Genomic DNA, 113,485 nt, shown 5'->3' with positions numbered 1-113,485 from the left:
CACGCCCGAGGCCGTCCGCCGGGCCGCCCTCGGCGTCGGCTGGGCACTGCGCCAGGACGCCGACGTCCCCGCCGCGGACCTGGCCCGCGAGGCGCGGATGCGCCGCGTCATCGCCGGCGCGGCAGCCGGGGGCAGGCGCGTCGCCGCCGTCATCGGCGCGTTCCACGCGCCCGCGCTCCTCGACGCCGCGCTCCTCGACACCGACGGCGCGGGCACGGGCAGCGGGGACGCCGCCGGGGACGCCGAGGCCGCCGTCACCTCGCTCGTGCCGTACTCCTTCGACCTGCTCGACTCCCGCTCCGGCTACCCCGCCGGCATTCGCGACCCCCGCTGGCAGCAGGCCGTCCTGGAGGCGGGCGGCGACCCCGGGCGGCTCCGCACCGCGGCATCCGACGCGCTCACCGGCCTGTGCCGGGAGCTGCGCCGCGCCGGCCACACCGCCGGCACCGGAGAGGCCGCCGAAGCCCTGCGCCTGGCCTGCGACCTGGCCGCCCTGCGGGGCCTGCCCGCGCCCGGACGCGGCGAACTCCTGGAGGCCGTCACCACCGTCCTCGGCCAGGGCGAGCCCCTCGGCCGCGGCCGGGCCCTGGCCCGCGCCCTCGAAGCCGTGTTCGTGGGCACGGGCCGCGGCCGCATCACCCCGCACGCCCCGCGCTCCGGCCTCGGGCCCGGCGTCGAAGCGGAGCTCACCGAACTGCGGCTGCCCGGCCCACAGGACCCCGCCTCCCGCGAGATCCGCCTCGACCCCCTGCGCTCCCCGCTCGACCGCCGGCGCGAGGTGCTCCTACAGCGCCTCGCCGTCCTCGGCGCCGGATACGGAGAGGCCCTCGACGTGGCCGGCACCGGCGACGGCACCGCGCTCGGCACCAAGTGGCGGCTGAAGTGGACGCCGTCCGTCCCGGCCCGGCTGGACCTCGCCGGGGCCCGCGGCGTCACCGCGGCCCAGGCCGCCGCCGGAACGCTCGGCGAGACCGCCCGCCGGGCCGCCGCCGACGGCGGACCGACCCCGCAGCAGATCCTCGCCGGCCTGGCCGACGCTGCCCGCTGCGACCTGCCCGAACTGGTCGGTGCACGCCTGGAGGAGGCCGCCGCCGTCCTGCCGCAGACCGCGGCCCTGCCCGAACTCCTCGAAGCGCTCGACCTGCTGGAAGGGCTCGCCCGCGGGCACTTCCCGCTGGACTCGGACGGCCTGTGCGAGGCCGCCGGCGCCCTCACCGGCGAACTCGTCGAGGCCGCCGTACGCGCCCTGCCCGGCCTGGCCGGCAGCGAGGACCCCGCCGACGCACGGGCGCTCGTCGCCCTCGCCGACCGGGCCGCCGGCCGCCACCTCGGCCTGCGGATGGACGACGCCCTCACCGCGCTCGCGGCCGACGGCTCCCCCCTGATGCAGGGCGCGGCCCTCGCCGTACGGGTCCTGCTCGACCTCGACCCCGCCGACGGGCTCGGAGCCCGCGCCGCCGGCTGGATCGACGGCGCCTCCACCCTCGAGGCGCGCCGCGCGCTGACGCGCCGTCTGGGCGGGCTGCTCACCGCGGCCGGGCCGCTGCTGCAGTCCTCCGCGGCCGCACTCCTCCCCGTGCTGGACCGCGTCGACTCACTCGCCGACACGGACTTCCTGGACCGGCTCCCGGCCCTCCGCGGCGGCTTCGACACGCTGGCCCCCGCCGCCCGCGAGCGGCTCCTGGCCACCGTCACCGAACGCCTCGGCGACCGCATCGACCTCACCCTCGACGCACCGCCCGCGCTGCTCGCCCTGTGGGCGGCCGCGGACGCCGCCGGAGCCGCCGCCCTGAAGGCCCTCCCGCGTCCGGACCGCCCCGCCCCCGCAGACCCCGCCGCCGCGGACCCGGCCGCCGCCGAAGCCGGCGCACGACCGCCGGCCGCACCGGCAACCGCCGCGTACTCCGCAGCGGACGGGGAGGCGGCTGGCGCCGCCGCCGACGGAGCGCAGGCCGCGGTGCCCGCACCGCCCGCGGACGCGGATCCCGTGGGGACCGGCGCCGCAGGGGACGCCGTACGGCTCGGGCCCGCCGACCGCTGGCGGCTGCTCCTCGGCCGGCAGCGCGACCGGCTCCCCGCAGGCGCCCGCCGGTACGCCCGCGCCCTCGACGAGCTGTACGGCACCGGCCGCGGCGAGGGCTCCGCCGACCTCGACGGCGGCACCGGCGCCGGCTCCGGCACGGGCGGCGGCCAGGACGCCTCCTTCCCCACGGCCCGCGAATGGGCCGAGGAACTGCAGGCGCTCTTCGGCGCGGACGTCCGCGAGGAAGTCCTCGCCGCCGCCGCCGACACCGGCCGCAGCGACGTGCTGACGCAGCTCGACCCCGCGTCCGTACGGCCCTCCGTGGAACTCCTCAGCTCCGTGCTGTCCCTCGCGGGCGGCCTGCCCGAGGCCCAGCTCGCCCGCCTGCGCCCCCTCGTGCGGCGCCTGGTCGACGAACTCGCCAAGGAGCTGGCCACCCGGCTGCGCCCCGCCCTGTCGGGCCTCAACACGCCGCGCCCCAGCCGCCGCCCCGGCGGACGGCTCGACCTGGACCGCACCCTGCGGGCCAACCTGGCGCACACGCGGCGGCTCGACGACGGACGCCTCGTCGTCGTCCCCGAGCGGCCCGTCTTCCACACGCGGGCCCGCCGCGAGGCCGACTGGCGGCTCGTCCTCGTCGTCGACGTCTCCGGCTCCATGGAGGCGTCCGTCATCTGGTCGGCGCTCACCGCCGCGGTCCTGGGCGGCGTACCGACCCTGTCGACGCACTTCCTCGCCTTCTCCACCCAGGTCGTGGACCTCACCGACCGCGTCGAGGACCCGCTGTCGCTGCTCCTGGAGGTCCGCGTCGGCGGGGGCACCCACATCGCCGCGGGCCTGGCCCACGCGCGCTCCCTGATCACGGTGCCGAGCCGGACCCTCGTCGTCGTGGTCAGCGACTTCGAGGAGGGCGCCCCCATCGGCGGACTCCTCGGCGAGGTGCGGGCGCTCGCCGCGTCCGGCGCCCACCTGATGGGCTGCGCCGCCCTCGACGACACCGGAACCCCCCGCTACTCGGTGTCCGTCGCGCGGCAGCTCGTCGCGGCCGGCATGCCGGTGGCCGCCCTCAGCCCGCTCGCCCTCGCCCGCTGGGTGGGCGACCGCCTCCGTGGAGAAACCCGTTGAGTACCGACCTGCTGCCGCCCGTCGCCCCCGAGGTCCTCGCCGAAGCCGTCGAGCACCTCACCGCGCGGCTGCGCAAGAAGCTCGACGCCGCCGTCGAGGGCTGCGCCACGGGCGCGACACCGGCCGAGCGCGCTGCGGACGGCACCGTCACCATCCGGTTCGGCGAGGACGCCGTCGTCACCCTGCGGCCCGGCCCCGGCGGCGCCGTCGACACCCCCGAACGGGCCCTCTGCACCTGCCTGCTCGCGCCCCGCTGCCTGCACCGGGCCGCCGCGCTCGGCGCGGCCCCGCTCGCGGACACACCGGCCGCACCGGAGCCGGAGACGGCGGCAGACCCCGCCCGGCCGGCCGCGACCGCGGCAGCCGCCGCGGCCGACGGCACCGGCGGGCAGGCGGCAACCGCAACCTCCCCGGCAGCCGCCGGCGGCCCCGCGAGCCCGGCCGGCGGGCCGGACGCGCCGCCGCCGGCCCTCAGCGCGGCGCAGGCCGCCGCAGCCGTCGCCCTGTGGCGGGCCGGCGCCGAGGCACTCGCCGCCGGCGCCACCGCCGCCGGGACCGTCGTCCAGGCCGAACTGCTGCGCGCCGCCCACAGCGCCCGCGTCGCCGGCCTGCCGCGCGCCGAGGCCGCCACCCTGCGCCTCGTACGCGGCCTGCGCGCGGCGCGCGAGCGCAGCGGCAGCCACCGCCTCGCCGACCTCGCCGCGTCCTTCCTGGAACTCCTCCAGACCGCCGCCCTGCTGGCTTCCGGCACCGCGGACCCCGCGTGGACGGGCACCTCCCGGCGCAGCTACCGGCAGGGCGGCCACCTGCGGGTGTACGGGCTGTGCCGGGAACCGGTGCTGTCCGCCACCGGATACGGGGGAGTGGTCACCCACCTGCTGTCGCAGGACGGCGGACGCCACTCCCTGTCGGACGTCCGCCCGGGCGGCCTGGCCCGCGCCAAGGGCGCCGGCTCCGCCTCGGTGGTCCTCGGCGGCGCCGCCCTCGACCACGCGGGCCTCGCCCGCGGCGGCCTGCGCATCGCGGGCGCCACCGTCTCGCCCGACGGCCGGCTCGGCGCCGGACGCGGCGTACGGGCCCACCCGATGCCCGGCATCCCCTGGACCGGGGAGCCCGCCGCCGCGCTGTTCGCCCGCCCGGCGGCCGAGGCGGTCGCCGCGCAGCTCGCCGACCCCGACCCGGACGGCGCCGGCCCGGCTCTGCTGGGCTGCGACGTCACGGTGCTCGGCCCGGCAGGCGAGGACCTCCTGGTACGGGAGGACCGCCCCGACGGGCCGGTGCTGCGGCTGCGCGCCGCCCACCCGCACCCCGAACTGCCGCACCTGGAGAACCTCCGCCGGATCGCCTCCCATCCGGGCCTCGCGCTGCGCGTCCTCGGCCGCCCCGACCTCGACCGGGCCGCCACCCTGCGGCCCCTGGCCGTCGGGCCCGTCCCGGGCGCCGCGTACACACTGCGGCTGCCCGACGGGCTGCTGGGCCGCGCCGACCTCGGCTACGACCGCCTCCAGGGCGACAACTTCCCGCCCAGGAGCACCGCCCCGCAGACCCCGCCCGCCGAACCGGGCCCCGACCCGCTGGCCGAATCGCCGCTCTGGCGGGCCGACCGGCTGCTGGAGTCGGGCGTCGCGGGAGGCCGCCGGGCCGTCGCCGAGGCCGGGCGCGGGCCCGAGCCGCTCGCCGCGTACGGGCCGCTGCGCAGGGCCGGGTTCACCACAGCGGCCGAACTGGCCGCGGACCTCGCCGCCGAGGCGGACCGCCGGCCGCGCGACGCGTTCGGCCGCCTCACCGACCCGTCGGCCGACGCCTACGCCTGGGCGTGGCTGGCCGCGGCCACCCACCTGGCCGCGGCCCGACGGGCCCTGGTGGCCGCCTCCTGGGACTGAGCCCGCACCTCAGCGGCAGCCGCGCAACCAGGCGTCGACGCGGGCGAAGTCCGCGTCCCGCAACCCGAACCGCGCGTCGACGCGGTGCAACAGGGCCGGGCCTGGGTGGCACTCGCCCACCCAGGCCCGGTCCGCCTCACGGATCTCGTCGTCAACCCAGACGAACGGCCGCCCCGCCGCCCAGGCGAGCAGCGACGGCAGCTTCCAGTGCCCGGAACGCCCCCCGCCGTGCTCCCACCGCACCACGGGCAGCACCGGCAGTCCGAGCCGCGGCCCCACGACGGCGTTGGCGTCGTCCGACCAGGTGGTCGCCCACACCAGCCGCCCGGGCAGCGCCGACAGCCGCGCCCCCAGCGCAGGATCAAGCCGCGCAAGCAGCGGATTCCCCTCGTCGGCCGGGCCGTACGCGGGATACCCCCCGGGCAGCTCCTGTTCCGAAGCCCCGAACGGAATCAGCGGCCCGTCGACATCAAGAAACACGATCGGCTCGGTTGCATCCATCCCGCCATGATCACCGAACCGCCGCGGGACGTGCAGGCCCCCTGCAACGCCCGGTTCGCTACGAGCCGCTCGGACGGGCTCGGACGTGGACGCGTTCGCTCTGGGGGCCGAAGAGGCTGAGGAGTTCGACCGTGGCGTCGCCCGTGCTGCCGAACCAGTGCGGGAGGCGGGTGTCGAACTCCGCCGCCTCGCCCGGGCGGAGGAGCAGGTCGCGTTCGGCGAGGACCAGGCGGAGCGTGCCGCTGAGGACGTACAGCCACTCGTAGCCCTCGTGCGTGCGGAGGTCGGGGTTCCTGCGGGTGGGCGGGATGACCATCTTGAAGGCCTGGAGCCCGCCCGGGTTCTGGGTCAGCGGGACGATCGTCGCCCCGTGCCGGCGGATCGGCTTCAGGCGGACCCGCGGATCGCCGACCGGCGGCGCGCCGACGAGCTCGTCGAGCGGGACCCGGTAGGCGCGGGCCAGCGGCAGCAGCAGCTCCAGGTTGGGGCGGCGGGCCCCGGATTCCAGCCGGGACAGGGTACTGACCGAGATGCCGGTGGTGTCGGCCAGCGCGGTCAGGGTGATGCCGCGGTTCTTGCGCAGGGCGCGCAGCCGCGGGCCGACGGAGGCCAGGACCGCTGCGTCGTCGTTCGCCATGCCGGCAAGCCTAGGGTCTGTCCGGCGGACCCGGCCGTTCCGCCGGACGGGTCCGGGGGTCAGCGGCCCAGCAGACCCCGTACGAACGCCGCCTGCCCGGCGTGCTGGAGGTCGTCGGCCAGGATGCTCACGAGCCGCACGCCGAGGGTGACCGGCGGGTCCCACCGCTTGTCGACGATCCGCTCCAGGTCGGCGGCGGCGAGCCCGCGGAGGAAGGCCGCGCTCTGCTCGTGGACGGCATCGTGGTAGCCGAGCAGCAGGTCGCCGGAGTCGACCCGGACCGTGCCGGCCTCCCGTGCGGTGTGGCCGTACCCGGTGGAGTCGGCGGGCAGCGGCAGTGCGAAGCGGCCCGCCCAGTCCTGCGCCGTCCAGACCTGCTCCTGCCCGGAGGCGTCGGCGATGTGGTCGTCCTGTACCCGGCTCAGGTGCCACACCAGCCAGGCGATGGAGTTCGCGTCCGGGCCGGTCCGCATGTTCAGCTCCTCGGCCGACAGCCCGTCCACCACCTCGTGCACCACCTCCCGGATCCGCCCGTACCCGTCGGCCAGTACCTGCGTCGCCTTCATCCACCGTCCCCAGACGTGTTCTCGAACCGTGCCCGCGCCCGTGCCGCCGTACGGCGCACCGGCCGGGAGCCCCGCGGGGCACGCCGGCCGGTGGCCCGGACGGCGCTGCGCTACATGGGGTCCATACCCCGGTCGTCGATCCGGCTCTCCTGCTCGCTCTGCTCGCGCAGGCGCCGCGCCTTGTCCTGGAGGCGGCGGCGCTCGTCCGGGTCGCCGGAGCGTTCGGCCGCCTGCTGCAGCTCCTGTGCCTTCTCGCGCAACTGCCGGACCCGGCCGCCGGATTCGCCTGTAACGCCCATGATCACTCCTCGTGTGTGGGGGAAGGAGGGCGGACCCAGCGAAACAGCCGCGCCGCGGGGCCGCATCTCGAACCGCCGCCGACGGGTGAGGGGCCGCCGGGGCCGGTTCCCCCGTTTGCCCGCCGCGGATGGCGCCGTTCGGCCGTGTCCTCGTGAATGGGAACGGGCGTGCGCATCCATATGGCGCACGCTGACCGGCGCGCACTACGCAGACCCGCGCGTCGGCGAACGGAGCTTCAGATGAACGACCCTGACCCCATGACGCTCGCGGCGGCGCAGCCCGCCGGTCCCCGCGAGCCTGCCGCCACCGACGAATGGGCAGACCACGAGACAGGCGACGGCACCGGCCCGGCGGCCGCCGAGCCGATACGGACGCTGCTGGAGACGGCGGGCACCTGCCGGCCGCTGGAGGAGGTCGCCGAGCTGGTCAGCCTCCTCAAGGAGACGGGCCAGCACCCGGACCGCGGGCACCAGGCGCTGCGCGCGGCGGCCGTGGCGCGGCCCGTGCACGAAGTGCGCGAGATGGTCGCCCTGCTGGACGACGCCGCCGGAGAAGGGCCCGAGAAGGACGTCACGTTGCGCGCCGCCGCCGTGGGTCGGCCCGTCGAGGACGTCGCCCTGCTCGTCAGCATCCTCGGGACGGACGGCGGCGGCAGCGCTGCCGCCGCTCCCGCGCGTCCGTACGGCCGCCCCGCCGCGGCCCCGGCGGGGGCCCCTCGGGGCCGCCCCCTCGACCCCGCCGCGGACCGGGACTCGGACCCCGCCGCCGGCCGGGCCGCGGACGGGTCCGCGCAGCCCGCGCACGTGCGGGCGCGGCGGCTGCGCCGCGTGCTGCGGCGGCCCGTGGCGGCAGTGCTGCTGCTCTGCGGCGCCCTCCACCTGCCCGGTGACCCGGCGGCGGTGCCGGCCGCGGGGCCGGCGGCCCTGCTGCCGCTGCTCGCCGCCCTGCTCGGCCTGGGCTTCGGGGCGCTGCTGGCGGTACGGGGCGGCGACGCTGCCTGGCGGGCCGGTGCCGCCGCGGCGGTCGGGGTCGTCGCCCTGCACGTGGTCGGCGGGGTCAGCGGCCTGGACCCGCTGCTGGGCGCGGTGAGCGCGCCGCTGCCCTGGGCGGGCGCCGCGGCGGTGCTGTGCGCGGCGGTCGCCGCGCTGTCGGCGGGGCTGGCGTTGGCCGCCCGGGCGCCGAGGGCGCGGGCGGGGGCGCGCGGCTGACGCTGGGGGGTGAGCCCGCGGGGGCGGAGCTGCGCACGCGCCGGCTCCGCCCCCGCGACCATGCCCCGGGGGCCCGAGCGGCCGAGCCGCGCAAGGGCACCTCGCGACGACGCCCGGCGCACGCGGTGGGGCGGGCCGGATTCGAACCGGCGTCATTCCTCTTTGCGAGAGGATGCGACGACCTCTGCGCTACACGCCCACACCGCGGCGGCGGACAGCCTACGCCGCTCGCCCCCGCCCCGGCGGCCGGCGGGTGCGGGTCCAGGCCAGGAGGTCCTCCGCGGACCACGTGTTGACCACCCGGTCCGCCGGGACGCCGCATTCGGCGGCCCGTTCGCAGCCGGTGAGCTGCCAGTCCAGTTGGCCGGGGGCGTGGGCGTCCGTGTCGACGGCGAAGAGGGTTCCGGCCTCCACGGCGAGCCGCAGCAGCCGGCGGGGCGGGTCGAGCCGCTCGGGCCGGCTGTTGATCTCGACGGCGGTCCCGGCCTCGGCGCAGGCCGCGAAGACGGCCTCGGCGTCGAACCGGGACTCCGGCCGGGTCCGCCCGGTCACCAGCCGCCCGGTGCAGTGCCCCAGGACGTCCATCAGCGGGTTCGCCACGGCGGTCAGCAGCCGGCGCGTCATGGCGGGCCCGTCCATCCGCAGCTTGGAGTGGACGGACCCGACGACGACGTCCAGCCGGTCCAGCAGCTCCGGCTCCTGGTCGAGGGAGCCGTCGAGGAGGATGTCGCACTCGATGCCGGTCAGCAGCCGGAACGGCGCCCACCCGGCGTTCAGCTCGGCCACGGCGTCGAGCTGCTCGCGCAGCCGCTCCGCCGTCAGACCCCGGGCGACCGCCAGGCTCGGCGAGTGGTCGGTGAGGACGGCCCACTCGTGGCCCAGCGCGGCCGCGGCCCGGCCCATCGCCTCGATCGGGCTGCCGCCGTCCGACCACTCCGAGTGCAGGTGGCAGTCGCCGCGCAGGGCCGCGCGCAGTGCGAGGGCGGCGGGGGAGGCGGGCGGCCCGGCGGGATGCGCCGCGGCCTCGTCCTCCAGCTTCTGCAGGTATCCGGGAACGGCCCCGCCGAGGGCTTCGAGGACGACCTGGGCGGTCTTCGGGCCGATGCCCTTGACGTGCTCCAGGGTCCCGGCCGCCGCCCGCCGCGCCACGTCGTCGGGACCCAGGCCGGCCAGCGCCGCTGAAGCGTTGCGGAAGGCGCGGACCCGGTACGTCGGTGCCTGTGCCCGCTCCAGCAGGAACGCGATCCGATCCAGCGCCGCGACCGGGTCCATCGGAAACCTCCCTGTTTCCTCCCAGTCTGACCCGGTTCGCGGCCCTGCGCCCTGCTCCTGTACCCACCAGTAGGGTTCTCCAAGGACCACTTTGGGAGGTCATAAGTTCTGGTTATGGGGTCATAAACGGGGGGCGGGTGTCGGGTAAGGGTGTCCTTAGCTTAGGGTTCCCAGTGATCCACACTTTTTCGGTCGAAGGGAACCTGTCATGCCTCGCCCCCTGCGGGTAGCAATCGTCGGAGCCGGCCCCGCCGGCATCTACGCCGCCGATGCGCTGCTGAAGTCCGAGGCCGCCGCCGAGCCGGGTGTGTCCATCGACATCTTCGAGCGGATGCCCGCCCCCTTCGGCCTGATCCGGTACGGCGTCGCCCCCGACCACCCGCGGATCAAGGGCATCATCACCGCCCTCCACCAGGTCCTCGACAAGCCGCAGGTCCGCCTCTTCGGCAACGTCGACTACCCGGGCGACATCACCCTCGACGAGCTGCGCTCCTTCTACGACGCCGTCGTCTTCTCCACCGGCGCCACCGCCGACCGCGCGCTGCCCATCCCGGGCGTCGACCTGGACGGCTCCTACGGCGCGGCCGACTTCGTCTCCTGGTACGACGGCCACCCGGACGTCCCGCGCACCTGGCCGCTGCACGCCGAGAAGGTCGCCGTCCTCGGCGTCGGCAACGTCGCCCTCGACGTGGCCCGCATCCTCGCCAAGACCGCCGACGAGCTGCTCCCCACGGAGATTCCGGCGAACGTCTACGACGGCCTGAAGGCCAACAAGGCCGTCGAGATCCACGTGTTCGGCCGCCGCGGCCCCGCCCAGGCCAAGTTCAGCCCCATGGAGCTGCGCGAGCTCGACCACTCGCCGAACATCGAGGTCATCGTCAACCCCGAGGACATCGACTACGACGAGGGCTCCATTGCCACCCGGCGCGCCAACAAGCAGGCCGACATGGTGGCGAAGACCCTGGAGAACTGGGCGATCCGCGACACCGGCGAGCGCCCGCACAAGCTGTTCCTGCACTTCTTCGAGTCGCCCGTCGAGATCCTCGGCGAGGACGGCAAGGTCGTCGGCCTGCGCACCGAGCGCACCGAGCTCGACGGCACCGGCAACGTCAAGGGCACCGGCCAGTTCACCGACTGGGACGTCCAGGGCGTCTACCGGGCCGTCGGCTACCTCTCCGACGAGCTGCCGAAGCTGCCGTGGGACGTCGAGTCCGGCACCGTCCCGGACAAGGGCGGCCGCGTCATCGAGAACGGCGCGCACCTGCAGTCGACGTACGTCACGGGCTGGATCCGCCGCGGCCCCATCGGCCTCATCGGCCACACCAAGGGCGACGCGAACGAGACCGTGGCCAACCTCCTCGAGGACCACGCCGCGGGCCGCCTGCACGCGCCGGCCGAGCCCGCCCCCGAGGCCGTCGAGGCCTTCCTCGCCGAGCGCGAGGTGCGCTACACGACATGGGAGGGCTGGTACCGGCTCGACGCCGCCGAGAAGGCGCTGGGCGAGCCCGAGGGCCGAGAGCGCATCAAGATCGTCGAGCGTGAGGACATGCTCCGCGCGAGCGGCGCGTAACTCCCGTCCCGGGCCCGGGACCCGCCGCCGGCGGCCCCGGGCCCGCGCGCACCCGTACGCCGCACCGCCCGACGCCGCCCCCGTACGCCGCGGCCGGGCCCGGCCCGCAGGAGGGCCGGCCGGTCCGCCGGAACACCTGCACCGGGCGCCGCGCCGCCGCTACCGTGGCCGCCATGAGTGCCGATGACCTCAGTCCCGAGGACGTGTGGCCGCTTCCCCCGGCCTGGATGTTCGGCTGCACCAAGTGCGCCCGCCTCTACCGCTCGATGATGGAGATACAGGAGGCCGCGGCGGAACTCTGGCTCACGGGCGGGCAGGGCGTCGACTGGGACCCCGCCGACAGGGGGCCCGGCTCCCGCATACGCCTCGCCCGCCACATGGCCCTCACCCACCCGGACCTGCTCCCCGACTGGGCGCCGGCGTGCGCCCGGTGCGACGAACACCGGCGCAGGGTCGAGAACACCGCCGCGTCGGACCTGGCGGCCGGTGCGCTCCTCGTCGGAGCCGAGCACCGGGCGGCGCACCTCTTCGTCCCGCCGCGCGGCCTGGACCTCGTCTGAACGGGCTCCCGCCCCGCCGGGCGCCGCCGCGGGACGGCGACCCCGCACGAAAGGACCGACATGCAGGCCCCCCACCGCGGACCGCGCGTGCTGCGCGCCGCCGACCGCGCGGCCGTCGCCTGGAAGAACGGCGGCGGCGTCACCCGCGAGATCGCCGCGTGGCCGCCCGGCGCCGGCATGGAAGGCTTCGCCTGGCGCGTCAGCCTCGCCGACGTGGCCTCCGACGGCCCGTTCTCCGCGTTCCCCGGCGTGGACCGCACGCTCACGCTCGCCGAAGGCGCCGGCATGGACCTCACCGTCGCCGGTGCGCCCCGCCTCGTCGACGAGCGGTACGTCCCGCAGCGCTTCCCCGGGGACGCCCCGACCGACTGCAGGCTCCTCGGCGGCCCTGTCGTCAACTTCAACGTGATGTACCGGCGCGGTACGGCCCCCGCGGACACCGCGGTGGTGCGCGGCTCGCTCGCCGTCTCCTGCGCCCCGGGCGAGACCCTGCTCGTCGTCCCCTTGGAGGGTACGGCCGAACTCGCCGCGGACGGCGCGGCCACCGCCCTCGGCCGGTACGACGCGGCCCTCGCCCGGGGCCCCTTCATTGCGGTCCTCGACAGCCCCGGCCGCACCGCCGTCGTCCGCCTCGGCGACGGGGGCCGGCAGGGCCGCCCCGGGCGGCGGCGCAATTCGGTGGCGGGCGTGCGGGGGCTGTGACAGTCTGCCGCGCGGGCCGGAGGCGCCGGCGCCGACACACCGCACCCGGGAGCCCTCCGTGACACCGCCCACCGCGACGCCGCCCCGACTCGCGCTGCTGCTCGCGCAGTTCGACTTCGCGCGCGAACGCCTCACCGCCCGCCTGAGCGGCCCCGTCATGGACAGTGGTGACGGAGCGGCCACCGCCGTGGACGGCCCGCTCACCGACGGGGAGTGGCTCTGGGAGCCCGTCCCCGGCTGCTGGTCGGTCCGGCGGCGTACCGACGGCCCCGGGCCCCGGGCCACCGCGCTGGCCGGCTGCGGCCCCTGGGGCCGGGACGCCGCCGCCTATCCGCACCCCTGGCCGCCGCCGTTCACCACCCTGGCCTGGCGGCTGAGCCACCTCGCGGAGATGCTGGCCCTGCGCGCCGACCACACCGCCGGCAGCCGCTCCCTCACCCGCGACCGCCACCCCGTCGCCGGCGGCGCCGCCGATGCGGTCGCCGCGTTCGAGGCCGGCGCGGCCGCCTGGCGCGATGCCCTGCTCGGCGTCGACGAGGCCGCCCTCGACACCGTCGGCTACTGCACCTACCCGCACGGCAGCGACGCCGAGGAGCCGTTCGCCGACATCGTCTGGTGGGTCAACCAGGAACTCCTCCACCACGGCGCCGAGATCGCCCTCCTGCGCGACCTCTACCGCGACACCGCCGCCCGCTCCTGACAGCACCCGGAGGGGGCGCCGGCACAGGCAAAGGCCCCCGCCCGGCCGCGCGGGGCCGGGCGGGGGCGGTGGCTGCCTGCGCGGCCCCTCAGAGTCGGCGGGCGCGGGCGCGGCGCAGCAGGAGGCCGACGGCGGCTCCCGCGAGGGCGATCACGGCGACACCCGCCGTGGTCCACCACCACACGCTGCTGTCGTCGCCGGCGGTCCCGGCGCCGCCGCCGTCGGACGGCGATGCGGAGGGCGCGGCCGCGGGGGAATCGCCGGGGGCGGCGACGGAAGGGACGGGCGCCGTGGGCGCCGCCGAGCCGCCGGAGCCACCGGTGCCGGCCGAGGCGTCGGGGGAGGCAGGCGCGCCGGTCCCGCCCGGGCCGCCGGAGGGCGCCGGGTCCACGACCGGTACGGACACCTCGGCGTCGGCCTGCCCGAGCGCCGGGTACCCCACGCGGACGGTCACCTTCCAGGTGCCGGGCGGCAGGGCCTCGGCCGTGTTCCAGACCTTTCGGTCCGGGCCGGGGTCCCGGACCAGCTTCCAGGGGCCCAGGGTCCGGGTGCCGTCGGCGCTGGTCGCGTCGACCGTGCCCGCGACCGCCCCGTCGACGGCGTCCCCGTCGTTCTCCCAGGTGATCTCGGTGGCGACGCGGCCCTGCCGCTCCCCGGTGACCACCACCTTCAGCGTGGAGCCGTGGGCGCGGGCCGGGGCCGGCGAGGCCACGGCCTGGGCCAGGAACAGGGACAGGATCAGGGCCCCGAGTCCGCTGCGGACGGGGAAGGAGCGTCGTGTGCGCATCGTGTGTGGTGCTCCCTGGTGCGGTGGGATGAAGGAGCCGGCGGACGGCCGCAGGGGTGCGGCCGTCCGCCGGCGGAAGGCCGGCCGGGGGAGGATCAGCGGACCTTCTGGACCGTCCAGACCTGGGTGGCGCGGCCGTCGGCCCGCTGGAGGTCGAGCAGCCACGCGCCGTAGTAGGCACGGTTGCTGACCGTCAGGGCGTAGGCGCCGCTCGGGTCGGTGATGGTGGTCGAGCCGCTCTGGGCGTTCAGCTTCCACTTCTGCGTGGCGCCGTTGCCGCACGGCTGCTGCGCGATCCACATGCCCTGCGCGGGGGCTCCGCCCGTCTGGAGGCACTTGCCGGAGACGGAGGACTTGATGCGGAACATCCCGCCGCCCGCGTCCTCGAACAGCCACTGCTGCTGGGCGTAGCCGTTGGCGCGGCCGCCGACGAGGACGGTGCCGTCGGCGCTGCGGCCGCCCCACAGCTCGGCGTTCATGCCGGTGCTGCCGTTGCCGAGGGTGTAGCGGGTGTTGGGGGCGGTCCCGCCGCCGCCGGCGCCGGTCGTCTTGAAGACGGTGGTCTTGCCGGCGCCGCTGTCGCGGCCGGCGCTGTCGCGGACCGAGACGGCGACCTTGTACTCGGTGCCCGGCTGCAGGTTGTAGATGCGCACGGCCTGCGACTGCACCCACGTCAGGTGCTTGCCGCCCAGCAGCACCTGGTACCAGGAGGCGCCGTCCACCTTCGGCCAGCTGACCACGGCCGAGTTCGACTGGATCTGGCCGACCGTCACGGTCGGGCCGCCGCCCGGCTTCTTCGTCGGAGTCGGCGTGGGCGTCGGCTTGGGGTTCGGGTTGGGGTCGGTGGTCCCGCCGCCGTTGCCCTTGCCCTTCATCAGGAACTGGTTGTCGGCGATGTTCCAGTGCGTCGCCAGGTAGCTGCCCGGCTTCGGGTTGGTGTGGAAGTAGTCGTCGTGGTTGCAGTCCAGGATGTTCTCGGACGCCTTGTTGGTGCAGACGTTGCGCATCTTCGGGTAGTACGGCGTGTCCGAGTAGCACATCACGTCCCACTCGTCGGTGCAGTGGGCGCCGCGGCTGGTGTTCGGCGCGCTGTTGTTGACCGCGCCGAGGTTGTGGCCCAGCTCGTGGGCCGCCGTGTGGCCGCCCCAGCAGCCGGTGTCCGTACGGCCGTAGGAGGGGCCGAAGTTGCTCAGGTTGTTCTGGCCGGGGCGCTCGTCTCCCGCGAAGGTGCCGATGCCGCAGTAGACCTGGCTGTCGGCGAAGATCATGTACTTGCGGTCGCGGCGGTCCAGGCCCTTGGCGGCCAGCGCGCGGTTGGTGGCGCTGAAGTCGGCCAGGGCGGAGGCCGGGAGCTCGATGTTGAGCACGGTGGGCGTGCAGTCGGCCGCCGTCACGTAGCGGATGTGGCGGACACCGCCCGTCTCCTGTGCGCTCATCGAGTAGATGAGGTCGGCGTCGGCCGCCCACTTGCGGAAGGAGGCGAAGTACTGGGAGTACCGGTCGCGGTCGGGGCCGTGCACGTACACGACCTGGACGCGGTTGCCGGAGCTGCCGTCGCCGTCGCACTGGACCGTCTGGCCGGCGGGGCCGGCGGCGACGGTCTGGCCGCCGCCCGCGGCAGCGGGGGCGGGAGCGTCCTTGGGCGCCGCCTTGGCGGCCTTTGCGTCGGCGGCGGGCGCGTCCTGAGGACGCCCGCTGCCCTGGGCCGCGGCCTCGGGCTTGGCCGGGTCGGACGCCACGGCCTCGGTCTTGACCGCGGGCGGGACCTCCTTCTTGATGTCCACGTCCTTCGGCGGGGCGTCGGGGCCGTGGCTGCACAGGCCGGTGTCCGTGCGGTACACGCCCACGCACTTGTCGCCCTTGGGCGCCGCCTTCAGGCCGTCGTAGACCATGCCGCGCGCCGGTTCGTTGGCCGGCTCGCTCGGGAGGGCCTCGGGCTCCGCGTCGCGGGCGGGCGCCGCGGCCGGAGTGATCGCTTCCGCGATGCCGTCGGCCTGGACGGTGGTTTCGGCCTGGGCGTCGTCGCCGAGGCCGGAGTACGCGATGCCCCCCGCCATCACCGCCGCCGATGCCAGGGCGGCGGTGAAGAGTATCAACCGGCGCGGCTTGCGCCGGTGTTCGGGCTTGCTTCGACGATGCCTCGTCATGCGCACCTCAAATCCTTGGTCGGAGGAGTGGGTGCGCGGAAGCCTGCCAGACGGGCGCGGTGGAGAATTCGGACAAACGGGAATGCGGCCCGAGATATCTGACTGTTACCTTCGGGTTTGATTTGATGAACAGTCAACTTGCTTGCGCGCAGCGGAAGTTACGCGCGTAGGGGTCCAATGGTCCAGTCCTTTGGCGCCGCGTCGTTATCAAATCGAAATATGCACCAGAGGCTTGTTGACGGCAATTCAGTCAGGGATTCATCTAATTACTACGAACTGAATTCCCCTTGTCACGAGCGGTGAGGAATCCTTCGCTCCGCCTCAGGATCCGCACACCGCCGCCACATCGCGCCGCGCGGCGCTCATCGCCGGGCCCCTGGGCGATGCCCGAGCTTGACCCATTTCGCGGTGCTCGGAACGCCCTTCGCGTCGAGGAGGAAGAGCATGTAGTAGCCGGGCGGGGCGTCCGCCGCGCTCGGCGGCGTCCGCAGCTCCACCGCTCCGGAGCGCACCGCCGTGATCGCCGGCTCCAGGTGGCGCTGGCTCGTGTTCACCGCGTGCGTGACCGTGGTCGGCGCGAGCAGTACGGCCCGCCGGACGGCCGCCGCCGTGGACGTCGCCGCCTCGAACCTCTCCCCGTAGCCCAGTTCGCGCCCCGGCACGCCGTCGAGGGCGGGCCGGCCGCCGCCCTGGTGGAGGTAGGCGGGCTCGTACAGCTCGATGCTGCCGTCCATGCCGTCCGTGATGTCGGGGTCGTTGGCGATCTGCTGGAGCTCGTCGCCGGTGACCAGCACCCGCCCGTCGGGCAGGACCAGGGCGTTGGAGTGGTAGCCGCGCGGCAGCCGCTGCGCCGGGCCGAGCCGCCACCTGCCGCGGGTGTCCCGCAGCTCGACCTGCCGGTACTTCAGGTCCGCCTGCGGGTTGAACGGGCCGTGGCCGTAGTCCCGGGTGCTCAGGGCGCCGTTGACGGTGAGGAGCGTGCCGTCGGGCAGGATCAGGGTGTCGTCCTGGGTGCGGCCGAAGGCGCGGGGCTCCTCTGTGGTCCACCGGCGGCCGGTGAGCCGGTAGGTGTTCGGGTCCCGCGGGTCGCCGCCGAGGACGAGGACGGAGTCGGGGCCGCGCAGCCCCGCCGGCAGCGGCACGGCGGAGCCGTACCCGCGGAAGTCGGCCGGCCGCCGCGGCAGGTCGGCCCGGGTCTCCCGCACGGGGTCGAACAGCCACTGCTGGTCGGCGTCCCGGCCGAGGCCGTAGACCATTCCGTCGCGCAGCGAGAACAGGTGCGGGTAGTCGTTGCGGAACGGCGCGTCCACCCGCAGCCGCTCCGCAGCCAGGCCGACGGGGATCTCGTACGGCATCCAGGGCACCGGGTGGCGCAGCGCGGGGAAGCGCTCCACCACCGGCGTCGGGGTGCCCGTACCCCGCTCGGACTGGCCGGACACGATGATCTGCCGGCCGTCCGGCACGGTCACCACCGACGGGTACCAGCGGCCGACCGCCATGTCCGCGTTGCGGAACCAGGTCTCGGTCCACGGGTCGAAAACGAACGACAGGCGGGCGCCGCTGCCGCCCTTCCCTCCGGCGTTGCCGCCGAAGACGCCGACCATCCCGTTCGGCAGGAACGCGTGGCCCGCGCAGAAGAACGGCGCGGGGCGCGGGGCGAAGGTGCCGTCCGGCATCAGGACGGTCGGCGGTTCCACCTTCCGGAACGCCCCCGCCCCCGTCCCGCGCGCCGGGTCCCACAGGTAGGCGCGGCCGGCATTCGTCCTGCCGATCCGGTCGGTGGGGCCCGTCTCCTTCGTCGGATCGGCCTCCACCCGCTCGAAGGAGAACAGCAGCACCTTCCCGGTGGGCAGCAGGGCGGCGTGCACGCCGAAGTCGGGGGAGGGGAAGAACTCGGCGAAGCGGCCGAAGCGGGCCGCGGCGAACGCGGCGTTCGTCCCGCGCTGCGAGGCCGTGAGGGAGGCGAGGCTCGCGGTCCGCTTCGCCTGGGGGTAGCCCTTGGCGCCGGCTGCCGCCGAGCGGCGCCCGGCATGCGCCCGGGCGTGCTCCTCGCCGAGTACGGCGGCCTCCGCCGGGTCCGCATCCGCCCGGGGCCCGGCGGCGCCGTCCGCGTGCGCGGCGGCCGCCGGCAGGGCGGAGGCCGCCGTGGCGAGGGGCGCCTGCGCGAGGGCGGCCGCCAGGGCCGCGGCGACCCGGAGCGCGGTGGTCAGGCGTGCGGAGCGACCGCGACCCGGCATGGGCCCTCCTCCCGGGAGCGAAAGCGCCCAGAATAGGAGGAACTGCCCGCCCGGCTCGGCCGGGGCGCGTCGTTGCGGGCCGAACGGGGTGCCGAGTGGGGCCGTTCAGCGGTGGCAGCCGCCCTGAAGAAACGTTCCACCGGTGAACCGGGTCACCCGGAAGGGTGGGGTGCCGTACCCGGTGGTGACGGCCGCCCCCGCCCGGCGGCTATCCATGGCGACGTGATCAAGCCACTTCGCACCGCACTGACCATCGCCGCCGTGACCGGAAGCCTGGTCGCCTTCTCGCCCTCGGCGGGGGCGACCGCCACGGCGCCGCCCACCGGCAAGGTGACGGTCGACGTCGCCACCGTCAACGGCTCGGGCTGCCGCCCCGGCACCGCCACCGTCGCCGTCGCCCCCGACAACTCCGCCTTCACCGTCACCTACAGCGACTACCTGGCCCAGGCCGGGGCCGACGTCCCCGTCACCGAGGGCCGCAAGAACTGCCTCCTCTCCCTCGTCGTCAACGTCCCGCAGGGCTTCACCTATGCGGTGTCGAAGGTCGACTACCGCGGCTTCGGCAGCCTCGCGGAAGGCGCCATCGGCACCCAGAAGGCCAGCTACTACTTCCAGGGCATGAGCCAGACCATGTCCCGCAGCCACCAGTTCCACGGCGCCCTCGACGACAACTGGCAGGTCACCGACACCACCGGCATCGAGGCGCTCGTCTTCGCCCCCTGCGGCGAGAAGCGCAACTTCAACATCAACACCGAACTGCGCGCCGAGGTCGGCACCTCGGACAAGACCCAGGTCAGCTACATGACCGTGGACTCCACCGACGGCAGCCTCAACACCGTCTACCACTTCTCCTGGAAGGAGTGCCCGGCCCGCTGAGCCGGGCCACCGCCCGACCCGGGCGGCAGGCCGCCCGGCCTGCCGCCCTTCCCCCCGCCCGCCGACCGGCCCCGCCGGGGGACGCCTACGGGAGGGCCTGGCGGAGTTTCGCGTGGAGGTCGGCGGCCAGCTCGGACTTCGACGGCGGCTTCGCGGACTGCAGACGGCCCAGTTCCGCCGCGAACGTCTGTGTGAACGCACCGTAGAGAGGGGTGCGGGGCCGCTGCACGGCCTTCTGGAGCGCAGGCAGCAGTGTGCCGTGCGCGTACTCGGGCCGGCCCTGCCCGTCGCGCGGCATCCGGTCGGTGCTTTCCTTCGAAGCCGGCGCGGGCGGCGCCCCGGAGCCCTTGAGAAGCTTGCACTCGAGGCCGTCGTGGTCGTAGGCGGAGCGCCGGGTCGCGGCGAATCCGGCGTTCAGCAGGCAGCGTTCGCTGCCCGCGTCGGTGAGATAGCGGACGAGTTCCACCGCGGCGTTGGCCCGCTTCGAAGCGGTCGTCACTGCCAGGTTCTGCCCGCCCAGCACAGCCCGCCCGGGCAGTGGGGCGACACCGAGCTGCTCCGGCGTCAGCGACTGGTGGAGCGCGCCGTAGGCGTAGGGCCAGTGGCGCAGGAACGCGGTGCGGCCGCGCGCGAAGTCGTTGAGGGAGTCCGCCTCGTCGGACCGGGCGGAGTCAGGGAGGGTGTACGCGGCCTGGGTCCTGTTGCGCAGCTCGTCCACCCCCGCCTCCAGCATCTTGGGCGTGCCGCTGTAGCGGCCGGCGCCGTCCGTGAGGCGCAGGCCGTCCACCGCGGAGGCGAACGCCTCGATCCCGTTGACGGTGAGGCCCTCGTACGAGGCGTCGAGCTGCGCCGTCCACCCCTTCTCGTACGCCTGCGCGGGCTTGCGGTCCGCCGCGCCGAGGGCCTCGGTGAGCTGCTGCACCACGGACCAGTGGGTGTCCTTGCCGAGTTCGGGGTCCGTCACGCCGGCGCTCTTGAGGTAGTCGCGGCGGTAGTACAGCAGCCCGACGTCGCTGTTGAAGGGGACGGCGTACACCTGGTCGCCCCATTTTGCGGTCGCGGCCACGGACGGGATGACGTCCTGGTCGTCGACCAGGTCGCCGGGCAGCTCCCGGACGAGGTCGGCGGCCGCGAACTCGGGCACCCATGTCACGTCCAGGTTGACGACGTCGTACTCGGCGCTGCCGGACTGGAGCGCGCCGAGAAGCTGGCTGCGCTGCTGGTCGGCGGAGCCGGGCAGGTCGACGATGCGGGCCCGCCAGCGGGTGCCGGCGGCCGCCTGCTTCTTGTTCCAGTCCTCCACGAGCTGCCGGCGGATGCCGCCCCTGCCGGTGACGTCGACCCCGCTGGCGAGGACGATGTCGCCTCCCGTGTCCGCGGCGTGGGACGCTCCGGACCCGCTGCCCGCGGCGGCGCCGCCGGACCCGCTGTCCGGGGCGGCGTCGCACGCGGGGGCCAGGAGCAGTGCCAGCAGTGCGGCGAGCACGCCGCCGGGCCGGCGCCGCCCGCCGCGCGGCGTGCGCGTGCGGCGTGCGCCCGCCGGGCGGGCGGCTGTCCCCGGGCCGTTCCTCATGCCTCGTCCCCCGTTCCGGTCCTGGCGACCTCTTCCCGCAGCCGGGTGACGAGGTCCCCCCTGGTGTCCAGGCAGCGTCCGCCGCTCGCCTCGGCGAGGGCCGCGGCCGGCTTCTCCGGGTCGCAGACGCCGTCCAGGAGGGCCATGACCACGGGGACGCCCTTCGTCCGGGCCGACTGGAGCAGGCCGTCCAGGCGCCCGGACTCGGCGAGGCGGCCGTTGTCCTCGCCGTCGGTGAGGAACACCACCAGCTGCGGGCGGTGGTCGTCGGTGCCGCGCCGGGCCATCTCGTCCACGGCGGCCGTCAGCGCCCGGTACGGGTCCGCCTCCAGGTCCAGGACGGGAGCGGCGGCCACGGCGCGCTGGGAGTCCGCGCGCTGCGCGTGCCTGCCGAAGGGGAGCACCTCGGTGTGGTGGCGGCCGGTGCGGGGGTCGCTGGCGACCCCCCACACGCCGTAGTCGTCGTTCCCGCCGAGCCCCGCCAGGGACTGGGAGATGATGCCGGGCGCGCCGCCCGCCCCGGTCCACAGTTCGCCCATGGAGCCGGAGGAGTCCAGCAGGAACAGCACCCGGCCGGGCCCGTTGGCCTCCCGGTAGCCCTTGAGCGCGGCGGCCATGGCGGCCGGGGACGCGGGGCCGGCGAGTGTGCCCGGATCCTCCAGGGCGCCGAACGCGCTGAACGCGGCCTTGTCGTCCGTGTCGCCGCCCTTCCCGGCTCCGTCCGCGCCGAGCGGGGGGTGGTTGGCGGCGGAGCTGCGGAACCCGTCCTGCCCGAACACGGCGAGCCCGCCTTTCCCGGCGCCCTGCCCGTTGCCGGTGAGCCAGTCGTGGAACCGCCGCACCGCGTCGTCGCGCTGGTCGGCTTTCCGGCTTGCGCCCACCCAGCGGACCCGGACGAACGTGGGGGCGAGCCCCGGCACGTCCGCGGGGTAGGCGGCCATCCGCCGGGCCCGCGTCGTGCTGTCGCAGCCCACGCCGGTCCTGAGCAGGAACTCCGGGACGAGGGCGGCGGTCCGTTCGTCCACCGCGTCGTCGTCGGGCAGCGTGCACAGCAGGTCCACGCCGGTCCGGGCGGGCGGCCCGGCCTGCGCCACCGCCCGCTCGGCCGCGGCCGGGTCGTCCTGATCGGGGCCGTGGAGGGCGACCGTGGCGAGGAGGCCCGCGTCGGTGTGCTCGGGGTCCGTGCGGCGCACCTCGGCCCCGGGGTCCCGCTGCCGCAGGGCCGCCGTGAGTGCGGCGAGGCGGCCCGTACGGTCGCGCAGGGCCTCGCCGGAGAGGTTCTGCGGGACGGCGAGGACGACGGGCGAGTACGCGAAGGGCGCCGGGTCGGCCGTCAGCTCGGCGTACGCGGACTCGTCCGCGGGGGGCCGGGCCCGCTCGACGTCGGCGGGCGAGGCGGGGATCCAGATGTCGGGCTGGGGGCCGATGTCGCGCTGAGGGTTGTTCTCCTCGCCGGCGGGCCGCAGCCAGGGGCCGGACTGGCGGCCGAACGCGGTGATGACGGCGGCGGATCCGGCACTGTAGACGGTGATGCCGGAGCGGCGGCAGCCTTCCGCGGTCCTGTTGCCGGCGGAGGCGAGATAGGCCTCGGCCGCCTTGCGGACGGTGGGCTCCAGGTCGGGGTCGGTGAGCAGCCGCAGCTCCAGCGGGGGGCGGCACGGCGGCCGGTCGGCGCCGCCGAAGTATGCGAGGCCGGCGAAGACGAGGGAGAGCGCGGCGGCGGGGATCCCGACGAGCGTCGCGAGCCGCCGCGGATCGAACGCCCACCCCGCGGCCCGCCCGCCGGAACCCCTTCCGCCGCCGGTCGCCCCGGAGCCGCTTCCGCTGCCGGTGCTGCTGTCCTCGCCGGGCATGCCGGAGCCGGCCCCTTCGTCTGCAGTGCCGTGGTGGCGTCCGCCGCCGGGCGTGCCGGCACCGCTGCCTGCGCCGAGTGTGCCGGCAGTGTTCCCTCCGCCGACTGCACCGGGGGAGTTCGGCCCGCCGGGCCCGGTGCGGCTTGCGGCGCCGTCGGTGCCGGCCGAGCCGCCGGCGACCTGCGCTCCGCCGGTGCCGTCGGGACCGGCCGTGCCGCCGGAGGCGGGCGCGGAGTCGGGCGTGTCCGGTCCGGTCGGGCCGCCCGTGGGCGGGGTGTCGCTGTCCGGGCCGGCTCCGGGGCCCGACGGTTTGCCGGCGCCGTGCGTCTCGGTGCCCGTGGGCGGGGGCACGGGTAAGCGCGGCGGACGCCGTGCGGCGACGGCCAGGAGGACGTCGGCGCCCGAGGTCGCCGGGCGGCTCTGCGGCTCCCACGGCTCGGGCGGTTCCCGCAGGGTGGTGTGGTGGGCCGACATGTGGGCCCGGAGCCGGTCGGCGAGCCCGGCGAAGGTGACCTCTCCGCCCCGCCCCCGCAGTCCGCGCTCCAGCAGCTCCACCAGCCGGGCGGTGAACGGCGTGGGCGTGTCGTCGTCGCCGGCGTCGATGCGGTTGTTGGCCTGGACGCTCATCAGCAGCGAGGTGCGCCGCCGCTGCGGCGTGCCGAGCGCGTCCCACGCCGCCGCCGCGTTGCCCGCGTAGCAGCAGTCGAGGACGACCACCACGTGTTCCGCCCGCGCCGCGGACAGCACGGCCAGGACCCCCTTCCACGGCGCGGCGCCGAGGAAGACGCTCTCGGCGCCGGGGACGACGGTCGCCCGGCGCATCTGGAGCCACAGCCCGTCGCCCGTGCTGGGGACGGCCCCGTGCCCCGAGAAGTAGAGCAGCAGCAGCCCTTCGGCTTCGGCGGCAGCCGTGTACAGCTCGCGGTCGAACTCGTCGACGTTGCGGGGCCGGGAGACGGTGACCCCGTCCGGGCCGAACACCCCTCCCGCGCGGAGCACCCGCTCCAGTTCGGTGAGGTTGTGCGCGACCGCCGGGAGGTCCCCGGACACCCCTGCCGGGTGCTTCGGCTGCTTGAAGGCGTACTCGGGCACGCCGACGAGCAGCGCGCGATTCACCTTCCCGCGCGGGTCGAAGCGCGCCACCGGGCTATCTCCCGTCATTCTCCGGGGCGACCTCGACCTCCGGGGGCTCGCCGCGCTCGACGGCGCGGCGGTTCTCCCGCCATGCGCGGACCCCGCTCTTCACCTGCTCGTAGACCTCGTCGAACAGCTTCGTCGCGGCCGCGCCGACGAGCACGAGCACGATGTCCATCGCGGCACCCATGGGGCTGCTGTCCGGATCCTGCACCGACGGCTGCTCGCGGATCTCCAACCGCCCGCCGTTCCTCAGCACTTCGAGCCGGTGCTCCCGCTCCAGCCACGCCTTCAGGGCCGCGACGTCCGCGTCGTTCGCGCCCCGGACCATGCGTACCCGGATGGTGTTGTTCGCCAAAGCTCCCCCCTCAGCCACAACTCCTCATGATGTCACGCGGGTTGGCGCCAGGGGAGGGTTGTGCACGATCGGGTGACCGAGGACCAGGACGAGGAACGACGGTGTCCGCGACAGCTTGCCGTACCTGTCGCCGAACTCCTCCCGCCGGGCCGGGTCGGCCCGCGGCTCGTACAGCTCGCGCAGGCCCAGTCCGGCGCGGTGCACGTCGGCGGGCATCGCGCCGAGTGGGCGGCGGAAGAACCGGACGACGGGCGCGGGCGGCGGAAGCCCGTCCACTTGTCCGTCAGGTCCTCCATGCGGAAACAGTCGCCGCTGGGGGACATGGCGAAGTCGTCGAGCGGCTGGTGGCGGTCAGCCGTCCGCCCGCGCAGCCGGCCTCCGGCACCGTGCGGCCGGCGAGCGGCGGGCACGCGGCCTGTACGGCGGGCCGGTCCAGCAGCGTGTTGTGGACGCTGTCCGTGCTGCCCCGGTCGTACCGGACCGCGAAGACCTCGTAACCGCCGTCGTGCGCCATGGCGTTCCCCCTCGTCTCCCGCGCCCACGTACCGCGGAGCGGCGGCCCCGCGGGCCCGTCAGCGCGGGCCCGGGCCGCCGGGGAGGGGGTCGCGGGCCAGGAGGTCCGCCATGGCCGCGGGCAGCGGCGGGCCGTCCAGTGCGGGCCGGCCCGGCCCCCGGGCGGCCGCCCACAGCACGCGCGGGCCGAACAGCGTGCCGACCCCGGACCGAAGCGTCATGACCTGGGTCAGGGCGCGGGTGACGGTGTGGTCCCCGGTCGCGGTGTGCACGAGGCGGCCCACGTACCGGTTGGCGATCCGGTCGACCGCGCCGGCCGACCTGCCCCGGCAGCCGGGCAGGCCGATGTCAGCGCCGGTTGCCAGCAGCCAGGCGGCGGTGCCCGGCGCGGCGAGCGCGCGCTGCGCCCGCCGGGTGAACCCGGGCCCGCCGGCGCCTTCGGCCCGGGCCGCGGCGTCCCGCAGGGCGAGCGCCCCGAGGGCGGCCACCGACATGCCGTGCCCGTAGACGGGGTTGAGGGCGCAGGCGGCGTCGCCCAGCACCAGGAACCCCTCGGGCATCCGCCGGTGTTCGTAGCGGTGGCGCCGGTTGGCGGTGGCCCGCGTGACGATGACGTCGGAGAGGGGCTCGGCGCGCGCGAGGAGGTCCGCGGCGAGCGGGCTGCGCAGCCGCCGGGCGAACGGCTCGAAGTCCTCGTTCGCCCCGGTCGGGTTGGCGCCTCGGCTGCCGGAGAGGCTGACGAGCCATTCGTCGTTCTCGACGGGCAGGATCGCCGCGTACCGGGCCGGCCCGCCCGCCCCGGACTCCGGCTGGATGGTGACGACGGGCCACCCCCGCGTCGGCAGGGGCGCCCGGTACCGGCGGGTGGCGTAGGCGACGCCGGGGTCGACGACCTCGGGCGCGGGCGACGGCAGCCCCAGCCCGGCCAGCCAGCGCGGCGTACGGGAGCCCCGGCCGGTGGCGTCTACCGTCAACGCCGCGGCGATGTCGGTGTGCGTCCCGTCGGCGTGCCGTACCCGGGCCCCGCGCACCCGGGCGGCGCTGCCGAGCAGCGACACCGCCTCCGCCCCGTGCAGCAGGCGCACCCGGGGGAGGTCCAGGAGCCGGGAGCGCACGGCCGCGTCGATGAGGGGGCGGCTCGCGGCGATCAGGAAGTGCGACGCGGGCCACAGCCGGTACCAGCCCGCGGGGGACAGGGCGACCATCGCCGCCGGGACCGGCACGCGGTTCGCGCCGGCCGCGAGCCACCGCGCGCACGTCCCCGGCAGCAGCTCCTCGATGGCCTCGGCGCCGCCCGACCACAGCATGTGCGCGTGCCGTGCCTGCGGCAGGCCCCGGCGCGGCGCGCCCGCGGTCCCCGGGGCCGGTGGGCCGTCGCGTTCGACGACGAGGACCTCGTCCGCGTACGGGGCCAGCGCGGCCGCGGCGAGCATGCCGGCGAGCCCGCCGCCGAGCACGAGCGCGGTCTGCGGTCCGGGGGTGCCCGGCCGGCGCGGGCGGCCGGAGCTTGGGGAGGCGGGCATCCTGCTCAGCCGCTCTCGGGGACGCGGGCCCGCAGCGGCCGCCGGGGGCGCGGCGCGGTGCCGAGCCGGGCGAAGTGCACGCCGAGCAGGCCCAGTTCCTCGTACCCGGCGGCGACGGGGTACGGGCTCCGGGGGGCCGGGCCGGCCGGGGCGGGCGCACCCTCCTCCGTGCGGCCGGCGGCCCGGGCCCGGAGCGCGGCGCGCACCAGGGCGGCCTCCGCGGCGGTGCGGGCCTGCGCCGCGGAGTGGCCGGCCGCCTCGGCCTGCCGCTCCAGCAGGGGGCGGCTCGCCTCGTCCATGTACGGGGCGAGGTCGTGGATGCCGTCCGCGACCTGGGTGGCCCGCTGCGTCGCCCGCATCGCGATCGGGGACCACAGGGGCAGCCGCATCGTCGTGAACCGGGCGTCCGGATGGTCCTGCAGGGCCCGCCACAGCGGGTACATGCGGCGGTGCGCGCGCCAGGCACGCCAGGACTCCTCCAGGCGGGGCCCGGCGAGCGGCATGAGGAACCCGCAGGCGCCCAGGCCGGCGCCGATGCCGGCGGCGGGCGGGGCGGCGGTCGTGCTGAGGACGTCCAGGTCGGCGCCGAGCCAGCGGGCGGCGAGTGCGGTCCCCTTCAGGACGCCGAAGGCGAGGTTGAAGCTGAACGCGGTGACGAGGGTCAGCAGGCCGTTCCTGACCCAGCCGCGGTCGAGTTCGCGCGCCCAGCGCAGGCAGGTGCGGGTGACGACCAGCGCGGCCCCGGTGTGGGCCGCCAGGTACACGGCGATCAGCTCGCGGATGAACGGCGTGCGCGCATAGTGGGTGTCGAAGTCCTGCCGGCGCTCCACCGGTGCGTCACCGAGGGCGAACAGGACGGCGAGGACGGTGATGACGGCGGCGGTGCCGCCGATCCAGCCGAGCGCCTGCCGGCGCTGCGCCCGCGCCGGGCCGCCGCGCCAGTGCAGGATCAGCACCAGGGAGGCACAGGAGAACGAGACGACGAGCGAGTAGACGAGCGGCGCGCCGGCGTTCGGCACGCCGGTCCAGCGGTTGACGCGTTCGACGACGGGCGGCGCGGCGAAGAACCAGCTGCTCGCGCCCGTCGCGATCAGCGCGCAGACGGAGCGGACCATCGGGGAGCGCCAGCCGCGCAGCAGGGCGGGCAGTTTCACCGCGAGGGCCAGGGCCATGGCGGTCGCCGGTATGAAGTAGTCGCTGCCTCGCATCATCGGACGCCACGGTGTCCGGGGGAGGCCGGGGCGGGCGCAGGGTCCGGTTCCGGACAGGTGGCTGCGGCGGTGTCCATGGTCTCGGCGAGCCTTCCGTACCCGTCTCTCAACGACCCTCCAGGCGATGGGTGCAGGGGGCGTTCGGGCTGCCGGCACGCTCCTGCGACCTGCAATACCAATAGATCACGGATCGGATCGCTCACGCAATCGAGTGTCGGCAGGTGGACCGGGAGCCGCCGGGCCGGGCCGGGCGGGAACGCCTGACTTCCGGCGGCTGCCGGTGGTTCCGGGGGAAATGCCGTCCTTTGTTGCGTGGTTGGGGTGGCCGAAACCAGCCGATGTGCCGAACGGGGCCCGTGGCGGACCCCGTTCGGCGGCGGATGGCCGGTCAGACTCCGGCGGGCGCCGGGTCGGCAGCGTCCTGGCCCGCGGGGGCTGCGGCCGGGACGCGGTCGCCGTCCGCGCCGTCCTGCGCGGGCTGCGGGATGCGGTGCAGGCCGCGCCGGTCGTACAGGCGGGTCGCGCCGAAGCCGAAGGCCAGGGCGCCGGCCAGGGCGAGGCCCATGGAGGCCCAGGCGCGGGCCAGGCCGGCGTCGGCCTGGGCGTCGAAGTACAGCAGGGAGCGCAGGCCGCCGGTCAGCTGCCGCAGCGGCTCGAACTCCGACAGCGTGCGGAAGAAGCCGGGCAGCGCCTCCAGCGGCACGGTCGCACCGGAGGAGGGGACGGCCATCGCGATGAAGACGATCGTCGAGACCAGCATGCCGGGCGTGCCGAACGCGGCGAGGAGGGCCAGTCCGCTGACGCCGACCACGGCGATGGTGCCGACCGAGTACAGCCACAGCAGGCCGAGGTGGGAGGCGTCCATGTCGAGCAGGCCGACCGTCGTCGCCTCCACGAGCGAGCCCATGACCACGGACAGGCCGAGCATGAGCGCGGTGGAGATGCCGAGGGTGCGGACGCGGCTGGTGTGGCGGACGGGGGTCCGGCGGCGGAAGGGGCCGAAGTCGGTGTGGAGGTAGCCGAGGGCGTTGTCGACCTGGGAGTGGATGACGTTGGCGCCGAGCATGCCGCACACGAGCAGGACGAGCGCGTAGTAGAAGGCGCTCAGGCCCATCGCGCTGCGTTCGCCGAGGGGGTGCCCGTCGGCGACCTCCACGGCCACCGGGTCGGCCAGCATCAGCCTGGCGGCCGGCGGCAGCTGGGCCCGGTCGGCCGTCCGGCCGCCGTCGGCCTTGGCGAGGAGGTCCTTGCCGAGCTGGGCGGACGCCGTGTGGGCGGCCTTCTGGGTGGCCTGCGAGGCCATGGAGGAGCCGAAGCTGCCGGCTGCCTGGTTCGTCAGCACCGTCAGCTTCGGGCGGGCCGGCTGCGGCTGCGCCTGGCCCTGGCCCTGCGGCTGGGCCTGCGTCTGGCCCTGGGCCTGTGCCTGGCCCTGTGCCTGGCCCTTGCTCTGGGCGGTCTGCCCCTGCCCGCCCGGCGCCGCGGCCGGCTGCCCGGGGGCGGCGAGGCCGGAGACGGCCGCGGTGAAGTCCGGCGGCACGACGAGCGCGCCGTACAGCTTGCCCTGGCCGAGCCGCCTGTCGGCCTCCTGCCGGGTCAGGACCTGCCAGTCGATGCTGCCGTCCTTCCCCGCCGACGTGCGGATCCCGGAGACGACCTGCTCCCCGAGGTTGGTCCGCTTGCCGCCGCCCGCGTCCGCTCCGCGGTCTTCGTTGACCAGGGCGACCGGGAGGTCGCGCAGGTTGCCCTTGGGGTCGACGTTGCCGCCGACGTAGAGCAGGGCGAACAGGGTGGAGACGACGGCGAGGATGAGTCCCGAGCCGATCCACAGCCGCGGGCTGCGGAGCACGGAGGGCGGTGAGGAGGTCATGGAGGCTCCCGGGGGGCGTGCCGGCAGAAAGCTGGATATCTGAGGTATCCAGCACTAGATAGTTGCACTATCTTGGAGGGGTGTCCAATCGGCCCGGCGGAGTCCGGCCGCACCAGAGCGAGGAAGCATGAAGATCTCGGAGCTCAGCCGCAGAACCGGCGTGCCGGTCGCCAGCATCAAGTACTTCCGCCGCGAGGGCCTGCTCCCCGCAGGCCGTGCGACCGCCGCCACCCTCGCCGAGTACGGCGACGAACACGTCCAGCGGCTGCGGCTGATCAAGGCGCTGACCGCGCTCGGCGGACTGTCCATCGCCGCCACCCGCGACGTGCTCGCCGCCCTCGACCGGGCCGACACCACCGACGGCACCCTCGGCGCGATCAGCTACGCGCTCCCCGTCCCCGTCGCGGAATCGCCCGCCACCGACTCCGAGGACGACGCCCGCGCCGCGGCGGCCGCCGAGGCGGACGTCGCGGAGCTCGTCGCCGCCATGGACTGGCAGGTCCCGTCCGCCTCCCCGCACGTCCGGGGACTGGCCACCGCCCTCAAGGAGCTGAGGCGCCTCGACCCGCACTACCGGCCGGACCGCCTCGTCGCCTACGCCGGCCTCGCCCGCTCCATCGCCCGCCTCGACCTGGAGCGCGCCGCCGCCATCGACGACCCCGCGGCCCTGGCCGAGCAGGCCGTCATCGTCTTCGCCCTCTCCGCGCCCGTCCTGGAGCTGCTGCGCCGGCTCGCCCAGGAGGACCTGGTCCGCCGCCGCATCGCCGGCGACGCCGGCGCCCCCGGGGCCGACGCAGCTCCGCAGCCCGCCCCCGGCGGCACCGGGGCGCCCTGACCGGCCCCGCCCCGCCGGGCGGCGTCAGGCGGCGAAGACCCGCGCCAGGTGGGCCGCCAGCCCGGCCGCCGCCTCCGGCGCCCCGACCGGCGCGAGCCGCACCCCCAGGTAGCCGTCCGGCCGCACCACGAACGCCGTCGCGCCGCCCGCCCCGTACACCCGGGCGAACTCGCCCCGGCCGTCCACGAACACCGGCAGCGGCGCGGCGTCCGAGGCCGACCCCTCGTACGCGGCGTCCACCGCCGCCCCGTGCCGGTCACGCCCTTCGCCGCCCCCGGAGGAGTCCGGCGCCGCGAGGACCACGCATGCATGAGGCCCGCTCCCGTCCGCGCCGCCGCCCGCGCCGGCCGACCGGCGGGCCAGCGCGGCGAGCTCGCCGCACGCGGCCAGGTCCGCCGCCGACTCGGCGTACATCACCAGCACGTGCCCGCGGTCCCTCAGCAGGTCGAACAGCCGCAGCGGCACCGCCGCGACCCCGCTCGTCAGGCCGCCGCAGTCCGGAGCCCGCTCCCCGGGCCCCGGGCCCGCGCCGTTCCCGCCGCGCGGGCCGACGACGGGACTGCCGGGGTACGCCACCAGCAGCTGCGCCTCGCGGAGCCGGGCCGTGCCCGCGTCCTCCGCATCCGATGCGGCGCCCTGCCGGGCGTGCCGGACCGTCCGGCCCACCACCTCCTCGCCGACGGGGTGCCGCTCGGCGTGGTAGCTCTCCAGCAGCCGGGGGTGCGCCCGGCCCGCCACGGCGAGCGCCAGCTTCCAGGCCAGGTTGTGGGCGTCCTGGATGCCGGTGTTCATGCCCTGGGCGCCGGTCGGCGGATGGATGTGCGCCGCGTCGCCCGCCACGAACACCCGGCCGTCCCCGTACCGGTCCACCAGCCGGTGGCTGATCCGGAACACCGACGACCAGCGCAGTGCCGACGCGGTGACCGGCTCGGGCGCCAGCCGGTCCAGCACCGCCTGGATGTCCTCCAGCCCCGGCCCCCGCCCGGTCTCCAGCCCGTGCGCCACCCCCTCCGCCCCGCCGGCGCCGCCGCCGGAGCCCGCCGCGGACAGTTCGGGCGGCACGAGCATCGACATCCGGTACCGGTGGCGGCCCGGCAGCGGAATGCACACCAGGACGTCGTCCACCGCGCCGTCCGCACCGTGGTGCAGCGAGCGGACGCCGTACCCCGCGGGCAGGCTCCAGTCCACCTCCACGTCGCCGAGCATGTACTCCTCGGGGAACGCCCCGCCCTCGAAGGAGAGGCCGAGCCCCTTGCGGACGGTGCTGTGCGCGCCGTCGCAGCCCACCAGGAACAGCGAGCGGACCTCCTCGCCGCCGCCGGCCGTGGTGATCCGGCTGAGGACGCCGTCCGCGTCCTGCGCGAACGACACCAGCTCGGTGCTGCGCTCGATGCGGGTGCCGAAGCGGGCCAGGTGCTCCTCCAGGATCCGCTCCGTCTCGTACTGGGGGAGCGCCGCGAAGCCGTACGGCACCTCCGGCGGCAGCCGCAGGTCGATGCGGCCCTGCTCGGCCCCGTCCACGTACAGCAACTGGCCGCACATCGGGACGGCGGCCTCCAGCGCGGCGCGGACCAGGCCCATCCGGTCCCACACCTCCAGGGTGCGGGGCTGGATCCCGACCGCCTTCGCGTACGGCAGCCGGCCCGGCAGCCGGTCGATGACGCGGCAGGCCACGCGCTGCCGGCGCAGTTCCGCCGCCGCGGTCAGTCCGACCGGTCCGGCGCCCACGATCAGCACATCGGTGTCCGTCACTGGCCCTCCCCGGGGAGATCCCCGAGCGCGTGTCCTCCCATCGTCGGCCGGGGCCCCGGCGCCGGCCACCCGGCGCCGGGGCCGCGCCCGCGCGGAGGGGATCCGGCGGGCGCGGGACGGCGGGTCAGACGCCGCGCGGCCGGTCGTCCACCACGGAGCGGAGCTTGCCGCTCGTCGGGACGCGGTCGAGCGCGGCGCCGTCCACCGCCTCGACCACCAGCTCCAGCAGCCCCTCGGCCACGGCCGAGCGGAGCTCCGGATACCCGGACAGGAACACCGCGCGCAGCCGCTGCGGATCCGTCCCCTCCGCCTGCTCCACCCGCACCGCCAGCCGCTCCCGCTCCGGGCCGGCGCCGATGCGGAGCTGCAGCTCCCCGCGTTGCCCGCCCTCGCCGGCCAGGGCCGTGAAGCGGCGGTGGTTCAGCAGGTACGTGGCCACCCGCACCGTGTCGCCGGTCCGCCCCAGCAGCTCGAAGCGCGGGGCGAGGCTGCCGCACGGGCAGCGGCCCGGGATCGCCCTGCCGAGGTCTCCGATGACGTACCGGCCCAGCTGCTGGCCGCGCCTGGCGTGCGTGGCGAAGACCAGCCGGCCCGCCTCCCCGGGAGCCGCGGGCCGGTCCTCGGCCTCGTCGAGGATCTCCAGGGTGTGCAGGTCGGCGTGCAGGTGGTGGACGCCGCCCGAGCTCTCCGTGCACTGGTAGCCGAGCGGGCCGAGGTCGGTGCTGCCGTAGGTGATCGAGCGCACGACCCCGATGCCGAAGTCCTCCTCCAGCACCCGCCGCTGCTCCGGCGTGAAGTGCTCGCCGCCGTAGAAGACCTTGCGCAGGCCCCCGTAGGCGCGCAGCGTGTCCGCCTCCGCATGCAGCAGCTGCCACAGGTAGGACGGCATCCCGAAGAGGGTGTCCGCCCGGTGCTCGACGATCGCCCGCGCCGTCGCCGCGTGGTCGGGGCCTGCCGCCAGCGGCAGCTGCACCCCGCCGAGCCGCTCCAGCACGGAGAAGAAGCTGATGAAGCTGCCGTACATGCCGCCGCAGTAGAACAGGTTGGCGGTGCGGTCGCCGACCGGGTCGTACCCGGCGGCGATCAGGCCGCGGGCCGCCGCCCGCATCTGCGTGTCGTAGTCGTCGTAGCTGAACAGCGACAGCGCCGGGGCGCCGGTGCTGCCGCCGCTGTGGAAGTACAGCTCCGCGTCCGCCCGCGCGACCTGCCCGTTGCGGGCCTGCACCTCCTCCTTGCCGACCAGCGGCCCCTCCGGGCGGGGCAGGGCGACCGGGCGCGCCAGGTCGTCCAGGCAGGCGGTCGTCGCGAACAGCTCCGGGTCCGCCTGGACGGCGACGCGCCGGCTGTAGCGCTGCAGCGCGTACACGCCGTCGTGCGGCTCGCCCGCGTAGCTGTGCGGCATCGCCCCGACCGGGGTGACCCGGGTCGCGCCGGCGGCCAGCACGGTGCGGGACAGCTCGGCGATGTCGGCGCGGCTGCCCGCGATGCCCGCGGTCTGCAGGTAGCGGCGCATCGGGCGCAGCGTTGCGATCAGCTCCTTGCGGGGCAGCGGCTTGACCCACACGCTGCGGTGCAGGGGGGACGCCGTCAGCGGCGAGCGGGTGTCGGCCATGACCCGCCACGAGCCGTCGGGGGCGGCGAACACCCGCGTCAGGCCCAGGTGTTCCTCCAGCCGCGCCACCAGCTCGGTCGTGGTCAGCTCGGCCTCCCCGGCCGGGTCGGGCGCACCGGCCGGGCCCGCCGGGACGGCCGGCGGGCGGGCGCCGAGGACGGCGGCGAAGCGCTCCGCGAACGCGAAGACCTCCCCCTCGTCCCGCGTGTCGAGGTAGACGACCTGCGGGCTGGAGCAGGCCTGCTGCTCGTACAGGCACACGTCGTCCGCGAGGGCCTCCAGCACGGACGGCTCCGACCAGGCGTCCGCCGTCAGGTAGGCGAAGGAGATACGGTGCCCCCACTCCACCAGCCGGCACCCGGCCGGCACATGGGCGGCGACCCCCTCGACGGCGGCCTCCCCGCCCCACACGGCGACGGCGTCCGCGGGCGCGCACATCAGGCGCAGCCACTCCTGCCGCGAGGACGGGAAGCGCAGGACGACGATCCGTGCGGCCAGCGCCCCGGTGGGGTCGAGGGCCGCCAGCTCGGCCGTCAGGGCCTGCGCGAGGAGGGTGTCCGCGCTGCTGGTCTTGAGGACGTTGACGTTCCCGGCGAGGAGGCCCTCGACGATGCTGAGCGGCGCGACGGTCGCGGCGTTGCCCGGCGCGATGTGCGCGACCATGCCGACGGGCGCCCACGCCTCGTAGACCGTCTCGCGCGGATCGGCCCGGTCCAGGCGGCCCGGCGCGGCCCCGCCCAGCTCCCGGCGCAGCTTGCGGGTGAGTTCCCGGCGGCCGAGGGCCTGCCCGAGCTCGGCGAGGAGCGCCGGGTCCTCCCCCTCGGGGAGGTGGGCGGCGAGCCGGGCGCGGACGGCGTGCGCCGGGTCGAGGAGGGCGGCGGACAGGGCGTCGCAGGCGGCGATGACGGTCTCGGTCTCCAGGACGCCGGCGAGCGCGGCCTCGACCGCGGCGGGCAGGTCGGCCAGGCGGCGCCCGGCCTCCTCGTCGCCGATGAAGGCGCCCTGCCAGAAGTGCGGCGCAGCGGCGGTCGGAGCGGCCGCAGCGGCGGTGGTGGTGTCGATCATGGTCAGGCCATGCCCTTCATCAGTTCGGCGGCGGCCACCGCGCAGCTCCGGTTGCGGCTCACCCCGGCACGCCCGTGGACGGTGAACCAGGGGGTCGGCACGTCGCACCCGCAGGCCTCGCCCGGCTGCAGCGAGGCCAGGTCGCCCATGACGACGCTCTGCGCCGGGACGGAGGTGATGTACGGCGACACCAGGTGCAGGTAGCCCGGCTCCCCGTACGGCAGCGGTTCGAGGGTGCGTGTGGAGCGGATCACCACCCGCGACCACACGGGGGCGTGCAGCCGGTGGCGGTCGCACTCCACGTACGGGATGCAATGCTCGACGGAGCCGAAGGTGTCCCGGATCCGCTCGCCCGGAATGCCCAGCTGTTCGGTGACCCGGTCGTACAGCTCCTCCTTGCCGATGCGCCGGTCGGCGTGGCCCTTCCACCCGCCGCCGAGGACGACGAGGGAGCCCTCCGGGAGCTGCAGCGGAGGCATGCCCATGGCGCGCATCCGCTCCAGGGTGAAGAAGAGGAAGGCCGGGAAGCCGAGGATGCGGACCGGCGCGCCGTCCTCGGCGAAGCGCCGGAGGGCGGCGATGCAGCCGAAGGGGTCGAACTCGTGGCCGCTGCCGGTGTTGCGCAGGGCGTACGCGACGCTGCGGGCCGGCGCGAAGTCGCACAGGTAGTTGTCGGTGAAGGCCGTGCCGAGATTGAGGGAAGGCGCCGGCTCGTAGCTGTAGAGCAGGTAGTTGACCTCCTGCCCGGGGGTGATCCAGCCGTTGCGCTCGAAGATCCGGGCGACCATGCGCTGCGCGGAGCGGATCGTCCAGGTGTCGAAGAACATCTGCGACTTCTGCCCGGTCGTGCCCGAGGACGTCAGGTGCAGTTCGACGTCCTCGCGGGGGATCGACAGCACCTCGTGGCGCTTGAAGAAGTTCGCGTGGACCAGCGGCGTCCGGTACGGCTCGGCCGGCGGCGTCGCCTCGTACAGCGAGCGGAAGAACGGCGACCGCGCGCGGTGCCAGGCGTGCGACTCGGCCATGGCCGCGGCGAACAGCTCGTCCTCGGCAGGCCCGCAGGCGTAGGGGTCGGTCAGGTCGCACAGTCGCTGGACGTGCGGCAGGAGGGCCGGGTCGGGTACGGACACCGGCGCGAGATGGGGGTTCATCGGGCAACCTCGGATGGGGTGGGCAGGTGGGTCGACGCCCAGGCCGACACGTAGCAGTCCAGGTAGGGCCGCAGCGGCGGTTCGACGGCGACGCCGCGGAAGTCGATGCGCTCCGAGGAGCGCGACAGCACGGCGTAGTCGCGGAAGCCTTCGCCGTCGGCGCGCATCGCCGGGTACAGCGCCCCGGCGACGAACCCCTGGGCGTGGAAGGCCTGGAGGGCTTCCGGGCGGTCCAGCGGCACCAGGGCCTCGACGTAGCCGGCGCCGGCCCGGGCCAGGGCGCGGGTGACGGGCTCCAGGTACGCGGCGGCCGCGGCCGGCTCGGGGTGGGCGGTGAGGAGGGAGCAGTAGCCGCCGGTGCGGTTGAGGTAGGCGTACACCTCGAACCGGCCGTCCTCCGGGGTGAGCAGGACGTTCGGGGTGTGCAGCGGGTAGAACCAGTCCCCCCGGCCGGGGAACCGCTCCCGGAAGCGGCGGCGTACGAACGCCGGGGCCTCGATGACCTCCAGGCGCTCGGCGTCCGCCGGGGCGGCCGGCGCGGACGCCGGCCCGGACACCGCCCGGACGCCGGGGTAGGCGATGCCGAGGGCCTCCTCGGCGGTGCGCAGCAGCGGCATGAGGGCCGCGGGGACCTCGGTGACGGGCTTGCGGCGGTCCAGGACTCCGGCGGAGTGCCGGGCGTACAGGGCGAGGCTCTCGCGGCTGCGGAGGTCGACCGCGTTGGGCAGGATGCCGAGCGGGCGGAAGCCGTTGCGCAGGACGACCCGCTGGGGGCCGGCGCTGACGGTCCGCACGGTCGCGTACACCGAGTCCAGGCGCCCGGTGTCCAGCATGCCGGCGCACAGCTCGGCGGTGAGGGCGCCGGCCAGGCCCCCGGAGCGGTGCCCGGGGTGCACGGCGATGCCTTCGAGGCGGCCGATGCGGCTGCCCGCCTCGCCGTGGATGGCGGCCGACCCGGTCAGGGCGCCGCTGTCGGGGCAGCGGCCGACGAGCCACAGGGAGTGCGGGTCCCCGATCAGCCGGGCCATCTCGGCGGGGTCGGTGCCCAGGGCCACGGGGTAGTGGGGTCCGTAGACGGCGTAGTACAGCTGGCGCAGTTCGGCGATGTCCGCCGGGCAGGCCCGGGTGATGGCGGGCTTCACCGGCCGCCTCCCTCGGCGCCGGCGGCCGCGCCCGGCACGGGCACAGGGCCGGGGCCCGCCTCCGCCTCGGCCTCCGGCTCGGGGTCGGGCGTGCGCGCCCCGAGGAGGGCCAGGGCGAGGGCGGCCGGGAGCAGGCCGGCGCCCTGGACCAGGCACAGCGTCTGCGGGGACAGCACGTCGCCCGCGGCGCCGAAGGCGAGGGACGCCACCGGCAGGGAGGCTCCCAGCACGGCCTGCATGACGGCGAAGAAGCCGGGCTTGTCGGCGGGCGGCACGAGCCGCTGGAAGAGGGCGACGAACCGGACGCTGACCGCCCCGGCGCACCAGCCGGACACGGCGAGGCCGCACACCGCCACGGCGCGGTGCGGGGCCAGGCCCGGGAGCGCCAGCGCGGCGGCCATCAGGGCCAGGCAGTACGCGCCGGCGACGGTGGGCCGGCCGGGGATCCGCGTCCCCGTGAACGCGCCGACGAGCGCGCCTGTGCCCAGCGCGGCCTCCAGCAGGGCCACGGTGCCGCCCCCGCCGTCGAGGACGGAGCGGGTGTAGAGCGGGACGACGACGAACACGGCGGCGGTGAACAGGTTCGCCGCGGTGAAGCACACCAGGATCCGGCGCACGTAGGGCAGTTCGCCGAGGATGCGGCGCAGCGGGCGCCCGCCCGGCGCGGCCCCGCCGGCCGCCGTCGCGCCGTCCCCGGCGGCGGGCGCCGGGTTGCGGAAGCGTGCGGTGGCGACGAGGACCGCGGCGCCGAGGTAGGCGGCGGCGCAGCCGGCCGCCAGCCCCGCGACACCGGCCCCGTCCACGGCGAGCGCGCCGAGCAGCGCCCCGCCGAGCCCGGCCAGCGACTGGGTGGACAGCTCGAAGCCGGTGGCGGCCTCGATGTCCTCGTCGTCGACGAGTTCGGGGATCGAGGTCGTCAGGCACGGGTCGAAGAACGCCTGGCAGGCGGCCAGGGCGAGGGCGGCGGCGTACACGCCTGCGAGCGGCGGCCCGCCCGCCTGCGCCCCGGCGGCGAGGACGGCCGCGGCGGCCGCGGCCAGGCCGGCGGCGGTCCGCAGCACCGAGCGGTGCGCGTACCGGCCGACGGCCTTCGCCACGACGGGCGCGAGGGCGACCGCGGGGAGCGTGCAGACGGCCATGAACAGCCCGGAGGCGAGCCCCGCGGCGTCCCGTACGGCGTAGGCGACGAGCCACCAGGAGACGCCGACCTGGAACATGCGCACGGCGGCCTGGGTCAGGACCTGGCCCAGCCACACGGCGCCGAAGGCGCGGTTGCGCAGCACGAGCGGGGCGCGCCGCGCGGGCCGCCCGGCCGGCGCGGGCGCGGCCGAGGGCGCGGTCGGCGCGGACGGCGGTGCGGCGGTCATGCGGTGGGCCTCTCGTCGAGGACCCGGACGAGCTTCCCGGAGCGCGGGTTGACGGCGAGGTCGCGGTGGCGCGCCCACTCCACGGACAGCGGGTGCACGAACCCGGCGGCCGTGCTCTGCGGGTACAGCGGCCGTGCCGCCTCCAGTTCCGCGACGACGGCCTTGGCGAGGGTGTCGAGGCCGTCGCCGGCGTCGCCGGGTGCGGTCGCGAGGCGGAGCACGAGCCCGTCGCGGCCGTCCCAGCGGCGGACGACAAGCTGCATGCCGACGACCCGGCCCGCGGTGTCCGCGGCGGCGACGGCGTCCTGCGCGTCGTCGGTGTGGAGCGAGACCGGCCCGACGCGTACGCCCTCCTCGGCGCGGCCGAGGATGCGGAAGTGCCCGGGGCCGGTGCCGGTCCACTCGGCTCGGTCGCCCGCGGGGTAGCGGATGATCGGCATGAGGCGCCGGAAGAGGCTGGTGACGACGACCCGCCCGGGCCGCCCCGGCTCGGTGACCGGCTCGCCGGTGGTGTCGTCGAGGATCTCCACGACGGAGTACGGGGTGAACGCGCGGTGCACGCGGGCGTCCGGGCCGGGCACGGGCCGCCCGAGCAGTCCGGCGTCCACGCTGGCGTAGCCGACGGAGCGGGCCTCGGCGCGGGGGAACGCGGTGGCCAGCAGGCGGCGCTGGTCGTCGAAGAGGGCCTCGCCGCCGAAGAGCAGCAGTTCCACCGACTCCAGCCGGTCGCCGCCCGCCGCAAGGTGCTCGGCCAGCCGGCACAGGGTGGTGGGCGTGCCCGCGACGACCTGCGCGGACAGGTCGCGCAGCGTCGGAACCGCCGAGTCGAGCGGGGCTCCGCCGCCGACGGGCAGGCGGACGTTGTCCACGGGGGCGTGGGCGAGGGAGTCGAGGATGAAGAGGAAGCTGGCGTACAGCTCGCCCGCGTAGAACAGGTCGGCGACGCGGTGGCCCGGCCGCAGGCCGGCGTCCACCAGGCCCTGGCCGAACGAGGTGACGAAGGTGCGCCACTCGTCGCGGGTGTAGGCGGAGAGTTTGGGGGCACCGGTCGTGCCGCCGGTCTTGAAGACGGTGGCCTCGCTGAGCGGGCCGGTCAGAACGCGGCTGCCGGGGAAGGTGTTGGCCTCCCAGAACCGCTTCTGGTCGATGACCGGGAGGTCGGCGAGGCGGTCGGCGCCGGACGGGAGGGACGCGTAGAGCTCCTCGTAGAAGGGCGAGTTGCGACGGGCGAAACGTATGAGGTCCGAGAGCTGCTGGGCGGACATGGGCCTTTGCCTAGATGACGGGATACCGGGGCGGGAGCCACCGTGCGCGGCGGGGCCTTGAGCCCGCCTGCGAACCATCCGGTGCGACCGGGGAACCCCCGTGCCCCCGCCTCCTCGGCGCACGCCGAAAGCTGACGTGCAGTCATGATGATGGAACATCAGTGCGCCAGTCGCCAAATCTGCCAAATATATCCGGCCAGTCAGACGATATTCAACAACTTTTCTGTTTCTTTCGGTGGCGGTGGGGGCCGGTCACAGAGGCGGAGGGGCGTTCTAAGCTCGTCCGATGACGGAGAACGAGATCAAACTGAAGGCCATCGCCGCGCTCACCGCCCTCCGCTCCGGGGCCGACGCCGGGTTCGTCTCCGACGTGCTGGCCGAGGTCATGCCCACCCAGTTCGTCGTCCCGGCGGACGCCAGTGCCCAGGAGGTCGGGATGGCCGTCCTGGAGCAGATGTCCGCGCCGCTGAGCGCGCTGGTGAACGGCTTCATCACCGCCTTCGACGCCCTCGCGGACGCCCACGACGAGGCCGACCCGCCGGTGTCGACGGAGCAGATCCTCCAGGACCTCGCCCTGGCCCTGGCCCGTGAGGACACCGACTGACGCGCCGCCGCTGTCCGGGCGTGCCTCCGGCCGCCCGGCGGGTCGCGGGCGGCGGAGGCCGGGGCGGCGCCCCATGGTGGGGGCATGGACGTCGACGCGGTGATGCGGGAGCTGTACGCACTCCACCCGGCCGGGTTCGTCGCGGCCAGGAACGCGTACGCGGCCCGGGCCAAGCGGGAGGGCGACGCGGAGGCCGCCCGCGCACTCGCCGCGCTGCGGCGTCCCACGCTCGCGGTGTGGGCGGCGAACCTGCTGGCCGCAGCCGAGCCCGAACGGGCGGCGGAACTCCTGGAGTCGGGCGATGCCCTGCGCAGGGCGCACCGCGACCTCGACGGCCGGCGGATCCGGGAACTGTCGGCCGCGCGGAACCGGCTCTCGGCCGGCCTGGCCCGCGATGCGGCCGCGCTGGCGGAGGGCGCGGGGGAACGCGGCGGCGGGGTGCCGGCCCGGGACGTCGAGGCCGTCCTCCACGGCCTGGCGGGCGATGAGGAGTCCGGCCGGGACTGGGCCGCGGGACACCTGGCGCAGGCCCCGGCACCGCGACTCGGCTTCGAGGGCCTGGAGCCGGGCCCGGCCGCCCCGGCCGCCCGGCCCCGCGCGACGCCGGGCACGGCGGAACGGGAGCCGGGGGCGGACCAGGGCGGGGCCGAGCCGGTGGAGCCCGCGCCCCCTGCGGGCCGCGGACGGAAGGAAGCGGAACCACCGCGGAAGCGGCCCGGGAAACCGGCAGGCAAGCCGGCCCCCGAGCGGGCCCGGGGGTCGGTGAAGAAGGCGGCGGGGAAGACCGCGGAACCGGAGCCGACTCGCCCTCCGGAGCCGGCGCGGGATGCCGTGGCCGAGCGCCGGGCCGCCCGCCTGGAGGCCCGTGTCGAGACCGCGCTGCGGGCGGTCGCCGCAGCCGAGGAGGAGGGGGAGCGCGCCCGGGCCGCGCTCGACGGGGCGCAGAAGGAGCTGGACCGGACCTCCGCGGCCGCGGAGGCGCTGCGCGAGGAGCTGTCCCGGCTGGGAATCCGCCTGGAGGCCGCCGAGGCGGCCGCCGCAGCCGCCCGGTCCCGGCACCGGCGGGCAGAGCAAGCCCTCCACAAGGCGCAGCGCACGGCAGACGCGGCCGCCCGCCGCCTGGACGCCGCCCGGGCAGGCGGGCGCTGAGCGACCGCGGCGCCGCTCACGGCTGGTGGAACCGCACCTCCGGATGGGCTGCGTCCGGCCCGTCCAGCAGCCGCTGCGGCTGCCCGCGCAGGTGCTGGTCGAAGAACGCGGCCGTGTAGGCGCGGGTCACCGCGAGGGCGCGTTCGGCGGGGATGTCCCCCGCGGGCAGGCCGAAACGCCGCTGGATGACGGGACCGTCCGAGAAGCTGAAGTGGTCCGCCCCGGCCACCGTCAGCCACCGCTTCCAGCCGCCGAGCGCCTGCCAGGCGGTGTCCCAGGTGGTGTCCGTGCCGCCCGGCCGGTGCGTGTCGTCGTCCGTGCCGAGCAGCATGAACGGCCGCCCCTGCAGCCCGCCGGCCGGCAGCTCGTCCCAGAACGCCCCGTCCATGTTGACGCCCGCGTCGATGCGCGGATCGGCGAGCATGGCGGTGGCGGCGCTCGCACCGCCGATGGAGTGCCCGGCCATGCCGATCCTGGACGCGTCGATCGACGCCGCGTGCCGCCACGCCGGCGCCGGGCCGGTCAGCCGGTCCAGCAGGAACCGGGTGTCGGCGGCGCGGGCGGCGGTCACGGCGCTCGCCGGCACGCCGTCCTCGTCGAGGGCCTTGCATGCCGTGCAGGTCAGCAGCCGCCCGTCCGGCAGGGACGTACCGGACGACTCGTAGGCGTGGTCGACGGACGCGACGACGTACCCGCGCGACGCGAGGTCCTCGGCGAGGTTCGTGAGGGTGAACCGCGGCGCCCCGAACCCGGGGGAGAGGACCACCAGCGGATGCCGTCCCGGTGCGGGGCGCGCGTCCACCGCGCCGTGCGTCCGCATCCGGGCCAACTCCCGTACGGCGGAGGGGCGGTCCGGCACACCGGCCGTCTTCAGCAGCTCCCGGGCCTCCGGCTCGGTGGCGTAAGGGGCCGGCCGCCCGTGGGTGCGGCGGGCGGCCGGGTAGTGCAGGGTCACCATCAGCTCGCGGCCGTCGGCGGCGGGCACCCAGGGGTCCTTGCGGGACCGGTCGGCGAGGTGGAGCACGGTGCTGCCGACGCCGTGTGCGCCGGTGGGCGCGGGCAGCCGCATACGGCCGGCGGAGGCGGCGTCGGAGGCGGCGGGCCAGGCGGCCGGGGGCCGCCCCGCGGCGGTGTCGGGCGCGGTCGCCGCCGCGGCGGCCGTGGCGGGTAAGGCGAGCGTGCAGGCGAGGACGGCGGCCGCGGCCGCCCGAGGCAGGGTGGTCATGCCCGGGACGCTACGGGCGCCGGGGGCCGGCCCGCGTCGGCCCGCGGGCTGAGGTGTCCGCCCGCCGCGTACTCCCGCAGGTGGACGATCCGCGTCGGCTGCATCCGGCCGGCCCCCGATCGCCGAACCCCCTGCGGGCCCCCTGCTCCAGTCGGCGGAGCAGGGGGCTCACCCCGGGCCGCGGCGCCCCGGCAGACCGGACCCGGCGAGCCGGTGCGACGGGGAACCTCCCGCCTGGACCGCGACTCGTGCCGTCACCCCGGCGGCACCTACCCGGGCCTCCTCGGTTCCGCCTGCACCGGTTCACCCGCCGTTGGGCCGCACAGCCCGGGTGGTCACCGCCTGCGGGCCAGGTGGACCGCGTCCGGCACGCCGCGCGCCACCGGGACCTCCTGCGTCCGCACGTCCCCGAACCCGGCCGCCCGCAGGGCGTCTTCGAACGCGGCGGACGGCTGCGCCGACCACACCGCCAGCACCCCGCCGGGCCGCAGCCGGTCCCGGCATGCCGCCAGGCCCGCGGGCGCGTACAGGCCGCGGTTGTCCTCGTCGACCGTCCAGTCCGGGCCGTTGTCGATGTCGAGGCACAGGGCGTCGTACCGGTCGGCGGAGCCGGCCAGGTAGGCGACCAGGTCGGTCTGCAGGACCTCGGTGCGCGGGTCGGCCAGCGCCGAGGCGGACACCTCGGCGAGCGGCCCGCTGCGGTGCCAGTCGACGACCGCTGCCTCCCGCTCCACGACGGCGATCCGGCCCCAGTGGGGCCGGGCGGCGGCGTGCGCCAGCGAGAACCCGACGCCCAGACCCCCGATCAGCAGGGCGGGGCGCGAGCCGGGCGGCGGGTCGAGCGCCAGGTACGCGGCATCGACGAGCATCCGCTCGGAGCGCCCGTCCGAGGTGTCCATGAGGAAGCAGCCGTTCGCGATGATCTCGTACGTGGTGCCGCGCCGGCGCAGCACCACCTCCCCGTAGGGTCCCTCGCGCCGGTCCAGCGTCTCGGGGGTGTCCGGTGTCACAGGTACGGTCATACGTCTCCCAACGACGCACTTCCGGCCCGCGTTCCCGCCCCCGGTGACCCGCGTTCCCGCCCCCGGCGGCGTGGCTGCCCCCTACCCGGGCGGTACGCGGCCGGCGCCCGGCGCGTAGCCCCTTGCCCGCCCCCGCCGGCCACTACTGTCTCCGACGTCCGAAAAAGACTGTTATGGGGGTTTGTGTTGCGCCGGTTCACGATTGCCCTGACCCTGCTGGCGACGCTCGCCACGGGCTCCTTCCTCACCGCCGAGGCGCGCCCCGCCGCCGGCGGCCCGGCCGGTGCCCCCGGCCGCGGTACGAACATCCTCGTCGTCGGCATCGACAGCCGCACCGGCATCTCGGCCGCCGACAAGCGCCGGCTGAACGTCGGGGGCAAGGGCTGCAACTGCACCGACGTGATGATGCTCGTCCACCTCTCCGCCGACGAGCGCCGCGCCAGCGTCGTCTCCATCCCGCGCGACTCCTACGTCGCCTACGCGCAGGACACCGAACCGGCCCGGCTCGGCAAGATCAACGGCGCGTACGCGCTCGGCGGCGCCGACATGGCCGTCCGCACCGTGGAGAAGGCCACCGGACTGCACATCGACCACTACCTGGAAACCGGCTTCCTCGGCTTCGAACAGGCCGTCGACGGCATCGGCGGCGGGGTCGTCTGCACCGACAAGCCCCTCAAGGACGTGAACTCGGGGCTCGACATCCCCGCCGGCCTCCACCGCACCGACGGGCGAGGCACCCTCCAGTACGTCCGCGCCCGCCACATCAACCGCCCCGGCGACCTCGGCCGGGTGCGCCGCCAGCAGCGCACCGTCTCCGACCTGCTGAGCCGGCTGACCGCCGAGGGCACCCTCACCGATCCGATCGGCGCCGCACGCACGGTCCGCACCCTCCTCAAGTCCGTCCGCACCGACGCGGGCACCGGGTTCGACGACCTCGTCCACCTCGCCTGGGCGCTGGGCCGCCTGAAAGCCGGGCAGACCGAGTTCGCGACCGTCCCCATCCGGGAGTTCGACCACCGCGTGCCCGGCGTCGGGTCCACCCTGCTGTGGCACGAGGCCCGCTCCCGGGCGCTGTGGGCGGCGCTGGCCGCGGACCGGCCGATCACCGGCGACACCCGCATCCAGCCGGCCTACGCGGCGCCCGCCCGCACCAACCCGGCCGGAATCCGGGTGCGCGTCGACGACGCCGCGGTCGCGGCGGCCCTGCGCGCCGACGCGTTCGCCGTGACCGACACCTCCGCGGCGGCGCCCGCCGTCCGGCCGGCCGGGCCGCCGGTCATCCGGTACGAGCCCGGCCGGGAGGACGACGCGGCCACGGTCGCGGCGGCCCTGCCCGGAGCCCGCCTCCAGGCCGTCCCCGGACACGGCACCGCCCTCGACGTGGCCGTCGGGAAGGACCCCGTCACCGTCCGGCACGTCACCTACGACCGGAACGTCGCCGACGGCGCCCCGGTCACCGGCGACACGCTCGGCTGCGCGGGCACGGTGGGCCTGCCCGCCAGGCCGGCGAAGCCCGCCACACCCCCGAAGCCCGCTGCCGGCTGAAAACGGCTTGGCGGCGGCGGGCGCCGCGTCTACCGTCGGCCCCGATGGAGATGTCCTTCCGGAAGCTGCCGGACAACCAGCACGAGATCATCGTCCGCCACCGCAAGGGCCCGGACGTCAGGCTCCCCGCCCAGCCCGTCGGCCCGGCCATGCCGCACGACCTGGTCCACGCCGTCGTCGAGACCGCCCTCGGCATCGACGACGGCTTCTGGGGCGCGATGGCGCGCGGCGCCACCTTCCAGGGCTTCGAACTGCTCGCCCCGGGCAGGCACCGCCGCTCCGGGATGAAGGTCCTGCGCCGCGGCGGCGACGCCGTGCTGGCCGCCGAGCTGTCCGTGAACTGGGCGTACCGGGTGTGGCGCGGCCTGCCCACCGAGGGCCGCGGCGTCGGCCGCCCCCCGATCGGCCCGGACGCCCTGGCCCGCACGGGCCCGCGCCTGGACGCGGCCGCCGCCCGCTGGTCGGCGGTCCCCGAGGGCGGCGACCTCCTCTGGCACTGGGGGACCACCGGTTAGGGGGTGTTGCGAAGGTCCCGCACGGCGCCCGCGGCGCCCGGCACGCACTCCCGCCGCACCGGCCGAAGCCCCGGGTACGCCCCGTACGAGGGGTTTCGCCCGGCACACCGACAGCACGCACCGGACACCGCGGGCACCGCACAGGACGTTCGCAGCACCCCCTGGCGCCGCGGCCGTGCGGGAGAACCCCACCTCCCCCAAGTACCCTGTCCCGCACTGCACTTGTAGGTACCACCGGGCAGCCGGCATCGCGGGGGAGCACACATGTGGGGACGGGGCACGGTCCTCGGGGACCGGTACACGCTGACCGAGCGCATCGGCGGCGGCGGAATGGGCGAGGTGTGGCGTGCCGACGACCGCGTGCTCAGGCGGCAGGTCGCGGTGAAGGTCCTGCTCCCCGCCCTGCTCGACGCGCCCGGCTTCGCCGCCCGCTTCCGGCGCGAGGCCACCGTCCTCGCCTCGCTCAGCCACCCCGGCATCGTCGACGTCCACGACTACGGCGAGAGCTCCCTGGAGACGGGCGAGCGGGTCGCGTACATCGTCATGGGGCTCATCGAGGGCCGGACCCTCGGCGAGCTCCGCTCCCGGTCCGGCCCGCTCCCGCCCGAGCAGGCCCTCGACATCGCCGCCCAGGCCCTGGACGCGCTGCACGCCGCCCACCTGAGCGGGGTGACCCACCGCGACATCAAGCCGTCGAACCTGATGGTGGCCGAGGACGGGCGGGTGACCGTCACCGACTTCGGCATCGCCCGCTCCAGCGCGGCCACCTCCAGCATCACCGACTCCCACGCCGTCCTCGGCACCGCCCTGTACATGGCGCCCGAGCAGGCCGAGGGTCACGGCGCCGTCGCCGCCTCCGACCTCTACTCCATGGGCGTCGTCTGCTTCGAACTGCTCACCGGGGAACCGCCGTTCACCGGCGACTCGGTGATCGAGATCGCGCTCAAGCACGTCCGCGAGCCCGCGCCCGACCTCCCCGGCGAGTTCCCCGGGCCCGTACGCGCCTTCGTCGCCCGGGCACTGGCGAAGAAGCCCGAGGAGCGGTACACCGACGCCTCCGTGATGGCCGCTGCGGCCCGCCGGGCGGCGGCCGGCAGGCCCCTCGGCGAACTCGACGCCCCGGCCGGGCCGGTCGTCGCCGCACAGGCGGCCGCCAGGGAGCCCGCAGGCGGCGAGCGGAAGAAGTGGTGGCAGAAGCTCCGGGTTCCGGCGGTCGTCGTCGTGCCGGTCGCCGTGTCGGTCACGGTGACCGCCACGGTGGCCGTCACCGTCCTCCAGGTGGCGCCCTGGGCGCGGGACTCCGAGGCGCGGGGCGCGGGCGCGCAGCCCGCCGCGTCGGCGTCCGCCTCGACGCCCGGCGGCGCAGCCCCCGGCACGACCGCCCCCGGCGGTACGCAGTCCCCTCCGCCCGCGTCGGCGGCACCGCCGCCGACCCAGGACCCGGCGGCCGGCCAGGGCGGCGGCAGCACCGGCACGCCTCCCGGCGGCCCCGGCGGCGGGGGCGCGGCCCAACCGCCCGCCCCCGCCCCCGACCAGAACGCCGCAGGCGGCTCCCCGAGCGGCGGCAGCCCCTCGGGCGGCGGCACGCCGTCGGGCGGCAGCCCGTCCGGCGGGGGCGGCGGCTCGGGCTCGACCCCGCCCCAGGGCTGCGGCGGAGGCGTCTGGGGCGCCATCACCAGCGTCGGCGACGGCCTCAAGGTCGGCCTGGCCTCCAACAGCCAGGCGTCGGGGACGAAGGTGGTCATGGGCGGCACCACGGCCTTCGGCTGGGTGTACGAACGCGGCAGCTACGAGAGCTTCCGCGTGTGCTCCTCCAGCGGCCAGCCCCTCGCCCGCGCCCTCACCCACTTCGGTGAAACGGTGCGCGTGGAACTGGGCGGCGCGGGCGGCGGACTCTGGTGGAACCTGGAGCGCGTCCCGTCCTCGAACGCCTACACCATCAAGGACATCGCCTTCCAGGGCGGCTGCCTGACATCGAACGGCCAGGGCCGACAACTCACGGTCACCCCCTGCACCGCGAACAACAAGTCCCAGCAGTGGCGGATCCCGTAGGCGCCGACAGTCCACCCGCCGGCCGCCCCGCCGGCCGCCCCGCTTCAGACGGAGGCCGTCAGGGCCCTGAGGAGGCGGCGGGCCTCCCGTGCGGAGGGGGCCGAGCCGGGGCGGGCCGCGAGGGTGTCGACGCCGGGGACGGTGCCGCGCGCGCCGCAGGCTGCGGCACAGTCCGCGGCCAGGGTCAGCAGCGGCACGTGCGGCCGTACGGGCCCGCCCGCACCCGGCGCCGCCAACAGCTCCGGGAGTGCCGCGGCCACCACCGGCCACACGGCGGCCGCGCCGCCCGGGGCCTCCGCAGCGTCCCGGAGGGACGCCGTGACCACCGGGAGCTTCAGCGTGCCGAGCAGCACCAGCCGGGCCAGGCCGGCGCCCAGCAGCGCCCCGTCGAGGCGGCCGCGCGCCGCCAGTTCGGCCAGCGCCTCCACCGCCGCGGCGCGGCCGGCGGCGGGCCGGGCCCCGAGCCCGTACGCCACGGCCAGGTGCACGGCGGGCCCGGCAGGGCCCGCGCTGCGGGCCAGCGCCGGCAGGAAGTCCGGGCTGCCGTCGCTGCTGCCGTTCTGGTCGGCGGTCGCCGCGACCTGCGCCAGCAGGCGCGACGCCACGATCTCCGGATGCCAGGGCAGCACGGCGGCGGCGTGCCGCTCGCGGGACCGCAGCAGCAGGTGGGTGCAGCCGATCAACGGCTCGAAGCGGCGGAACAGCGACCAGAACGGCCGCGGGAAGTCACCGCGCCCGGGGAGCTCCGCGGTCCCGACGAGGATGCGGCGCCCCACCCGGGCCCGCCGCCTCCGGCTCGGCGGCTCCGGCTCACCCGGCTCCCGCTCCACGCTGGGCGCGGGCTGCGGCAGCCCGCCGGCGCGCAGCCACGCGGCGACCCGCGGCCCCTCCGGCAGCTCCAGCTCCTCGGCGGCCGCCACCACGTCCGCGTCGGCAGGCCCGCCACCGCAGCGCAGCAGCGCCTGCCCGAGGTCGGCGGGCCCGGGCCGGACGCCCGCCTGCTCGTACTCCGTCAGCCGCATCACCAGCTCGCGCGGATCCAGCGTGCCGTCCGCGCTGTCGGACGTGGCCAGCAGCATCGGCACGGCCACCCCGCGGCGCAGCAGGGAGCAGACCTCCCCGGCACGGGCCGCGAGCACCAGGTCGACCGCCTCGTGCTGGCAGGTCTCCAGCCAGCGCGGTGCCACCGCCGGGCCCGGTTCGACCGGCCCCGCCGCGCTGCGGACCACCGCGAGGAGCCGCCTCGCGGCGGCGGTCTGGGGCTCGTACGGGCCGGGCCACTGCTCCACGACCGGCTGCAGAGCCGCGGCGAGCGCGCCCCGGTCCCGCCCGGCCAGGCGGACGACCGCGTCGAGCAGCGCCTCGTACTCGGGCACGCTGCCGCCGTCCCCGCCGATCAGCTCCCCAACCGCCCGCGCCACCGCCTCCGCCGAGCGGCACCCGACTGCCCTGCCACCCCAGACGTCCACCCGCACCCTCCCGATTCCCTTCCCCTGCACAACGGTGCGGCGACGCTAACAGGGCAGGCTGACATCATGATCGGATGCATCCGATACCCCCCGTGCTCCCCGCCGGCGCCATGGGAGCGGCCGGCCAGCCGGAGTTCCCCCTCCGCGCCGGCTTCCTCCTGCGCCCCTGGCACGAGACCGGCGCCGACGCGGAAGCCCTGGCGGAATCCTGCCGAGACCCCGGCATCCGGCACTGGAACCGGCCCGAGGACCTGACACCCGCCACGGCCCGCGAGAAGATCGTCCAGTGGGGCCGGCGCTGGCGCACCGAGGAAGCGGCGGTCTGGGCGATCGCCCCGCCCCGCGGCGAGCGCCCGGTGGGCCTGGTCGGGCTGGGCGACGTCGACCTGGCGGGCGGCAGCGCCGAGTTCGTGTACTGGCTGCTGCCCGAGGGCCGGGGGCACGGCGTCATGGCCGCGGCCGTGGCCCGCGTCAGCCGGTGGGCCCTGGACGAACTGGGCCTGCACCGGCTGAGGATCACGCACTCCGTCAGGAACGAGGCCTCCTGCCGCGTCGCCCTCCAGGCGGGCTTCCCCCTGGAAGGCACCATGCGCAGCGCCCTGCTCCACGCCGACGGCTGGCACGACGAGCACCTGCACGCCCGCATCCACGGAGATCCGCAGACCGGCGGGTCCCCTGCTCTACTAGGGCCTGTATGGAGTTGCCCCGTGGAGCAAGGAGCGGCGTTCGCCGAGGGTGCGTGCCGGGCGTCGCGACGCCGCGGGGCAACTCCATACAGGCCCTAAGAGCGGGAGGTGGGGCGGCGCGGCGGGGGGACGGCGCGCAGGACTTCCCACAGGGGGCGTGAGCCGGACGCCCAGAGGGCCAGGGCGTGGCGGTCGACCACGTGCAGGCGCTGCTGTGCGGCGAAGGCCACCGCCGGCCTGGTGACCCGGCCGTTCGTCACGATCACCGCGACGTCGGCACCGTGCACCTGGCGGGCGGTGCCGTTGAGGACCTGCAGGTCGGGCGTGCCCACCGCCGAGCCGTCCAACCCCTTGGCGCGGTGCTTGCACTGGATCACCCAGCGCCGGCCGAAGGGGTCGGTGGCCTTCACGTCGGCGCCCAGATCCCCGCCGCCCCCGACCCGGACCGCGTCCGCGCAGCCGTCCCGGCGCATCAGGTCCCGTACCGCGTCCTCGAAGCGCGAGTGGTGCAGGGCGTCCAGCTGGGGGAGCCCGTAGCGCAGCCCCTGCGCGCGGACCGCCTCCCACCGCGCCCGCTGCTGCGCCCGGTGCAGCCCGGCGGCGCCGGCCGCCACCGCGAGGACGCCGAGCGCGATCAGGACCCACCAGTGGGTCAGCAGCCAGTCGACGACGGCCGCCACGAGGGCGAACGCCCAGGCCGCGACCACGACGAGGCCGGCTGTGCGCTCCTGTGCGCGCTGCCGCCGGGCGGTCCTGCGGGTGCGCCGCCGCACCGACGGGCGCCTGCCCCCGGGCGCTCGCGGCCTGCGGGCGCGCGGGCTCATCGGCTGGCCCGGGTGACGCCGCCGGCCGGCTGCCCCAGGGCGTCCAGGATTCCGCGGCCGATCGGGGTGGGCGCGAGCAGGACGCCCAGCGCCAGGATGATGAGGGCCGTGGTCCGCTCCTCCACCCGGCTGCGGGCCTGGGTACGCCGGCGCAGGCGGAAGAAGACGACGACCGCGAGCAGCACGGCCACGTTGATCGTCAGCAACCGTCCAGACCTCCCCGAGCACGGCCGTGACGGCCGCCGACTCCAGCAGCCCTCTGTGTAGCCGGGTGGAGCCGAAGCGCGTGTGCCCTTCGCCGCGCTTGGCGTGAAATGGGCGGGCTTGGCCGGATGGGGTGGGTGTGTGTGCGGACGGGTGTCCGGCCGTCGCACGTGCGTCGCCCTGGCGGGCCCGTCGCGTCAGAGGTTCCGGAGGGTGCCGGTGGGGCGGTCCCAGCGGGAGCGGGTCGCGCCGAAGCCCGTTTCGTGGACCCACACGTGGGTGCACCCCGGGCACTGGAGGTGGAGCAGGCTGCCGGTGTTGGTCAGCAGGTAGCGCCAGTGGTCCGGGCACGTCCGCCGATCCGCGCACGGCCCGCACGCGCGGGCGTCGTCGCAGCGCGGGCAGGGCACCCAGGCGCGGCGGCCCGGGTCGGCCTGCGGATCAAGCGGCAGCACGGCCACCGCCCGGGCGGCGGGGGAGCACCCCGGCGGCGACGAGGCCGTCGTAGGTCCGCTGCTGGTCGGCGTCGAGGCCCGAGTACAGCAGGTCGTACGCCTGCTCCTCGCCGCGCAGTACCTCGACCGGGTCCCAGTCGGGCCCGAGGGCGGCGAGGACCTGGGCGCGCCGCTGGATCTCCTGCGCGGTCAGGTCGACGTCGAAGCCGACGGGGGCGCCGGGGCCGGGCTCGGGGGCGGAGGTCTGGTCGTGGGGGGCCATACCCAGGAACTTAGGTATGCCTTCCTTGGTACGTCAAGAGAGGGTGGGGGGAGTCACAGCCGGGCTCCGGCGGCACCGCAAGGGGGCTCCCCGCCCCCTTGCCGTGCGGGGGGCGCACGGCAGGGGCGGGGAGCGCGGCGGCACGGGAGGGGCGGAGGCGAGGGGGGCGGGGGGCAGGGGGCCCGCGGTCAGCGTTCCGCGGCGGCCACGGGGACCGGCGGGCGGGACAGGCGGGTGAGGGCCGTTTCCGCGCGGTTCGCCTTCAGGGCCTCGTACGCGAGGCGGAGCGCCTCGGCGCGGACGGGGCGCCGGGCCGCGCAGGCCGACAGGTCGCCGGCGCACTGGAGCTCCCACCGGGGGAACCGGCGCCGCGCCGTGGCGACGGGGGCGCTGGGCGCGAAGTACAGCATGGTGGTGTTCTCGTGCGGGTTGTGCGCCGAGCCCTCGTAGACCATGAGGCCGGCCGTCTCCAGCCGGTCGGCGAGCCGGGTGAGGACGGGCTCCTCGGCGCGGGCCATGAACAGCCCGACGTGGTTCTCGAAGCCGTGGACGCGCTCTTCGGAACTCACGTCGTCCTTGTAGCCGGGGCTGCACCGCGGGAAGAGGAAGACCTCCACCTCGGGCGCGGGGCCGGGCGTGACGCGCAGCCGCGTCACCCGTATGTCGGTGTCCTCCGGAAGCCAGTGACGCTCCACCAGACGGCGCTTGACCAGCACGCTAGGTATGGTGGCCGAGGCAGCCCACCCGTTCTCGGCGAAGTACGCGAGAGCGGAATCCACTGTTTCGGGGAACAGTAGTGTCGCGCAATGCGAAACGACGCAACCGCTCTTGATTTCCCGTCGGAGTTCGCCGGGTATCCAGGGCGGCAGGAGGGCGTCCAGTGATTTGTGGGAGGCGTGGAGGGCGTAGTCAACAGCATGCTGGAGCCGCTGGACGTCGCACGGTTCGAACGTAACGTCATGCATGTCGCAGCCTTTCTGTTGCCGACACCTCGATTAAAGCCATGTCACCCGTCAGGAGGCACACGGCCGTACTCTGAACGGGTGAGGGTGAGTTGTTGACCTGCACACCTTCACTTCGCCCGAACGCGGCGGTGGTGCCTTTCCGACAACCGCCGCAGTTTGCGGGCAGGGGTCTTTCTCGGGAGGTAAGGGAATGTCTCTGGTCGGCACGCGGAATCCTCCGCGCATCCTCATAGCCGGCGCCGGAATCGGCGGATTGACGACCGCGCTGAGTCTTCATGCGGCGGGACTGCGCGACGTGCGGATCGTGGAGGCGTGCCCGAATCTCCGGGCCGTCGGGGCGGGAATCAACCTCCAGCCCGCCGCCGTCCGCGAACTCACCGAACTCGGCCTCGGCCAGGCCCTCGACGCCTGCGCCGTGGCCACCGGCCGCCTGGAGTTCCACCACCGCTACGGCGGCCTGATCTGGTCCGAGCCCCGCGGCCGCGACGCCGGCTACCACTGGCCGCAGTACTCGGTGCACCGCGCGGCCCTCCAGGAGCTGCTCCTCGCCGCCGTGCGCGAACGCCTGGGCCCGCAGGCCCTGTCCACCGGCCGCAGGCTCCTCCGCTACGAGCACGCAGGCGAGACCGCCCGGGGCCGGAAGACAGCCCCGGCCGCAGTCCTCGCCTTCCTGGACGGGGAGACCGAGCCGACCGCCTGCGACCTGCTCATCGGCGCCGACGGCATCAACTCGGCCGTGCGGGCCACGATGTACCCCGACCAGGGCCCGCCCCTGCGCAACGGCATCTCCATGTGGCGCGGCGTCACCGCGGCGCCGCCCTTCCTCGACGCCCGCACCATGGTCATCATCGGCTGCAACGCGCGCGTCAAGGCCGTCGTCTACCCCGTCACCAGGCCCGGCCCGGACGGCCGCTGCCTGCTCAACTGGGTCGTCGAGGCCCGCACGGCCGACGAGCCGTCCGCGGACGACCCGCGCGGCGGAGCCGACTGGGACCGCTCCGTCCCCGCCGACGAGGTCCTCGCCCACCTCGACGGCTGGCGCAGCGACTTCCTCGACCTGCACGCCGTCGTCTCCGCGGCCCCCCTCATCGGGCGCTACCCGATGATCGACCGCGACCCGCTGCCCACCTGGCGCGACGGCCGCGCCGTCCTGCTCGGCGACGCCGCCCACCCCGTCTACCCGACCGGCTCCAACGGCGCCTCGCAGGCCATCGTCGACGCCCGCGTCCTCGCCTGGGCGCTCGCCCGCCACGGCGTGGAGCAGGCCCTCGCCCGGTACGAGGCCACCCGCCTCCCGCAGACCACCCGCGTCCTCGGCGCGCACCGCCGCCTGGAACCCGACCCGGTGCTCCGGCAGGTCGAGGCGCTCGCCCCCGACGGCTTCCGCGACATCCGGCACGTGCTGCCCGACGACCGGCTCGACGACATCCGCTCCTGCACGCGCCAGGTCACCGGAACCGACGCCACCGCGCTCAACGAGCGGTCCTCCTGGAGCGTGACCGCATGACCGCCCACCGCCCACCCGGCCCCCGCACGCGCCGCCCCTCCGCCGGCCGTACGGGCGGCCCCCGCGCCGCCGGGGCGGCCGCCGGCGGGCTCGCCGGAGCCGCCGTCCTCCTCGCGGTCCTGCTGCCCGCGCTCGCCCCACCCGCCGCCACCGCGACCGCCGAGGCCCGCCCCGCGGCCACGGCGGCCGACGCGGCCGCCTGCACCGGGGAGGGAGCGGCGGCCACCGACGGCGGGCGCACCTGCACCCGGTACGGGCCCGCCGCGCGACTCGGCCGCGGCACCGTCCGCACGTACACCGCATACGCCGGCGGCGTCCCCAAGGAACTCGGCGTGTCCCTCGGTGCAGCAGCGCTCACCGCCCTCCCCTCCGCCCCCACCGACGGCCGGCACTGCCACGACGCCGACGGCGACGGCAGCACCGACACCCGCCACGAGTGCGTCGGCGGCCACAGCCTCGAACTGGCCCTGCCCGCAGCGCCGCCCGACGCGCCCGGACTGCCGTACCAGTGGGCCCTGTTCAACTGGAACCCGCACGGCCACAGCCCGCACGGCCGCTACGACGTCCCCCACTTCGACGTGCACTTCTACCTCGTCCCGCGCGAGGTCCGCGCCGCCATCCGCACCGGCAGCTGCGCCCTCCTCATCGACTGCGGCCAGCTCGCCGAGGCGGCCGAGCCGGTGCCGGCCGCCTTCCTGCCGGCCGGGTACCCGGCGAGCAGCCCGCAGACCGCCGAGGGCGCCATGGGCGCCCACCTCGACAGCCGCCCGCCGACCTCGGGCACGCTCAGCGGCCAGACGTTCATCTACGGGGCGTACGGCGGCGAGATCGTCTTCATGGAGCCCATGCTCACCAAGGACTTCCTGCTGCGGCACCGCACGCCGGCCGGGCACCGCACCTGCGAGCCCGTTCCCCAGCCGGCGGCCTGGCGGATCCCGGGCTGGTACCCCACCCGCTACTGCACCGCCTACCGTCCCGCCGAACGCGACTACACCGTCTCCCTGACGGACTTCGCCCCCTCGGCAGGCCTGCGCGGCCACGCCGCCGCCGAAGCCCCCTGACACCCGCGGCCCCGGCGCACCCGCGTGGCGCAGCCGGGGCCCACGGCAGACAGCCGCCACAATCAGACTGTCGTTTATGCCGTCTTGTCACCCATTTGGGGGCTTGTCCATGTACGCAGCCGTCGTCCACGCCCTGGGAGAACCACCCCGGTACGCAACGGTGCCCGAACCGGCCCCCGCCGCCGGCGAGGTCGTCGTGGAGGTACTGGCCGCGGCGCTGTACCCGCTCGTGCGCTCCTTCGCCTCGGGCGGCCACTACACCGGCGCCACGGCGCTGCCGCTCGTCCCCGGCTTCGACGCGGTCGCCCGCACCGCCGGCGGCGAACTCGTCTACGTCCCCGGGCTGGAGCCCCCGCACGGCACCATGGCCGAGCGCATCGCCGTGCCCGCCACCGCCCTCATGCAGCTGCCCGACGGGCTCGACCCGGTCGCCGTCGCCGCTGCCGTCAACCCCGCCTCGTCCGCGTGGATCGCGCTGCGCGAACGCGGTCGGCTCCGCACCGGGGAAACCGTCCTCGTGCTCGGCGCCACCGGGAACGCCGGCCGGGCCGCGGTCCGCCTCGCGCGCGACCAGGGGGCGGGAACCGTCGTCGCGGCCGGACGGGACCGGGAGGCGCTGCGGCGCACCGAGGAGCTCGGAGCCGACCGCACCGTGTCCCTGACCGGGCCGGACGAGGACGTCGCCGCCGCGTTCGGCGCCGCGGCGGCCGAGGCCGACCTCGTCCTGGACTACCTGTGGGACCGGCCCGCCGAACTCGCCCTCGACGGGATCCTCCGCCACCGCGCCGACCTCGCGCGGCCCCTGCGCTGGGTGCAGGTCGGCTCGGCCGCCGGCGCCGACATGACCCTCCCCGCCGCCTGGCTGCGCAAGGCCGACGTCCACGTCTGCGGCAGCGGCCTCGGCTCCATCTCAGGCGCCCGACGCACCGCCTGCCTGCGCGAACTGCTCGACCGGCTGCCCGCCCTGGAACCCACCACCGAGCCCGTCACCGTGCCGCTGGCCGACGTGGAGACCGCCTGGCAGGCCCCCGTGCGCTCCGGCACCCGCATCGTGTTCACCACCCCCGCGGCCGAAGCGGACCCCGCCGCCGGCACCCGCCGCCGGGCCGCGTCCGCCGAAGGCACCGGAACACGCGAAGCCGTCTGACGTCGCGGCCCCGCCGGGCCGTACCCGCGGCGGCGGCGTCGGCCCCGGCCCGGACATGCCACAGGGCCGCCCGGCGCTCCGTTGCGCCGGGCGGCCCGGTCCGGGGGCCCGACGGCCGGCGGCCCCTCAGGGCCCAGGGGCTCTGGGGCTCGGCGGCTCAGGGCCTGATGTCGTCGCAGGCGACCACCAGGTGCCGCGGCCCGCGCAGCACCGCGTTCTGCCGGTAGGGCGGCGGGTCCTCCAGCAGCCGCGGGTTGTGCAGCCGGCGCGCCAGCTCGCTCAGCGCGAGCTGCGCCTCCAGCCGCGCCAGCGGCGCGCCGAAGCAGCTGTGGATGCCGCTGCCCAGTCCCAGGTGCTGGATGTCCCTGCGGTCGGGGTCGAAGCGGTCGGGGTTCTCGAAGCGCTTCGGGTCCCGGTTCCCCGCCGCCAGCACCAGCCACATCGGCGCCCCCTTGGGGATGGTCACCCCGCACACCTCGATGTCGCAGAGGGGCGTGCGCTGCGGCAGCAGCTGGACCGGCGGCTCGTACCGCAGCAGCTCCTCCACCAGCGGCACCGCCAGCCGCGGCTCCCGCCGCAGACGCTCCAGCACGTCCGGATGGCGCAGGAGCGTCAGCATGCCGTTCGTGATCAGGTTGACGGTCGTCTCATGGCCGGCGATCAGCAGCAGCGCCGCCGTGCTGAGCAGCTCCATCGTCGACATCGTCTCGCCCTGGCCGTGCCCGGCCGCCAGTTGGGACAGCATGTCGTCGCCGGGGTTCTTGCGCCGCTCCTCGATCAGGCCGGCCAGGTACATGCCCAGTTCCATCCGGGCGCTGCTCGTCGCCTTCTCCCGCTGCTCCGCGTCGGCGTCCGGATCGGGGTCCAGGCTCGCGGCGAGCGTGTCGGCCCACACGTGGAAGCGGGCCTCGTCCTCCCGCGGCACACCGAGCAGCCGGCAGATCACCGTCACCGGGAACGGGTACGAGAACTGGTCGACCAGGTCGATGCCGTTCCCGTCCCCCTCACCGGATCTGCTCCTGCCGTCCGCCAGCCCGTCGATCAGGCCCTTCACGATCGACCCCAGCTCCCCCCGCATCCCGTCGATGCGGCGCGGCGAATGGGGCGGCCCGAACGGCCGGTTCGTCATCCGGCGCAGCCGGTCGTGCTCGGGCGGGTCCAGCTTCAGGAAGCTCGGCGGCAGCTGCTGCTCGCCCTCCTCCTGCCCGGCCAGCGGGTCGCCGGCCGCCGCGCCGCGGTTGCGGGTGTCGGAGCTCAGGCGCGGGTCGTGCAGCAGGCCGTGGATCTCGTGGTACGTGCTGACCACGTACGGCCCCTCCCCGTCGTGGAAGACGGGCGTCCTGCGCAGCTCCTCGTACAGCGGGTACGGGTTCGCGCGGTTCGAGTAGTCCAGGATCTGACTCAGGATCCCTTGCTTCATGACAGGTCCTCCGGGGGACGTACGGGCGGTCAGTTCCCGGCGGGGGTGAAGGTCATCCGGCGGTCGGCCGGCGAGTACCCGCTGAGGGTCACCGTCGGGCCGTGCGTGGGGATTGACGGGTCCGGGAACTCCGCCGGCACCGGCCGGCTGCCCTCGGGGCGCCGGTCGACGTTCGTGAACTCGGGCGGGAAGGGCGCCGTCGCCTCGATCTGCCGCTGGTAGAAGTCCAGCCAGCGCGCGTTGTCGAAGGTGACCGCCCCGATGATCCGGCCCTGGTAGCCGTACACCCCCGCGAACCGGCGCTCGCCCAGGGACCCCTGAGTGATCATGATCTCGGTGCCCATCGTCGGGACGCCGACGGACTTGACGTTCACCCCGAACTGGGAGGACCAGAAAGCGGGAACCCAGATGTGCGGGCGCCGGCCGGCGCTGTTGCTGAGCATGTTGTGGGCCGCCGTCTCGGCCTGCGAGACCGCGTTCCCCCAGTGCTCCAGCGACAGGAACTGGTAGCCGAACAGCGGGTGCGGCGAGCGGGCGACATCGCCCGCCACGTAGATGTCGTCGGTGACGATGCCCGTGATGCCGAACGCGCGGCAGCCGGCGTCGCAGGCGATGCCGCGCGGTCCCGCGCCGAGCCCGGAGCCTGCCAGCCACTCGGTGTTGCGCTGCGCGCCCAGGCACACCACGACCACGTCGCACTCGACGACCGCGCCGTCGGAGAGGTGCGCGGCCCGGACCCGGCCGCCCGCATCGCCTTCGAGGCGGGTGACCATCACCCCGGTGCGCAGGTCCACCCCGTGCTCGCGGTGCATTCCGGCGGCCACCGCCCCGATCACCCCGCCGAGCGCGCCGACCAGCGGGGCGTCGGCCCGCTCCGCGACCGTGACCTCCAGGCCGCGCTCCCGGCAGGCCGAGGCGATCTCGGAGCCGGTGAACCCGGCGCCGATGACCAGGACGCGGCGCGGCCCGGCCTCCAGCCGCCGCGCCAGGCCGGCGCCGTCCGCGCGGGTGCGGAGCACGAACACGCCGTCGAGTTCGCCCTCCGCCTCGTTCGGCCACGGCCGGGCCCGCACGCCGGTGGCGATCAGCAGCCGGTCGTAGGGCACCTCGTCGCCGTCGGCGAGCTTCACCCGGCGCCCGGCCATGTCGAGGCCGCTCGCGGGCACGCCGAGGCGCCACTCCGCCTCGATCGCGCGGCGGCGCGGCAGCGCCGTGTTCTCGGCTCGGGCCATGCCCAGCAGTACCTGTTTGGAAAGGGGCGGTCGGTCGTACGGCTCGTACGGCTCGTCCCCGACCATCGTCAGGGTGCCCTTGAAGCCCTTCTCCCGCAGGGTCTCCGCGGCCCGCAGGCCGGCCAGCGAGGCACCCACGACGACGATCCGCCCGCTCCTCTTGAGGGACTCCAGCTCCGACTCAGGCATCGGCGGCCTCCGCGTCCTCGACGAGGATGGCCTGCACGGGGCACGCCGCGGCCGCCTGGGCGACCCGCTCCCGCTGGGCGGCCTCGGCCTGCGGGTCGTACAGCAGCCCTTCGTCGCCGTGCAGGGCGAAGACGTCGGGGGCCAGGAAGGCGCACTGGGCGTACCCCTGGCATCGGTTCAGATCGACGACGAGTCTGAGCAAGGTGCGGTCCTTTCACTGGCCCCCGCGCTTCCTCGGGCCAGCGTGCGGCCTGCGGCCCGGGAAGGCCCGCCGGGGGGTGCCGTTGGAGTGAGGGCTACGCGGCCGTCCGACGCCGGCGCCGGGCCGCACGCAGGATGTACACGCTGACGGCCAGGGCCCATGCCGGGAAGACCAGCTCGGTCCACGGCACGGCGGAGCCGACGAACAGCAGGACCAGCCCCGCGGCATAGCCCGCGGCGGTCAGCCCGCGCGGCATGACGCCCATGCGCCGTCCGATCGTCGACGTCGCGAAGACGAAGACGGCGGCCATCCGCAGGGCGTAGGTGGTCATCAGCGTGTAGGCGAAGTGACGGCCGAACGACTCGGGCGCACCGGCGGAGAGCACGGTTCCGGCCGCGGCCGTGGCGGCGAAGAGGGACGCGACGAAGACCAGCCCGCTGCCGAGGAAGACCGTCGCGAAGAACCGGTCCTCCGCCGCTCCGGTGTGCTCGCGCAGCGCCCCCATGAACCACAGGAAGGCGATCCCGGCGAACGGGACGAGCTCGACCGCCGCCCGCAGCGCACTCTCCCGGCCCGGCGCGACGGCCACGGAGGCCCCGCCGCCGCCCGACGGCAGAGCGGCCCGTACGAGGACGATGGCGGCGGCGAGCAGCACGGCGAAGGCCACTCCGGCGAGGCCCGCGGCCCCCGGCGTGCCCAGCCGCGTCTCCGACGGTGCATCCGGCAGGGTTTCTCTCATGCCCCCAGCAAGCCGCCGCCGGCGCCGCACTGCCAGCGGGCCCGCGCACTCGGGTGAGGGGCGCCGCACCCCGCCATGGCGGCCGCCGCACGCCGCGTCACCGGCGAGGTCCTCGCCGACCTCGCCGGCGAACTCGGCGAGGCCCGGGGCGGTGACGCGGCCCCCTGACCCGGGGCCCGGCGGCCTCCGGGCCCCGCTACCACGGCAGGTCGCGCAGCTGCTGCACGCACAGCAGCACGAACAGCAGACCGGCGGCGCCCAGCATGCCGTTGCTGACCGCCCCGCTGCGCCATTCGGCGGGCGTGCGGGCCGAGTTGAGCAGCCACACCAGCGTCAGCGCCAGGAACGGCATGAACAGCGCGCCGATCACCCCGTACACGACGACAAGCCCGAACGGCTGGTCCAGGAACAGCAGGCTGATCGGCGGGAACGTCAGCCACAGCAGGTACGCCCGGAACGGCAGCGACTTCTCGGCGCTCCGCCCCTCCGGGACCAGCGACGGCCGCAGTTTGCCCACGAAGTCCGCGAACATCAGGCTCACCCCGTGCCAGACGCCGATCAGCGAGGTGAACGAGGTGGCGAAGAACCCGATCAGGAACAGCTTGGCGGTGGTGTCCCCGTACGTCTGCGCGAGGACGGTCCCGAGGTCGAGCAGCCCCCGGTCGCCCTTGGCGAGCGCGATGCCGGAGGAGTGCAGCAGCTCGGCGCCGACGAACAGCATCGCCACCACGAACACGCCGGTGGTCAGGTAGGCCACCCGGTTGTCGAGCCGCATCACCTTCATCCAGCCGGTGTCCCGCCACCCCTTGGCGTTGACCCAGTAGCCGTACGCGGCGAGCGTGATGGTCCCGCCGACGCCGCCGATCAGGCCGAGCGTGTAGACCAGCGACCCCTCCGGCAGGACGGGCACCAGGCCGGCGACCGCGGCCCCCAGGTGCGGGGTGACCCGGACCGCGAGGTACACCGTCACCGCGAACATGACGCCGACCAGGATTGTCATGACCTTCTCGAACGCGGCGTACCGGTTGAACCAGACGAACACCAGCCCCACCAGTCCGCACAGCACCGCCCACGCCTTCAGGTCCAGCGTGCCCGGGAAGAGCGCCGCCAGCGGCAGCGCGCTCGACGACATCGCGGCCGCGCCGTACACGAACCCCCAGACGACGACGTACCCGGCGAAGTACACGGTCGTCCACGAGCCGAGGCTGCGCCAGCCGTCGAACAGGGTGCGGCCCGTGGCCAGGTGCCAGCGGCCGACGGCCTCGGCCAGCGAGATCTTCACCAGGCAGCCGATGACCGCCGCCCACAGCAGCGTGTAGCCGAACCTGCCGCCCGCGATGAGGGTCGCCACGAGGTCGCCGGCGCCGACGCCGGTCGCCGCGACGACGATCCCCGGGCCGATCGACCGCCAGCCCGCCCTGCGGGGAGGCACCCCGCCGCGCGCCCCCGTCCCGGTCGTGGTCGTGTCCGCCATCCGCGCCCGCCTTCCCGTCCGTCCTGCACCGGCTCCGACGGGCCACGAAAGGCGCTGCGCGCCCCGCGCGCAAGAGGGCTTTTCAGCCAGTGCCGCCCGGCACGCCCGCCGGGCCCGCGGCCCGCCCGCCGGCGCCCCTGCCCGCCGGCCGTACGCGCCGCCGCCCGCCAACCCCGGTGCGCCCGCCGCCCCGGGGCCACAGGTGCCGCAGCAGGCCGGCGGCCGCGAGCGCGGCGACCAGCGCGCAGACCGCCCCCCACCCGCACGCCGCGTACAGGCGCACGCCGAGCCACGACCCTCCCGTACCGCCCAGGTAGGCGCACATCATGTACGCCGTGGTGAGCCTGCTGAGCGAGCCCTCCCGCAGGGCGTACACCCGCGCCTTGTTGGCGACCATCCCGCCCTGCATGGCGACGTCCAGCAGCAGCGTGCCCGCCGCCAGCGCGGCCAGGCCCGGCAGACCGCCCAGCCCGCCCGCCGCCAGCACCGCGGCCGACACGGCGACCCCGGCGAGGGCCGCCAGGTTCACCGGCCCAGGCCCGTGCCGGTCGACGAGCCGGCCCGCGTACGGCGTGCACAGCATGGTCACCGCGCCGACCAGGGCGAGCACGCCGACCGCCTGCGCCCCGTACCCGTACACCGGACCCGTCAGGAGCAGCGCCACGCTCGTCCAGACGGCCGAGAACGCCCCGAAGGCGGCCGCCTGGTAGAAGCAGGAGCGGCGCAGCTCCGGCTCCGCGCGCAGCAGCCGCAGCGGCTCGGCGAGGAACTCCCGGTACGGCCTGCGGGCGTCGGCGGCCGCGGGGGCGGTGGCGGGGACCGCGTACGCCATGACCACGGCCAGGAGCAGCGCGACGGCCGCGGCCACCAGGTAGGGCGCCCGCCAGCCGAGCCATTCGCCGAGGACGCCGCCGAACGCGCGGGCCAGCAGCATGCCGCCGGTGGAGCCGCTGAGCAGGGCGCCGAGAACCGCACCCCGCCGGTCGGGCGCGACCAGCCCGGCGGCGAGCGGGCTGATGACCTGCGCGGCCACCGTGGCCAGGCCGATCAGGGCGCTCGCGGCGACCAGCGCCGGCAGCGCCGGGGCGCAGCCGGCGGCCAGCAGGGCCAGACCGGTGACGGCGAGCAGGACCACCAGCAGCGAGCGGTGCGGGAAGCGGTCCCCGAGCGGCACCAGCAGCACCATGCCCGCGGTGTAGCCGATCTGGGTGGCGGTCACCACGAGGGACGCGGCGTCGGGGGACACCCCCAGGCCGTCCGCGATCAGCGGGGCGATGGCCTGCGGGAAGTACAGGTTGCCGACGGCCACGGCGCCGGTCACGGCCAGGAGCAGCAGCAGCCTGCGGCTCATCCGGCCGCCCCCGTGGGGAGGCGGGAGGTGAAGGAGGTCATGGGGAGAGTCCACGGCACGGGACCGGCCCTGCCAATTGATGTAGCGTGCCGCTTAATGATCAGCTTCGAGCTCGGGGTCGAGGACCTGGCCCACACCCGGTTCGCGCTCTCGCCGCTCGGCGAGACGGTGCTGAGCCTGCGCGTGCTGCGCGATCCGGGCGTCTCCGTCCTGCACCTGCCCTGGCGCCGGTCGGTCCTCGCCCGGATCGCAGGCCTCGGCGGCGGTCTCGACACCGGGCTTCTGCTGTCCCTCGTCGCGGACCTCCTCACCCTGCCCGACTTCCTCACGCCGCGCCCCGCCGTGTTCGAGCCGCACTTCGAGGACGAGCTGGCCGTCGTCCGCAGCACCCCGCCCGACCGGGTGCGCCGCGACCTGCTGGCCGCACACGCCCCGCACCCGCTGCCCGCACCCCTGCACGCGGCGACCGCCCCCGGCGACGGGCCCGTGACCGCGCTGCGCGACACGGTGTGCGAACTCCTGCACCGCTACTGGGAGATCGCCATCCGGCCGGTCTGGCCGCAGATCCGCCTCGTCGCCGAAGCCGACATGACGTACCGGGCGCGGCAGCTCGCCCGCGGCGGCGCCCGGCTGCTCTTCGCCGACATGCACCCCCAACTGCGCTGGGAGGACGCCGGATCCCGGGGCTTCCTGCGCGTCCACCGCACCATCGGCGGGTACGAGGCCAAGGCCTGCGGCCGCGGTCTGCTGCTCGTGCCGTCCGTGTTCGCCCACAAGTGCGCGCCGCCGGTGTGCCCCGACGAGCCGCCCTCCCTGCTCTACCCGAGCCGCGGCGCGGCCACCCTGTGGGAGGCCGAACCCGAACCGGTCCTGCGGAACGGGGCGGACGCGGCCGGGCGGGCCGCCGGGGACGCCCTCGTCCTGCTGCTCGGCGCGCCCCGGGCCCGGCTGCTGCGCATGCTCGCGGAGCCCGCCGCGACGGCCGAACTCGCCCGCCGCCTGCGCGTCACCCCCAGCGCGGTGTCGCAGCACCTCCGCGTCCTGCACGCCGCGGGGCTGGCCACCCGGACCCGCCACGGCCGGCAGGTCCTGTACCGGCGCAGCAGGCTCGGCGACCGGCTCACCGCGGGCGGCTGACGGCACGGCCTGCCTTCAGCGACCTGCCTTCAGGACGTGCCGAAGTCCGGGAGAGTGAGGGTGCCGTCGTCGGCGAGGGCGAAGCCCGGATTATGGGCGATCTCCCACACGTGGCCGTCGGGGTCGATGAACACGCCCGCATAGCCGCCGTAGAACGTCGGCGCGGGCGGCCGTGTCACCGCCGCCCCGGCGCGCCGGGCCGTCTCGACGAGTTCGTCCACCTCCTGCGGGGACCGGACGTTGTGCGCCAGGGCGATCCCGCCCCACCCGGGGGCATCCTCGACGCCGCTGTCCTGCGCGAGCCGGTCGCGCCCCCACAGGACCAGCGCGAGGCCGCCCGCCTGGAAGAACACCGTCTCCTCGGCCTGCTGCCCGCGCCAGCCGAGCTCCTCGTAGAAGGCACGGGCCCGGCCGAGGTCGGCCACGCCGAGGGTGATCAGGCTGATCCGCTGCTCCATGCCGGGAAGCTACCACCGATCGAACGCCCGGTGTCACGGCACGGGAGCCGTCCGCCGGTCGAACCACGCCGCGCACTCCGGCCGCCGGGCCCACACCACCGCCAGCACCGCCGGCACCGGCCAGGCCAGGCCGAGGAGCGGTTCCACCCGGTACACGACCAGCGCGAACGGCACGGCCACCCACCCGTACGCGCAGGCCGCAACCCGCAGCCGGCGCAGCCGCAGCGGGAACTTCAGCGCGGTGACGACACCCCACGCCGCCACCGCCAGCACGACGAGCCCGCCGCAGACGACCTGGCCGGCGCGCTCCTCGACCTCCGGGCGGCAGCAGGGCGCCGAGGCGTCCTCCTCGCCCCAGACCGCCGCGGCAACGGCCATACTGTCCGTCACGAGCCACACCCCGACGACGGCCTGCACACCGCCCAGCAGCATCAGCAGCATCCGCAGCCGGCGCACCGGCCGCGGCATCCGGACGCCCTCCCACGGCCGGCCGGCCGCGGAACCGCCCCCGTACGCGTCGTGCGGTTCCACTGCGACGACCTCCCCCGGCAGGGCATCCCCGGCATGTGCCACCCCCAGCATCCGGCGGCGCGCCCCGCCTGTACAGAGTCCGGGCACACCGGGGGCGCGCGGAGGTGTCAGCGCCGGCAGCGGCCGAAGGTGACGACGTACGTGCCGCCGTTCGACGCGGTGGCCCCGGCGAGGTCGGCGGCGCCGGGCTGGACCCCCGGGCCGATGTTCCGCAGCGCCGAGTTGAGGATGACGGCGCGGTGCCCGGGGCTGCTCATCCACCAGGTGACGGCGGCCTGCGGGGTGCCGGACCCGCCCCAGCCGGTGTAGGCGATCTCGCCGAACTGCCACGAGCGCGGGTTCGGGCAGTAGCCGGCGGCCTGGATGCGCGTCTGCGGCGTCGAGCCGGTCGCCGGATTGCGGTGCGGGTCCCTGCCGGGCCCCCACCACTTCAGTCGCACCGCGGCGGCCGAGTGCTGCTGCGCCGCGGCCGTCAGGGCCTGGTCGACGGTGAGAGCCGGCAGTCCCCGCCGCGTGCGCTGGGCGTTGACGAGGCACACGACGACGCTGCGCGCCTGCGCGGCGCCGGCCGCGGTGGGGGCCCGGTTGGCGTCCGCCGTATCACAGGTGACGGCCGCGGCGGGCGGCGCCGCGACGAGGGGGGACAGAGCGGCGGCCAGGGCGGCGGCCGCGACCGCCGCCGACCGCTTGCGGGGCTGGGAGCACGGCGGTTCACGGAGGCCGCACTTCCTGCGGGCAGAACGAAGAACGGTGAGGAGAGTGATGAGCGGGGTGAGCGGTGGTGGGCGGGGGAGGGGGCGACCGGCCGCGCGGCTCGGCCTCCAGGCTGCCGCAGGCCGCCGGAGCCGCCATGGGGCCCGGTCCCGTCCTCCGGCCTGCCGCCTGCTTCGGCGGCAGAGGGCCGTCCCGCCTTCCACGCACGAGGGGAACTCGGCGCCGCCGGCCAAGTCGGCGGCCGTACGCGAGGAGCAGCACATCGTCCTGGCCGCGGCTCTGAACGGGGCCCGCGGCCGGCGTCACCCGCACGGCCGAACGTGTCCGGGCGGTGACACCGGCTGCGGCGCCGGGCCCCGGCCGCGGCCTTGGCGTGAGGGGGCGGGGCGGGCCGCCGGCAGCCGCGAAGGGACTCGCCTGCGTCGATAACCGCCGGTCGGCGACCACGGGCTCATCGGGGACCTCCGGGGGGACTGGTCCTTCAGCGATCCTCCGCCTCGAATGCCCGGGCGACGGCGAGGCTGTCTTCGTAAACGTGGTGCCGGGTGACAAGGCCGTCTTCAACGGTGAGGTGCAGGGCGAACCGCGCGCGATACGCACGTCTGGTGGGCCGGGCGGTCTGGCGGATCTCTCCCAGCACGACCGCGTCGTTACCGTCGATGAGGATGCGCTCCACCTCAGTCGCCACATGCTCCGGCACATGGTGCTCGGCAAGCTCGCGATAGTGAGCGGCCGCATCGGCCCGGGTCGACCGGTGACGGATCCACGGCGTGGCAGCACGACCATGCTCGGCCTCCGGCCAGTCCAGCTTCCAATCGCCCTGCTCGGCGTACAGCTCGGCAATGCGCTCGGGGTCGCCCTCACCGATCCTCCGCAGCAGCTCTTCGACCACGGTGCGCGTGTTCGTAGGTGCGGCTGAAGACATGGGTGACCCCTCCGTCCTGGCCCGCGTCCTGTCGACGCGGAGAGATCACCAATCCTGCCAACGCAAGCAGGTCGAGACCACTACCTCTGAAGTAACGAAAATCCGTCACCAAGATCGACTTTCAATACGCGCCCTACAGCGGCTGACCAACGGCGCGGACGTCGCAGATCAAGCGGGAGACTGTCCCGCAGTGATCAAGACGAGCCAGGTCGTGACCGATGCCGGGTCACGTCCCGGGCTTCACCAGGACCGGTCAGGGAACGCAGCCACCGTCGTCCGGACCGGAGCCTCCGGAGCCGCACGACACCCTGACTCGCTGAAACCATCAGCAAGGGCGAGCAGCCACAGCAGCGATGCCGGACTTCCGGAGCATGCGGGCCAGATGCTCCATCTCGGGAAGCGTTCCTGAGTGGACACCGTCCAGTACGCGGCGCAGCGCAGCCCTGGCGTCTGTCACGTCAATGCCGAGTTCGGTCCGCAGTACACGCATGATGGCAACGCTCTGCCCCTGCTGACTGCTCACCTGCAGCCTCGCAGGTCCGTGCTCGGAGAGCATCTGGCCCCGCCGTTCCGCCGGCATCGAGCCACCGCACAAAGCCACCGTGAACCCGCAGGTCGAACAGGTTGACTCGACGTCCCAGCGCAACCGGCCACCCACCAAGGCCTGGACTCCCCGGCATTCCAGCTCGGCACCGCAGTCCTGACAGACGGCCGCGTACCTGACGGATTCGGAGACCGTCTGTTCCATCCCCACCTCCTTGTAGACGGGCTTCGACGACAAGTGTGTGCCGCAGCAGCAACGTTCGCACTGTCGGGCGACGAAGCCGCCTCAACCACATTCTCGATCAACGTCGTTGGAGTCACCCGAGGGACTTGCCTGCGACCCCGGTTCGGGGCGCGCCGTCGACTGCCACACAAATGCCGAATACACGGTCGCGGCTGGTCCAACCGTGGACGCGACCACGGTCATTGCTGATCTGCACCCGCCTCCCGGTGCGGTCCGTCGACGACACCACATGCAGGTAGACCGTCCCGGCGACACGGGCGAGGACGATGTCCCCCACCTCCAACTTCGACGGGTCGACCGGGGCAACGACCACCTGCTGCCGACTGTTTATCAGCGGAACCATCGAGGAGCCGCTGGGCCGGAACGTCACGGTGGCTCCGCCGGCAACCCTGACTGCCACTGCAGCCAATGCACCCATCCGGTGATCGTGGCAGATGCCCCGGCTGCGTCCCCATTGAATGAGACGTCGCTTCTCTCGGCTACCTGCGGCCCAGGAGTTCGGCTGCGGCCTCCACGCCCTCCCGGGTGCCGATCACGATCAGAGTGTCGCCGCCTGCCAGGCGGAACGCCGGGGTCGGCGACGGGCGGGCGGCGGCGCGGCGGAGGACGGCCACCACCGAGACGCCCGTCCTCGTCCGCATACGGGTTTCGCCGAGCAGGCGGCCGTTCCAGTGCGAGTGGCCCGCCAGCTCGATGCGTTCCGCAACCAGGCCCAGGTCGCTGGTGTGCAGCAGATTGGGGCTGTGGTGGCAGGGCATCAGCGCGTCGACGACGACGGCCGCCTCGGCCGCCGTCAGGTGCAGCGAGGCAGCACAGTCGTCCGGGTCGTCGCCCCGGTACAGGCTCAGCGTGCGGGTGCCGTCGCGGTGGGCCACCACCGACACGTGCTGCTGCTCCTCGGTCGTCAGGTCGTGCTGGACCCCGATCCCGGGCAGTCGCGTCGTACTCGTCCGCTGAGCAGGCACGGCCCATCCCCCTCGTGTCGTTCCGTGCCGGGCGCCGGCGCGGTGCCCATCGTGCCATCTCCGGCGGGGCCGCAGCATGGGGGCCAGTACGGGTGGACACGGGCGCCGAGCCATGGCACAACCCGCGGGGGAGCAGGCTGCGTAGCAGGTCAGCCTCACCTGCTACGCCATCCGGGCCGGCCTCATCGAGCCGTGACCGGTCCGTGCGGCTCGGCGGGCGGCAGGCCCAGGACGCCGCGTACGGCGCGCTCGGCCAGCTCGACGTCGTGCGGCGGGACGATCCCGTCATGGCTCACGAGCCCCTCCATCGCGCCAAGGCAGGCCCGCGCGGTGTCCGCCGCGGGCGGGCCGGGCGGGATCGCGCCGCTGCGCCGCCCCTCCGCGATGCGCCGTTCCACGTCGCCCGTGAGCTTGCCCAGGATCCGGCCCAGCTCCCGGGCCACCGGGTGGTCCCGCCCGGCGAACTCGATCGCCAGTACCCGGATGACCCCCGCCACGTCGCGCCGGCAGTAGACGGCGTGGCCGCGTGCCATCAGCATCAGCGCCGCCACCGGATCGGCCTCGGCGGCCGCCGGGTCGCCGACCTCCGCCGCCCACGTCTCGTCCACCCACCGCACCACCGCCAGCGCGAGCTCCTCCTTGCCCGCGAACTGGTGGTACAGCGCGCCCCGCGTGTACCCGGCCTCGGCGGCCACCCGCTCCAGCGCCAGGTTCGCGTACCCGTGCCGGGACAGGCCGCGCGCGGCGGCCTCCAGCAGGGCGCTGCGGGTACGGGCGCGCCGGTCGGCCTGGGTGCGGCGGCCCGGCTGGGTGCGGCGCTCCGGCTGGGGACGGCGGTCCGTCCGGGGGTCCTCGGCCTGGCGGGGGCCGCGGCCGGCCTCGGCGCTCACGGGGCGGATCCCTCCGCCTTACATACAGTCATGTACGTATGTTACGTTGCCGATCGGGATTCCGGAACGGAAAACCGCCCGAAGGGAGAAGGCCATGACGGTCGGTTCGGAAGCAGGTCACGCAGCAGGCGGCGCCATACCGCCGGTGCGGCAGCACCTCGTCCTGCCCGACGCGGTACGCCGCCTCAGCACACTCGCCGAACCGGATTACGCCGACCTCTTCACCCTCACCGCCGCCGGCGCCGCCGCCCGGTCGCCGGAGCAGTGGGCGTGCGCCGTGCTCGAGGACGCCGCGGGCTGGCAGGGCCAGTTCGTGTGGCGCGGGATACTCGGCCTGCGCCTGCAGGGGCGGCCGACCCCCGGGTGCGTCGCAGGATGGGAGATCGACGGCCGCGGCGACGACTGGATCCGCCTGGAGGCGCACTCCCGGATGATCACGGGCCAGCTCGTGCTCCGCGTGGAGGAGGGGCAGGCGTCGCTCTCCACGTTCATCCGCTACCGCAAGCCGTCCGGCGCCCGCGTGTGGACCCGGCTGACCCCGCTCCACCACAAGCTCGTGCCCGGCCTGCTGCGCGACGGGCACCGGATCCTGCAGGAGGCGGCGGCCGCCTGACAGCGGCCGGACCCCGGCCTGGCCGGCCTGGCCTGGCCTGGCCTGGCCTGGCCTTATTTTGGCTTGGCTTGGTACGGGCCGGATCCGCGGGCACCCTCGGGTGGGCGACCCCCCGTTTACACGGAGCGGGGCCCCGGAAGGAATGCGGTCCCCGCACTCCTCTCCGGACGGTGAGCGTTGAACCGAGCGAAGCACTCCGCAACCGGCTACAAGGGCAGCTCAGACGAGGCGATCCGGCACCACTACGACTTCCTCGGGGACTTCTACCGGCTCGCCCTCGGCCCCGACCTCGTCTACTCCCTCGCCCGTTGGGAGGACGGCGACACCCTGGAGGCGGCACAGGTCCGCAAACTCGACCTGCACGCCCGTGCCGCCCGCGCCGAGGGCGCCTCCCGCGTTCTGGACGTCGGCTGCGGCTGGGGCAGCATGATGCGCCGCCTGACCGAGGCCCACGGCGTCCGCCACGTCGTCGGCCTCAACGTCAGCACCTCACAGGTCGAGTACGTGCGCAGCAGGGAATGGCCCGGCTGCGAGGTGCGCCTGGAGAACTGGATCGACCACCTGCCCGACGCCCTGTACGACGCCGTGTTCGCGATCGAGGCGATGGAGCACTTCGCCGGCAGCACGATCCGCCGCTCCCAGCGCATCGCCCGCTACCGGCTGTTCTTCGAACGCTGCCACGCCTGGCTGCGCCCCGGAGGACGGCTCGCCGTACAGTCGAACGCGTGGAACGCGCGCGGCTGGCTGGCCGCCATGGTCCTCCCGGCCCGCATGCTCGAACCCGACGGCGGTCCCCGCCAGGGCCTCCGCCCGCGCGACGTCCGGGACGCCGTACGCAACGTCCGCGAGGGCCTGCACTCCTCCCGCCGGGTCTTCCCCGAATGCTTCGTGCCGACCCGCTCCGAACTCGTCGAAGCCGCCCGCGGTCTGTTCACCGTCGCCGAGCTGCGTGACGACCCCGACGACGGGGCCCGCACCCTCCACTGCTGGATGGAGCGCTGCATCGCCCACCGCGAACAGGGCGCACGGCTGATCGGCCGCCAGGCCGTGGACGACCTCATCCGGGAACAGCGGGCGACGCTGCGATTCATGCGCGAGCACCGGTGCACGGTGCTGCGGGTGGCGCTGGAGCGGGTCGACTGAGCGGGGCGTCGTCGCTCGCCTGCCGATACGGGGCCGGGCGCCGGTAGCGGCCCGGTCGTCGTGTGCGTCGGCTCGTCGTTCGCGTCGGCTTCGCCGTCGGCGCCCCCCGCCACAGGAAGGACCGGACATGGGCGCACTCCGCCTCGCCCCGCCGACCGCCCCGCCCGTCCCGGGGGCATCCGCACTGGCCTGGACGGCGGGGTCCGCCGCCGTGTTCGCCCTCGTCCAACTGGCCGTCGCCGTACCGGGCTCCTCCCTCGGCTGGGACGAGATCGTCTACGTGAGCCAGGTGCAGCCCGGGACACCCGCCGCGTTCTTCTCCGCGCCCCGGGCGCGCGGTATCTCGTACCTCGCCGCGCCCGTCGCCGCGCTCACCACCTCGACCACCGCGCTGCGCATCTGGCTCGCCCTGCTCTCCTCCGGCGCGCTGTTCCTCGTCCTGCGAGTGTGGCGGCGCCTGCTTCCGCCGCCCGTGCTCGGCTGCGCCGGGCTGCTCTTCGCCGGGCTGTGGGTCACCCTGTACTACGGCCCGCGCGCCATGCCCAACCTGTGGTGCGCGCTGGGCGCCCTCGCCGCGGCAGGTTGGCTGCTCCGGGCGGAGCGGCCCGCAGGGGGCGGTCGGGCGGCTGCGGCGTGCGCGGGTGCGGCCGTCGCCTTCGTGACGGTCATGCGGCCCGTGGACGGGGTGTGGCTGGCGCTCCCGCTCACCGGCGCCGCCCTGCTGACGGCCGGTCTGCGGCGGCCCCTGCTGTGGGCCGCGCCGCCCGTCGGCGTGCTGGCGGGGGCCGTGCCCTGGGTGGTGGAGGCGTATACCTCGTACGGCGGACTCGCCGCCCGCCTCGCCCGCGCCAGCGAGATCCAGGGCGGCATCGGCGCCCACTTCGCCGTCGACGACCATGCGCGCAGCCTCGTCGGGGTGACCCTGTGCCGGCCCTGCGACGCAGCGTGGAGCCATCCCTGGACGGCCGCCTGGTGGCTTGCACTTCCGCTGCTCGTCACTGCCGGCACGGTCGCGGCCCGCCGGGCCGGCCGCGGCCGGCAGGCCGCCGTGGCCGCCGCCGTCGGGGTGTGCCTGGCCCTGCCCTACCTGTTCACCGTGGACTACGCCGCCCCGCGCTTCCTGCTCCCCGCCTACGCCCTGCTGGCCGTGCCGGTCGCCGAGTGCGTGGCGGCCGCCTTCGGAGCGGTACGGGCCCGTGCGCACACCGCCGGCCGGCGCAGGGCCGCGTACGGGGCGCTGGCCGGAGTCCTCGTGCTGCACGTCGCCGTGCAGGCCGCGGTGCTCCTCCGCCTGAGCGAACGCAGCCGCGACCGGCACCGGGAACTCGCCGCCGCGGCCGCGGCCCTGCACCGGCTGGACGTGCGCCGGCCCTGCGTGCTGAGCGGAGACGGGGCCATCCCGCTCGCCTACTACACGGGCTGCGCATCCCGCCAGGTCGGCGGCCACGACGGCAGCACCACCGCCGACGGGCTGGCATCGCTCGGGCGGCGGATGCCGGTCGCCGTGATCACCGCCGGGGGCGCTCAGGCGCCGCAGTACGCCCGGGCCTGGCCCGTCTTCGACCTGCCTGGTGGGTATGCGGCCCGTGTGGCGCCCCGCGGGTGAAGGCGCGGCTGTCCGCCACCGCCGCCTGGTGGCGGGCCCACCGCGCCGCCGTGGCCCACCTCGCCCGGCGCGACCCCGCCGTACGCGGCACCCTGCTCGCGCCGACCCGCCCGCCGGCCCGGACGGCGGAGACACGGTCGACTTCTGGCCGGAGCTCCTCCAGGGGGCCGGTGCCACGGGCGGCCTCTTCCTGGACACCGCGGCCGAGGACGAGCGCAGCCCCGACGGCACCACCGGCCGGCTGGAGAGGCTCTGTGCCGCCCGGCGCAGCGGCTGGGGGCCCCGGGCCGGCCTCGGACTCGCCCTGCGGGGGATCAGCGGCAGCGTGCACCGCGACTGGGTGGGCCGCGGCGCCCACGGCGTGTCCGGCCATCGCCGCTGACAGGCCCAGGCCCCGGGCGGGCGGCGGGCGCCCGCCCGGGGAGGGCGCCGTGCCTGCCGGGGCCGCGCGTATCCGGCCCGGACACGCGCCGGGCGGCGCGGACGCCGTGCAACCGGCGTGCCGCGCCGCCCGGCGCGCTCTTGGACAGGAGCCGGGCCGCGACCCTCACCAATAGTGCTTGCGACCGCCCACCGCGTGTCCGGCCGCACCGAGAAGCCACAGCACCAGGCCCACGACCAACAGGATCAGGCCGATCGTCCACAGGATCGAGATCCCGAACACGAAGCCGAGGATCAGCAGAATCACTCCGAGCGCTATCACGACAACCTCCTGCACCCTCTGCCTGGGGGGACGCTCTGCGTATACCCCCGTGGGGCGAGCCATGCGTCCCGCAGCCCCCGAGTTTCCGGAGCCCTCCCGCGGCCCGGGCCCGCCCCGCTCACCACGCCGCGTACAGCGCCTCCGGCGAGCGGTCGATCAGGGTCGGCCGCATCCGCGGCGGCGGCCGGTCCCCGTCCAGCCGCAGCCCGGGCAGCAGCCGCGTGAACACCTCCAGGGTGATGTGCAGTTGCAGGCGGGCCAGCCGCGCGCCGGGGCAGGCGTGCGGGCCGTGCCCGTACGCGAGGTGCGGCCGGTTCTCGGCGCGCCGGATGTCGAACGCGCCGGGGCGCGCGTACCGCCGCTCGTCGCGGTTCCCCGACCCGAACGCCACGAGGACGCAGGCCCCCTCCGGCAGGTGCGTGCCGGCGAGGACCACAGGGCGGGTCGTACGCCGCCGGAACGCCTGCAGGGCGGTGTCGAAGCGGGCTCCCTCCTCCACCGCGGCGGGGATCAGGCCCGGGTCCGCGCACAGCATCCGCCACTGCTTCGGGTGGGAGAGCAGGTGGAGCAGGGTCGTCGAGACGAGGGCGGAGGTCGTGAGGAAGCCGGCGATCAGCAGGTTCTGCAGGTTCGCCACCAGCTCGTGGCGCTGGTCGGCGGTGAGCTCGCCGCGGCCGGGCGCGAGCGCGGCGACCATGTCCGAGCACAGGTCCTCCCTCGGCTCGGCCCGGTGCTCGCGGATGCAGCGGTCCAGCAGGTGCTGGAGGGCGACGACGTCCCGCGCGGCGGCCGCCTGCGCGTCCGGCGGCAGCGGCCGGAACAGCAGCTCCTCCGCCCGGTAGCCGCCGCGCACGGCCGCGGGCACATCCGCCGGGTCCAGCCCGATCAGCCGCCCCGCCACCATGCCCGGCAGCCGGCGGGCGTACGCCTCCACCAGCTCGGCGGACTTGTCGGCGGCGAACCCGTCGACAAGGCCCCGCGCGCACTCCCGGGCGTACGGGGCCAGCGCCGCGACCCGGCCGGCGGCCAGGCCCCGGTTCAGCGGGGCCCTGTGCCTGCGGTGGGCCGCACCGTCCGAGGAGACCACGGTCGGCCGCGGCTCGAACCCGCCGGCGAGCACGGCCAGCGCGGGCCCGGCCGGAGTGACGTCGGGAAGCAGGGCGTTGGCGGAGGAGAAGTCGTCGGCACGCCGCAGCACCTCCCGGATGTCCTGGTCGCGCGCGACCAGCCACGCCTCGAACTCCGGCACGTACGTGAGGCCTTCGGCCCGGCGGGCGCGGGCGTACAGCTCATAGGGGTCCCGGTACAGCTCGTCCCGGGTCGCCTGGTCGTGCCATGCCACAGGGGGCCTCCGGATCTGGTCGCTCGCGTCGGATCGGATCGGGCCGCACCCGCGGCAGTGCCGCTGCGGGCCGTCCCGCTGCAGCGGGCATCCTGCCGGGCCCGCCCGCCCGCCGGGAAGACCGCCTCCGCGCGCGCACGCCGCCCGCGGACCTCAATACAGGCCCTACGGCCGCTCCAACCGCTCCCAGAACGCCAGCCGGTGCTCCCGCGCGTAGTCGACCGGCCCGATGCGCCCCGGCGCCAGCGACTGCGTGTACGGCACGCCCGCCCCCGCCTCGAAGGCCGGCCACCGGGGGAACCCGTCCGCCGCCGGTACGCCGTCGCGCGCGAACGCCGCCCAGTAGTCGGCCATCGCGTCCGCGAGCCGCGCCTGGGCCGGCGTGAAACGCCGCCGCGCCTCCGCCTCCTCGAACAGGTACGGCGTGTCGCCCGCGTGGTAGGCCCCGAAGTCGAACGGCCCGGCCGCCGGCAGGTACCAGGGGGCGTCCCGGTCCGCGAACTCGTAGGCGTACGTGCGCACATGCCGGGCCAGGGCCAGGTGCTGGGCGTACGTGCCCCGTGCCCACATCCGGTCCGTGACCGCCGCCGCCCACGCGTGCGCGGGCGGCACGGAGCCGCCGTCGGGGTACTCGGCGCGTACGGCGGGCGCGCGCGACGCCCCGAACGCCGTCCGCAGCAGCGCCGCGTACCGCTCCCCGGTGAGCGGCTTCCCCGCCGCGTCGTACATCAGCCCGGCGAACAGCCGGTGCTCGTCGCGCGTCGCCCCCGACAGGACGGGTACGCGCGCGAACCGGCCCGCGGCGAGCGCCCGCGGCGGAAGCTCCGGCAGCACCTCGCCGCCGTACGCGAACGCCTGGAAGGCGTTCATCACGTACGGCACCCCCAGCACCCGCCCCACCGGCACCGCCCGCAGGCACTCCAGCGCCCGCGCGGCGTCGGGGAGCCCGCAGCCCAGGGCCGCCGCCGTCCGCCGGCCGGCCTCCTCCATCTCCCGCACCGTCCGCCACGTGTACCAGGGGTACGCGGGCACGCCCTCGCCCATGGCCGCGGCCGGCATGTCCATCATGCCCTCGCCGCTGGACAGGACGGCGTGCCGGAACAGGCCGCGCGACCCGGGCGCGGTCAGGTGGCCGGTGATCGCGGCGGCGCCGAACGACGACCCGGCGACCGTCACCCGCTCCGCGTCGCCGCCGAACGCGGCGGCGTTGCGCCTCACCCAGCGCAGCGCCTCCTGCTGGTCCTGCAGCCCGAACGTCCCCGACCCGGGCAGGCCGGGATGGGCGAAGCCGCCGAAGACGCCGAGCCGGTAGTTGACGGTGACGACGACCAGGCCGCGCTCCGCGAGGCGGCGGCCGTCGAAGAACCGCCCGCCGCCGACCGTGCCGTCGCCGTGGATCCACACCAGCACCGGCCGCCGCGCCCCGCGGGCCGGGGCGGTGACGTTCAGGACCAGGCAGTCCTCCCGGACGCTGGAGATCCGGGCGTACGGGTTCGGCACCTGCGGGCACAGCGGCCCCGCCCGGGTGGCGTCGCGGACGCCCTTCCAGGGGGTGGCGGGGCGGGGCGCCGCCCAGCGGTGCGCGCCGACCGGGGGAGCGGCGTACGGGATCGCGCGGAACAGCCGCAGCCCGCCCTTCGCGGTACCGCGCACGGCGCCCGTGTCGGTACGGACGACGGGACCCGCGGCCGCGTCCCCGGCGGGGGCGGGCCCGAGCAGCGCGAGCGCCGCCAGTGCGGCGGCGCAGCGGACGGGCCTCAATAGACCAGCTTGTAGGTGACGTCGTGGGGGATCGGCGCCGGCGCGGCCTCGGGGAACGTCAGCCGGATCTGGGTGAAGCGGGTGGTGCCGGGGCGGTCCGGCCAGGGCTCGGGGGCGCTGAGCGTGACCCGCACGGGGTACGGCCGGAAGCGGCCGGCGGCGCAGTAGGGCCGGCAGTCGTTGACCATGTCGGTCCCGGTGGCGGCGGCGGTCTTCGCACCCCATTCGGTCCAGCGCAGGCCGACGAGGCGGTTGTTGCCGTCGCCGCAGGCGAGGAGGTACTCCTCGGGCCGCACCTGGGGCTCCCCGAAGCAGTCGACGACCACGACGGGCGGCGGTGTCGGCGCCGGAACCGGGGCGCGGGCCGGCGCGGCTGCGGGTGCGGCCGCCGCGGCGGGGAAGGCGGTGGCCGCGGCGAGTGCCACGGCCGCACCGGCGACCGCGACCCTGCGGGCGCGCGCTGTGATGGCAACGTGTCGGCGGACTCCGGCTGTGGCCACGGGCGCCTCCTTGCCTACGGCCGCTCCGCACGGTGCCGCGCCGCGGGCGCGTCGGCGCGGGCGGAACGGCGATCCCACACCACCGCCAGCTTCCCCCATCCCCCGTCCTCCCGCACCCGCAGCCGTACCGGCCGCGAACCCGGCACGGCGGGCCGGCGCCCCCACCGCTCCCGCGGACCGGGCCCCGCGCCGCGGGAGCGGCCGGGTCAGAAGCGGGCGCTCCGCACCGGGCCCGTGAAGCCGGCGGGGAGGCGGGGGCCGGTGAGCCAGAGGGCGGCCGCACCCGTCGTGAAGCGGGCGAAGGCCGGGTCGCCGTCGTCGGGGGCGCCGTCCTCCCGGTCCGAGGCCGACGGGTCGTCGGACGGGTCGGCCGCGACGACGTCCCGGGCGATGTCCTCCTCGGGCCGGTCGTCGGCGGGCCCGCGGCCGTCCGGGCCGAGCTGCGCACCCCACGGCTCCGTCCCGAACTGCCGTTGCAGGGCGGTGAAGTCCGCGGGGACCCCGTCCGGTTCGGTCCAGGAGCCGGCGTGCTCGTACAGCACCTGGCCGGGAACCCGCTCGCGCAGCCCGCCGAGCACCTCTTCGCCGTGGGCGGCGAGGTCGTACGCCACCACGACGGTGTCGGTGCGGCCGGGAGCGTACGGCTCCAGCGGCACGCCGAGGACCTCCGCGGCGGCCAGTGCGAGGATGCGGTCGGAGCGGCCCGGCAGTGCGCTCACGGCGGCGGGCCGGACGCCGGCGGCGCCGAGCGCGGCCGCGAGGCGGTCGAGGCCGCGCCGGCAGCCGGCGTGGCTGTCGCCGAGGTAGCCGTAGCGGCCGGCCATGACGCCGAAGCCGTACGGGGAGAGCGTGCCCAGCAGCGTGCCGGTCAGGGCGAACTGCCAGCCGCGCAGGTCCCCGCCGTCCAGCGGCGAGAACCCGGCGACGGCCTCGGCGCGGCCGGCCATCCGCCGCAGCCGGGCGTGGGCCCACCCCCACCCGCTGTCCGGGGGATCCGGCAGGCGCGCGATGCGGTCGAGGGCGGTGGCCGCATCGCCGGCGAGCAGCGTGTTGAAGGCCAGCAGGTAGCGGCCCGGCCAGGGCTCCAGCATGCCCTCGTGCCGCAGCAGGACCTCCACCGCCTCGGCGTGCCGGTCGTCGGCCTCCAGCGCGGTGGCCAGCGTGTACAGCACGGGGCGGACGTCGGGGGCCAGGCGCAGGGCCTCCCGGAGCGCCGGGACGGCGAGGAAGGCGATCCCCCGCTCGGTGCACCGGCGGCCGAAGTCGTAGAGGGACCGGGGGCCGACGGGCCGGCGGGCGACCTCCGCGGCTGCGCCGGCCAGGTCGTCGTAGCCGACGGCCGCGGCCAGGGCGCCGACCTGCCCGGCAAGGGCGGGGAGGGGTTCGGTGGCGGCGAGGGGCCGGAGGGCGCGGACCGCTGCGGGTATGTCGCCGGCGGCCGTCAGGCGCCGTACGTCGTCGAATGCGTTCGTCATCGCGTTGATCATCCGCAGGGGGCCTGCGGCTCGGCAACGCCTTTTCCCGCGCCCGGACCGCAGCCGCCCGCGCCCCGTCCGCGCCGGTGAGTGAGGCGTGTCTCACCGGGCGGACCTTGTCTATGCAACTCGTTGCATAGAAAGATCGGCGGCATGGCGCTCGAACACGCGATCCTCGTCTCGCTCCTGGAGAAGCCCGGCTCCGGCTACGAGCTGGCCCGCCGGTTCGAGCGGTCCATCGGGTACTTCTGGACGGCCACGCACCAGCAGATCTACCGCGTCCTCAAGCGCATGGAGGCCGACGGCCTGCTCGCCGTGCGCGAGGTGCCCCAGCAGGGCCGGCCGGACAAGAAGGAGTACTCCGTCGCCGCGCCGGGCCGGGCGCTTCTCTCCGCCTGGCTGCACGAGCCCATCGAGCCGGAGAGCCTGCGCCACGACCTCGCCGTCAAGATCCGCGGCGCCGCGTTCGACGACCCGGCCGCCCTGGTCCGCGAGGTCGAACGCCACCGCGCCGTGCACGGCGACCGGCTCGCGCACTACCTCGCCGGCGAGCTGCGCGACTTCACCGGGCCCGGCGCCCCGACCCCGCTCGACGCCGGGCAGGAGCTCCAGCACGTCGTCCTGCGCGGCGGGATCGCGTACGAGCAGATGACGATCGCCTGGCTCGACGACGTCCTCGCCACGCTCCACCGGCTCGCCGGGGCCCCGCCCGCCGGCTGAGCCGGCTCCTCCCGCGGCGCGGGCCGCGACCGCGGGCCCCCGCACCGAAACGCCCCAGGCCTCCGGCCTTCGACCCACGACCCCTCGGAAGGTGACCCTCCATGGCCGACCCGCTGCTGTTCCACCCGAACACCTACGACCCGGCGCACTTCGACCCCGAGACCCGCAGGCTGCTGCGCGCCACGGTGGACTGGTTCGAGGCCCGCGGCAAGCGCAAGCTGATCGAGGACTACCGCGACCGCGCCTGGCTGGCCGACTTCCTCGCGTTCGCCGCGAAGGAGGGCCTCTTCGCCACCTTCCTCACCCCGGCCTCGGCCGCCGGCGCGGACGAGCCGGACAAGCGCTGGGACACCGCCCGCATCGCCGCCCTGAACGAGATCTTCGGCTTCTACGGGCTCGACTACTGGTACGCCTGGCAGGTCACCATCCTCGGCCTCGGCCCGGTCTGGCAGAGCGGAAACGCCGCCGCCCGCGCCCGCGCCGCCGAACTCCTCGCCCAGGGCGAGGTGTTCGCGTTCGGCCTGTCCGAGAGGACCCATGGCGCCGACATCTACTCCACCGACATGCTGCTGGAGCCGGACGGCAGCGGCGGCTTCCGCGCCACCGGCTCCAAGTACTACATCGGCAACGGCAATGCCGCCGGACTCGTCTCCGTCTTCGGCCGCCGCACCGACATGGAGGGCCCGGACGCGTACGTCTTCTTCGCCGCCGACAGCCGCCACCCCGCCTACCACCTGGTCAAGAACGTCGTCGACTCCTCCAAGTTCGTCAGCGAGTTCCGCCTGGAGGACTACCCGGTGGCCGCCGAGGACGTCCTGCACACCGGCCGCGCCGCCTTCGACGCCGCCCTCAACACCGTCAACGTCGGCAAGTTCAACCTCTGCACCGCCTCCATCGGCATCTGCGAGCACGCGATGTACGAGGCCGTCACCCACGCCCACAACCGCATCCTGTACGGCCGCCCCGTCACCGCGTTCCCGCACGTGCGGCGCGAGCTGGCCGACGCGTACGTGCGCCTCGTCGGGATGAAGCTGTTCAGCGACCGCGCCGTCGACTACTTCCGCACCGCCGGCCCCGACGACCGCCGCTACCTGCTCTTCAACCCGATGACGAAGATGAAGGTGACCACCGAGGGCGAGAAGGTCATCGACCTGATGTGGGACGTCATCGCCGCCAAGGGCTTCGAGAAGGACAACTACTTCGCGCAGGCGGCCGTCGAGATCCGCAGCCTCCCGAAGCTGGAGGGCACCGTCCACGTCAACCTCGCGCTGATCCTGAAGTTCATGCGCAACCACCTGCTGGAGCCTGCCGAGTACCCGGCCGTGCCGACCCGCCTCGACGCGGCCGACGACGACTTCCTGTTCCGGCAGGGCCCCGCCCGCGGCCTCGGCTCCGTCCGCTTCCACGACTGGCGGCCCGCCTTCGACGCGTACGCCGAGCTGCCGAACGTGGCCCGCTTCCGCGAACAGGCCGACGCCCTCTGCGAGTTCGTCGCCGCCAACGCCCCCGACGAGCAGCAGAGCCGAGACCTCGACTTCCTGCTCTCCGTGGGCCAGCTGTTCGCGCTCGTCGTGCACGCCCAGCTGATCCTGGAGCAGGCGCGCCTCACGGGGCTGGACGAGTCCGTCCTCGACGAGCTCTTCTCCGTCCTCGTCCGCGACTTCTCCGGCCACGCCGTCGAGCTCCACGGCAAGGACTCGGCGACCGGTGCGCAGCAGGCCTGGGCGCTCGCCGCGGTCCGCCGCCCGGTCGCCGACGCCGAGCGCTCGGCCAGGGTCTGGGAGCGCGTCGAGGCCCTGTCCGGCACGTACGAGATGGCTCCCTAGCAGCCGCTCCCCGACGCGCCCGTCCCGACCGGCTACCCGGCGGGCGCGTCGGCCGGGGCGGTGCGGCGGAGCACGCCGACCTTGTCGATGCGGTGCTCCGGGTTGCCGAGGGGGTCGCGCCAGAAGTTGCCCGCCGCGTCGTCCTCGGGCGTCGCGCACGTCGAGATCGTGATCATGGCCTGGGCGGGAGCCCGGCCGGGCGCACCCGGGACCGCCGCGCGCTGCTCCGCGAGCGAGCGCTCGGACCGGAACGACGTGCTGCGCGTCGCGGTGATCTCGTACGTGTACGTGACGCCGTCCAGCGTGACGTGCACCTCGGCACCCGGCTTCACGGAGGGCAGGTCGCGCAGCGGCCCGCCCGCGGACAGCCGGTGCGCGGTCACCAGGAAGTTCCCCACCTGCCCCGGCCCGACACCGCCGCGCTCCCCGTACGGGCTGGCGGCCACGCCGCGGTCCTGGATGCGGGTGCCCGGGGCGTCGTCGGTGGTCCCCTCGTACGGGACCACCCGCAGCCCGGATATCCCGACGGACGGGATGCCCAGGACGGAGGCCTGCTTCGGCACGGCGGCCGACACGGACGGCGACGGCGTCGGCGTCGCCGCGACCGCCCCGGAGGCGGTCGGGAGGGAAGCCCCCGCTGCGGTGGCGGCACCGGCCCCGGCGGAGGACACGGCCGGGCGGGCCGCCGCATCCGGGCTGCAGGCGGCGAGCACCGCGGTGGCGGCACCGGCCACCAGGGCGGCTGCCGCGCGGGGCACGAAGATCAAGGTCATGGGCTCGTCCGAGGGGGATCCGCCGGGCCGTGCGGGGTGGGGTGGCCCGGTTCGCCCGCAAGGGTGACATAGGGAGCACCCGGAACATAAGCCCCACCCCCTGTGACCTGGCCCGCCCGCCGGCTGCGGCAGGGGGAGTCAGCGGGTGAGGTGGTCCGCCAGGCCTTCCAGGCGCGGGCTGTCCAGGGCCTCGCGGTGGGAGAGGCTGTTGCGGGAGCGCCACAGGGTTCTCAGGCGGTCCGCCTCGGGCTGGCTCAGGCGGGCGTCCCCCTGGATGTGGGCCCGCCACATGTCGCCCAGCTCCATCCCGGCCAGGGCCGCTGCCGACCCGGGGGCGGCGGCCGTGCCGGGGCGCGGGCCGGGCACGCCGTCGCGGCGGGGGCCGTACCGGGCGGCCAGATCCGGCAGCGGCAGGCGCGAGCGGCTGCGGATGACCTCCGTGAAGGCCTCCCGCGCCTCGTCGAGCAGCGGCAGCAGCGCGGTGTTCTGCGCAAGCCATATCCGGGTGCGCACGCCGTGCTCCCACTCCCAGTCCCACACCGGCGCTCCCGTCTCCTGCGTACGCGGATCCCGGCGGGCCGCCGCGCCCGGCCAGTGCCGCAGACGGCCGTCCCAGCGGTCGGCCAGGCCCCGGTCCCAGTCCTCGCGCAGGGCGCCGGCCGGTGCCGGGAGCGCCGCGCCCGGTGCGGGCCCCCGCGGCGCGGGCACCGTCCGGCCGTCGTCCGGATCCGGGACGCCGGGCAGGAGGCCTTCGTCGCACAGGAGGCGGCGCAGCTGCGGCGGCAGCGTGTCAGGGCTGCCGTCCCACTCCGCGGCCAGCCGCTCCGCGAGGTCCAGGAACGGGCCGCACACCTCCACCACCGTGGCCTGCGCCACCGCCTCCAGCAGCTGGTGCCGGGCGGCCCGCCCCGCGGCGGGCGGCCGGGCCATCGCGACGACGGTCGCCGTGTCCAGCCGTCCGTGGACGCCCCACCACCAGTGGACGGCGACGTCGTCGCGGGCGACCTGCTCCGGCAGCTCCGCCGCGAGCCCCGACGGCCCGGCCAGGACGAGCAGGCGGGGCCGCCGCTCGGGCGGCAGGCCCGCCGCCTTCACCGCCGCCGCCAGCCGCCGCAGCAGCTCCGCCGCTGCCGCCGGCACGGGCTCGTGCCAGCCCCGGACCACGACCACCCGCGAGGCGGCGCCGGAGCCGTCCGTCAGCCGGTGCAGCAGCCCGTCCACGCCCGCCGCCGGGCCGCTGTCGGCGCCGGGCGCGGCGGCGCCCAGCTCCTTCAGGACCCGGTCGGCCAGGTCGTGGGCCGTCGGCCGCCCCCGCTCCGGGGCCCGCCCCGCCGCGGAGGGTCCGGGCTCCCCGCCCCCCGCCGGGCCGTGTGCGGCCGGTGTATCCCGGCCCGCGGCCGACGCGGCATCGGAAGGGACCGGCCCGCCGCCCCGGGGGCCGACGCCGAAGGCGGACAGGCCGTCGTCGTAGTCCAGGACGGGAGCGGTGTCCGTCCACGGGCCGCCCGGCGGCGGGGCCGCCGCGGCCGGAGGCCCGGGCAGCCCCGCCCCGCGCGGGGCGGCCGCGTCCGCCGGGCCCGGGGCCGGCAGGAGGACGAAGTCGCCCAGCTCGTGCAGGAGCTCGTCCAGCACCGCTGCCGCATCGGCGCCGCCCGCCGGAGTCCGCGGCAGCAGGCACAGGCAGCTGCGGCCCGCCCGCAGGTCCTCCAGCACCCGGCCCGTCCACAGCCGCACCCCCGGCAGGGAGGCGGCGGACACCGCGGAGGAGCCACGCCTCACGACGGGTCCGCCGCGGCCTGCAGGGCGCGGAAGGTGATCCGGTCCAGCGAGCAGCCGTCCGGCCCGTCGTCCAGGACGCCGGTGTCCGACAGCCGGCGCACCAGCGCATCGACCTGCCCGAGCGTCAGGCCCGTCACCGAGGCGATGTCGGCGTACGTACAGCCCTCGCCCGGCTCCACGTACGCCGCCCACTCGGCCAGCACCGCCACCACCCCGTCGTCCAGGCCGACGCGCGCCAGGTGGCTGCGCGCGAAGCCGGCCTGCCCGGTGAAGCCGCGGGCGTCCTCCAGCGCCGCCTCCAGCGTCGAGCCCTCCCGGGCGATGCGGTGCACCGTCCGCTCCAGCAGGTTCGGCCAGCCGCCGGTGAGCTCGATGACGCGGCGCCGCTTGTCCGGGGTGTCGAAGGGGCATTCGGGCCAGGCCCGCAGACTGTCCGCGTTCCACCGCTCCGGGTGCACCACCGCGGCGACGAACGTGTTCTGCCGGACGGGGACGTCCGGGTCCACCAGCAGCACCGCCGCCCGGTGCGGCAGCCCCTTCCCCGGGGTGGTGTGCGCGTGCAGCGCCTCCGCGCACACGGCCGCCTCGGCGGCCGGCCGGCCGCGCAGGTCGACGAGGAACACGCTCGGGCTGCCGGCCCCGCCGTCCTGCGCGATCGCCTCCGCCAGCGTGTCCGGGCCGGCCCTGCGGACGGCCAGCTCGCGCGCGTTCGCGTACGACTCCACGGCCGCCTCGACGAGCGCCGGGCCGTGCGCCTCGGTCAGGCAGACCGCCGCCACGCCCGGCGCCGTCACCAGGCTCAGCTGGTGCTCCGTCAGCGGGCTGTAGCGGGCGATGCCCTCCCGGTCATGGCCGACGAACCGCCGGGAGAACCGCGGGTTGTAGTCGTACGGCAGGTCGAACTCCGTCTGCCGAAGCTCCAGTTCCAGGTCCTCGCGGGTGCCGAGCATGTTCACCACGTTCGGGCTGCGGACCGCGTACAGGCGCGGGTCGGCCAGCTGGATGAGCAGGCCGAGACCCACCATCTCGTCCAGGTAGATCCGCACGTCGCTCGCCGTCAGCGAGCCGAACCCCACCTTCCAGTGCCTCTTCGCCGCGCTCAGCAGATCGTCGGCGTCGTACCCGCCCTGGAAGCCGTCCTCCTGGCTGCGCAGGGCGATGACCAGCGCCAGCACCCGGTAGCGGTCCTCCAGGTTGATGGTGATCCGCAGGCGCTCGGCGATGTGCCGGTGCACCTGCGCCGAGCCCGTCACGGCGCGCACGTCCTCGTCGGTGACCGTGATGGGCCACTGCGCCGACGCGAGGGACTTGCCGCGCAGGGCGGCGACCAGCCGCTCGCAGAAGATCTGCACCAGGCACGCCTGGTAGTTCGTCGCCGCGAGCACCCGCCACACCAGCTCCGGCCGCTCGAACCGGTACCCGAACGCCGCCATCGGCTCCACCACCAGCCGCTGCGCCTCGGTCGGCTTCAACGTGCTGATCAGCACGTCCGGGCCGCCGTGCGTCAGCGGCACGTTCGACAGGTGCCGGAACCGCTGCACCTGGTGCAGACCCGCGAACACGATCTTGAACCGCCGGTCGGTGCGGTCCATCAGCCCCTTCAGCCGCAGCACGTTCGCGAACGTCGCCTCCCCGCCCCGCCCGCGCACCGCCTTCGAGTCCGCCGTAAGGAACGCGTCGGCCTCGTCCGCGAGGACCAGCACCCGGCGGTCCGCGTTCTCCTCCAGCCACCGCTCCACCCGGGCCAGCACCGCGTCCGGCGCCAGGTGGGCGGCCCGGTCGGCGCGCAGCACGCCGACCCGCTTGAGCTCCTCCTCCAGCACCGGCCAGATCCGCTCGGCCGGCTCCGCCTCGCCGACACCGCGGGCCTTGAGGTCGACGTAGATCGCCTTGCGGTCCGGCGTCCCGGGGAACGACGCCTGAACCTTGCGCAGCAGCGCCGACTTGCCCAACTGCCGCCCCCCGTACAGGAAGAGCGCGCCGAACCGGTCGGTGACCGTCGCGATCTCCTCCTGCCGGCCGTAGAACACCTCCGGCGGGACGAGCCCGGCCACGAACGGCGTGTACGGGTTGTACGCGGTCCACGGCAGCGTCACCCGCTGCGCCGCCCGGAACGAGCGCGGCGAGCGGGCCGCGACCCAGCCGAAGACGGCAGGGTCGATGACGAGCGCCCTCTGCGAGGCGGCCGTCCGGGCCCGAGCCGCCATCTCGCGGCGCCCCGCGAGCCCCAGCGGGTACAGGTAGATGATCAGGCAGGCGCCGGAGTCGGAGCTGTCGAGGAGTTCGAGCGGGCTGCGGCCGCGCTGCTCGTCGGAGACGACCAGGATCGTGTACGAGGACGCCGCCGACCCGAGCGCGGCCACATATCCCGGAACGGTCTCGCTGGCGTGCGCCCGCGCGGTGAGCCGGAGCACGCCGCGCACCTCGTGCTGGTGGTCGCGGACCGGGGTCGCCTGGCATTCCAGGCCGATGACCCGCAGCACGGACGGCACGTGCCGCTGCCACTCCGAGCCGCGGGTCGCGGGCCGGCACAGCGCGTCCCAGGACTCCAGGCCGCTGCGCGCGCCTTCGGTCAGCGGCTGCCCCGCCAGGTAGAACTCCGCCCACGGGCGCGCCGAGTAGCCCTGCGAGCCGGACGCCTTGCGGACGCCGGCCAGCTCGATGCCCGCGGTGAACCGCTCCAGCTCGGCGCCCGAGTCGGTGGCGCTCCAGTCGGGGAGCGGTTTGCCCTCGCGCAGCAGCGACAGGCACTCCTCCGCGGTCACCGTGTCCCGGTTGTCGAGGAGCGAGGTGACCCGGCGCCTGTCCTGCGCGGACGGGTCGAGCAGCGCGAGCGCCTCGCGGAGCCGCCGCACGTACTCGTCGACCTGCGTGCGGATCTCGGACTCCAGGATCCGGATGCCGGCCGCGGCATGGCCGAACGCCCCCTCGGGTGTCGGCGCCTTCAGCCGCTCCAGGCGTCCGACGAGCTCCCGCTCGACCTGGAGGTTGAGCTGCTGCGTGCGCAGCTCGGCGAGCAGGGTGCCCGCCGCGCCGTGCGCCCTGCGGTGCGCGGCGCTCCAGCGCGACCACTCGGCGTCGCGCCGCTGCCGCCAGTCGCCGGGCACGGCGTCGAGCCCGGCGGGGATGGCCGGTACGAGGTCCTGTTCGAGGGCGGCGACGAGCGCGTCCGCGAGGTGCAGGTCGCCGCGCTCGCAGTACCGGGCGAGGACGGTACGGGCGTCCGCCGGCTCCAGCAGGGCCAGGACGGCCTCGCGGAACCCGGCTTCCGCGGGCAGCGGGGTGCCGTCGGCGGCGCGGGGCAGGTCGGGCGCGGCCAGCAGCGCCTGCGCGCCGGGCGGCCCGGCCGTCCGGTCGCCGTCGGGGTCGCGTACGGGCACGGCGCCCGAGGGGGAGCGGTCGTCGCCGAGCAGCCAGCTGCGCAGGCGCAGTACCGCGGCGCCCTCGACGCCGGGCGGGGCGTCCGCCTCCCGCACCTGGTCCAGGGCGTGGCGCAGGGCGGTGACGGAGTCCGACCGCTCGTCCACCGCCGGGGCCGCGAGCGCCCTGGCCCGGGAGAGCAGGTCGCAGACCTGCTCGATGGTGCGCAGCAGGGCCCGCTTCGCGGCCGCCTCGATCGGCTCCTTGGCCTGCTTGGGGGTGCGGATCGCGGCGTCCGCCTCCTCGATCATCCGCTCCGCGGAGCCGCGCTTGCGGAACAGCTCCCAGATCGCGTCGAGTTCGGCCGGACCGGACGTGCCCTCCGCCCAGACGCTGATCGCGGCGAGGGCTCGGCCGAGGGGCTGCTCGGAGCCGATCAGCCGGGACCGCACCTGCGTGGCGCGGGGGTAGCCGATGCGCTGGCGGGGCAGCGCGTCGAGGAGTTCCGCCGCCTCGGCGGCGAGCCGGGCCCGGCTGAGCGCGGGCTCGGAGTCGCCGGCCAGGCGGGTCGCACCGAGGTCGAGGCGCTGGTAGCGGCGGACGGCGTCGACGGTCCGCTCCAGCAGCTTGCCCCAGTTGCCGGGCAGGGCGGAGGTGAGCTCCGTCTGGATGAGGAGGTCGTTGGGCCAGCCGGCGAGGAGTCCGGCCCGCAGTGAGGCGGCCGCCGCCAGGACGAGGGCGGGCCGGTCGGCGTCCAGCGCCTCCAGGTCCGGGTCGAAGCCGGTCATCACGGCGACCGCCTCCTCCTCGTCGCCGCAGGAGAACGCGGCTGCGGCGAACGCGAGGCACTCGCTGCGGTGCGCGGGCTCCGCAGAGCCGACGGTCAGCCAGTAGGCCTCCGCGAAGCGGCCCTCGCGGACGAGCCGCGCGACGGGCGACTCGCTGCCGTCGGGCGCCTCCCAGGAACCGGGGCGCGGCGCGGCCTCGGCGGCTGCGGGGGCGCGGTCGCCGGCGCCGCCCGGCGGCCGGCCGCTCCCGGGCCCGGCGGCGTCGGGCCCGGGAGCGGGCCGCGGTACGCCGCCACCCTTCGGCAGCGCGCCACCGGTGGCGGCTCCGGCGCCGGTGTCCGGCAGGGGTGCCGTGTGGGCCGAGGCGGGGGCGTCCTCAGCGGTGTGTCCGGCACCCGTGCGCGGGGAGCCCGTCGGGATGCGGTCCGTCGGCGCCGCCCCGGCCGCGGCTGCGGCGGCGGCCTGCGCGGGTTCGGGGAGGGCCGCCGGGGCGGCGGGTTGGGCGTCCGCGTCGCTCACGGGGCGGGAGGCGGTCCCGGCAGACGGGGATCCGGCCGTGACTCCGCCGCCGGCGTCGTGTGCGGCGACCGGCTGTGCCGGGACGGTGGCCCGGGCGGCGGTGGGCACGGCGCTCGGGCCCTCCGCGCGGTGGGAGCCGGACGGGGTGTGGTCCGCAGGCCCGGATCGGGTGCCTGCGCTGACGGGGAGCTGCGCGGGCGCCGGCTCCGCCTGGGCGGTGCCGTGCCCGGCGGCGGGCGCCGGTCCCGCGGGCGGCTGCGCGGCGGAGTCCTGGCCGGTGGCGTGGTCGCCGGCGCCAGGCGCCGGTTCCGTCGGCTTGGAGGGGTGGAGCAGGCGTTCCAGGTCGGCGATCTGCTGGTCCAGCATGGCCAGGGACTGTTCGAGGGGCTCCCGGTGCGGGGCGTCCGCGGCGGTGCCGTCCAGCAGGGTCCGCAGGCCCGCGCGGGTCTGCCTCAGGCTCTGCAACTCCTGTTCCCGCTGCGCGGCCGCATGCGCCTCGGCCGTCAACTCGACCAACAGGACGTCCAGTTCGGCGAAGCCCGCTTCGGGGCCCCAGGTGCGGCCCGCCGCCGCGAGCCGTGCCGCCAGGCGGGACCGCTCGGACTCGCGGGCCGCGTACTCCCCGGCGAGCGGGGCCGGCCCGGGCCTGCCGGCCCGTACCGCCCCGGCCGCCGCCTCGAATGCGTCGGCCAGGGCCGCCGACCGCTCCCGCAGCGACCGCCCGGCCGCCTCGATCTCCTCGATCCGCCCTGCGTCGAGGCTCCTGTTCACGGGGTCACCCCGATCCCGGTGCGCGGCCGCGCACCCTGCCTCGAAAGGGATGTGATCAGGCCATCCGGTAACACCACTCGACGCCTCCTGCGGGCAGCGCTCTGCGCTGACCAGGCGCCCGGCCGGTCGCTTTCGGTGTGCATGCACGGATCTTGCCAGAGGCGCGGTCCGGCGTAAGCGGATTCCCGGGATTCTCCCGGGACTTGGCGTCAGCAGTACACGGCGGAGGCGGTGTCGTTCTCCCAGGGCAGGACGTTGACGCGGTAGCCGTCGTGCATGACGTGCGCGTCGCCGCCCCCGTACGCGTCAGACGTCCAGTGGCACACCACCCCGCTGTCGTTCGACCAGGACGACATCAGGTCGTTGAACCGGAGGTCGCCGAGCCACGGGGCGGCGTCCCCGGCGCGCAGCGCGATGCCGCCGCCCGTGAACTCGTAGTCGCGGTACAGGCAGAGGCTGTCCCGGGGGCAGTTCGAGCCTTCGAAGGTGGTCACGTGTGCGGCGGCGGGCACCGCGGACCCGGCCGGGGCGGCCGCGGCGGGGGAGGAGGGCAGCAGCGCGACGAGGGCGGTCGCAGCGAACAGGGCAGCACGGCGCAGCATCAAGTACTCCAAGGAGAAAGGGGGTCAGGGGTGCCCGGGCCTGCGCCGGGCGGCGCGCCGGGGCCAAGATCAACGTACCGCCGGGATCGCGCTGCGTTGCCGGTGGATACGCTGCGTCACCCGAACGTGGCCGGCACACCCCTGCGCACCCCAGCGCACACCACGGCGCACACCCGGCGCACCCCCGCGCACCGCCGGGCACGGCGACCACCCCGCGAGGCCTGTCGGTACCGGCTGGCAGGATCGCCGCATGAGCCTCCCGATCCCGCTGCCGTCCGATCCGAGCACGTCACAGGTCTACCCGGACTGGGTGCAGGCGCACGACCCCGGCGCGGAGCCTGCCGCCCGCGCCCTGTTCGACACCCTGTGCGCCGGCGCCCGGGCGGCGCACACGAAGCCCGGAGCCTTCCTCGACACGATGCAGCGGCAGGCCCGCCGACTGCCCCCGCCCCATCTGCCCTGGTTCTGGGAGACGGTGGCGCACCGGCTGATCCCCGTCCACCCCCGCAGCGCCGCCCGCGCCCACACCCTCGCCCGCAAGGCCGAGCACGCGCACCGGCTGCCCGCGGACCCGGACCGGCACCGCGCCAACGTGCTGCTCCACGCCCGCCACGGCGCCCTGGCCGCCGCCGACCTGAGCGGGCACCAGCCGTGGCTGGCCGGCCTCCTGGAGCCCGCCGCCGCGCACGGGGAGTTCGTACGGGTCCTCGCCGCCTGGCCCGCGGCGTCCGCGGACCTGCCGGCCGACCTGGCCGCGCGGGTGCGCGCATCGGCGCGCGCCGCCGGGGCGGGCACCGACGAGGACGCCCGGATCCTCGGCCCGCTCGTCGCCGCCGCGCGCGGCCGGGCCGTCCCCGACCGGCTGCTCCTCGCCCTCGCGAAACTCCTGGCCGCACACCCTCCGGCCGACGGGCTGCACGCTCCCCTCCTCGACCTGTTCCCCGAGTCCCGCGCCGACGCCGCCGCCTGGCTGCGCCTCCTGCTGGACTCGGGCGCCGCCGCGGCCGCGGCAGCCGGCCGGGCCGTGCCCGACGGCGGGCTCGCCGACTGGCTGCGCCGGTACGCCCGCACCTACGGCCACCGCAAGGTCGCCGGCGGCGGCGTCATGCGCCAGCCGATGCCCGCCGAGCTGCTGGAGATCGTCGCCCTGTGCGCACCCCGGCTGAAGGCCGCCGGCGCACCGGTGCGGCTGCACGAGGACCGCTACCGCCACCCGGGCATCGACGCCGACCTGCTCGACGCCTGCCTCGCCGAGGGCATCCCCGTCGAGGACCCCGGCCCGGCCGTCCGCCTGGAGTTCTGGGGCGACCGCTCGCGGCGGGACCTCACCTCGCTCGCCGCCGACCCGGTCTTCGGCCCCCGGCTGGAGGGCACCGTGCACGCCGGGCTGCGCGGCGCCGGCACGGCCATCACCCGGCTCCCGGAGAACCCGGGCATCGCCGCCGAGGTGCACCACCGCATCGAGGGCCTCCTCGGCGCCCTGCGCGGCGGCGGCCTGGCCGCCGCCGACGAGGCCGTGAACGAGCTGCGGGAGCTCCTCGACCGCCCGACCGCCACCGCTCTCGACGGCATCGAGGAAGCCCTCGCCGGCATCGACCTGACGGGCCCGCTGGCCCGCGCCCTGCACGCCGGACTGCCCGAGGAGCTCGGCTGGCCCGCCCTCGACGCAGCCGTGGCAGGCTTCCCGCCCGGCGAAACCGTCCAGGTGACCAGCACCTGGCCCGTACTGACCGTGTACGGCGCCACCCGCGCCGTGGCCGTCGACCACGCGGGCGAGCGCGCCTCCTGCACGTTCCGGCTCCCCGCAGGCGCCCTCTCCCACTCCGTGCACCACGTCGGCGGCGACTTCCTCGTCGCCTGGAGCACCGACGAGCGCACAGCCGGCGGCGGGCACGCCTTCTGGGCCTCCCGCCCCGAGGAGGTCTTCACCCCGCAGCACCGGTCCCGGCTGAGCCCGTACGGCGGCTTCATCCACGGCGGGCTCGGCTACCACTTCGAAACCGCCGACGGCACCGGCCGCCACGACGGCGAGCGCGTCCTGCGCCCCGGCGGCCGCGAGGGCATCGGAGGCCACGACCTGATGCTCGGCGACGGGCAGCGGCTGTGGAGCGCGCCCGTCTTCCGCGCGGACCGCCGCCGCGCCCCCGTCGACCCGCACACCGGCGGGCGCAGCGGCGACGGCCCCTCCCCGGGCATCGGCGGCGCAGGCGAGGCCCCCGACGGCTGGAAGGACTCCGAGGACCTCCGGACCCTGGCCGCGCTCCCCGAGGGGGCGCCGGCCTCCCCGCTCGGACAGGACGGCCGGCTCGCCGGCTGCCGCGTCCTGCACCGTGTCCCCTGGAGCGGCCACTCGCCCCGCGAGTTCCGCCTGGAGTCCGCCGACGGCCGCCGGGCCGACTACCGCACCCGTACCTGGGGCCGCCACCCGTGGGGCATCCTCGCCCTGCCCGCGGGCGGCGAGGACGCCGTCCTGGTCGACGAGACCGCCGTACGCTGCCACTCCGCCGCCGACAACTCCCTGCTGTGGCAGGTCCGCGGCTTCCCCGGCGCCCCCGGCTCCGACTCCCGGGCCGCCAGGACCGCCCCCACCCTCGGCGAGGAGGCGGGCCCCGTCCCGCCGCCCGCGTTCTGGCACTTCCTCGCCCCGCGCGACGAGGCCGCCTCCAAGGCCCTGCGGACCGCGGACGCCGCCGCCGTACGCGCCCTCCTCGACGCGGCCCTGCGCGGCGACGCGCGCCCCGCCCTGCCCGGGATCGCCGAGCCGCGCATCGCCGACGGCGTCGCCCGCGCGGCCCGGCTCGCCGCCGACGTGCTGCGCCGCCGCCGGGAACTCTCCCGCCGCGTGGCCCTCATGCGGTCCGGGCCCGTCGCCGACCTGCCCTCGCCGGTCCCCGACACCGTCCTCCAGCCGGCCCTGCGCGGCCTCCTGCCCGAGATCCGCGGGTACGGGGCGCCCGTACCGGCGGCGCATCCCGCGCTGCTGACCGCGGTCGCCGCCGACGGCCGCCATCTGCGCGGCGAGATCGACGACGAGACCCGGCGCCTGGCCCCGCCCGCACAGCCCGCCGAATGGGCCGTCCTCGTCGGCGCCATCGGCGCCGCTGCCTGGCGGGCCGCCGTCGCGCACACCGACCCGGAGGAGCGCGCCGCGCTCGCCGCGCTCCTGGAGGTCTGGAGCCGGCAGCCCTTCGCCGAGCCGGGCACCGCCTGGCGCACCGGCCGCGCCCGCGAGGACGCAGTCGAAGCCTGCCGGGCCGCGGGCGGAACCCTCGCCTCCGGTGTGCCCCGCCGCGGACTCGTCCCCTTCCTCCAGCCCGCCGCCGACCCCGCCCCGGCCGGCGCCGAGGAGTGCCGCACCGTCGAGGCCGCGGACGACGCGCGGCGGCTGCCGCGGCTCCTCGCGCTCCTCGCCGAGCGGGGGCCGCTGGCCGTGCCCGAGGAGGCCGTCGAGGCGTTCTGCCGGCGCACCGGCGCCCGCCGGAGCATCGGCCTGCTCGCGCTGGCCGGGCTGCCCGCCCGCGAGCGGCACGACGACCACCGCGCCCTGCTCCGCAAGACGCCGTACCGGCTGACCGGGCCGCTGGTCCACGAGTACGACGGCCTCGTCCACCGGCTCGGCGAGGACGGCCGGCGAGCCCTCCTCGCCGCGGGCCTCCCGGACGACCCGGCGGAGCTGTGGGAGCCCGGCGGCATGGCCGCGGCCGCCCTGCGGATGGCCGAGGTGTGGGCGGCGCTGCTCGGTGCCGCGGAGTACGCCGACGAGGAGCTGGCCGAGGCGCTGGAGACGGAGGCCGGCCTCGGCGGCGGCTGGGCGCGCGCCCTCCCGGCCGGCCGGGCCGCCGGCGCCTTCGGGGAGCACGGCTTCGCCCTCGCCGTCCAGCCCTCGGGCCGGGTCCGGCTCCACCTGCTGCGGGAGGACGGAACCCCGGGCGACTGGGTGTCGGGCACCGCGGCCGCCCACACCGCCGCCGCCACCGCCGTCGTGTGGGCGCTCACCGAGCGGCCCGTCGGCGACCCGGCGGCCGCGGGCGCCCTGCGCCTGTACGGCAGGCTCCGGGCGGTCCTCGACGACCCCGGCACGCTGGTGCCCGTCCTCTACCCGCCGGCTCCGGCACTCGCCGGTGCGCCCGGTTTCGCCCCGTACGAGGGTCCGCTGCTGCCCTGCCCGCAGCCGCTGGACGAGGGCGTGGAGGCGCCGCGGGTCCTCGACGACGGCCTGTTCGTCGTCGAGACGGGGGCCGGCGCGGTGTTCGTGCGGACGGCGGTGCTCGCCGACCCGGAGCGCGTCGGGCGGGCGGCCCGGCTCTGCACGGACCTGCGCCTGGACCACCTGCGCGGACGCCTGCTGGAGCTGCGGGACGAGCTCGACGGCCTGGCCCGCATCGCCGCCCGCGCCGCGGCCACCCCGGTTCCGGCCGGAGGCTGCGAGAACGACCCGGCGCGGAGTGCGCCGGACCTGGTCGCGGATGCGGCCCGCACCCTGGGCACCGGAGCGGACGCGGCCGCGCTGTACCTCCAGCTGCTGGCCCTGGCCCGGCCCACCGACCGCAACATCCGGCGCTGGAACGGCTGGACGGCCGGCCGGCACAAGGCGGCCCAGGCCGAACTCGTGGCCGCCGGCGCGGTCGTCGCCGGCTCCCGGGCGCGCGCCGGGCGCTCCGTCTTCGCCCCGGGGGAGTGGACCGACCTGAAGGCGCCCCATCTGCCGCTGGAGACGGCGAAGACCGGGCCGCACCTGGCGCACGTGTACGGCAAGGGGCTCCACAGCCCGTACCTGCGGCTGCTGGCGCCGCTGCCGCCGCACGAGCTGTTCGCCCGGGCCTGGGAGGCGTCCCGCCCTGGGTCGTGACGGGCAGCCTCTTGCTGCATCTATCGAAAATCGATAGATTCCCATCGTGAGTCGATCGAAGGAGTGGTGATGGGAAGGCTGATGGTGCTCGCGCTGCGCTGCGTGCTCGCGATGCTGCTGGCGGGCTGCCTGTTCGTACAGGGCGTGATGGTGCCCCTGCTGGCGGCCGACATGGACGGCGGCGGGGGCGACCTCTCCCACCTGCGCGTCCCCTGCATCGTGATCACCGTCCTCGGTGTCGCTGCGGTCGAGGTCGTGCTGGTCTGCGTGTGGCGGCTGCTGACGATGGTCCGCCGCGGCACGGTCTTCTCCCACGCGGCGTTCCGGTACGTGGACGTCATCATCGGTGCGGTCGTCGCGGCCGCCGCCCTCGTCTTCGCCCTCGCCGTCCTCTTCGCACCCGGAGAAGCCGTGCCGCCGGGCATCGTGCTGCTCATCTGCGGGGTGTCCCTCGCCGCCCTCGGCGTCGCCCTGACGGTGCTCGTCCTGCGGACGCTGCTCCGCCAGGCCGTGGCGCGGGACGTCGAGGCGGCGCGCATGCAGGCCGAACTGGACGAGGTGATCTGATGCCCATCACCGTCGACATCGACGTGATGCTGGCCAGGCGGAAGATGTCCGTCGGCGAGCTCGCCGAGCGCGTGGGCATCACCCCCGCCAACCTGGCGGTGCTGAAGAACGGGCGCGCCAAGGCCGTCCGGTTCGCGACGCTGGCCGCGCTCTGCGAGGCCCTCGACTGCCAGCCCGGCGACCTGCTGCGCTGGGAGCCCAGCGGCGACGGCCCCGCGGAGGGCTGACGCCGGCCTCCGGTCGCGGGCGGGCGGCCGGCCCCGACAATGGGTACGGTGCACCTTCCGGTGGGCCTCGACCCGGGCGCGGTGGCCGGAGTTCGCCCCCGCGGTGTCGACAGGCGGACCGCAGCTCCGTAGAGTCACGGTCCTGTCACCCAGTGCCACCGCCGGGCTGGGGGTCTACCGAGAGGAACCGCCATGAAACGCCGGACCGCCTCCCTCCTCACCGCCGCCGCCCTGGCCGCCGCAGTGCTCGGCGCGGGTGCACCCTCCGCGAGCGCCGCGCCCGGCGGGTGCACGTACACCTCGACGAGTCACCGGCCGGTCCTGAAGCAGGGCAGCACGGGGGCGTCCGTGAAACAGGCGCAGTGCCTCTCCAACATCTGGGGCGGGGTGCCGAAGCTGGCCGTCGACGGGATCTTCGGCGCCAAGACCCTCGACAAGGTCAAGTGGATCCAGGGCTGCCACGGCCTCCCGCGGGACGGCGTCATCGGCGCCAGGACCTGGGCCGTCCTCTACGACCCGGTCCCCGACTGCTACGACCCCTACCCGCGCTGACAGGTCCGCGCCGGTCCGCGGGCCGCGCGGGGGATCGGGTGAACGGAGCGGCATCCCCCGATTGGCCCGCGGGGCGGCGTGGAACCCGTTCCGTATGACCGAGAGCACCAGCCCCCACATCTCCGCCCCGCGCATCGTCGTGCTCGGGGTGCAGCCGGGCGATCCGCCGTTCCGCATCGTCGAGGTCGACGGCGAGGTGGTCGGCACGGCCACCTCCATGACCGACGTCCTCCTGACCGCCGCGTCCGCCGGCCTGACCATCCACGACCTGGACGACCCCGACACCGTCCGCTGGGTGGGCGGCGGCAAGTACACCTGGACGCTCCACTGACCACGGCCGGGCCCACCCCCGGGGCCCGCGCAGGCACAGGGCCCGGTGTCAGCCCGCAGGGGCCGCCCCGCGGGGCGGCGGCTCCGTGCGCTGCTGGGCGCCGATCAGCACGTCGGCCTCCTGCCGCAGGCTGTCCCGCCGGTGCGGGACGGCGGCCCTGCGGGCCTCGTCCTGCAGTGCGAGCCCGGCCCGCAACAGGGTGGGGCCGGGGACCGGCACCCGCTGACCGGGCCGCTCCGTGTACGGGCGCAGTTCCAGGGCGGCCTCCCGCGCCTCCGCCGAGGCCCCGCGCCGCAGCGACAGGAAGGCCCGGCTCAGCCAGTTCGCTTCGATCTTCACCATGCGGTCGGTCCTACCCGGCCGTGCGGCGCGGCGCCCGCCCCACACCGGAGATTCGTCACGTCTTCGCCCGTTCGTGTGACACCGCCGCCGTTGCCCGCCCTGCCCGCCCTGCCCGCCCGGCGCGTCCGCCGGTGGGCGGGCGGGAGGATGGCCGGGGGCGACCGGCCCGGTGCGCCTGCGTGAACGCCCGGCCCGCCGCGGGAATGGTTGCCGCCATGCGCCCCTGCCGACCCCGCCCCCGCACCGAGCCGTGACGCCCGCCCGCCCGGCCGGCTCCCCCGGACCCGAGCCCGCCGCCCGCGCCGCCGCCCCGGGCGGGGGCCGCGGGTGGCGGCCCTGCCTGCTCGCCGGAGCGGTGTTCGCCGTCTGCATGGCCGGCACCACTCTGCCCACCCCTCTCTACGGCCTCTACCAGGAGGAGTTCGGCTTCGACGAGCTGATCACCACGGTCGTGTTCGCCGTGTACGCCGTCGGCGTCATCGGCGTGCTCCTCCTCGCCGGCAACGCCTCGGACACCGTCGGCAGGAAGCCCGTCCTGCTCACCGGGCTCGCGCTTGCCGCCGCAAGCGCCGTCTGCTTCCTCTGCGCCACCGCCATGCCCTGGCTGTACGCGGGCCGCCTGCTGTCCGGGCTGTCCGCCGGCCTGTTCACCGGCGCCGCCACCGCCTACGTCCTGGAACTGGCCCCGCCGGGCGGCTCCTCCCGCGCCACCTTCGTCGCGACGGCCGCCAACATGGGAGGCCTCGGCTGCGGCCCGCTGCTCGCAGGCCTCCTCTCCGAGTACGCGCCCTGGCCGCTGCACCTGCCGTTCGCGGTGCACCTGGTCCTGCTCGCCGCGTCCGCGGGCGTGCTGCGGGCCCTGCCGGAGACCGTACGGGAGCGCAGGCCGCCGTCGGCGGTGCGGCCGCAGCGGCCCGGGGTGCCCGCGCAGGTCCGTGCGGTGTTCGCGCCCGCCGCGACCGCCGCGTTCGTGGGCTTCGCCCTGTTCGGGGTGTTCACGTCCGTCAGCCCCGCCTTCATGGCCCAGTCCCTCGACGTCCACGACCGGGCCGTCAGCGGCCTCGTCGTCGCCCTCGCGTTCTTCGCCTCCACCGCCGGGCAGTTGGCCGCAGGCCGGCTCGGCGTCCGGCGCTCGCTGCCGCTCGGCTGCGCCACCCTCCTCGCCGGGCTGGCCCTGCTCGCCGCCGCCCTGTGGCAGGACCTCCTCGCCCTGGTGGTGCTGAGCGCGCTCGTCGGCGGGGCCGGGCAGGGCCTGTCGTTCCGCGGGGCGCTGTCGGCGGTGGCCGGGGCCTCCCCGCCGGACCGGCGCGCCGCGGTCATCTCCTCGCTGTTCGTGGTGGCGTACGCCGGCATCTCCGTCCCGGTCGTCGGCGTCGGCGTCATGGCGGGGCCGCTCGGACTGGAGAACGCGGGCCTGGTGTTCCTCGCCTGCATGGGCGCCCTGGTCGCGGCGGCCGCCGCCTACCTGCTGCGCAGGCCCGTCCGGACGGGGTGAGCGCCCTGCCCGAAGCAGGCGCGGGGGGACGGTGGTTCGGGTCCGCCGGCCGGTTCGTACACTCGGTCGTCCGAACCCAGGGGAGACCATGCACACCCGTAGCCTCGCCGGCCTCTGCGCCGCGCTCACCGCCCTCTTCGTCCTCACGGCGTGCACCGCCGAACCCGGCGACGACCGGCCCGGCGCCTCGGCGGCGGCCACCGCCGCGCCGCCCGCCTCCCCGGGGCCGCGCGCCGTACAGGAACCGCTGCCGCAGGACCAGAACCTGCTCGCCTGGACCGGCGACCCGAACGACGCCGGCCACGTCACGGCCCAGACCACGGGCGGCGTCGGCGGCCGCGTCACCCTCGTCCGGCTCGTCCTCCACGAGGAGATCACCTGGTCGAACATCTGGCTGGGGCTCGCCGGGATCGACCCGCAGGCCAGACTGGCCGACTGCTACCTCGGCGTGTACGACGCCTCCGGCACCCTGCGCGCGGCCACCGCGGACATCTCGCCGCAGCTGATGACGGACCCGATCGCCAAGCCGCTGCCGCTGGCGAAGCCCTTCACCGCCGCCCCCGGCACCTACTTCATCGCCCTGCTCCTCAACGGCACCTGGGCCACCAACGCCCTCACGCTCAAGGCCACCGGCGCCGGCATCTCCGTCAACGCCGGACTCACCCCGCCGAACCTGCGCTACAGCACGATCCTGACGGGGCAGACCTCGCTCCCGGCCAAGGTGGACCTGGCGCAGCAGTCCACCAGCACCATCAACACGGGCTGGGGCAGCCAGTGGTACGCCGTCTCCTGACGGCGGCGGAATGATCCCGCAGGGGGTGTACCGGTGGGGTGTACTGCCAGTACACTCCCTGGTGTGAGAGCCACTGCAGCCGTGAAGACCTCCGGCACGGTCCTGGTGTCCGTCCTGCTGACGTACCCCCTGTGGGCGCCCCAGTGGGGCAGCGGCGTCCTCGGCGAGGTCGCGGCGCCGGGACTGCCCGGAGCCGTCGCCGCGGTCGCGGTGTTCTTCGGACTGGTCGCCCTGTACTGCAGGTCCCTGCAGCGCACCCTGCACCTGGTCCCCCCGGACGCCCGGACGGCCGCGCCGCGGTCCGTGTGGTGGATGTTCGCCATCCCCTACAACTTCACCGAGGACTTCTTCATCGTCCGCGCCGTCGCCGCGTCCCTGGCCTCCGACGGCCGCACCGCGCCGGCGGCCGTACGGCGCTGGAAGGCCCTCGGGTACGCCTGGTGCGGATTCCAGATCGTCTCGCTCCTGCCCGGCGCCGCCGGCCGCGCCGGCGCCGCCGCGGCCCTGCTGCTGTGGGCCGCGCACTGGGCGGTCACCGCGCGTCTCAACCGCCGACTCGCCGCCGGCCGCCCCGCCGTCCTGCAACCCCGCACCCCGTGAGGTGAACCGTGCCCCTGCCCCGCTTCGACCGGCTTCCCCCGGAGACCCGGGCCGCCGTCCTCGCCGTCGCCCGCAGCCACTTCGCCCGCGACGGCAAGGACGCGGCGTCCTTCAACCGGATCATCGCCGAGGCCGGCATCTCCAAGACCTCGGCCTACCACTACTTCGACGGCAAGGACGACCTGTTCGCCGCCGTCGCCGCCGACACCGCCGCCCGCGCCCTGGCTGCCCTCGGCCCCTGGGAGGACGCCGCAACCGAACGGCGCTTCTGGGAGCAGCTCACCGACGGCACGGCCCGCCTCTCGGCCCACCTGCGCGACCACCCCGACGACCGCGCCGTACTCGCCGCCGCCGGCAGCGCCGGAGACGACGGCGCCGGAGACGACGGCGGCTGGACCGCCCGGCTCGTGGAGAACGGCCTGCGCATCGGCCTGATCGACCCCCTGGCCGACCGTGAACTCCTCACGGCCGCGACCCGCGCCCTTCTCGACGCGGCCGACGCCTGGGCGCTGGCGCGCCCGTCGCTCCCCGCCTCGCGCACCGCCGAAACACTGCGCACCCTCCTCACCCGCCTGTGGACCGCCCCCCGCCCGTGACCCGCCGGCGGTTCAGTGGACCGTCACGAACTTCGCCGTGCTCGGGACGCCCTGCGCGTCGAGGGCGAACAGCAGGTAGGTGCCCGGCAGGACGACACCCTTGTCGGCCGGCACGGACACCGTGTGCGAGCCCGCCCCCGCGGGCGCCGACACCAGCGGCACCCGCCGCTGGTCGTTGTCCGTGGAGTGCGTCGCGGCCGCCGCCCGCATCAGGACGAACGACGCCACCGAGCCCTCCGTGGCCACCGTGAGCGACGCCCCCGCCGGGACCCGCGCGGGCACCCCGCCGGTGATCACCGGGCGCGCCTTCGGCGTCCCGTCCGCGTTCAGCAGGTACGGCGGCGTGAACACCGCGCCGTCGGCGTGGTTCGTCGCGCACTCGCCGCACAGCCCGCCGCCGCCCGAGAACACCCGCCCGTCGGGCAGCAGGTTCGCCACGCTGTGGTAGTTGCGCGGGACCGCCATCGAGGCCAGCGGCGTGAACGTCCCGGTCGCCGGATCCCACAGCTCGGGCGTCAGCACGGACGTCGCGTCGCTGAACGGCACCGGGCGGGCCTGCCCGCCGAACACCGCGACCTTCCCGTCCGGCAGGACCACACTGTTGCCGAACGCGCGGGCGTGGCCCATGTCGCCGGTGCGGGCCGCCTCCACCCGGCCGCTGCCGTCGAAGCCCACCGTGTACGCCCGCCGGGTCGCCGGAACGTTCTCGTATGCGGTCGCCCCACCCAGCGTGAGCAGCTTGCCGACGTCGTAGGCGACGGCGTTGCCGTTCATCGCGTCCGGGCTGTCGGCCCGGCTGCCGGCCGGGGCCAGGCTCCCGCTCCCCGCGGTCGAGATCCAGTTCATCTGCCGGCTCGGACCCAGCTGGAGCACCCGCCCGCCGGACGTGGCGTGCAGCCACATGTGGTTGTCCGCGCGGTACGGGCCCGCCGGGTCCGCCGTCAGCGCCGCCGTCGCCGGCACCCCCGGCAGCCTGCGCCACGTACGGGTGTCGGGGGACCACACCTCGCCCGCCCTGTCGCCGCCGCCCCCGCTCCAGGAGCCGCCCAGCACGAACGCCTCACCCGTGGACAGCAGGGTCATGGCCTGGTAGCCGCGGGCGATGTTCATGTCGGTGGTCGCCGACCACTCGTCCGTCGCCGGGTCGTAGATGCTCGCCTTCTCCGCGTTGCTGCCGCCGGTGACCAGGACCCGGCCGTCTCCGAGCATCGCTATGCCCGGGCAGAACATGTCGTGGCCGGTGTTGTCGATGCGGCGCTGGGTGACCCTGCCCGTCTTCAGGTCCAGGATCGCCGTCTGCGTGTAGCCGTTGCTCCCGCCGAAGCGGTCCACCGCGTACGCCGACCAGGCCAGCAGCTTGTCGCCGGGCAGCGCGGCCGTGGCCACCGGGACGAGCGGGAAGCCGGTGATCCGGCCCCAGGAACCGTGCGCGGCCGGGTTCGCGGGACCGCTCAGGCGGATCTCCGCCGCGGATGTCCACGGCCCCCGCACCCCGGCCTCGCTCGTCACGGTCAGGCGCACGAAGCGGGCGCTCGCGGTGCGGGTGAAGGTGGCCGTCTTGACGGTGTCGTCGTCCCGCCACGTTCCGGAGGCCACCGGCGCGCCGAAGGAGCTGCCGTCGGTGCTGGTGGTCACGGTGTAGGCGCCGGCCCGGCCGTTGCCGTAGTCCTGGCGCGGCTGGTAGACGAGCGCGGAGACCTCCGCCGTGCGGTGCATGTCGAGGGTGATGCTGTGGGGCAGCGGGGAGGGGGTGCCGGACCACTTGCTGTGCCAGATCGTCGAGGCCTCCCCGTCCAGGACGTTGGCCGCGCGGCCGTTCTCCCCGGTGGTCTCCTCGTCGCTCGCCGCGGCCGTCCACCCGGTGCGCGGCAGGTCGACGGTGGCGGCAGGGGTGCCGGGGTCGCCGAGCAGGTTGACCTCGGCCGCCGACGTCCAGGGGCCGCGGCCGCCCGCCTCGGTGAGCGCCGTCAGCCGGACGAAGCGGGTGCCCTGCGGGGCGAAGCCCAGCGTCTTCGTGCTGCCGTCGTCCGCGAGGGTCCCGGTGGCGACCGGGCTGTCCCAGTTCCGTCCGTCCGTGCTGAGGCTGACGGCGTATTCGCCGACGCGCCCGTTGCCCCCGTCGCTGCGCGGCTGGTAGACGACCGCGGAGACCACCGCCGTGCGGTGCATGTCGAGGGTGATGCTGTGGGGCAGCGGGACGGGGGTGCCGGACCACTTGCTGTGCCAGATCGTCGCGGCGCTGCCGTCGAGGACGTTGGCCGCGCGGCCGTTCTCCCCGGTGGTCTCCTCGTCGCTCGCCGCGGCCGTCCACCCGCTCCGGTCGAGGACGGGCGCCGACGGCTCCAGGGCGTTCGCCGGAACCACGGGGTGGTGCGGGGCCTGCATCGCCTTCTGCTGCTCGAACGGCACCGGCGCGGGCCGGGGCCCGGGCGCCCCGGGCGCCGGACTGGCCACGCCGAACAGGGGCGTCAGCCCCACCAGCAGAGAGCCGAGGGCGAAGGCGATGAGCAGGGAGGACCGGCGCAGCGCGCGCAACCGGTCGAGGGCACGGGTGCGTCCGGATGGCAATCAGACCTCCTGGGGCGGACCGGCATACGCCCCAGAACATAGGTCAGCCTCCCCGCAACGGGCCCCGGAACCGGGAGGGTTGGCGAGAAACCGCGCGGCTCGGCCGGGCGGGGGCCCGCGCCGACCGCTGTGTCGCCCCAGCCGTCCCGCACGCCCGCGCAGTCACGCCGCGCCACGCAGGAACCGCACGTCCCGGCCGCGTACGCGCTCCAGCGGTCCGGCCGCACGCAGCACCACGTCCAGCACCCGCTCCGGCTCGGCCGCGTAGCAGTGCGCGAACCAGGGCATGTTGGCCTCCACCACCGCCCACGTGCCGTCCGCGAGACGGCCCACGTCCACGCACACCGCGCTCGGCAGCCCGTCCGCCGCGGCCGCCAGCACCTCCCGGCCGAACGCGCGGGCCCCCGCGTCCAGCGCCGCCGGGTCGAGGCGCCCGTACACGGCGTACCGGCTGCCCGCGACCACCTCCCCGTCGAGGAAGAACAGCCGGTACTCGGCGGCGAACTCCACGACCGAGCAGACGAGCACGGGCGTCGCCCCGTCCAGGACCTCCGGCCCCGGCAGGCGGGCACCGCCCCCGGGCCCGTACACCGCCGCAGGCAGCGCCTCGGTCTTCTCCGACGGCGGCTTGACGAAGCACGGCCCGGGCAGCGCGCGGGCCTCCGCGAGCGTCGTCAGCCGGACCCGCCGCCGCAGCAGCCCGTACGGCAGCCCGGCCAACCAGCCGTCCGCCGGCTCCAGCAGCGCGAGGCCCAGCCCCGCGGCGACCCGGTCGGCCGCGCGGGGGCCGCCGTACCAGTGCGCCGGACCCCCCGAGGGCGGCCGCTCAGGGCGTGCGAGGACATCGAAGCCGCGCCACGCCGCGGCCCGGCCGAGGAGTTCCCCGGTCGAGGTGCGGGGCGCCGGCAGGACGAGGGCCGGGCGGGGCCGGGCAGGATCGGTTCGGTTGTCCACGCAGCCGAGCCTACGGACCCGCACGGGACACCCGCCCGCGGTTTTCGCCCCGCCGCCGGCACCTGCGAGACTGGCACGCACGTGCGAAAGGGGCGTCATGAAGTACGACCTGTCCCGGCGCCTGGTGGTCGGGATCGCCTCCAGCGCCCTGTTCGACCTGGCCGAGTCCGACGCGGTCTTCCGGCAGGACGGCGAGGAGGCCTACCGCAGGCACCAGGAGGAACACCTCGACCGGACCCTCGGCAAGGGCGTCGCCTTCCCCTTCGTCCGCCGCCTCCTCGCCCTCAACGACCTGGCGGACAGCCCCGAGGACCCCCTCGTCGAGGTCATCGTCCTCTCCCGCAACGACCCGGACACCGGGCTGCGCGTCATGCGCTCCGTCCAGGCGCACGGCCTGCCGATCACCCGCGCCGTCTTCCGGCAGGGCCGCCCCGCCCACCCCTTCATGCCGGCCCTGAACATGTCGCTGTTCCTCTCCGCCAACGGGCAGGACGTCCGCGACGCGGTCGCCGCAGGCCTGCCCGCCGGACACGTCCTCGCCTCGGCCGGCGGGGACAGGGCAGACGCGGCCGACGACCCCGAGCTGCGCATCGCGTTCGACTTCGACGGGGTCCTCGCCGACGACAGCTCCGAGCGCGTCTTCCGCGCCGGCGGCCTCGACGGCTTCCGCGCCCACGAGGTGAGCAACGCCGCCACCCCGCTCGACCCCGGCCCGCTCCGCAACTTCCTCGCCGGCGTCAACCGCATCCAGCAGCGCGAGGAGGAGGTCCGGCGCACCGACGCCGGCTACCGGCCGCGCGTCCACGTCTCCCTGGTCACGGCGCGGAACGCGCCCACGCACGAGCGGGCGGTCCGCAGCCTGAAGGACTGGGGGGTGCGGGTGAACGAGGCGTTCTTCCTCGGCGGGGTCGACAAGTCGGGCGTCATCGCCGCCCTCCGCCCGCACATCTTCTTCGACGACCAGGTCACCCACCTCAGCGGCACGGCCGCCGGCACCCCGAGCGTCCACGTACCCTTCGGCGCCGTCAACGAACTCCCCCAGGCCTGAGCAGCCGTTCCTAGCGCGGCGGCGGGCCGAAGCCGCCCGGGGCGGCGGAGCCGGAGCCGAAGTGCGGGCTGCCGAAGCCGGCGGAGCCGGCCGCCGGGCTGCCCCACGGGGCCGGGCCGGTCCCGTACGGTGCGGGCGCGGGGCCCAGCCGGGGCCCGAGGTAGTGCGAGACGACCGCGTGCAGCTGCGCCAGCCACTCCTGGATGCGGGCGGCGCGCCGGTTGTGGACCTGGCAGGAGTACGAGGTGCCGTCGTGCAGCCGGACCGTCACGACGAGGTGGCTGCCGCGGTGGCCCGGCCCGTAGGTGATCCCGGCGAGCTCGTCCCACAGGAAGTCCGCCTCCACGCCCTCCACTTCGAAGACCACGCCCGAGCCGTCGCAGACCACGCTGTTCCTGCGGTCGGCGACCACGAACTCCGGCGCGAGGAGGGGCGCCGCCCCCGGGGCGGCCGGCGCTGCGGCCGGGACCGGCGGCATGCCGTGGGGGAGCGGCGGCACCGGCTGCGGCGGGTACGGCGTGGACGGCGCGCCGCCCGCCGCCGGGGCGTGCGGCGCGGCCGGAGCCTGCGCCGGCAGCGGCGGGGGCGTCCGGGGCGCCAGGGCCGCCGGTACGGCCGCCGGCGGGGGCGTCGCGGGCGCGCTCACCGTCGGAGTCCAGCCGGGGGCGGGGGAGCCGGCGGGTGCCACCGCGCCGTCGGCGGTCAGCAGGTCCAGCAGCGCCGACGGCGCCGGCCGTTCCGCCGGGTCCTTCGCCAGGCAGGCGGCAACCACCGGACGCAGTCCCTCCGGCACCGCGACCAGGTTCGGAGGCTCGTGCACCGACCGGTACATCAGGCCCATCGGGGTGCCCTCGCCCCACGCGCTGCCGCCCGCCGAGGCGACCAGCACGGCCCCGAGCGCGAACACGTCGGCCGCGCCGGTGACGTCGTGGCCCAGCGCCTGCTCGGGCGCCAGGTAGCCCGGTGTGCCGAAGGCCGTGCCCGTCGCGGTCATCCGGGTGGACTCCAGGGCGCGCGCGATCCCGAAGTCGAGGACGCGCGGCCCGTCGTCGGCCATCACGATGTTGCCCGGCTTGAGGTCGCGGTGGACCAGGCCGCAGCCGTGGATGGCCTCCAGCGCCTCGGCGAGCGCCGCCGCGAGGGTGCGCAGCCCCGCCTCGTCCATCGGCCCGCCGGCGGCGAGCCGGGCGGCCAGCGTGGGCCCGGCCACGTACGCGGTCGCCAGCCACGGCGGGTCGCCGTCGACGTCGGCGTCGACCACCTGCGCGGTGTGGAAGCCGCCCACCCGGCGGGCGGCGGCCACCTCGGCCCGGAAGCGCTCCCGGAAGGCGGGGTCCGCGGCGAGCTCCGGCCGGGCCACCTTCACCGCCACCAGCCGGCCGCCGCGGGAACGCGCCAGGTAGACCGTCCCCATGCCGCCCTCGCCGAGTCTGCGCTCGACGCCGTACCCCCCGATCCGTTCCATGCGCCCAGTATGAGGGCCTGCGCCGACACCGCCGCCACCAGGGAGGCCGCCCCGCAGTCCCGCACCGGACGTGCGGAACAGCGCCTGCGGTGCGGTAGAGTTGGTGTCGAGCCCGCGCCGTGACAGCGGTGGCGGGATCTGCGTTGGTGGTCCAAGGAAAGACGCCCCACTTCCTGTGGGGAGATGTAGGTGCAAGGCCTGCCCAGCGCTCTGCCAAGGCCCCGGCCTCCCAAGGGAGACCGGGGCCTTCTGCATGTCCGCGCAGGCCCGGCAGCCCGGGGGCCGGGCTGTTGCCGGCATTCCGCCACCGGAAGCAGAACAATCCGTCACCATGGGTGCACCGCCCGCCACCGGCTTGGAGGCCCGTTGATGGACGCCCGAGACATCGCCGATCTGGAGGACAAGGAGTACGAGGAGCTGATCGTGGCGAACGCCCACCCCCCGGCCCGCAGGCCCGAGGTGTGGGCGGCCCTCACCCACCCGGACAACCTGGGCCGCACGTACGACATCATCACCAACGTCCACCAGCGCACCGGCAACGTGCTGCGCAAGCGCAAGGCGGAGCGCGACCTCTTCCAGGCGCAGTGCTTCGCCCGCGGCGAGGAGGGCAAGCGGGAGTGGTTCGCCACCCGCGCCGAGTACGAGAGCTGGCGCAAGCGGGCCGCCAACTTCCACCAGATGATCCAGCGGGCCATCTCCGAACTGGGCAAGGTGCAGCGCTCGGTGAACCGCTCGGCCAACCACCGCGTCGCGCAGGAGCAGCGCGAGACGCTCCGCAGGCTCGCCCTCGCCGTCCACCGGCACCAGGCGGCCCACGCCACGGAGGGCGCCGCCGCCGCGCCGATCGACCACGAGCTCTGGCGGATGCTGGACGCGCTGACCGTGCCGGTCGGCGCCGAGCAGGAGCAGGTCCCGCTGCGCACCATGCTCGACATCTACTGGAGCGAGGCGCGGCCCGCGGAAGCCCTGAATCCGCCCCTGTCGCCGCGCCCGTAGCGCGGGGCGCACCTGCGCGCTGCCGCGGTCGCCCTCCGCTCCGGGCGAACGGGCTGTCGCAGGAAGGGGCTTCCGCTTCCGAATCCGTCAACTATAGTTACGCACGGCGGGCGTCAACTATAGTTACGCCCGCGGAAGGAGGCAGTTCCCCGTGGCGGATCCCGCAGAAGGACCCGAAGCACCGGAGCCGGCTATGCGAGGACCCGTCCCGGTCCCGGGCCCCGGCTCCCCCTTCAGCGACCGCCTGAACTTCCTCTTCGACCGCGTACGGCCGCCCGGCGCCGAGGAGTACACCAACGCGCACGTGGCCCGCACCATCTCCTCGTACGGGGAGGACAGCTACACCCGGTCCCACATCAGCCTGCTCCGCGCGGGCAAGCGCACCCCCACCATCACGATGGTGCCCCTCCTCGCCCGCTTCTTCGGCGTGGAGGCCGCCTACTTCGTCGAGGACGAGGTCACGCGGAAGGTCGCCACACAGTTCGAGATCCTCCGCAAGCTGAAGGAGAACGGCGTAGAGCAGATCGCCCTGCGCGCCATGGGCGTCTCCGCCGCCGGCCAGCGCAAGGTGCTGGCGGCACTCGAAGCCGTACGCAAAGAGGAAGGCCTGACCGACGACCCCGCAAGGGACCTGCCGTGACCGGCGACCGGTGTCTCCGGGGGAAGGGGAAGCTCCATGTGGCTCAGCCGTCGTAAGGGCGGAACCCGCAGCGAGGCCGACGAAGTCGAGCACCGCAGCCGGGAGTTCGTCGAAGGCCTCGGCCTGCCCGAGGTGGACAGCGTCCTGGACCTGGTGCCGTTCATGGAGGACCGCCTGGGCCGCACCATCCGCCTCATGCCCTTCGCCTCGGACCCCTCCGACCCCGACGCCCTCGACGCGTCCGCACCGTGCGGCCTGTGGCTGGCCACCGGCGACACCGACTACGTCTTCTACGACACCGCCATCAGCCGCGCCCACGCCGAGATCATCGTCGGCCACGAGTTCGGCCACATGCTGGGGCGCCACCGCGGCGGCGCGGCCGTCGACGCCGGCAGCCTCGGCGGCCTCATCACCGACATCGACCCTGCAACGGTCCAGCTCGTCCTCGGGAGGACCCGGTACAACGAGCCGGAGGAGTTCGAAGCCGAGATGCTCGGCTCCCTCCTCCAGGAGCACGTGAGCGCATCCCGCCCCCAGGGCAGCCGGGAAGCCGACCCGATAGCCCGCACGCTGCTGCGCTGACCGAACAGGGCCCCGTGAAAGACATCCTCCACCCTCTGTGCCTTGCCATCGCCGGCACCGGATTCCTCATCCTGGTGCGCGACCTGGGCAAGCGCCGCCGCGACCCCGCACTCGTCGCCCTCGCCTTCACCTACGGCTTCTCCGCCCTCAGCTACGCCGTCTCCCTCACACCCGTGTGGATCCGCGTCGACGGGTTCTTCGGCGTCCCGAACATCGTCGTGCCCATCGCCCAGGGCTTCGTCATCGTCGTCCTCGCCCTCCAGGCGACCGTGCTCGCCCACTGGTCGAAGCCGCCCGCCGAGGCCCGCCGCCGCAGCCGCCTCCTCCTCGCCGCCGCCGCCGGCGTCATCACCGCCATGGCGGTCCTCTTCGCCTCGCTCACCCCGGCCGCCACCCGGCCCACCGACTTCTCCCTGTACTACGCGCACGACCCCGTCTTCCAGGCGTACGTGCTGCTGTACTTCGGCGTGTACAGCGCCGCCGAAACCTACCTGGCCGTCTCCTGCTGGACGTACGCCCGCACCGCCGCCGACCGGTCCATCGCCTTCAGCCTGCGCCTCGTCACCGTCGGCGCCGTCATCACCCTCGGCTACAGCGGCATCCGCATCGCCGCGGTCATCGGCGCGGAGGCCGGCTTCAGCGTCAGCCACCTCAACGGCTTCGCCTGGGCCTGCGGCGACATCGGCGCCACCCTCACCCAGATCGGCTACCTGATCCCCACCGTCGCCCTGCGCGCCGCCGGCGTCCGCGACTGGGCCACCGCCCACCTGCGACACCGCCGCCTCGCCCCCCTGTGGACCGCCCTCGACCAGGCCGACCCCGGCATCACCCTGCGCCGCCCGTCCAGGCAGGGCCGCGACGTCCTGCGCGGCCGCAGTGCCCACTTCCCGCTGCTGCGCCGCCGCGTCGAGATCCGCCAGGGCCAGAAGGTGATGCGCCGCTACCTCGACCCCGCCGTCCGCGCCGAAGCCGAGGCCCGCCGCTCCGCCGCCGGACTCGCCGGCGCCGAACTCGCCGCGGCCGTCACCGCCGACCAGATCCGCGCCGCCCTCGACCGGCACGCGGCGGGCGACCCCGTCGCCGCCCCCGCCGAATACGCCGACGCCGACCTGCCGCTCGCCACCACCGAGGACGAGCTGCGCCACCTCCAGCGCGTCGCCGCCCACTTCACCCCGCCCGCGCCGCGCGGCGGCCGCACCACCGCCCGCGCCGCCGCCGACACCACCGACGCCGGCACTGCCGGCAGCGCCACCCCGGGAGCCCGCCCGTGATCCTCCGCCGCACCCTGCTCCTCGCCTCGACCGCCGTCGCCGCGGCCGCGTCCATGGCCACCCTGTCCGCCTCCGCCCGCTCCCGCGGCCCCGCCGGCAGTCCGGGGGCCCCGCGCCCGGACCTCCACCTGGCCCCGGCGCGCGAGCAGCTCACCGCCCTGCGCCGGCGTGACACCACCAGCCGTGCCCTGCTGGAGCAGTACCTCCGGCACATCGAGGCCGCCAACCCCGGCCTCAACGCCGTCGTCACCCTCGACGCCGAAGGCGCCCGCGCCGCCGCCGACGCCGCCGACCGACACCTCGCCCGCACCGGCAAGACTCTCGGCGCCCTCCACGGACTGCCCCTCACCGTCAAGGACGCCCTCGAAACCAAGGGCCTGCGCAGCACCAGCGGCTCACCCGACCTCGCCGGGCACATCCCCGACCGGGACGCCGACGCCGTCGCCCGCCTGCGCGCCGCCGGCGCCGTCATCGTCGGCAAGACCAACGTCCCCGTCATGTGCCAGGACCTCCAGACCTCCAACCCGGTCTTCGGCACCACCAGGAACCCCCACGACGACACGAAGACCGCCGGCGGCTCCTCCGGCGGCCCCGCGGCCGCCGTCGCCTCCGGCATGACCAGCCTGGAGACCGGCTCCGACCTCGCCGGATCGCTCCGCCTCCCCGCCGCCTACTGCGGCGTGTACGCGCTCCGGCCCAGCGGCGGCATCGTCCCCACCCGCGGCCACATCCCGCGCCCGCCGGGCTGGCTCTCCACCTCGGACATGCTCACCATCGGCCCGATCGCCCGGAACGCCGACGACCTCGCCGTCCTCCTCGACGTCCTGGCCGCCCCCGCGCCCGCGGAGGCCGCCGCCTGGCGCATCGACCTCCCGGCGCCCCGCCGCGGCCGCCTCGCGGACTACCGGATCGGCATCTGGCGGGACGACCCGTACTGCCGCGTCGACGCCACCGTCCGCCGGTGCCTCGACGACGTCGCCGCCCTGCTGCGCGCCGCCGGCGCCGCCGTCGACGACACCGCCCGGCCCGTCGACCTCCCCGCCAGCGACCGGCTGTTCCAGCGCCTCATGTTCGCCACCGCCGGCGCCACCGCCACCGACGAGGGCTTCGCCGCGGACATCGAGGCCGCGGAGAAGATCCCCGCCGACGACCCCAGGGGCCTCTTCCTGCACTCGCGCACCATGCGGCACCGCGACTGGCTGCGGGCGAACGAGGACCGGGAGAAGCTGCGCGCCCGCTGGGCCGACTACTTCACCACCCACGACGTCCTCATCACGCCGGCCGTCCCGGCCCCGGCCGTCGACGACCAGACGACGACACCGCTTCCGGACCGGTACATCACCGTCGACGGCGAGAAGAGGCCGTACTTCGACCAGACGGCGTGGCTGAACCTGGCCGGACACGTCCGGCTCCCGGCCGTCGTCATGCCGGCGGGGCGCACGCCCGGCGGGCTGCCGCTGTCCGTCCAGATCATCGGCCCGTACCTCGCCGACCGGACCGTCGTCGACGTCGCAAGGCACCTGGCGCGGCAACTGCCCGCGCCGGTCCTACCGCCCGCGTTCACCGCGTGACCGGGCGCCCATGACCGGGCTCGCTCTGCCCCCACGGGGGTGGGGCGGGGCGAGCCCGTACAAGCATGCAGGGCCCGGATACCGACGGGGGATACGGTACCCGGGCCCTGCGATCATCATCATAGTCCCCGCGGTCGGGTTCCGGTCCACCGCGGGTACCGAGTCGTGCCCGAACTGCCGCCGATCGGCCCACCGGAGGGGCCCCGGTCCGCGTCAGACGGGGGCCGTGCGGGTGGCGGCGTCCGCCACGGCGAGGAGGTCCGCCTCCCGGTGCGGGCGGGCCACGAGGTGCAGTCCGACCGGCTCGCCCGCCGGCGTGAACCCGGCCGGCAGGCTGATGGCGGGATGGCCGCTGATGTTGAACGCCCAGGTCAGCGCCACGCTGAGGGTGTCTCCGGGGCCGTCGTGGCCGTGCGGGGCGTTCGGCGTCGTCGGCGTCGCCACCAACTCCGCCTCCGCGAACACCGCGTCGAGCGCCCGCCGGAGGGAGGCCCGGGTGCGGTGCGCGGCACGCTCGGCGCCGGGGTCCGCCCCGCGCCCGCGCAGGGCCTCCCAGCACGCGGCCGGATCCGGCAGGACCACCGGCACGCCGACGGGATCGACCGCGCCGGCGCGCGCGAGCGCCCCCAGGTACGCCCGGGCCGTGCGCGCCACGGCCGGCTCCGCCGCCGCGAAGCCGAGCGTCGCCGACCAGGCCGTGCGCGGCGGGCGGGTCGGGCCGCGCTCCGCCGGGGGTGCGCCGGTGAGCGCGTCCAAGTAGGCGGCGGCGTCCTCAGGACGGCGGGCGAGCGGGCCGGCGACGTTGAGCCCCGCCCGGTCGCGCGCCGGCACCAGGCCGTTGGTCGGCTTCAGCCCGATCACGCCGCACCAGGCCGCCGGGATGCGCACCGACCCCGCCCCGTCGCTCCCGGTGGCCAGCGGCACCATGCCCGCGGCCACCGCCACGGCCGACCCCGCGCTCGAACCGCCCGGGCTCCACCGCGGGTCGAACGGGTTGAGGGTGACACCGCGGGCGGTGGTGCCGTACGTCTGCCAGCGGGTGCCCCGGCCGGGCGTGGAGGTCGCGCCGACGGGCACGCACCCCGCGGCGACCAGCCGCACCGTCTGCAGGGACGCCAGCCCCTCCGTGCCCTTCACGGCCAGCGGCACCCCGGCCAGCGGCAGCCGCTCACCGGCCCGGACCCTGCGGTCGACGGCGTCGGCGTACCCGGCGGCCAGCTCGTCCCACACCGCGGTGAACGCCCGCAGCCGCCCGTCGTGCTCCCGCACCCGCCCCAGCGCGGCGCCCACCACCTCCCGCGCCGACACCTGCCGGCCGTTGACGGCCTCGGCGGTCGCACACGCGGACAGCCGCGCGAACTCGTCGGCGGCGGGGGAGGGCTGAGGGGCTCGCATCCCCCCATGATCGCCGGTCGGCGGGCGGGGCCGCCACGGCGTGTGAAGGGTCACGGCACGTCTGCCGGGCTGTCTTTGGCAGCCACGGAACACCTGCACCTCAATACAGGCCCCAAGTCCCTCCGCCCCGGCGCGTTGCCCGTCGGCCGCTGCGCTTGGCGCGAACCGCTGTGTCTGTCCGACGAGTTGGACGAAGGCTCGGCCTCCGGCCCCCGGCGCCGGGGTCCTCGTCGTGGCTGCCGTCGACCGGCTCGGGCCAGATCGTCGATGCGGCTCCGCAGGAGGGCGCCGTCCTCCGCGTCGAGCGTGCTGCCGTGGTCGAGCCGGCCGAATCGTTCGTCCGGGCCCTTCCGCCGCAGCCCCGGGCGCCGGTCCGGACGCCTCTCCGCCGGGCGGGCCGGCTCCGACGGTGCCACGCTGGGAGGGAGCGCCGCGAGCGGCGCGGCCTCCCGGGCCGACGGCCCGGTGCTTCATCGCTCACTCGCGGAGATGCGTCATGTCCCCTGGAGCAGAGCCCCGTACCTCCCGCGCCTGCCGGGCACTCCTGGCGGCAGCCCTGGCCGGCGGTGTCCTGGCCGTCGCGGTGCCACCCGCCGCGGCCGCGGACGGCGCCGCGCTGCGGGCGCCGGCGCAGCCGTGCCGTACCGACCAGCTCGTGGCGAACAGCGCCGAGCGGGTCGGCGCCACCGGCTGGCGGATCACCGTCGTCAACGACGGCCCCCGCCCCTGCACCCTGGGCAGCCACCCCCGGCTCGCCCTCGCCGGGCAGGGCTCGCCCGACCGCAACAGGCCGCTCACCGTCACCCTGCAGGGCCGCCCGCAGCCCGTGCTGCTGCCCGTCGGCGGCACCGCCGCGACCGTCGTCACGTTCACGCCGGTCCTCGGCGAGGCCGACGGCTACTGCGCCTCCGGTGCCGATCCGACGGTCGCGCCCTCGCTCGTCGTCGGCTTTCCCAACAGCCGGGGAGGCCTCCAGCTCGCGCCGGACGACGGAGGCGAGTTCGCCCTGTGCGGCGGCACCGTCCGCGCGACCCCCTTCCGCGCGGTGCCCGCCAACTGACCTCGGACCTGCGGAAAAAACGTTGCCGCACGCTCCGGCGCACGCCTAAGGTCGAGCGCACCGAACGGCGTGTAGCTCAGCCAGTCAGAGCACCGGGCTTCCTACCCGGAGGGCGCAGGGGCAGGTCCTGCCACGCCGGCTATGAACGACGACGCTGACCAGCAGCACCCGACGCCCGCCGCCCGCCCCGCCGTGACCGTCTCGGCCGGATACGCCGCCGACCAGTTGCGGCGGGCGCTGCGCACCTCGCTGGCCCACCCCGATCCGGCCACACGGTCCCG

100 protein-coding genes and 2 tRNA genes (2 of these 102 cut by a window edge) are annotated in these 113,485 nt (G+C 75.9%); 43 read left to right on the top strand and 59 right to left on the bottom strand.

Going from position 1 to position 113,485, the window contains the following annotated elements:
• Together MUK52_RS01825 and MUK52_RS01820 are read left to right on the top strand one after the other, a co-directional pair.
• On the top strand, window positions 1-3,148 hold the 3' portion of the coding sequence (locus tag MUK52_RS01825) for a DUF5682 family protein (protein WP_284574304.1). It extends 563 nt beyond the left edge of the window; only the last 3,148 of its 3,711 coding nucleotides appear in the window; its start codon lies beyond the left edge, outside the window; it ends in the stop codon at window positions 3,146-3,148.
• Complete coding sequence (locus MUK52_RS01820) at window positions 3,145-5,031, top strand: hypothetical protein (protein WP_284574303.1); 1,887 nt, start codon at window positions 3,145-3,147, stop codon at window positions 5,029-5,031. Before MUK52_RS01825 ends, MUK52_RS01820 begins: the two co-directional genes overlap by 4 nt.
• Before the next feature lie 9 nt (window positions 5,032-5,040).
• Here the strand turns inward: MUK52_RS01820 and MUK52_RS01815 are convergent, their stop codons facing one another.
• The 4 genes from MUK52_RS01815 to MUK52_RS01800 all read right to left on the bottom strand — a co-directional run bounded on the left by MUK52_RS01815 (window position 5,041) and on the right by MUK52_RS01800 (window position 7,034).
• The gene (locus MUK52_RS01815) at window positions 5,041-5,532 is read right to left on the bottom strand and encodes an HAD domain-containing protein (RefSeq protein WP_284574302.1); all 492 of its coding nucleotides are present in this window, start codon (window positions 5,530-5,532) and stop codon (window positions 5,041-5,043) included.
• Window positions 5,533-5,590: 58 nt separating this feature from the next.
• Window positions 5,591-6,169, bottom strand: a complete 579-nt coding sequence (locus tag MUK52_RS01810; protein WP_114055576.1) for a helix-turn-helix domain-containing protein — start codon at window positions 6,167-6,169, stop codon at window positions 5,591-5,593.
• 59 nt (window positions 6,170-6,228) lie between these two features.
• Window positions 6,229-6,735, bottom strand: coding sequence for a mycothiol transferase (locus tag MUK52_RS01805; RefSeq protein WP_114055577.1), 507 nt, complete (start codon window positions 6,733-6,735; stop codon window positions 6,229-6,231).
• A gap of 110 nt (window positions 6,736-6,845) precedes the next feature.
• Window positions 6,846-7,034, bottom strand: a complete 189-nt coding sequence (locus MUK52_RS01800) for a DUF6381 family protein (RefSeq protein ID WP_114055578.1) — start codon at window positions 7,032-7,034, stop codon at window positions 6,846-6,848.
• Between the two features lie 240 nt (window positions 7,035-7,274).
• On the opposite strand from MUK52_RS01800, the gene MUK52_RS01795 reads away from it, so the two are divergent.
• Window positions 7,275-8,243: a hypothetical protein gene (locus MUK52_RS01795; RefSeq protein ID WP_284574301.1), complete on the top strand. Its 969-nt coding sequence runs from the start codon at window positions 7,275-7,277 to the stop codon at window positions 8,241-8,243.
• A 126-nt stretch (window positions 8,244-8,369) separates the two neighbouring features.
• Here the strand turns inward: MUK52_RS01795 and MUK52_RS01790 are convergent.
• Window positions 8,370-8,442: transfer RNA gene (locus MUK52_RS01790), tRNA-Cys, on the bottom strand.
• A gap of 20 nt (window positions 8,443-8,462) precedes the next feature.
• Window positions 8,463-9,515, bottom strand: coding sequence for a PHP domain-containing protein (locus MUK52_RS01785; RefSeq protein ID WP_284574300.1), 1,053 nt, complete (start codon window positions 9,513-9,515; stop codon window positions 8,463-8,465).
• Window positions 9,516-9,723: 208 nt separating this feature from the next.
• Here MUK52_RS01785 and MUK52_RS01780 point away from each other — a divergent pair, with 208 nt between their 5' ends.
• The 4 genes from MUK52_RS01780 (at window position 9,724) to MUK52_RS01765 (ending at window position 13,047) form a co-directional block, all read left to right on the top strand.
• A complete protein-coding gene (locus MUK52_RS01780) occupies window positions 9,724-11,085 on the top strand; it encodes an FAD-dependent oxidoreductase (RefSeq protein WP_114055581.1) in 1,362 nt (453 codons plus the stop codon).
• Window positions 11,086-11,258: 173 nt separating this feature from the next.
• Complete coding sequence (locus MUK52_RS01775) at window positions 11,259-11,645, top strand: hypothetical protein (RefSeq protein ID WP_162793195.1); 387 nt, start codon at window positions 11,259-11,261, stop codon at window positions 11,643-11,645.
• 60 nt (window positions 11,646-11,705) lie between these two features.
• The gene (locus MUK52_RS01770) at window positions 11,706-12,347 is read left to right on the top strand and encodes a HutD/Ves family protein (protein WP_114055583.1); all 642 of its coding nucleotides are present in this window, start codon (window positions 11,706-11,708) and stop codon (window positions 12,345-12,347) included.
• Window positions 12,348-12,405: 58 nt separating this feature from the next.
• A complete protein-coding gene (locus MUK52_RS01765) occupies window positions 12,406-13,047 on the top strand; it encodes a DinB family protein (protein ID WP_114055584.1) in 642 nt (213 codons plus the stop codon).
• Window positions 13,048-13,135: 88 nt separating this feature from the next.
• Here the strand turns inward: MUK52_RS01765 and MUK52_RS01760 are convergent, their stop codons facing one another.
• The 3 genes from MUK52_RS01760 to MUK52_RS01750 all read right to left on the bottom strand — a co-directional run bounded on the left by MUK52_RS01760 (window position 13,136) and on the right by MUK52_RS01750 (window position 18,218).
• Window positions 13,136-13,834, bottom strand: a complete 699-nt coding sequence (locus tag MUK52_RS01760) for a hypothetical protein (protein WP_114055585.1) — start codon at window positions 13,832-13,834, stop codon at window positions 13,136-13,138.
• A gap of 95 nt (window positions 13,835-13,929) precedes the next feature.
• On the bottom strand, window positions 13,930-15,981 hold the full coding sequence (locus MUK52_RS01755; protein WP_246042529.1) for an RICIN domain-containing protein: 2,052 nt from the start codon (window positions 15,979-15,981) through the stop codon (window positions 13,930-13,932).
• A 362-nt stretch (window positions 15,982-16,343) separates the two neighbouring features.
• Entirely contained in the window at window positions 16,344-18,218 is a 1,875-nt protein-coding gene (locus MUK52_RS01750; RefSeq protein ID WP_114055586.1) for a galactose oxidase early set domain-containing protein, read from the bottom strand.
• A 222-nt stretch (window positions 18,219-18,440) separates the two neighbouring features.
• Between MUK52_RS01750 and MUK52_RS01745 the strand changes: the two genes are divergently transcribed.
• Entirely contained in the window at window positions 18,441-19,094 is a 654-nt protein-coding gene (locus tag MUK52_RS01745) for a DUF4360 domain-containing protein (RefSeq protein ID WP_114055587.1), read from the top strand.
• 85 nt (window positions 19,095-19,179) lie between these two features.
• Here MUK52_RS01745 and MUK52_RS01740 read toward each other — a convergent pair whose 3' ends face one another.
• From MUK52_RS01740 to MUK52_RS01705, 8 genes are all read right to left on the bottom strand, one after another.
• Complete coding sequence (locus MUK52_RS01740; protein WP_284574298.1) at window positions 19,180-20,667, bottom strand: extracellular solute-binding protein; 1,488 nt, start codon at window positions 20,665-20,667, stop codon at window positions 19,180-19,182.
• Complete coding sequence (locus MUK52_RS01735) at window positions 20,664-23,681, bottom strand: vWA domain-containing protein (protein ID WP_284574297.1); 3,018 nt, start codon at window positions 23,679-23,681, stop codon at window positions 20,664-20,666. The genes MUK52_RS01740 and MUK52_RS01735 overlap by 4 nt, the downstream gene beginning before the upstream one ends.
• Complete coding sequence (locus MUK52_RS01730; RefSeq protein ID WP_114055590.1) at window positions 23,668-24,012, bottom strand: hypothetical protein; 345 nt, start codon at window positions 24,010-24,012, stop codon at window positions 23,668-23,670. The genes MUK52_RS01735 and MUK52_RS01730 overlap by 14 nt, the downstream gene beginning before the upstream one ends.
• Window positions 24,013-24,036: 24 nt before the next feature.
• Window positions 24,037-24,288 carry a hypothetical protein gene (locus MUK52_RS01725; protein WP_114055591.1) on the bottom strand — a complete coding sequence of 84 codons (252 nt, stop codon included), beginning with the start codon at window positions 24,286-24,288 and terminating at the stop codon, window positions 24,037-24,039.
• A 7-nt stretch (window positions 24,289-24,295) separates the two neighbouring features.
• The gene (locus MUK52_RS01720) at window positions 24,296-24,526 is read right to left on the bottom strand and encodes a hypothetical protein (protein WP_162793197.1); all 231 of its coding nucleotides are present in this window, start codon (window positions 24,524-24,526) and stop codon (window positions 24,296-24,298) included.
• A 58-nt stretch (window positions 24,527-24,584) separates the two neighbouring features.
• The gene (locus tag MUK52_RS01715; protein ID WP_114055592.1) at window positions 24,585-26,048 is read right to left on the bottom strand and encodes a pyridine nucleotide-disulfide oxidoreductase; all 1,464 of its coding nucleotides are present in this window, start codon (window positions 26,046-26,048) and stop codon (window positions 24,585-24,587) included.
• Window positions 26,049-26,053: 5 nt separating this feature from the next.
• Entirely contained in the window at window positions 26,054-27,259 is a 1,206-nt protein-coding gene (locus MUK52_RS01710) for an MAB_1171c family putative transporter (RefSeq protein ID WP_114055593.1), read from the bottom strand.
• 388 nt (window positions 27,260-27,647) lie between these two features.
• Complete coding sequence (locus MUK52_RS01705; RefSeq protein ID WP_284574294.1) at window positions 27,648-29,126, bottom strand: DUF3533 domain-containing protein; 1,479 nt, start codon at window positions 29,124-29,126, stop codon at window positions 27,648-27,650.
• Between the two features lie 127 nt (window positions 29,127-29,253).
• Between MUK52_RS01705 and MUK52_RS01700 the strand changes: the two genes are divergently transcribed.
• Window positions 29,254-29,961: a MerR family transcriptional regulator gene (locus MUK52_RS01700; protein ID WP_114055595.1), complete on the top strand. Its 708-nt coding sequence runs from the start codon at window positions 29,254-29,256 to the stop codon at window positions 29,959-29,961.
• A 24-nt stretch (window positions 29,962-29,985) separates the two neighbouring features.
• Here MUK52_RS01700 and MUK52_RS01695 read toward each other — a convergent pair whose 3' ends face one another.
• From MUK52_RS01695 to MUK52_RS01670, 6 genes are all read right to left on the bottom strand, one after another.
• Window positions 29,986-31,713, bottom strand: a complete 1,728-nt coding sequence (locus MUK52_RS01695) for an FAD-dependent monooxygenase (protein ID WP_114055596.1) — start codon at window positions 31,711-31,713, stop codon at window positions 29,986-29,988.
• Between the two features lie 124 nt (window positions 31,714-31,837).
• Window positions 31,838-34,390, bottom strand: coding sequence for an acyl-CoA reductase (locus tag MUK52_RS01690; protein WP_284574292.1), 2,553 nt, complete (start codon window positions 34,388-34,390; stop codon window positions 31,838-31,840).
• A gap of 2 nt (window positions 34,391-34,392) precedes the next feature.
• Window positions 34,393-35,541 (bottom strand): LuxE/PaaK family acyltransferase, encoded by a 1,149-nt coding sequence (locus tag MUK52_RS01685; protein WP_114055598.1) that lies wholly within the window; start codon window positions 35,539-35,541, stop codon window positions 34,393-34,395.
• Entirely contained in the window at window positions 35,538-36,683 is a 1,146-nt protein-coding gene (locus MUK52_RS01680) for a GNAT family N-acetyltransferase (RefSeq protein ID WP_246042530.1), read from the bottom strand. The genes MUK52_RS01685 and MUK52_RS01680 overlap by 4 nt, the downstream gene beginning before the upstream one ends.
• Window positions 36,680-38,050 carry an MFS transporter gene (locus MUK52_RS01675; protein WP_284574290.1) on the bottom strand — a complete coding sequence of 457 codons (1,371 nt, stop codon included), beginning with the start codon at window positions 38,048-38,050 and terminating at the stop codon, window positions 36,680-36,682. The genes MUK52_RS01680 and MUK52_RS01675 overlap by 4 nt, the downstream gene beginning before the upstream one ends.
• The gene (locus MUK52_RS01670; RefSeq protein ID WP_114055600.1) at window positions 38,047-39,315 is read right to left on the bottom strand and encodes a phenylacetate--CoA ligase family protein; all 1,269 of its coding nucleotides are present in this window, start codon (window positions 39,313-39,315) and stop codon (window positions 38,047-38,049) included. The genes MUK52_RS01675 and MUK52_RS01670 overlap by 4 nt, the downstream gene beginning before the upstream one ends.
• A gap of 286 nt (window positions 39,316-39,601) precedes the next feature.
• Here MUK52_RS01670 and MUK52_RS01665 point away from each other — a divergent pair, with 286 nt between their 5' ends.
• Window positions 39,602-39,919: a hypothetical protein gene (locus MUK52_RS01665; RefSeq protein WP_114055601.1), complete on the top strand. Its 318-nt coding sequence runs from the start codon at window positions 39,602-39,604 to the stop codon at window positions 39,917-39,919.
• A gap of 84 nt (window positions 39,920-40,003) precedes the next feature.
• Window positions 40,004-41,068 (top strand): hypothetical protein, encoded by a 1,065-nt coding sequence (locus MUK52_RS01660; protein WP_284574288.1) that lies wholly within the window; start codon window positions 40,004-40,006, stop codon window positions 41,066-41,068.
• Between the two features lie 16 nt (window positions 41,069-41,084).
• On the opposite strand, the gene MUK52_RS01655 is transcribed toward MUK52_RS01660, so the two are convergent.
• Together MUK52_RS01655 and MUK52_RS01650 are read right to left on the bottom strand one after the other, a co-directional pair.
• Window positions 41,085-42,293: an alpha/beta hydrolase family protein gene (locus tag MUK52_RS01655; protein WP_284574287.1), complete on the bottom strand. Its 1,209-nt coding sequence runs from the start codon at window positions 42,291-42,293 to the stop codon at window positions 41,085-41,087.
• Window positions 42,294-42,628: 335 nt separating this feature from the next.
• Window positions 42,629-43,315, bottom strand: a complete 687-nt coding sequence (locus MUK52_RS01650; protein ID WP_284574285.1) for a spermidine synthase family protein — start codon at window positions 43,313-43,315, stop codon at window positions 42,629-42,631.
• A gap of 183 nt (window positions 43,316-43,498) precedes the next feature.
• Here MUK52_RS01650 and MUK52_RS01645 point away from each other — a divergent pair, with 183 nt between their 5' ends.
• The 3 genes from MUK52_RS01645 (at window position 43,499) to MUK52_RS01635 (ending at window position 47,427) form a co-directional block, all read left to right on the top strand.
• Window positions 43,499-44,860 carry an LCP family protein gene (locus MUK52_RS01645; RefSeq protein ID WP_502963531.1) on the top strand — a complete coding sequence of 454 codons (1,362 nt, stop codon included), beginning with the start codon at window positions 43,499-43,501 and terminating at the stop codon, window positions 44,858-44,860.
• A 44-nt stretch (window positions 44,861-44,904) separates the two neighbouring features.
• Entirely contained in the window at window positions 44,905-45,375 is a 471-nt protein-coding gene (locus tag MUK52_RS01640; RefSeq protein ID WP_284574283.1) for a hypothetical protein, read from the top strand.
• A 264-nt stretch (window positions 45,376-45,639) separates the two neighbouring features.
• Window positions 45,640-47,427 (top strand): protein kinase domain-containing protein, encoded by a 1,788-nt coding sequence (locus tag MUK52_RS01635; protein WP_284574281.1) that lies wholly within the window; start codon window positions 45,640-45,642, stop codon window positions 47,425-47,427.
• A 44-nt stretch (window positions 47,428-47,471) separates the two neighbouring features.
• Here the strand turns inward: MUK52_RS01635 and MUK52_RS01630 are convergent, their stop codons facing one another.
• Window positions 47,472-48,896 carry a hypothetical protein gene (locus MUK52_RS01630; protein WP_284574280.1) on the bottom strand — a complete coding sequence of 475 codons (1,425 nt, stop codon included), beginning with the start codon at window positions 48,894-48,896 and terminating at the stop codon, window positions 47,472-47,474.
• Window positions 48,897-48,970: 74 nt separating this feature from the next.
• Between MUK52_RS01630 and MUK52_RS01625 the strand changes: the two genes are divergently transcribed.
• The gene (locus tag MUK52_RS01625; RefSeq protein WP_350204889.1) at window positions 48,971-49,681 is read left to right on the top strand and encodes a GNAT family N-acetyltransferase; all 711 of its coding nucleotides are present in this window, start codon (window positions 48,971-48,973) and stop codon (window positions 49,679-49,681) included.
• Here MUK52_RS01625 and MUK52_RS01620 read toward each other — a convergent pair.
• The 5 genes from MUK52_RS01620 to MUK52_RS01600 all read right to left on the bottom strand — a co-directional run bounded on the left by MUK52_RS01620 (window position 49,678) and on the right by MUK52_RS01600 (window position 52,043).
• A complete protein-coding gene (locus MUK52_RS01620) occupies window positions 49,678-50,406 on the bottom strand; it encodes a restriction endonuclease (RefSeq protein WP_284574278.1) in 729 nt (242 codons plus the stop codon). The genes MUK52_RS01625 and MUK52_RS01620 overlap by 4 nt on opposite strands.
• Window positions 50,403-50,612, bottom strand: coding sequence for a hypothetical protein (locus MUK52_RS01615; protein WP_284574277.1), 210 nt, complete (start codon window positions 50,610-50,612; stop codon window positions 50,403-50,405). Before MUK52_RS01615 ends, MUK52_RS01620 begins: the two co-directional genes overlap by 4 nt.
• A gap of 195 nt (window positions 50,613-50,807) precedes the next feature.
• Window positions 50,808-51,065, bottom strand: coding sequence for a hypothetical protein (locus tag MUK52_RS01610; RefSeq protein WP_114058661.1), 258 nt, complete (start codon window positions 51,063-51,065; stop codon window positions 50,808-50,810).
• Window positions 51,052-51,327 (bottom strand): DUF6400 family protein, encoded by a 276-nt coding sequence (locus MUK52_RS01605; RefSeq protein WP_284574276.1) that lies wholly within the window; start codon window positions 51,325-51,327, stop codon window positions 51,052-51,054. The genes MUK52_RS01610 and MUK52_RS01605 overlap by 14 nt, the downstream gene beginning before the upstream one ends.
• A gap of 188 nt (window positions 51,328-51,515) precedes the next feature.
• Window positions 51,516-52,043 (bottom strand): hypothetical protein, encoded by a 528-nt coding sequence (locus MUK52_RS01600; protein ID WP_114055612.1) that lies wholly within the window; start codon window positions 52,041-52,043, stop codon window positions 51,516-51,518.
• 439 nt (window positions 52,044-52,482) lie between these two features.
• On the opposite strand from MUK52_RS01600, the gene MUK52_RS01595 reads away from it, so the two are divergent.
• The 3 genes from MUK52_RS01595 to MUK52_RS01585 all read left to right on the top strand — a co-directional run bounded on the left by MUK52_RS01595 (window position 52,483) and on the right by MUK52_RS01585 (window position 56,007).
• Entirely contained in the window at window positions 52,483-53,799 is a 1,317-nt protein-coding gene (locus tag MUK52_RS01595) for an FAD-dependent monooxygenase (protein ID WP_284574274.1), read from the top strand.
• Window positions 53,796-54,860, top strand: a complete 1,065-nt coding sequence (locus MUK52_RS01590; RefSeq protein WP_284574273.1) for a hypothetical protein — start codon at window positions 53,796-53,798, stop codon at window positions 54,858-54,860. The genes MUK52_RS01595 and MUK52_RS01590 overlap by 4 nt, the downstream gene beginning before the upstream one ends.
• A 103-nt stretch (window positions 54,861-54,963) precedes the next feature.
• Window positions 54,964-56,007, top strand: coding sequence for a quinone oxidoreductase family protein (locus MUK52_RS01585; protein WP_162793201.1), 1,044 nt, complete (start codon window positions 54,964-54,966; stop codon window positions 56,005-56,007).
• A gap of 157 nt (window positions 56,008-56,164) precedes the next feature.
• On the opposite strand, the gene MUK52_RS01580 is transcribed toward MUK52_RS01585, so the two are convergent.
• The 6 genes from MUK52_RS01580 to MUK52_RS01555 form a co-directional block, all read right to left on the bottom strand.
• Window positions 56,165-57,427 carry a cytochrome P450 gene (locus MUK52_RS01580; RefSeq protein WP_284574272.1) on the bottom strand — a complete coding sequence of 421 codons (1,263 nt, stop codon included), beginning with the start codon at window positions 57,425-57,427 and terminating at the stop codon, window positions 56,165-56,167.
• A 29-nt stretch (window positions 57,428-57,456) separates the two neighbouring features.
• Window positions 57,457-58,848 carry an NAD(P)/FAD-dependent oxidoreductase gene (locus tag MUK52_RS01575; protein ID WP_284574271.1) on the bottom strand — a complete coding sequence of 464 codons (1,392 nt, stop codon included), beginning with the start codon at window positions 58,846-58,848 and terminating at the stop codon, window positions 57,457-57,459.
• Window positions 58,841-59,050, bottom strand: a complete 210-nt coding sequence (locus MUK52_RS01570; RefSeq protein ID WP_284574270.1) for a ferredoxin — start codon at window positions 59,048-59,050, stop codon at window positions 58,841-58,843. The genes MUK52_RS01575 and MUK52_RS01570 overlap by 8 nt, the downstream gene beginning before the upstream one ends.
• Window positions 59,051-59,144: 94 nt before the next feature.
• Entirely contained in the window at window positions 59,145-59,789 is a 645-nt protein-coding gene (locus MUK52_RS01565) for a hypothetical protein (protein WP_284574269.1), read from the bottom strand.
• Window positions 59,790-59,985: 196 nt separating this feature from the next.
• A complete protein-coding gene (locus MUK52_RS01560) occupies window positions 59,986-61,263 on the bottom strand; it encodes an Nramp family divalent metal transporter (protein WP_284574268.1) in 1,278 nt (425 codons plus the stop codon).
• An 82-nt stretch (window positions 61,264-61,345) separates the two neighbouring features.
• Window positions 61,346-62,614 (bottom strand): MFS transporter, encoded by a 1,269-nt coding sequence (locus MUK52_RS01555; RefSeq protein ID WP_284574267.1) that lies wholly within the window; start codon window positions 62,612-62,614, stop codon window positions 61,346-61,348.
• A 96-nt stretch (window positions 62,615-62,710) separates the two neighbouring features.
• Between MUK52_RS01555 and MUK52_RS01550 the strand changes: the two genes are divergently transcribed.
• The gene (locus tag MUK52_RS01550) at window positions 62,711-63,751 is read left to right on the top strand and encodes an ArsR/SmtB family transcription factor (protein ID WP_284574266.1); all 1,041 of its coding nucleotides are present in this window, start codon (window positions 62,711-62,713) and stop codon (window positions 63,749-63,751) included.
• Between the two features lie 29 nt (window positions 63,752-63,780).
• Here MUK52_RS01550 and MUK52_RS01545 read toward each other — a convergent pair whose 3' ends face one another.
• From MUK52_RS01545 to MUK52_RS01510, 8 genes are all read right to left on the bottom strand, one after another.
• The gene (locus MUK52_RS01545; RefSeq protein ID WP_284574265.1) at window positions 63,781-64,209 is read right to left on the bottom strand and encodes a VOC family protein; all 429 of its coding nucleotides are present in this window, start codon (window positions 64,207-64,209) and stop codon (window positions 63,781-63,783) included.
• A 33-nt stretch (window positions 64,210-64,242) separates the two neighbouring features.
• Entirely contained in the window at window positions 64,243-64,740 is a 498-nt protein-coding gene (locus tag MUK52_RS01540) for a hypothetical protein (RefSeq protein ID WP_284574264.1), read from the bottom strand.
• 107 nt (window positions 64,741-64,847) lie between these two features.
• On the bottom strand, window positions 64,848-65,279 hold the full coding sequence (locus MUK52_RS01535) for a CAP domain-containing protein (RefSeq protein ID WP_284574263.1): 432 nt from the start codon (window positions 65,277-65,279) through the stop codon (window positions 64,848-64,850).
• 656 nt (window positions 65,280-65,935) lie between these two features.
• Complete coding sequence (locus MUK52_RS01530; RefSeq protein WP_114055627.1) at window positions 65,936-66,379, bottom strand: nuclear transport factor 2 family protein; 444 nt, start codon at window positions 66,377-66,379, stop codon at window positions 65,936-65,938.
• A 325-nt stretch (window positions 66,380-66,704) separates the two neighbouring features.
• Window positions 66,705-67,127, bottom strand: a complete 423-nt coding sequence (locus MUK52_RS01525) for a hypothetical protein (protein ID WP_284574262.1) — start codon at window positions 67,125-67,127, stop codon at window positions 66,705-66,707.
• A 112-nt stretch (window positions 67,128-67,239) separates the two neighbouring features.
• Window positions 67,240-67,584, bottom strand: a complete 345-nt coding sequence (locus MUK52_RS01520) for a S26 family signal peptidase (protein ID WP_284574261.1) — start codon at window positions 67,582-67,584, stop codon at window positions 67,240-67,242.
• A 61-nt stretch (window positions 67,585-67,645) separates the two neighbouring features.
• Window positions 67,646-68,131: a cation:proton antiporter regulatory subunit gene (locus tag MUK52_RS01515; protein ID WP_174250393.1), complete on the bottom strand. Its 486-nt coding sequence runs from the start codon at window positions 68,129-68,131 to the stop codon at window positions 67,646-67,648.
• Window positions 68,132-68,313: 182 nt separating this feature from the next.
• The gene (locus MUK52_RS01510; protein ID WP_284574259.1) at window positions 68,314-69,021 is read right to left on the bottom strand and encodes a TetR/AcrR family transcriptional regulator; all 708 of its coding nucleotides are present in this window, start codon (window positions 69,019-69,021) and stop codon (window positions 68,314-68,316) included.
• A 94-nt stretch (window positions 69,022-69,115) separates the two neighbouring features.
• Here MUK52_RS01510 and MUK52_RS01505 point away from each other — a divergent pair, with 94 nt between their 5' ends.
• From MUK52_RS01505 to MUK52_RS01490, 4 genes are all read left to right on the top strand, one after another.
• A complete protein-coding gene (locus MUK52_RS01505) occupies window positions 69,116-69,634 on the top strand; it encodes a hypothetical protein (RefSeq protein WP_246042532.1) in 519 nt (172 codons plus the stop codon).
• A 177-nt stretch (window positions 69,635-69,811) separates the two neighbouring features.
• The gene (locus tag MUK52_RS01500) at window positions 69,812-70,777 is read left to right on the top strand and encodes an SAM-dependent methyltransferase (protein ID WP_284574258.1); all 966 of its coding nucleotides are present in this window, start codon (window positions 69,812-69,814) and stop codon (window positions 70,775-70,777) included.
• Window positions 70,778-70,904: 127 nt separating this feature from the next.
• Complete coding sequence (locus tag MUK52_RS01495) at window positions 70,905-72,383, top strand: hypothetical protein (protein WP_114055632.1); 1,479 nt, start codon at window positions 70,905-70,907, stop codon at window positions 72,381-72,383.
• 28 nt (window positions 72,384-72,411) lie between these two features.
• Complete coding sequence (locus MUK52_RS01490; RefSeq protein ID WP_162793202.1) at window positions 72,412-72,765, top strand: hypothetical protein; 354 nt, start codon at window positions 72,412-72,414, stop codon at window positions 72,763-72,765.
• Between the two features lie 165 nt (window positions 72,766-72,930).
• Here the strand turns inward: MUK52_RS01490 and MUK52_RS01485 are convergent, their stop codons facing one another.
• The 5 genes from MUK52_RS01485 to MUK52_RS01465 form a co-directional block, all read right to left on the bottom strand.
• Entirely contained in the window at window positions 72,931-73,086 is a 156-nt protein-coding gene (locus MUK52_RS01485) for a DUF6131 family protein (RefSeq protein WP_174250394.1), read from the bottom strand.
• 118 nt (window positions 73,087-73,204) lie between these two features.
• Window positions 73,205-74,428 (bottom strand): cytochrome P450, encoded by a 1,224-nt coding sequence (locus MUK52_RS01480; protein ID WP_284574257.1) that lies wholly within the window; start codon window positions 74,426-74,428, stop codon window positions 73,205-73,207.
• Window positions 74,429-74,593: 165 nt separating this feature from the next.
• Window positions 74,594-76,189 (bottom strand): carboxylesterase/lipase family protein, encoded by a 1,596-nt coding sequence (locus MUK52_RS01475; RefSeq protein WP_284574256.1) that lies wholly within the window; start codon window positions 76,187-76,189, stop codon window positions 74,594-74,596.
• Window positions 76,186-76,689 (bottom strand): hypothetical protein, encoded by a 504-nt coding sequence (locus MUK52_RS01470; RefSeq protein WP_114055637.1) that lies wholly within the window; start codon window positions 76,687-76,689, stop codon window positions 76,186-76,188. The genes MUK52_RS01475 and MUK52_RS01470 overlap by 4 nt, the downstream gene beginning before the upstream one ends.
• Before the next feature lie 206 nt (window positions 76,690-76,895).
• The gene (locus MUK52_RS01465; RefSeq protein ID WP_114058663.1) at window positions 76,896-78,164 is read right to left on the bottom strand and encodes a hypothetical protein; all 1,269 of its coding nucleotides are present in this window, start codon (window positions 78,162-78,164) and stop codon (window positions 76,896-76,898) included.
• Window positions 78,165-78,317: 153 nt separating this feature from the next.
• On the opposite strand from MUK52_RS01465, the gene MUK52_RS01460 reads away from it, so the two are divergent.
• Both MUK52_RS01460 and MUK52_RS01455 read left to right on the top strand, forming a co-directional pair.
• Window positions 78,318-78,884: a PadR family transcriptional regulator gene (locus MUK52_RS01460; RefSeq protein WP_284574255.1), complete on the top strand. Its 567-nt coding sequence runs from the start codon at window positions 78,318-78,320 to the stop codon at window positions 78,882-78,884.
• 101 nt (window positions 78,885-78,985) lie between these two features.
• The gene (locus MUK52_RS01455) at window positions 78,986-80,710 is read left to right on the top strand and encodes an acyl-CoA dehydrogenase family protein (RefSeq protein ID WP_114055639.1); all 1,725 of its coding nucleotides are present in this window, start codon (window positions 78,986-78,988) and stop codon (window positions 80,708-80,710) included.
• A 32-nt stretch (window positions 80,711-80,742) separates the two neighbouring features.
• On the opposite strand, the gene MUK52_RS01450 is transcribed toward MUK52_RS01455, so the two are convergent.
• The 4 genes from MUK52_RS01450 to MUK52_RS01435 form a co-directional block, all read right to left on the bottom strand.
• Entirely contained in the window at window positions 80,743-81,483 is a 741-nt protein-coding gene (locus MUK52_RS01450) for a class E sortase (RefSeq protein ID WP_284574252.1), read from the bottom strand.
• 138 nt (window positions 81,484-81,621) lie between these two features.
• Complete coding sequence (locus MUK52_RS01445) at window positions 81,622-83,262, bottom strand: hypothetical protein (protein WP_284574250.1); 1,641 nt, start codon at window positions 83,260-83,262, stop codon at window positions 81,622-81,624.
• Complete coding sequence (locus MUK52_RS01440) at window positions 83,259-88,700, bottom strand: ATP-binding protein (RefSeq protein ID WP_284574249.1); 5,442 nt, start codon at window positions 88,698-88,700, stop codon at window positions 83,259-83,261. The genes MUK52_RS01445 and MUK52_RS01440 overlap by 4 nt, the downstream gene beginning before the upstream one ends.
• Window positions 88,701-88,909: 209 nt before the next feature.
• Window positions 88,910-89,302, bottom strand: a complete 393-nt coding sequence (locus MUK52_RS01435) for a peptidase inhibitor family I36 protein (protein WP_114055642.1) — start codon at window positions 89,300-89,302, stop codon at window positions 88,910-88,912.
• Window positions 89,303-89,552: 250 nt separating this feature from the next.
• Between MUK52_RS01435 and MUK52_RS01430 the strand changes: the two genes are divergently transcribed.
• The 5 genes from MUK52_RS01430 (at window position 89,553) to MUK52_RS01410 (ending at window position 95,828) form a co-directional block, all read left to right on the top strand.
• Window positions 89,553-94,151 carry a hypothetical protein gene (locus tag MUK52_RS01430; RefSeq protein ID WP_284574248.1) on the top strand — a complete coding sequence of 1,533 codons (4,599 nt, stop codon included), beginning with the start codon at window positions 89,553-89,555 and terminating at the stop codon, window positions 94,149-94,151.
• Window positions 94,152-94,220: 69 nt separating this feature from the next.
• The gene (locus MUK52_RS01425; RefSeq protein WP_114055644.1) at window positions 94,221-94,718 is read left to right on the top strand and encodes a DUF2975 domain-containing protein; all 498 of its coding nucleotides are present in this window, start codon (window positions 94,221-94,223) and stop codon (window positions 94,716-94,718) included.
• On the top strand, window positions 94,718-94,945 hold the full coding sequence (locus MUK52_RS01420; protein ID WP_284574247.1) for a helix-turn-helix domain-containing protein: 228 nt from the start codon (window positions 94,718-94,720) through the stop codon (window positions 94,943-94,945). The genes MUK52_RS01425 and MUK52_RS01420 overlap by 1 nt, the downstream gene beginning before the upstream one ends.
• A 192-nt stretch (window positions 94,946-95,137) precedes the next feature.
• Window positions 95,138-95,497 (top strand): peptidoglycan-binding domain-containing protein, encoded by a 360-nt coding sequence (locus MUK52_RS01415; RefSeq protein ID WP_114055646.1) that lies wholly within the window; start codon window positions 95,138-95,140, stop codon window positions 95,495-95,497.
• Window positions 95,498-95,591: 94 nt separating this feature from the next.
• On the top strand, window positions 95,592-95,828 hold the full coding sequence (locus MUK52_RS01410; protein ID WP_114055647.1) for a hypothetical protein: 237 nt from the start codon (window positions 95,592-95,594) through the stop codon (window positions 95,826-95,828).
• A gap of 48 nt (window positions 95,829-95,876) precedes the next feature.
• Here MUK52_RS01410 and MUK52_RS01405 read toward each other — a convergent pair whose 3' ends face one another.
• Window positions 95,877-96,170: a hypothetical protein gene (locus tag MUK52_RS01405; protein ID WP_114055648.1), complete on the bottom strand. Its 294-nt coding sequence runs from the start codon at window positions 96,168-96,170 to the stop codon at window positions 95,877-95,879.
• 340 nt (window positions 96,171-96,510) lie between these two features.
• Between MUK52_RS01405 and MUK52_RS01400 the strand changes: the two genes are divergently transcribed.
• From MUK52_RS01400 to MUK52_RS01385, 4 genes are all read left to right on the top strand, one after another.
• Window positions 96,511-97,665 carry an MFS transporter gene (locus MUK52_RS01400; RefSeq protein ID WP_246042814.1) on the top strand — a complete coding sequence of 385 codons (1,155 nt, stop codon included), beginning with the start codon at window positions 96,511-96,513 and terminating at the stop codon, window positions 97,663-97,665.
• An 88-nt stretch (window positions 97,666-97,753) separates the two neighbouring features.
• Window positions 97,754-98,458: a hypothetical protein gene (locus MUK52_RS01395; protein WP_284574246.1), complete on the top strand. Its 705-nt coding sequence runs from the start codon at window positions 97,754-97,756 to the stop codon at window positions 98,456-98,458.
• Between the two features lie 63 nt (window positions 98,459-98,521).
• Window positions 98,522-99,058, top strand: coding sequence for a hypothetical protein (locus MUK52_RS01390; RefSeq protein WP_114055650.1), 537 nt, complete (start codon window positions 98,522-98,524; stop codon window positions 99,056-99,058).
• Window positions 99,059-99,066: 8 nt separating this feature from the next.
• A complete protein-coding gene (locus MUK52_RS01385) occupies window positions 99,067-99,654 on the top strand; it encodes a TetR/AcrR family transcriptional regulator (RefSeq protein ID WP_114055651.1) in 588 nt (195 codons plus the stop codon).
• Window positions 99,655-99,666: 12 nt separating this feature from the next.
• On the opposite strand, the gene MUK52_RS01380 is transcribed toward MUK52_RS01385, so the two are convergent.
• Together MUK52_RS01380 and MUK52_RS01375 are read right to left on the bottom strand one after the other, a co-directional pair.
• Entirely contained in the window at window positions 99,667-102,222 is a 2,556-nt protein-coding gene (locus tag MUK52_RS01380) for a galactose oxidase family protein (protein ID WP_284574245.1), read from the bottom strand.
• Between the two features lie 162 nt (window positions 102,223-102,384).
• Window positions 102,385-103,176 carry an ATP-grasp domain-containing protein gene (locus MUK52_RS01375; RefSeq protein WP_284574243.1) on the bottom strand — a complete coding sequence of 264 codons (792 nt, stop codon included), beginning with the start codon at window positions 103,174-103,176 and terminating at the stop codon, window positions 102,385-102,387.
• A 97-nt stretch (window positions 103,177-103,273) separates the two neighbouring features.
• On the opposite strand from MUK52_RS01375, the gene MUK52_RS01370 reads away from it, so the two are divergent.
• Window positions 103,274-104,224: a 5'-nucleotidase gene (locus MUK52_RS01370; protein ID WP_284574242.1), complete on the top strand. Its 951-nt coding sequence runs from the start codon at window positions 103,274-103,276 to the stop codon at window positions 104,222-104,224.
• 10 nt (window positions 104,225-104,234) lie between these two features.
• Here the strand turns inward: MUK52_RS01370 and MUK52_RS01365 are convergent, their stop codons facing one another.
• A complete protein-coding gene (locus tag MUK52_RS01365; RefSeq protein ID WP_284574241.1) occupies window positions 104,235-105,689 on the bottom strand; it encodes a serine/threonine-protein kinase in 1,455 nt (484 codons plus the stop codon).
• 369 nt (window positions 105,690-106,058) lie between these two features.
• Between MUK52_RS01365 and MUK52_RS01360 the strand changes: the two genes are divergently transcribed.
• The 5 genes from MUK52_RS01360 to MUK52_RS01340 all read left to right on the top strand — a co-directional run bounded on the left by MUK52_RS01360 (window position 106,059) and on the right by MUK52_RS01340 (window position 110,749).
• The gene (locus MUK52_RS01360; protein WP_114055657.1) at window positions 106,059-106,685 is read left to right on the top strand and encodes a hypothetical protein; all 627 of its coding nucleotides are present in this window, start codon (window positions 106,059-106,061) and stop codon (window positions 106,683-106,685) included.
• Window positions 106,686-106,878: 193 nt separating this feature from the next.
• Window positions 106,879-107,325: a hypothetical protein gene (locus MUK52_RS01355; RefSeq protein WP_114055659.1), complete on the top strand. Its 447-nt coding sequence runs from the start codon at window positions 106,879-106,881 to the stop codon at window positions 107,323-107,325.
• Window positions 107,326-107,361: 36 nt separating this feature from the next.
• Window positions 107,362-107,907 (top strand): hypothetical protein, encoded by a 546-nt coding sequence (locus tag MUK52_RS01350; protein ID WP_246042536.1) that lies wholly within the window; start codon window positions 107,362-107,364, stop codon window positions 107,905-107,907.
• A 14-nt stretch (window positions 107,908-107,921) separates the two neighbouring features.
• The gene (locus MUK52_RS01345) at window positions 107,922-109,178 is read left to right on the top strand and encodes an MAB_1171c family putative transporter (protein ID WP_284574238.1); all 1,257 of its coding nucleotides are present in this window, start codon (window positions 107,922-107,924) and stop codon (window positions 109,176-109,178) included.
• On the top strand, window positions 109,175-110,749 hold the full coding sequence (locus tag MUK52_RS01340; RefSeq protein WP_284574237.1) for an amidase: 1,575 nt from the start codon (window positions 109,175-109,177) through the stop codon (window positions 110,747-110,749). Before MUK52_RS01345 ends, MUK52_RS01340 begins: the two co-directional genes overlap by 4 nt.
• Window positions 110,750-110,962: 213 nt before the next feature.
• Here MUK52_RS01340 and MUK52_RS01335 read toward each other — a convergent pair whose 3' ends face one another.
• Entirely contained in the window at window positions 110,963-112,144 is a 1,182-nt protein-coding gene (locus MUK52_RS01335; RefSeq protein ID WP_284574236.1) for an amidase, read from the bottom strand.
• Between the two features lie 496 nt (window positions 112,145-112,640).
• On the opposite strand from MUK52_RS01335, the gene MUK52_RS01330 reads away from it, so the two are divergent.
• The 3 genes from MUK52_RS01330 to MUK52_RS01320 form a co-directional block, all read left to right on the top strand.
• Complete coding sequence (locus MUK52_RS01330; RefSeq protein ID WP_114055663.1) at window positions 112,641-113,204, top strand: DUF4232 domain-containing protein; 564 nt, start codon at window positions 112,641-112,643, stop codon at window positions 113,202-113,204.
• A 65-nt stretch (window positions 113,205-113,269) separates the two neighbouring features.
• Window positions 113,270-113,343, top strand: a tRNA-Gly gene (locus tag MUK52_RS01325).
• Window positions 113,344-113,345: 2 nt separating this feature from the next.
• Window positions 113,346-113,485, top strand: the 5' portion of a protein-coding gene (locus MUK52_RS01320) for a hypothetical protein (protein WP_284574234.1). 2,239 nt of this gene lie beyond the right edge of the window; 140 of the gene's 2,379 nt are visible here — the first part of the coding sequence; the start codon lies at window positions 113,346-113,348; its stop codon lies beyond the right edge, outside the window.

Source organism: Streptomyces sp. 2P-4 (genome assembly GCF_030167965.1).
Lineage (GTDB): Bacteria > Actinomycetota > Actinomycetes > Streptomycetales > Streptomycetaceae > Streptomyces > Streptomyces globosus_A.
Note: the sequence above shows the minus strand (reverse complement) of the source record. Positions and strands in the feature narration are given on the sequence as shown.

Coding starts and splice junctions, on each gene's coding strand:
- MUK52_RS01815 (WP_284574302.1), bottom strand. CDS start 5,532: ATGGATGCAACCGAGCCGATCGTGTTTCTTGATGTCGACGGGCCGCTG.
- MUK52_RS01810 (WP_114055576.1), bottom strand. CDS start 6,169: ATGGCGAACGACGACGCAGCGGTCCTGGCCTCCGTCGGCCCGCGGCTG.
- MUK52_RS01805 (WP_114055577.1), bottom strand. CDS start 6,735: ATGAAGGCGACGCAGGTACTGGCCGACGGGTACGGGCGGATCCGGGAG.
- MUK52_RS01800 (WP_114055578.1), bottom strand. CDS start 7,034: ATGGGCGTTACAGGCGAATCCGGCGGCCGGGTCCGGCAGTTGCGCGAG.
- MUK52_RS01795 (WP_284574301.1), top strand. CDS start 7,275: ATGAACGACCCTGACCCCATGACGCTCGCGGCGGCGCAGCCCGCCGGT.
- MUK52_RS01785 (WP_284574300.1), bottom strand. CDS start 9,515: ATGGACCCGGTCGCGGCGCTGGATCGGATCGCGTTCCTGCTGGAGCGG.
- MUK52_RS01780 (WP_114055581.1), top strand. CDS start 9,724: ATGCCTCGCCCCCTGCGGGTAGCAATCGTCGGAGCCGGCCCCGCCGGC.
- MUK52_RS01775 (WP_162793195.1), top strand. CDS start 11,259: ATGAGTGCCGATGACCTCAGTCCCGAGGACGTGTGGCCGCTTCCCCCG.
- MUK52_RS01770 (WP_114055583.1), top strand. CDS start 11,706: ATGCAGGCCCCCCACCGCGGACCGCGCGTGCTGCGCGCCGCCGACCGC.
- MUK52_RS01760 (WP_114055585.1), bottom strand. CDS start 13,834: ATGCGCACACGACGCTCCTTCCCCGTCCGCAGCGGACTCGGGGCCCTG.
- MUK52_RS01755 (WP_246042529.1), bottom strand. CDS start 15,981: ATGACGAGGCATCGTCGAAGCAAGCCCGAACACCGGCGCAAGCCGCGC.
- MUK52_RS01750 (WP_114055586.1), bottom strand. CDS start 18,218: ATGCCGGGTCGCGGTCGCTCCGCACGCCTGACCACCGCGCTCCGGGTC.
- MUK52_RS01740 (WP_284574298.1), bottom strand. CDS start 20,667: ATGAGGAACGGCCCGGGGACAGCCGCCCGCCCGGCGGGCGCACGCCGC.
- MUK52_RS01735 (WP_284574297.1), bottom strand. CDS start 23,681: ATGACGGGAGATAGCCCGGTGGCGCGCTTCGACCCGCGCGGGAAGGTG.
- MUK52_RS01720 (WP_162793197.1), bottom strand. CDS start 24,526: ATGGCGCACGACGGCGGTTACGAGGTCTTCGCGGTCCGGTACGACCGG.
- MUK52_RS01715 (WP_114055592.1), bottom strand. CDS start 26,048: ATGCCCGCCTCCCCAAGCTCCGGCCGCCCGCGCCGGCCGGGCACCCCC.
- MUK52_RS01710 (WP_114055593.1), bottom strand. CDS start 27,259: ATGATGCGAGGCAGCGACTACTTCATACCGGCGACCGCCATGGCCCTG.
- MUK52_RS01705 (WP_284574294.1), bottom strand. CDS start 29,126: ATGACCTCCTCACCGCCCTCCGTGCTCCGCAGCCCGCGGCTGTGGATC.
- MUK52_RS01700 (WP_114055595.1), top strand. CDS start 29,254: ATGAAGATCTCGGAGCTCAGCCGCAGAACCGGCGTGCCGGTCGCCAGC.
- MUK52_RS01690 (WP_284574292.1), bottom strand. CDS start 34,390: ATGATCGACACCACCACCGCCGCTGCGGCCGCTCCGACCGCCGCTGCG.
- MUK52_RS01685 (WP_114055598.1), bottom strand. CDS start 35,541: ATGAACCCCCATCTCGCGCCGGTGTCCGTACCCGACCCGGCCCTCCTG.
- MUK52_RS01675 (WP_284574290.1), bottom strand. CDS start 38,050: ATGACCGCCGCACCGCCGTCCGCGCCGACCGCGCCCTCGGCCGCGCCC.
- MUK52_RS01670 (WP_114055600.1), bottom strand. CDS start 39,315: ATGTCCGCCCAGCAGCTCTCGGACCTCATACGTTTCGCCCGTCGCAAC.
- MUK52_RS01665 (WP_114055601.1), top strand. CDS start 39,602: ATGACGGAGAACGAGATCAAACTGAAGGCCATCGCCGCGCTCACCGCC.
- MUK52_RS01660 (WP_284574288.1), top strand. CDS start 40,004: ATGGACGTCGACGCGGTGATGCGGGAGCTGTACGCACTCCACCCGGCC.
- MUK52_RS01655 (WP_284574287.1), bottom strand. CDS start 42,293: ATGACCACCCTGCCTCGGGCGGCCGCGGCCGCCGTCCTCGCCTGCACG.
- MUK52_RS01650 (WP_284574285.1), bottom strand. CDS start 43,315: ATGACCGTACCTGTGACACCGGACACCCCCGAGACGCTGGACCGGCGC.
- MUK52_RS01640 (WP_284574283.1), top strand. CDS start 44,905: ATGGAGATGTCCTTCCGGAAGCTGCCGGACAACCAGCACGAGATCATC.
- MUK52_RS01635 (WP_284574281.1), top strand. CDS start 45,640: ATGTGGGGACGGGGCACGGTCCTCGGGGACCGGTACACGCTGACCGAG.
- MUK52_RS01625 (WP_350204889.1), top strand. CDS start 48,971: ATGCATCCGATACCCCCCGTGCTCCCCGCCGGCGCCATGGGAGCGGCC.
- MUK52_RS01620 (WP_284574278.1), bottom strand. CDS start 50,406: ATGAGCCCGCGCGCCCGCAGGCCGCGAGCGCCCGGGGGCAGGCGCCCG.
- MUK52_RS01605 (WP_284574276.1), bottom strand. CDS start 51,327: ATGGCCCCCCACGACCAGACCTCCGCCCCCGAGCCCGGCCCCGGCGCC.
- MUK52_RS01595 (WP_284574274.1), top strand. CDS start 52,483: ATGTCTCTGGTCGGCACGCGGAATCCTCCGCGCATCCTCATAGCCGGC.
- MUK52_RS01590 (WP_284574273.1), top strand. CDS start 53,796: ATGACCGCCCACCGCCCACCCGGCCCCCGCACGCGCCGCCCCTCCGCC.
- MUK52_RS01580 (WP_284574272.1), bottom strand. CDS start 57,427: ATGAAGCAAGGGATCCTGAGTCAGATCCTGGACTACTCGAACCGCGCG.
- MUK52_RS01575 (WP_284574271.1), bottom strand. CDS start 58,848: ATGCCTGAGTCGGAGCTGGAGTCCCTCAAGAGGAGCGGGCGGATCGTC.
- MUK52_RS01565 (WP_284574269.1), bottom strand. CDS start 59,789: ATGAGAGAAACCCTGCCGGATGCACCGTCGGAGACGCGGCTGGGCACG.
- MUK52_RS01560 (WP_284574268.1), bottom strand. CDS start 61,263: ATGGCGGACACGACCACGACCGGGACGGGGGCGCGCGGCGGGGTGCCT.
- MUK52_RS01555 (WP_284574267.1), bottom strand. CDS start 62,614: ATGAGCCGCAGGCTGCTGCTGCTCCTGGCCGTGACCGGCGCCGTGGCC.
- MUK52_RS01550 (WP_284574266.1), top strand. CDS start 62,711: ATGATCAGCTTCGAGCTCGGGGTCGAGGACCTGGCCCACACCCGGTTC.
- MUK52_RS01545 (WP_284574265.1), bottom strand. CDS start 64,209: ATGGAGCAGCGGATCAGCCTGATCACCCTCGGCGTGGCCGACCTCGGC.
- MUK52_RS01530 (WP_114055627.1), bottom strand. CDS start 66,379: ATGTCTTCAGCCGCACCTACGAACACGCGCACCGTGGTCGAAGAGCTG.
- MUK52_RS01525 (WP_284574262.1), bottom strand. CDS start 67,127: ATGGAACAGACGGTCTCCGAATCCGTCAGGTACGCGGCCGTCTGTCAG.
- MUK52_RS01520 (WP_284574261.1), bottom strand. CDS start 67,584: ATGGGTGCATTGGCTGCAGTGGCAGTCAGGGTTGCCGGCGGAGCCACC.
- MUK52_RS01505 (WP_246042532.1), top strand. CDS start 69,116: ATGACGGTCGGTTCGGAAGCAGGTCACGCAGCAGGCGGCGCCATACCG.
- MUK52_RS01495 (WP_114055632.1), top strand. CDS start 70,905: ATGGGCGCACTCCGCCTCGCCCCGCCGACCGCCCCGCCCGTCCCGGGG.
- MUK52_RS01465 (WP_114058663.1), bottom strand. CDS start 78,164: ATGACGAACGCATTCGACGACGTACGGCGCCTGACGGCCGCCGGCGAC.
- MUK52_RS01460 (WP_284574255.1), top strand. CDS start 78,318: ATGGCGCTCGAACACGCGATCCTCGTCTCGCTCCTGGAGAAGCCCGGC.
- MUK52_RS01455 (WP_114055639.1), top strand. CDS start 78,986: ATGGCCGACCCGCTGCTGTTCCACCCGAACACCTACGACCCGGCGCAC.
- MUK52_RS01450 (WP_284574252.1), bottom strand. CDS start 81,483: ATGACCTTGATCTTCGTGCCCCGCGCGGCAGCCGCCCTGGTGGCCGGT.
- MUK52_RS01435 (WP_114055642.1), bottom strand. CDS start 89,302: ATGCTGCGCCGTGCTGCCCTGTTCGCTGCGACCGCCCTCGTCGCGCTG.
- MUK52_RS01430 (WP_284574248.1), top strand. CDS start 89,553: ATGAGCCTCCCGATCCCGCTGCCGTCCGATCCGAGCACGTCACAGGTC.
- MUK52_RS01425 (WP_114055644.1), top strand. CDS start 94,221: ATGGGAAGGCTGATGGTGCTCGCGCTGCGCTGCGTGCTCGCGATGCTG.
- MUK52_RS01420 (WP_284574247.1), top strand. CDS start 94,718: ATGCCCATCACCGTCGACATCGACGTGATGCTGGCCAGGCGGAAGATG.
- MUK52_RS01415 (WP_114055646.1), top strand. CDS start 95,138: ATGAAACGCCGGACCGCCTCCCTCCTCACCGCCGCCGCCCTGGCCGCC.
- MUK52_RS01410 (WP_114055647.1), top strand. CDS start 95,592: ATGACCGAGAGCACCAGCCCCCACATCTCCGCCCCGCGCATCGTCGTG.
- MUK52_RS01405 (WP_114055648.1), bottom strand. CDS start 96,170: ATGGTGAAGATCGAAGCGAACTGGCTGAGCCGGGCCTTCCTGTCGCTG.
- MUK52_RS01395 (WP_284574246.1), top strand. CDS start 97,754: ATGCACACCCGTAGCCTCGCCGGCCTCTGCGCCGCGCTCACCGCCCTC.
- MUK52_RS01370 (WP_284574242.1), top strand. CDS start 103,274: ATGAAGTACGACCTGTCCCGGCGCCTGGTGGTCGGGATCGCCTCCAGC.
- MUK52_RS01365 (WP_284574241.1), bottom strand. CDS start 105,689: ATGGAACGGATCGGGGGGTACGGCGTCGAGCGCAGACTCGGCGAGGGC.
- MUK52_RS01360 (WP_114055657.1), top strand. CDS start 106,059: ATGGACGCCCGAGACATCGCCGATCTGGAGGACAAGGAGTACGAGGAG.
- MUK52_RS01355 (WP_114055659.1), top strand. CDS start 106,879: ATGCGAGGACCCGTCCCGGTCCCGGGCCCCGGCTCCCCCTTCAGCGAC.
- MUK52_RS01350 (WP_246042536.1), top strand. CDS start 107,362: ATGTGGCTCAGCCGTCGTAAGGGCGGAACCCGCAGCGAGGCCGACGAA.
- MUK52_RS01335 (WP_284574236.1), bottom strand. CDS start 112,144: ATGCGAGCCCCTCAGCCCTCCCCCGCCGCCGACGAGTTCGCGCGGCTG.
- MUK52_RS01330 (WP_114055663.1), top strand. CDS start 112,641: ATGTCCCCTGGAGCAGAGCCCCGTACCTCCCGCGCCTGCCGGGCACTC.